Genomic DNA, 80,971 nt, shown 5'->3' with positions numbered 1-80,971 from the left:
CCGCGCTCATGAGTACTGAGCTCCCCACGCGCACGGCGGTCAACCTGACCGATGACCTCCCTGTCAGATTGCCACTACGTACATACACGCGATCAATGACAGGCTGCGCCGCGAAGGGCACTATGCGCGGCCTTACGGGACAGATTACAGCGCGGCGTATAGCAGGCGCTACGGGGTGGCAGTGTGCGCCGCCATACGGGCGGGCTACGGGCTGCCTGATGCGCGGCCTGACGGGGATGGCTACGGGGCCGCTGCGGGCTTGTGGGAGCCGGGAGCACTGCTGTGGCCACAGCGCAGCTGTGCGGGCCGCTGCGGGCTTGTGGGAGCCGGGAGCACTGCTGGGGCCACAGCGAGCTACAGCGCTGCCCACAGCCCGGCATCCACGCGGCCTACATCCACCGCTGCCCTGCATCCACGCGGCTGTCATGACCACCAGAAGCGGTTTTGCTTGGCTTCTACGCAGCTCATACATCGCTGCTCACCCTCTACGCGCCCCCCCAGGCCTCCGGGGCGGGTAAAAACACCCTCTGAACTGCGCCGGGGCGGTTTATGGGCGACCCCGGGGCGGTTTGTGGGCGGTAAAAACACCCTCCGACCTGCGCCGGGGCGGTTTGTGGGCGGGTTTTGGAGGCCCGCAAACGTAAACACGCAGCCTTTTGTGAGGCAAGCCATCTACCAGGAAGAATAAAGAGAGTTACCTGGTGAGAACAGTTTATACTATATAAGCGTAATTTTACTTTCATATATAAAACTACTATCCCTGTATACGCGTCTGTTCCTCCCAGCCGCGTTCTCTAGCAGTTCTCTGGCACTTCACGCCGAGCACAGCCACTCACACGCGGCGTTTCCCCTGTTCATTGAGCTGGAGACGAGACTTGAACTCGCAACCTACGGTTTACAAGACCGTTGCGCTACCAATTGCGCCACTCCAGCGGAAACCGACGGCGCCTGGCCCCGTCCTCGGCGTCTCCACCGGGTTTCAGCCGACGACTCTATCAGCAGCGCAGCCACCCGATCGAATCCGGATCCTCTACCGTAGAGTGTGCCCGGTAGGAGACGTCGACCACGGCAGACAGTGAGGAAGAGGGGTGCCGAGTGAACGGTGAGAACCCGACCGGGAACGACTCGGGCAGCAGCGCCGGCAGCAAGGGCCTCACCGCGGTGAGGAACAAGGTCTCGGCGATGCTGTTCAGCGGGAACCGGTCCACGATCGACACGATCCGCACCGCACCGCCGCCCTCCCCGCTGGCCCCGGTCAACCTCACCGACTCCGCCCAGGTCCACCTGGTGATGGACACCGCCGCACGCATCGGCGACCTGCTGCTGTCCGCAGGCACCGGCAACACCGATGCCAAGGCCCAGGTCAAGGCCGTCACCTCGGCCTACGGCCTGTACGGCTGCCACGTGGACATCACCCTGAACACCATCACGATCTACTCGCCGTCCACGGACAACACCACGCCGATGAGCTGCTTCCGGGTGGTGCACGCGCTCAACAGCGACTTCTCCCGACTCACCGAGGTCGACCGGCTGATCCGCTCGATCGTCAACGGCGCCACCGAGCTCGAACTGACCCGCAAGATCCTCACCGACATCGAGACCAGTCCCCCGCCCTACCGCATCCGCTGGGCCACCCTGGCCTGGGGCGGCTTCGCCGGCGCGGTGGCCCTGATGCTCGGCGGTGAGCCGCTCGTTGCCCTGATCGCCACGATCACCTCGATCATCATCATGGCCACGAACGTGTGGCTGGCGTCGAAGTCGCTTCCGTTGTTCTTCCAGAACCTCACCGGCGGCATCATCGCCACGATCCCGGCCGCGCTCACCTTCAGCTTCGCCCGGGCGTTGAACCACTACCTGTCGCCGTCGTTGGTGATCGCCTCGTGCATCGTCGCCATGCTCGCCGGGTTGACCCTGGTCCAGGCCCTGCAGGACGGGGTCACCGGAGCGCCGGTGACGTCCTCGGCACGGTTCTTCGAGACGGTGCTGATGACCGGCGGCATCATCTCCGGCATCGCCATGGGCCTGATGCTGACGAGCCGGCTGGGGGTCACCCTGCCGCCGATCGACACCTCCAGCACGCAGGGCACCTTCGGCGGTGCCGCGGTGCAGATCCTCGGCGGCGTCGGGGCCGCGCTGTTCTTCGCCATCGCGTCCTTCTGTGAACGACGTGCCCTGATCGTGGCCACGCTCACCGCGTTGGTGTCCTACTCGCTCTACCGGTTCCTGCAGGTGCAGCTCAGCACCGGCGACGTCACCGCCGCGGGCATCACCGCCACCTTCGTCGGCCTGGCCGGTGGTCTGCTGTCCCGCCGCTACCTCATCCCCCCGCAGATCACCGCCATCGTGGGCATCACCCCGCTGCTGCCCGGCCTGGCCCTGTACCGCGGCATGTACTCCATGCTCACCGACCAGTTCGTGGTCGGCATCTCGAACCTGGGTATCGCCCTGGCCACCGCCACCGCGTTGGCCGCCGGCGTGGTCCTCGGCGAGTGGGTGGCGCGTCGGCTGCGTCGTCCCCGCATCCTGTACCGCTACAACGACCTGCGGCGTCCCCCGGCACGCCGTTCCCGGGGACGACGCCCCGGCGGTTCGGCGACCCCGCCGGTGCACTGGGGCGTCCTGCGCCAGCGGCGCCGCGGCACCCCCTGGCTGCCGGACCCCACCCGCTCGCATCAGCGGAAGAAGGACCGGGAAAGTGCGCCGGACGGTCAGGGGAGTTAGACTGAAGGCTTACGGGTCTCAGGCCGAACATCGTCATGCAAGGGAGCAATAAGTGCCGCCGAAGGTCAGCGACAACCACACCACCAGCGCAGAGTCCCTGCACACCGTGGAGGAGGAGACCGCCAAGGCCGCGCAGCGCATCGTCGCCACCTACGCCGACGACTTCCTCGACGCCGCCACGCTGATGTGCATGCTCCGCGTGGAACCGGAGGGCCTCATCCACCGCAAGGTGGCCGCGGACGCCGCCGCCGAGGAGGAGGCCAAGAACCCCAAGGCCGCCAAGAAGACCACGGCGAAGAAGACGGCCAAGAAGGCTCCCGCGAAGAAGGCGACCAAGACCACCGCCAAGAAGACCACGGCGAAGAAGGCGGCCACCTCCACCACCGCGAAGAAGGATTCCGGCGAGTAGTCTGTAGGTCACAGACATCCGAGAAGACCGACCCGCGACCCAAGGGGAGACCACGCCGTGACTGCCGGAGATGACAGCACCACCGACACTGGGATCGACACGGGGAGCGACATGGTCGTGGTCGCCAACCGGCTGCCCGTCGACCGCTCCGTGGACCGCGACGGCAACGTCACCTGGTCCCCCAGCCCCGGCGGTCTGGTGACCGCCCTGCGTCCGGTGCTGGAGTCCAGTCAGGGCAGCTGGGTCGGTTGGCCCGGCGCCACCGCGGACTCCCCCGACGAGGAGATCGTCGCCGCCGACCTCCCGGAGATGGACGGCGGGATCACCCTGTCCCCGGTCAACATCTCCACCGAGGAGTTCCAGACCTACTACGAGGGGTTCTCCAACGACACCCTCTGGCCGCTGTACCACGACCTGATCGTGCACCCGGAGTTCCACCGCTCCTGGTGGCGCGCCTACCGCACGGTCAACGAGCGTTTCGCCCGGGCCGCCGCGGACGCCGCCGCCCCCGGTGCCACGGTGTGGGTGCAGGACTACCAGCTCCACCTCGTGCCCGGCATGCTGCGTGAGATGCGCCCGGACCTGAAGATCGGTTTCTTCCTGCACATCCCCTTCCCCTCCCCGGAGCTGTTCCGTCAGCTCCCGTGGCGTTGGGACGTGCTGATGGGCACCCTGGGCGCCGACCTCATCGGCCTGCACACCCCGGACTCGGCCTGGAACTTCCTGTACACGCTGCGCGCGCTCGGCGGCGACGTGACGTTCAGCAAGGTCGGCGAGGGCGACGCCTGCGGAGCCGACGGCGAGGGCACGTTCACCGACGACGGTGCCGCGGGCACCGACGAGTCCGGCGTCTCCTACATCCGCGGGGCCCGGCTGCCGCGCAGGGACGCCGTGGCCGGCACCGTGCGCACCGCCGACGGACGTGAGGTGAAGGTGGGGGTCTTCCCCATCTCGATCGACACCGAGGGGGTGCAGGCCAAGGCCACCGCCCCGGAGACGGTCTCGGCGGCCACGGCGCTGCGCCGCCGCGTCGGCTCACCGAAGATCCTGCTCGCCGGCGTGGACCGCCTGGACTACACCAAGGGCATCCACCAGCGACTCAAGGCACTGGAACAGCTGCTCAGCCAGGGCCTGCTGAACCCGGACGAGGTCTGCCTGATCCAGGTCGCCACCCCGTCGCGCGAACGCCTCGACTCCTACGCCCGCACCCGTGAGGACGTGGAACGCACGGTCTCCCGGATCAACGGCGCCTACGGCAGCCTGGGCCACACGGTGGTGCACTACTCCCACGCGAGCATGCCCTTCGCCCAGCTGGTGTCGTTGTACGCCGCGGCGGACGTGATGCTGGTGACCGCCCTGAAGGACGGCATGAACCTGGTCGCCAAGGAGTACGTCGCCAGCCACTCCGACGGCTCCGGCGCCCTGGTGCTCAGTGAGTTCACCGGTGCCGCCACCCAGCTGCCGAACGCCTACCTGTGCAACCCCTACGACGTGGAGTCGACTGCGGCGGCGATCATGAAGGCCATCGACTCCCCCGACGAGGACAAGCAGGCCCGGATGGCGGAGATGTGGGAGGAGGTGCGCACCCACGACGTGCACGGGTGGGCGCGCCGCTTCCTCGCGGTGCTGGATCCGGAGGTGCTCGACACCGACGCCGCCGACACCGCCGCCGACGCAGGGGCGGACGGCGAGTGACCCGGCAGCACCCCCGCAGCGTCCTGCACCCGACCGCACGCACCCGCCGACGCACCGCCTTCGGCGGGGTCGTTCTCGCCGGTGGGCTCCTGCTCACCGCGTGCGGCTCCGACATCCCCGGCGAACTCGCCGACGTGCGCTGGCAGGTCGGACGCATCGAGGACGCCGGCCTCGCCGACTCCGGTACGGCCGTGTCGTCCAGCCTGTCGCAGACCGACCAGGCGCGCACCTGGCTGGCCCTCGGCGGCAGCACCGTGACCGGCGGAGCGGGCTGCATGGCGATCAGCGGCGACGTGGAATGGCTCGACAACGACCGCGTCCGGTTCCCCGGGCTCAGCGCCCGCGACATCAGCGGCGAATCCGAGGGCACCCAGTGCCTGCCGAACGACCGTGAACTCGCCGAACGGCTCGTCGCCGTTCTCGGCGAAGGCGACGGGGCCACCGAGTCCACCGAGTCCACCGAGTCCACCGACGCTGAAACCACGGAGCCCTCCGAGTCTGCCGAGCCCTCCGAGACCGCCGACACCGACGACGAGGCAGGCGACACCGACGAGGTGCCCACGCTGCGCTGGGAGACCCCCGGCGAGGACGAGCTGCGGCTGACCCGCGCGGACGACTCCCCGTCGGCGTGGCAGACGGGACGCTTCGTGGAGTTCCTCGCCACACCGTGATTCCGGTGCCGCTACGCTGGGGGCCATGACCGACGCCACCACCCTCCCCGCCGTCTCCACCGACGACATCCAGTACCTCGCCGAAGTACCGCACCTGCTCGTCGCCCTGGACTTCGACGGCACCCTCTCCGGCTTCTCCACCGACCCGCTGGCGGTGCGCATGGTCCCCGGCGCCCGTGCCACCATCGACCGGCTCGCCGGGTGCGCCGGCACCACCGTGATGCTGCTGTCCGGACGCAACCTCGAGGTCCTCGAACCCGTCGCCGAGGCCACCGCCATCGCGCACCCCGGTCCCGGGGACATCCTTCTGGTGGGCAGTCACGGTGCCGAACCCGCCGACGCCACCAGCTCCGGTCTCGACGACGACCAGCGCGAGCTGCTCGACACACTGTCGGCGATGGCCCAGGAGTACGCCGACCGCGACGCCGGGATGTGGGTCGAGCACAAGCCCTTCGCCGTGGGTCTGCACATCCGTGGCGCCTCCGACGAACGCACGGGGCTGACCGCCTACGAGGAGTTCCGCCTGGCCGCCCAGAAACTCGAGGGGGTGACCGTGACCCCGGGCAAGAGCATCGTGGAGGTCTCGGTCTCCCCGGTGACGAAGGGCAGCTACCTCTCGGCGTTCATCGACCGCACCGAACCCGACGCCGTGGTGTTCGCCGGCGACGACGTCACCGACGAGACCGCCCTGAGCGTCCTCGACCAGCAGGGGCTGGCGACGGACGGGGACGGCGTGCCGGCGCGTCCTGACCTCGGTATCCGTGTCGGCGACGGGGACACCGCGGCACACCGGCGCCTGGCCGACCCCGTCGCGGTGGCCGACGTGCTCGCCCGGCTGGCCGAGGCGCGCCTGCTGCGCCAGGGAGACCGTGACGGCGGTGTGGTGGACGCCGCATCGGTGGCCGCGGTCAGCGAGCTGCGGGAGGACCGATAGTCCTGCCCGGAAGGAAGCGTGTCGGCAGGATGATGCGCTGCTCGGGCTCCGCCCAGGCCATCGTCGGCTGCCGGCGGGTCGGTTCGGAGTTGCGTCCGATCAGGGCGGCCAGGACGTTTCCGCTGGTGAAACCCTTCTCGCGGTTGGGCTGCTCCACGGTGGCCAGGCCGCGGTCACGGGCGCGGGCGATGCCGTCGAAACCCACCACGGAGAGATCGCCGGGCACGTCGATGCCGTTGTCCTCGGCGTAGTCGAGCACGCCGAGCGCCTGACTGTCGGTCGTGCAGATCACCGCGGTGAGGTCCGGGTGGTTCTCCAGGAGTTCCGCGGCGGCGCTGCGGGCGGTGTCGGGGTTGTTGAGGTGGCGTTCGATCACCGGCACGTCCGACCGGTCCACCCCGGCCTCCTCGAGCACGGCCAGTGCGCCGAGCACACGGCCCTTCTGCACGTGCATCTGCGCGTCCGCCAGGCGTCCGGCACTGACCGGGCCGTTGTTGGGCCGGCGGTCCAGACGGATGCACAACACGCCGATGCGACGGTGCCCGGCGTCCACCAGCGCCCGGGCGGCCGGACGGATCGACTCCCGGTCGTCGATGCCCACGAAGTTCACCCCGTGGTCGTCGGCCGGCTGGTCGCAGATCACCGTCGGCACGTTGCGGTTGGTCACCGAGGCGAGGAAGGGGTCGTCCGCGGCGACGGAGTAGACGATGAAGCCGTCCACCACGGCCTGGTTCACCAGGGCGGCGGGCCGGTCCTCCTCCGCGGTCTCCGCCCCGGCGGGGATCAGCAGCATGGAGGTGTCCATGCCCACACACGCCTCGGACACCCCGGACATGAACTCCAGGGAGGCCTGGTCCTCGAAGGCGTAGGTCATGTCGTCGGTGAGCAGCACGCCGATCGCCCCGGCCCGGCGCGTACGCAGCGAGCGCGCCGTGGGGTCCGGCCCGGAGTAGCCCATGCGCTCGGCGGTGCGCATGATGCGTTCGCGGAGGTCGACCGAGAGCTGTTCGGGACGGTTGTAGGCGTTGGACACCGTGGTCCGGGAGACACCCAGTTCCGCGGCGATGGAGGCGAGTGTCCCCCGTCGTCCCTGACGGGCCTGGTTGCTGGAGCGATTCACGTCGACCATGGTATCCGACCTGCCCCGCTGTGACCCTGGTTACCCTAATTGGCAATCGTTCCCAACAAGGATTAGAGTCGGCCCCATGCCCAGACGCCGCCCCACCCCCCGCACCGTCACCGCCCTGACACTGGCCGCAGCCACGTCGCTCACCCTGGGGCTCACCGCCTGCTCGGGTGCGGACAGCGCGTCCGCCGACAACGGCGGGATCCGCATCGTCGCGTCCACCTCGACGTGGGGCGACATCGCCCAGCAGGTCGTCGACGACGCTGCCGCCGACCCTGCCGACGGGGACACGTCCGACATCACCGTGGACACGATCCTCTCGGGCACCGACGACGACCCGCACGAGTACGAGGCCACCGCCCGCGACATCGCCACCATCCGCGACGCCGACATCGTGGTCGGCAACGGCGCCGGCTACGACAACTGGCTCACCGACAACGCCGGCGACGACTCCGAGGTCATCACCGCCGCCCCCCTCGGCGAGGACCACGACCACGACGAGCACACGCAGGACGCTACGGCGTCCGACGACGCGGACGCCGATGCGTCCGACGCGTCCGACGACGGTCACGACCATGGCAGCGGCATCCTCGAGGGCGAGGACAACCCGCACGTCTGGTTCGACATGGACCTCGTCGCCGACTTCGCCGACGACCTGGCCGCCCACCTGAATGACCTCGACGAGAGCTTCCCCGCCGAGGCCACCGGCGTGCGCGAGATGACCGACGAGTTCACCACCCGCATCGCCGAGCTGCCGCACGCCCACGTGGTGCTCACCGAACCGGTCGCCGGACTGCTGCTCAAGGGGTCCGAGATCCACGACGTCACCCCCGAGAGCTTCGCCCGGACCGTCCTGAACGAGGGCGAGCCCTCCGTCGCCGACCTGGCCGCGACACGTGACCTCGTCGCCGACGGCGAGGCGGACGCACTGATCACCAACACACAGTCGGAGAGCCAGGCGTCCCGCCAGCTCACCGACGCCGCCGAGGACAACGACGTCCCGGTCGTCAACGTCACCGAGACCCCCGGCACCAGCGGGGGCAGCCAGCAGGACTACGCCGACTACGTCGACGCCGTCATCACCGACCTCGAGGATGCGCTCAGCTAGATGTCCGCCCTGACCTTCACCGGTGCCAGCGTCGACCCGTTGTGGCACGACCTGGACCTGACCGTCGAGCCCGGGGAGTTCCTCACCGTGCTCGGCCCCAACGGGGTGGGCAAGTCCACCCTGCTCAACGCGGTGCTCGGCACCCGCGCCCTGACCTCCGGCAGCGTCAACGCCCCGGAGCGGGTCGGGTTCATCCCGCAGCAGCGCATGTTCGACGCCGACCTGCCGATCCGGGTCCGCGACCTCGTCGGGCTCTCGATCGAGCACGGGGTGATGTCGCGCCGACGCCCCCACCGCGCCACCATCGACGCCGCCCTCGCCGAGGTCGGTGCGTCCGGCCTGGCGGACCGTCGGGTGGGCACGCTGTCCGGCGGGCAGCAGCAGCTCGTCCGCCAGGCCCAGGCCATGGCCACCGACCCGCAACTGCTGCTGTGCGACGAACCGCTGCTCAGCCTCGACCTCTCGGCCCAACGCTCCGCCGTCGACCTGCTCGACCGGCGACGACGGGAACACGGCACCGCCGTCGTCTTCGTCACCCACAGCATCAACCCGGTGCTCGGCGTGACCGACCGCATCCTCTACCTCGGGCCCGACGGACACGTCACGGGTGCCGTGGACGAGGTCATGACCGGCCCGGTGCTCTCCCGCCTCTACGGCACGCACGTCGACGTCGCCGAGGTCAACGGACGGATGGTGGTCGTGTGAGTACCTGGGACCTGCTGCAGGTCGACTTCGTCCAGAACGCCCTGCTCGCCTCGCTGCTGCTCGGACTGGTGTCCGGTGCACTGGCACCGCTGATCGTGATGCGCCGCATGAGCTTCGCCGCCCACGCCACCGGCGAGCTCGCTCTGATGGGAGCCGCCGCGGCCCTGCTGTTCGGCGTGAGCGTGACCACCGGCGCGGTCCTCGGTGCCGTGCTGGCCGCCGTGGTCCTGGCGTTGCTGGGGCTGAAGGAGCAGGACGCCACCGTCGGTGTGGTCCTCGCCTTCGGCATGGGCCTGTCCGTGCTGTTCATCTACCTGTACCCCGGGCGCACCTCCGAGGCCTACGCCCTGCTCACCGGGCAGATCGTGGGGGTCTCCGGCGCCTCACTGGGTATCCTGGCGTTGATGTCGGTGCTGGTGGCCGCGGCCGTCGCGGTGCTGTGGCGTCCCCTGCTGTTCGCCACGGTGGACCCGGTGATGGCCGCGGCCTCCGGTGTGCCGGTGAAGCTGCTGGCCGCCGCCTTCGCCGTGCTCATCGGCATCGTCGCCTCCCAGGGCGTGCAGATCGTGGGCGCGCTGCTGCTGCTCGCTCTGCTGATCACCCCGGGTGCCGCGGCGGTGCGGGTGACCTCGAACCCCCTGCTGGCGGTCGTGCTGTCCGCGATCTTCGCCACCACGGCCTCGGCCGGCGGGCTGGTGCTGTCGCTGGCGCCGGGGCTGCCGGTGAGCCCCTTCGTGACCACGATCAGCTTCGTGATCTACCTGGCGTGCCGGACCATCGGGTGGGCCCGGGGCCGGCGGGCCGTCCGCGACGAGACCGCGCGCAAGGGATCCGCCGTGGGTGCCGTACCGGGCTCCACCGGGGAGGTCGCCGACCCCCACCATGCGGCACCCTGAGCCCTCAGGTCGCTTTCGGGGCTCCTGGACGACCTGAGGGGTCAAGGTGGGAACACCTTGACCCCTCACGCCCCGGAGCTAACCGGAATGAACCGAGCTACCCGACCCGGCGCTGGCGGGCGAACTCGCTGAGCACCACACCGGCGGCGACGGAGGCGTTGAGCGACTCCACCCGTCCGGCCATCGGGATCGAGAGGATGTCGTCGCAGGTCTCCCCCACCAGACGCGACAGTCCCTTGCCCTCGGAACCGACCACGACCACGACCGGGGTCGTCCCGTCGTAGGTGTCGAGCGTGTGCTTGCCGCCGGCGTCCAGGCCCACGACCTGGTAGCCGGACTGCTGGAGCTGCTTCAGCGAGCGCACCAGGTTCGTCGCCCGGGCCACGGGCAGACGTGCGGCGGTACCGGCGGACGTGCGCCACGCCACCGCGGTCACCGACGCCGACCGGCGCTCCGGGATGACCACACCGTGGCCACCGAAGGCGGCGACCGAGCGGATGACCGCACCCAGGTTGCGCGGGTCGGTGATGTTGTCGAGCACCACGATCATGCCGGGACGCCCGGAGGTCTGCGCGGCCTCGATGAGGTCCTCGACCTCGGCGTACTTGTACGGCGGCACCTGCAGCCCGATGCCCTGGTGCATGCCGTTTCCGGTCATGCGGTCCAGTTCGTCGCGGCTGACCTCGAGCACGGCGATGCCACGCTCGGCACAGGTGTGCACCGCCTCGGAGAGGCGGTCGTCGTTGCCGGTGCCCACGGCGACGTACAGGGCGGTCGCCGGTGCGTCCGCCCGCAGGCACTCGATCACCGGGTTACGTCCGACGACGAGCTCCGGCTGGTCGTCGGCGTCCCTGGGGCGCTGACGCCCGGAGTCGTGCCGTTCCTTGGTCTTCTTCGCCTTGTACTTCGCGTGGTAGACGCGGTCCTCGGCCTTGGGGGTGGGCCCCTTGCCGGCGAGTCCCCGTCGCCTGGTGCCGCCCGAGCCCTTGTCGGAGCCCTTGCGCGCCGTCTTCCGTACCGCGCCGCGGCGCTTGTCGTTTCCTGCCATGGCGACCAGACTACCCCGCGCGTTCCCCCTGTTCACAACGCCGTGTCCGCACGGTATCCTCTGCTGGTTATGACCCCTCCGGATCCCGTGGGCACGAGCCTGTCCCGTACCGAACGTCTCGACGCCCTGCCGGTGACCCGCAGGCACGTGAAACTGCTGGGCGGGTCCGGCATCGGGTGGGCGTTGGACGCGATGGACGTGGGCCTGATCGGCTTCATCATGGCCGCCCTGACCACGCACTGGGGGCTGAGCCACACGGAGACCTCGTGGCTGGCGTCCGCCGGCTTCATCGGCATGGCCTTAGGCGCGACCTTCGGTGGGCTGCTCGCCGACCGCTTCGGCCGACGCAACGTCTTCGCCGCCACCCTGCTGGTCTACGGGCTGGCGACCGGGGCGTCCGCCCTGGCCGGTGGCCTGGCGGTGCTCATCGCGTTACGCGTGGTGGTGGGCCTGGGGCTGGGCGCGGAGCTGCCGGTGGCGTCCACCCTGGTCTCCGAGTTCGCGCCGCGCAGGGTCCGGGGACGCATGGTCGTGGTGCTGGAGGCGTTCTGGGCCGTGGGCTGGCTGGCCGCCGCGGTGATCGGCGCGTTCATCATCGCGTTGAGCGACAACGGGTGGCGGTGGGCGCTGGCGCTCGGCATGGTGCCGGCGTTCTACGCCCTGTACGTGCGCATGTCGCTGCCGGAGTCCGTGCGCTTCCTGGAGTCGAAGGGCCGCCACGAGGAGGCCGAGCGGATCGTCGTCGGCTTCGAGGAGTCCGAGCCGGCCAAGTTCAGCCTGCGTACGCAGGGCGAACAGGCGCAGGACGCACCGGACGCCGCAGGCGGCGCGGCTGGCGCCGGGGCGTCCGACGCCTCCGACGCCTCCGACGCCGCAGCGTCCGGCATCTGGTCGCCGGCGCTGCGCTCACGCACCACCGCGCTGTGGACGATCTGGTTCTGCATCAACCTGAGCTACTACGGCGCGTTCACCTGGATCCCGTCGATCCTGGTGGACCAGGGCTACACGCTGGTGAAGTCCTTCACCTTCACCCTGGTCATCACGCTGGCGCAGCTGCCGGGGTACGCGGTGTCGGCCTTCCTCATCGAACGTTGGGGGCGCAGGACGACACTGGCCGCGTTCCTCGCCGGCTCGGCCGTGGCCGCGGGGCTCTACGGTTTCGCCGGGGTGGAGTGGCAGATCATCGCCGCGGGTTGTCTGCTGTCGTTCTTCAACCTGGGTGCGTGGGGTGCGCTGTACGCCATCGGGCCGGAGCTCTACCCCACCACCATGAGAGCGAGAGGCACTGGTGCGGCGACCGGCTTCGGACGGCTCGCCTCGATCCTCGCCCCGCTGATCGTGCCGCCGCTGCTGGTCTTCGGTGGGATGCCGGTACTGTTCGCCCTGTTCGGGGTGGCCTTCGCGGTGGCGGCCGTGGCCGCGCTCGCGCTGCCGGAACTCAAGGGCACACGGCTGATGGAGCGGTAGGCGCGCCTCTTCCCCGGAGCGAATGTACGAACCCAAGCCGATTCGGTCACCGCGAGTGTCCTGGGAGAACCGAATCGGATTGGGAACTGACGCGAGACAACGGAGCGGACGCCGCGCGGGCCCGTGCCCTGCTTACTACCCCAGCGACCAGGTCGCCCCGTCGGCGGTGTCGGTGACGGCCACGCCGGCGGCCTTCAGCCGGTCGCGCACCTCGTCGGCGGTCGCGTAGTCCTTCTCCGCCTTCGCCGAGGCACGCCGTTCCAGCTCCGCCTTCACCAGGACGTCCAACGCCACCGTCGCCGCGTCCGACGAACCGGCGCCGATCCCCTGGCCACGGCCCTGGGCGGTGGGCCCGGACCACGTCGCCGACAGCGGGTCCACACCCAGCACACCGACCATCGCGCGCACGGCGCCGGCAATCTCGGCGAGCTGTGCACGGTCGCCGGACTCCAGGGCCTTGTTGCCCGCCCGTACCGCGTCGTGGACGACGGCGAGCGCCTGCGGGACGGCCAGGTCGTCGTCCAACGCCTCCTCGAACGCCGGCAGCCAGGTGCCGGTCTCCACCGTGCCGAGGACCTCGACCGCGCGGGTCAGGAACTTCTCGATACGTCGGAAACCGGCGGCGGCCTCCTGCAACGCGGACTCGGAGTACTCCAGCATGGAGCGGTAGTGCGCCGAGCCGAGGTAGTAGCGCAGCTCGATCGGACGCACCAGGGTGAGGATGTTCGGCACCGAGAGCACGTTGCCCAGCGACTTCGACATCTTCTCGCCCGACATCGTCACCCACCCGTTGTGCATCCACAGGTTGGCGAACTCGTCGCCCGCGGCATGCGCCTGGGCGGCCTCGTTCTCGTGGTGCGGGAACTGCAGGTCCATGCCGCCGGCGTGGATGTCGAACCGCGCGCCGAGGTACTTGCGCGACATCGCCGAGCACTCGATGTGCCAGCCGGGGCGCCCGAAGCCCCACGGGGTGTCCCACCCGGGCTCGCCGGGTTTCGCGGCCTTCCACATGGCGAAATCGCGCGGGTCCTCCTTGCCCGGTGCGGCGTCCTCCCCCTGGTCGAGCTCGTCGAGCTTCTGGTGGGACAGGAAGCCGTACCCGGGCACCTGCGCGGTGCGGCAGTACACCGAGCCGTCCTCACTGGCGTAGGCCATCCCGGCGTCGATGATGCGCTGGATGTAGGCGATCATCTCCGGGACATGCCCGGTCGCGCGGGGTTCGACGGACGGGGCGGCCACGCCGAGCAGGTCGTAGGCGCGGGTGAACTCGCGCTCGTGGGTGGCGGCCCACTCCCACCAGGGCCGACCGTTCTCGGCGGACTTGCTGAGGATCTTGTCGTCGATGTCTGTAACATTGCGCACGAACGCAACGTCCAGCCCCTTGGCCTCGAGCCAGTTGCGCAGGACGTCGAATGCCACGCCGGAGCGCACATGACCGATGTGCGGGACGGACTGCACGGTCGCACCACACAGGTACACCGAGGCATGCCCCTCCTGCAGCGGAACGAAGTCGTGGAGTTCACGGGTCGCGGTGTCGAAGAATCGCAGAGTCACAACAGACAGTCTAGACGGGAGAGGCCCCATGAAACTTGCGACGGTCCGGATCGACGGTTCGCGATGCACCATCCAGGTCGACGGGGTCGACGACGCACCGAACGGGGGTGGGGTGACCGGACGCATCGTGGACCGCCGCGGGCTCGGCGCACTGCTCACCGGCAGCGCCACGGGCAGTTCCTCCGGCATCCGCGGCGCGGTGGAGGCCGGACTGCGCCGCGACGGCGACGAGGTCACCGTGCCCTTCGCCGACCTGCTGCCGGTGGTCCCCTCTCCGTCGAAGATCTTCTGCGTGGGCCTGAACTACCGCGAGCACATCGAGGAGATGGGCCACCCCATCCCCGACCACCCGACCCTGTTCGTGAAGTACCCCTCGGCGCTGACCGCACCGTATGCCGAGGTGACCGTGCCGGAAGGCATGACGGAAAAGGCCGACTACGAGGGTGAGCTCGCCGTGGTCATCGGCTCGCGGCTGCCCGGTGCCCAGGGCGGGGCGACCGCGGCGGAGGCCCGCGCCGCGATCGGCGGCTACGCGGTGATGAACGACTTCTCCCAGCGCGACTGGCAGTACCGCACCCAGCAGTGGCTGCAGGGCAAGAACCTGGACCGCTCCTCCGCCTTCGGCCCGTGGCTGACCGTCGCCGACGACTACGACCCGGTGGCCGAGGGCGCGGTGCTGCGCACCTGGGTCAACGGTGACCTGCGCCAGGAACACTCCACCGCCGACCTGGTGTTCCCCCCGGTGGACCTGGTGCGCTACATCTCCAACTTCGCCACGTTGGAGCCCGGCGACGTGATCGTCACGGGCACACCCGAGGGCGTGGGTGCAGGTTCCGGACGGTTCCTGGCCGACGGGGACGTGGTGCGCATCGAGGTCGACGGGCTCGGCGCGGTGGAGTCCACCATCCGGATGTGATCTGGCGCCCGGGGGTCCCCGGACGGGCCCCCTGCGTCCGGACGCTTTGATAGGGTCGGCTCAGTACACTTACGCCGCCCAACACGTTTCGGAGAGCCCCCATGTCCCTTCGCACCACCCGTTCGCTGCGGGGTGCGGCCGCCCTGGCCGCCGCAGCCTCCCTCGCCCTCGGCGTCACGGCCTGCTCCGACGACTCCGACAGCTCTGACAGCTCGAGCAGCTCCGACGCCAGCGCCACAGACAGCGCAGATGAGGCGGAGGATTCAGGCGCCTCGGACGGCCCGCTGACCGTGGACAAGGCCGACGATCTCTCCGACGGCGACACGGTCACCGTCACCCTGGAGGGTCTCGACACCGCCAACAGCTACTACGTGGCCGTCGGCACCACCGACGGTGCCAGCGCCGACCCGGGCACCTACGCGGGCTCCATGGAGGAGTGGGCACGGGTGGTCCCCGAGGGCGAGGAGGGCGGCACCGCCACCTACGACGCCGAAGGCAACGCCGAGTTCGACCTCACGGTCCAGGCCACCAACGAGGACGGCTCCGTGGACTGCACCACGGACTCCTGCTCGCTGAAGCTGATCACCGACCACTCCTCGCAGCCGCCCTTCGAGGACGTCGCCGCGGTCCCGGTGACCTTCGCGAGCTAATCCGCGAACTAAGCCGCGAACTACTCCCCGGGGACCAGCAGCCCACCCTCGTAGGCGAGGATCACCAGCTGGGCCCGGTCGTGGGCGTGGATCTTGGTCATGATCCGGTTCACGTGGGTCTTCGCCGTGTGCGGGGAGATGAAGAACTCCTCGGCGATCTGCTGGTTCGACAACCCCCTGCCCACCAGCTGCAGCACCTCACGCTCGCGCTCGGTCAGCAGCCCCAGGCGTCCGGCGGCCTCCTCGGAGACCGCGGGACGCGGTTCCGGGGACTGGACGTAGCGGGCGATCAGGCTGCGTGTCGCCGTGGGCGACAACAACGCGTCCCCGTCCGCCACCGAGTGCACCGCGCGGATGATCTCGTCGGGTTCGGCACCCTTGCCGATGAAGCCGCTGGCCCCCGCGCGCAGGGCGGCGACCACGTACTCGTCCTCCTCGAAGGTCGTGAGGATCAGCACGCGGCTGTCGGCGTTGCCCGGCTCCGAGCAGATCCGCCCGGTGGCCTCGATGCCGTCGAGGCGGGGCATGCGGATGTCCATCAGCACCACGTCCGGGTGCAGTTCGGCGGTCATGGACACCGCCTCCAGACCGTCGGACGCGGCACCGACCACCTCGGTGTCCGGTGCGCTGGACAGGATGTCGACGACGGCCTGACGGATCAGGACCTGGTCGTCGACGACGAGCACGGTGGTCACGGATGTTCCTCCCGGGGAAGTGGTAGTTCGGCGGTGAGCGTGAATGTCCCGTCCGATTCTACGGCGGTGACCGCCCCGCCCACGGCGGCCACACGCTCGCGCAGCCCGGTGAGGCCCAGGAACCCGTGCGGGGCGTCCGGCTGGTTGCGTCCGTCCTCGGAGACCGGGTTGCTGACCCGCACCGACACCACGCGACGGTCCTGGACGCTCGCGATGCTGGTCGCAAGCTCGGCGGTGTTGCCCGAACCGTGCTTGTGCGCGTTGGTCAGGCCCTCCTGCACCACGCGGTAGACCACCCGTCCGGTGGTGTCGTCGAGTCCGGCCAGGTCGCCGTCGGTGGAGCGGTGCACCGTGAGCCCCGCCCCGGCGATGGAGGCGACCAGGTCGTCCAGGTCCGCCACACCCGGCTGCGGGAGCTGGACGGACCCGCCGCCGGTGTCCCCTGCCCCGGCACCGGCACCGCCGGCGTCCCCGGCGCGCAGGTAGCGCAGGAGCACACCGATGTCGCCGAGCACCTCACGCGCGGCCTCACGGATCGTGCCGAGTGACTCGCGCGCCTTGTCGGGCCGGGTGTCCAGCGAGCTGGACGCCACCCCGGCGTTCAGGCTGATCACCGAGATCCGGTGCGCTACCGTGTCGTGCAGGTCCTGGGCGATGCGCAGCCGCTCCTCGGCCACCCTGCGCCGTGCCTCGGCCTCGCGGGTCTGCTCGGCCCGCTCGGCGCGCTCGGTGGCCGCCCGGGCGTACTCACGCCGGGAGCGCGCACTGTCCCCCAGCGCGGTGGCGATGGCGATGCCCGCGGCGATCTGGAAGACCTGCGGGTCCAGGGTCAGCCGGTCGTTGGTGAACAGGCTCAGCACGGCCACCAGGATCGCGCCCGTCGCCCCGCAGCCCAGAGCCACCGGACGCGGGACGCTGGTGGCCGCGGCGAAGGCGGCGACGATCGCGGCGATGCCGGGGCCCAGTGCGGGCACCCCGAGCAGGACGGTTCCCACGTACACCGCCAGGCAGACGGCGAGCACCGGCAGCGGCCACCGTCGACGCAGCGGCATCAATGCCGCCGCCAGCACCGCGGCCCCGGTGACGACGAGGTCGAGGCGGTGGTCGGGCATCCCCCCGCCCGGCCCGGCGGGTCCGGGGCCCGGGCCGGGTACGGCGACGGAGGCGAGGATCAGTGCGATGACCGCCAGATCCCCGACCCACACCGGGATCCATGCCGGACGCTCGGTGGGGGTCGGGGGGTGGGGTTCTGCCTGGGTCATGAGGCCATTGTGCAGTATCGGGGCGATCCGCGACGCTCAGGGTGCGGCCGGCGCAGGGGCCGCCGCTGCGGCCGGAGCGTCCTGCGCATCGTCCTGCACGTCCTGCGCATCGTCCTGCACGTCGGTGACGGGCGGGACCGGTTCGACGATCCGGCGGCGGATCGGGTGTCCGGAGGATCCGCCGACCACGACCCAGCGCTCCCGGTACTCCTGCACCGGCTCCTGTTGCTGCGCCGGTTCCGGTTCGGGTTCGCGGCCCGTCTCCGGGGAGGACGCTACTGCGTCCGGGGCGGCGTCCGGTGCTGTGGCAGGACCCGCGGTGCCGTCACCGTTCAGGGCGTCGCGCACGATCCTGCGCGGATCGTAGGCTCGGAACTGGGTGTTCCACGTCTTGGGGTCCATCGCGGCGACGGGGACGCCCAGCTCCTCCTCCGCGCGGCGTCTCGTCGAGTCGGTGAAGCTGCGGAAGTTCCTGATGAAGGTGGCGAGTTTCTCCGCGTAGAGCGGCAGCCGCTGCGGGCCGATGATGATCGCGGCCACGACGCCGATCACGATGATCTTCTCGATGGTGAGACCGAACATGTCAGGACACTCCTTCCAGGGTGCTTGTCCGGGTGCTTGCCTGCTGGTCGTCCTGCTCTGCGAGATCCGCCCAGTCGGGAGCGTCGGTACGGTGCCGTCGGTCGTGGATCCAGGCGATGGCCAGCGAGATCCCGAACAGCACCGCCATCGGGACGGCGATCAGGAACATCGACAGCAGGTCGGCCGCCGGGGTGACCAGGGCGCTGAAGACCACGATGCTGATGGTGATCCCCCGCCAGCTGCGGGCGATGGTGCGGGCCGACAGCACGCCCATGAAGTTGAGGACCACGATGAAGGCGGGGAACGTGAACGCCACACCGGCGGCCAGGACGAGTTTGAGAACGAAGTCGAAGTAGTAGGACGCCTGCAGCAGGGTGCTGTCGTCGGCGGAGGCGAAGCTGGCGAGCAGTTCGACGATGCGGGGGAACACCGCCACACCGGCGGCGCACCCGGCGACGAACAGGGGGATCACCGCGCCGAGGAAACCGAAGGCGTAGCGCTTCTCCCGGCGGGTCAGCGCGGGGGCCACGTAGGCCAGGATCTGGTAGAGCCAGACCGGACTCGACAGGGCGATACCGCCGAACAGGGCGATGCGGAGTTTCAGGTCGAAGGCGCCGGTGATGCTGTCGTAGTTGATGGCTGCGGCGCGGGTCTGCGCGATGTCGACCACCGGCGCGCGCAGCACCTCCAGCACCTGGTCGGAGAGCAGGTAGGCGATGACGGCCGCGACCACGAGGGCCGCCGCGACGCGGGTGAGCCTCCTGCGTCCTTCGAGCAGGTGGCCGGACAGCGGCATGCCGGCCGGTCCTGCGGTCGCGGACGTCATGACGTGAGCTTCCTCTCTGCACCGTTCAGGCCGTTCACGCCGTCCAGGTCGTCGACGGTGTTCACGGTGTGGATCGTGGGTGCCTGCGCGGTGGGCGCTGCGGCGACGTCCTCGGTGGCTGCTGCGGCAGGTACCGCGGGCGCGGTAGCGGTTGCCGCCGCGGGCGCAGGGTCAGACGCCTCGGTCTTCAGGATCCGGACGGACTGGCCGAGGCTCTTGGCCAGGGCGGGGAGCTTCGCTGCCCCGAAGAGCAGCAGGACGACGGCCAGGATGACCAGGGCGTGCATTCCGGTGAGGTTCTGTAGCATGACGTACTCCTTAGGTGGGTTCTAGCGGCGTGTTCTGGGGTGTGTTCTGGGGCGTCAGGACGCGGTCGCGTCGGACGCGGCGTCGGGGGCACCGTCCGGCATCTCGCCGTCCGGCATGCCGCCGCTGGGCGGCTCGCCGCCCTCGCCGCCGGGGCCACCCTCGCCGCCACCACCGCCGGGTGCGTCGCCGCCGGTCGGTTCGGTGGTGGTGTCCACGCGCACGGTGAGCGAGGAGATGTAGCCGGAGTCCACGTCGCCGGAGATCGTCGCCATCTGCAGGGCGGCGCTGTCCTCCCCGAAGACGTTGTCGGAGTCCAGGGTGATCTGCGAGAGGTTGCTCGACGAGCCGTCGTAGGTGTCCAGCTCGTAGACGTCGGTGAGGACGTCCTCCGGGAAGGCCATCTGGGAGGTGGCGATCGCGTTGGCGGAGTCGTCGATGGAGTCGACGTCCGGGTAGACCTCGAAGTGGATGTGGGTCCAGCGGCCGGTGTAGCAGCCGGGCATCACGGAGGTGAAGGTGACCGTGCCGTCGGCGTCGGCGACCTGCACGCCGCGCAGCCACGTCTCGTCCTCGACGCCCTCGGAGTACATCGAGTACTGCCCCTGGGCGTCGCAGTGCCAGGCGTAGACGGCGACGTCGGCGAACGGTGCGTCGTCGTTGTCCATGTCGGTGATGGTGAAGGTGAACTCCAACGGGACGCCGTCCACGGGGTCGTCGGCACCGATGCTGGAGCGGATGTCGCTGCGCACGATGCCGGACTCCTGCAGGACGTCCGGTCCGTTGGACCCGTCGGCCGGGTAGGGCCCGGCGGTCTCGTCGGGGATCTCTGCGTCCGGCAGGTCGGCGGTGTCGACACTGCCCGCGGTGGTGGTGACCCCGCTGGAGGACGAACCGGAGCCGTCCGAGCAGGCGGCCAGTGCGACGGCACCGGCGCCGGCGACGCCGGCCCCGATGAACACCCGACGGCTCATCAGGGTGCGCAGGTCGAATCCGACGCCCTGGTCGACGACCTCCTCGTCGGGGCGGTCGAGCAGGCGGCCCTCGTAGGCGGGGCCGTCGGGGGTGGAGGTGGGTTCGGGAACTCGGGTGGCCATGATGGTCTCCTTTCCCGGGGTGCTTCCCGGGGACTGGGAACAGTTGCGGTGTCGCGGTGTTCACGGCGGTCCTGCTCCCCGGGGTCATCCGGGGCGTCTGCCGTTCAACAACGTGCTCCCAAGTCTCGTCGACGCAGGCCGGTGCCGAATCCCTCCTACGCAGTCACTCGCGTACCCCATCGGCGGTATCCCCGCCTACCGTCAGCGGATGCGCGCCGGCCCCCGCGGTCGGCACTTCCCCCGGTCAGAAGACCGTTCAGACCCCCACGGCCGCCGCGTCCTGCCACACCACGGCGGTCGCCACGGCCGCGACGCCCTCGCCACGACCGGTGAACCCCAGGTGGTCGGTGGTGGTGGCGGACACGCTCACCGGCGCACCGAGGAGGTCGGAGAGCACCCGCTGCGCCTCGAGCCGGCGCGGACCCATCTTCGGGCGGTTGCCGATCATCTGCACCGCGGCGTTGCCGATCGTGAACCCGTGGGACGCCAGCAACTCCCGGCACTCGGTGAGAAGACGGGCACCGGTGACCCCGGCGTACTCCTGGCGTCCCACACCCACGAAGGAGCCGAGGTCGCCGAGGCCGGACGCCGACAGCAGGGCGTCGACGACGGCGTGGGCGACCACGTCGCCGTCGGAGTGCCCCTCGCACCCGTCGGCCCCCTCGAACAGCAGGCCCGCCATCCAGCACGGCTTGCCGGCCTCCACCTGGTGGGCGTCGGTGGCCACACCGACACGCGGGACGATCACGCCACTCCCCCGTTGCCCACAGCGCGGTGGGCGCGTTCCAGGTCCTCCGGCAGGGTGATCTTGAAGGCGCGCTCATCCCCGGCCACGGCGGCGACGGTCTCACCGGCCATCTCCATCAGCGAGGAGTCGTCGGTCACCGCCGCCGGCGCGAGGTCGGACGGCGGGTTGCCCGTCGGGTGCGCCGAGTCCAGCTCCTCCCGCGCCTGCTGCATGCGGTTGGCCGCGATCAGCCGGTCGAGGGCGAAGACCTGGGGGGTCTGTGCGGCGCGCAGCACGCGGCGCTCCGGGGTGGAGCGGATGACCTCCGCACCGTCCACGGCCCCACCGGAGACGGTCTCCACCACCTTGACCGTGTCGGTCACGGGCAGGACGGGGACCACGCCGGCCCAGGTGCCGTCCTCCACGCCCTCGGCGGCGACGGCGACGGTGGCGCGGATCATGTCCGGCGGGGTCAGGCACCGGGCGGCATCGTGAACGGCGACGAGGAACCCTGTAGGAACCTCACCGAGCTCGGCACAGGCGGAGCCGCCGTCGAGCCCTGCATCCTGACCCGCATCGCCTACCAGGGCGTGGACGGACTCGAGTCCGGCGCGCACGGAGTCGGCGCGGTCGGCTCCCCCGAGGACCACGGAGACATCCATCGGTCCCCACAGCCCGGACTGGGCGGCCACCAGGTCGCGGGTGTGTTCGAGCATGTCGCTGGACACCGTCACCACGGTGTGGCCCACGGCCTGTGAGGCGGCCAGCCCGTCCAGGCAACGCTCCAGGATCGTGCGCCCGTCGACCTCGACGAACGCCTTGGGCAGCACCTCCCCCAACCGGTTGCCGCTGCCGGCGGCAGCAACCACGGCGAAGACCCGCTCGACGCTGCCGACACCGTCGACACCGTCACCGCTGCGTCCCCCGGGGGCTCCCGCTGCTCCCGCCACCGGCGTCAGTCCTCGTCTTCGCCGAGCTCATCGTCGAGGTCGACGGACTGCGGTGCCTCGTCCTCCCCGACGCCTGCGGCACGGCGGGCCGCGGACTCCTCACGGTGGCGCACGATGGTCTCCTCCATCCGGCGCACCGTGTCGTCCGCCTTCTTGTCGTCGACGCCCTCGGCGAGGGCGAGCTCTCCGACGAGCACCAGGCGGGCCTTGGCCAGCATGCGCTTCTCGCCGGCGGACAGGCCACGGTCCTGGTCGCGACGCCACAGGTCGCGCACGACCTCGGCCACCCGGTTCACGTCGCCGGAGGCCAGACGCTCCTGGTTGGCCTTGTAGCGGCGGGACCAGTTGCCCGCCTCCTCGACGTCCGTCTCACGCAGGACGGAGAAGACCTTCAGCAGCCCCTCCTCGCCCACCACGTCGCGCACACCGACGGTCTCGGCGTTCGCCGCGGGCACCCGGACGAGCAGGTCCCCCTGGTTCACCCGGAGCACGAGGTAGTCGACCGGCTCCCCCTTGAAAACGCGCTGCTCAATTCCCTCGATCACTGCGGCACCGTGGTGGGGGTAAACGACGACGTCCCCGATGTTGAACTCCATGACGAGCCAGTTTAGCACCCTGCTGCTCAACCCCGCCCGTCACGGGCACCCCGCCCTGCACCCCACCCTGCACGCCACCCCTAGGTGAATCCTCCGACTATGTGTCCAGCCCCCACACAGGTTAATGTGGACTCGACGAGACCCGTCACCGTGACACGTGCCGGGACATATCATCTGCAGTTGACGGCCCCCCGAAACGGGCCTCAGATGGAGGAGAACAACAGTGAAGAACCGGAAGCCCGCCGCGCGTCGGCTGCTCGCCGTCACCGCCGGTTGCGCGGCCCTGGCCCTGACCGCCTGTGGCGCGGGCCAGATCTCCCAGACCGCGAACCAGGTGGCCGCCGTCAACGGCACGGACGGTGACCTCGGGGACGCCGCCGTGCGGGACGTCACCCTGATCACCCAGGAGGACAACTCCGTCGCACTGAAGTTCAACCTCGCCAACCAGGGCGTCGAGGGCAACGACATCACCCTGGAGCGCGTCTCCGTGCAGGACGCCACCCTGGACATCGGCGGCAACGTCACCGTCTCCCCCGACTGCTCCGTGGTGGCCGACTCCGAGGCCGCGATCTCGGACATGAACCCGGAGGACGCCGACGCCGGCTGCGTCGAGTACCTGGAGACCACGGTCGAGGGCGAGAACTTCTACACCGGCGCCGCCCGCGTCGTGACCTTCGAGTTCAGCAACGGCGACCTCGAGATCAACGCCCCCATCACCGCCTGGTACGCCGAGGCCGGCCACACCAACCGCCACCAGGACGGCGTGACCCGCGAGGGCACCGACACCATCGACGGCGACCACGAGGGCGCCGACATCGGCTAGTTTCCGGCTAGTTCGCCGCAAGCCGAACGCGTCTTCCCCTGCCACGGGGGAAGGCGCGTTTTTCATGTCCGTGCCCGGTACTAGTGTGTGGAGCATGGCCACGAAGACCGCACCGAAAAAGTCCCGCAGCACCTACGCCTGCACGTCCTGCGGCCACCAGGTGTCGAAGTGGGTGGGCCGGTGCCCCTCCTGCCAGGAGTGGGGGACGATGGACGCCGTGTTCCCCGCCGGCGGCGGTGCCGGTGGCACCGGCGGGGCACGCGCCACGGGGCTGACCCCGACCTCCCCTGCGAAGGCGGTCACCGACATCGACCCGACGATCGCCAACCACCGTCCCAGCGGCATCGGCGAACTCGACCGGGTGCTCGGTGGTGGCGTGGTCCCCGGCAGCGCGGTCCTGCTCGCCGGCGAACCCGGGGTGGGCAAGTCCACGCTGCTGCTGGAGGTCGCCAACCGCTGGGCGCGCCAGGACCGCAGCGTCCTCTACATCACCGCCGAGGAGTCCGTGGGGCAGGTACGCCACCGCGCCGAACGCACCGGCGCGCTCTCGGACTCGCTGTTCCTCGCCGCCGAGCACGACCTGGAGACCGCACTGGGCCAGATCGACGCCGTGCAGCCGGAACTGGTCATCGTCGACTCCCTGCAGACCCTCAACGCCTCGGGCGTGGAGGGTGTCGCCGGCGGCGTGGCCCAGACCCGCGCGGTCGCCGCCACGCTGACCACCCTGGCGAAGTCCACCGGTGTCCCCGTCCTGCTGGTCGGCCACGTCACCAAGGACGGCAACGTCGCCGGGCCCCGCACCGTGGAGCACCTTGTGGACGCGGTGCTGAATTTCGAGGGCGACCGCCACAGTTCCCTGCGCTTCCTGCGCGGCCAGAAGAACCGTTTCGGCGCCACCGACGAGGTCGGCTGCTTCGAGCAGACCGCCGAGGGCATCCGCGAGGTCGCCGACCCGTCCGGACTGTTCCTGCACCACCGGGACGACCCTGTCGCCGGGACGGCGGTGACCGTGCTGATGGACGGCCGCCGCCCCATGCTCGGCGAGATCCAGACCCTCGCCCTGGAGACCCAGATGCACACCCCGCGTAGGGTCGTCACCGGTATCGACGCCAGCCGCGTGGCCGTGGTGCTGGCCGTACTCGCCAAACGGGCCGGGGTGGACCTGATGGGTCACGAGGTCTACGCCGCCACCGTCGGCGGGATGAAGATCAACGAACCAGGTGCCGACCTCGCCCTCGCCCTGGCGATGGCCTCCACCGCTTCCGGAACGGCACTGCCCACCGGGCTCGTCGCCGTGGGTGAGGTCGGGCTCGGCGGCGAGGTGCGGCGCGTCCCCGACCTGCGTCAGCGCCTGGCCGAGGCCCGGCGGCTGGGGTTCACCACCGCCGTCGTCCCGGACTCCACCCGCGGGTCGGACCGTGCCACGCCACCGAAGGGGCTGAAGATCATCGCCGTCGGCACCGTCCAGGAGGCCGTGGCGAAGATCGGGGTCATGCGAGGTTGAAGGTCTCCGACTCCGAGGTCTTCTCCCCGATGTGGCCGTAGAGCATGTAGGCACCGTTGCCGACGGCCTCGCGGTTCTCGCAGGAGTCCGGTGAGGAGCTGGTGCGCGACCAGGCGGTCATCTCGTAGGTGCGGGACTGACCCGGGTCCAGGCGCAGCCGGCCGGTCGAGGTGGGCGCGTTGCAGTCGGTGTCGCCCCACACCCGCGTGTAACCGGAGTCCATGGTGAAGACCTCGAACCTCAGCTCGTTGTCCCCCAGGTCGATGTCGCAGTCGCCCTTGGTGGGGTTGTTGACCTCCAGGAAGAAGTTCGGCTGCTGACCGTCCCGGAACGTCGGTGCACCGGGGCGCACCGTGAGCTGCAGGTCGTCGAGTTCACAGGTGTCCTTGTTGGCCACCTCGTCGGGGACGCCCGCGGCCGAACTCTCCGTCGGCTCGGCGGACGCCGACGGGTCAGCGGACGCCGAGGAGGACGGTTCCGCCGACTCGGAGGAGCTCGCGGGCTCAGACTCCGAGGGCTCCGACGTGGCCTCCGACGCCGCGGAGCTCTGCGAGGACTGCGAGGTCTGGGCGACCTGGTCCTGCCCCTCGTCACCGCCGGTCAGCGAACTGACCACCCACCACAGCAACGCCACGACCAGCACAAGCACCACGACCGCGCCGACGCGACGGCGCTGGTAGATTTCCGGGGGCAGAGGTCGGGGGTCGTTGTGCTGGGTCACAGGCCCAGTGTAACCAGCGGCGACGATGCCACGGTGTCATGACACCCCGCTAGCCTCGGTGAAGTACATCCCGTGAAGTACGTCCCCTGGAATACATCCCCTGCCGGAACGACTCAGGGAACCTCGGTGGGGTCCACACCCTCGACCTCGAGGCCGTAGGTGGCGACGGGCTCCGCCAGGCCGTCCGACAGGCGGTAGCGCATGCCGACCACGCCGCAGTTTCCCTCGCGCAGACGCTGCAGGATCCCCGGGGAGCGGTCCACGATGTGGTTCGCGATCTCGACCACGTGGTGCTTCTCGAAGTCCTCGCCGGTGTCCGCACCCTGCGAACGTGCCGCCAGCAGCGAGGGGGTGACCTTCTCCACCAGGACCCGCTGGAAACCGGGGGGCATGCTGCCGGTCGCCAGTGCGGTCTGGGCGGCGGCGACCGCACCACAGCTCTCGTGGCCGAGCACCACGACCAACGGCACACCGAGCGAGACGACCGCGAACTCCAGCGACGCCAGCACCGACAGGTCGGTGATCTCGCCGGCGGTACGGATCACGAAGATGTCGCCGAGCCCCTGGTCGAACACGATCTCCACCGGCACGCGCGAGTCCGAGCAGGCCAGCACCACCGCGTTGGGACGCTGACCGCCGGTGAGCAGTTCACGCCGGCCGCGGTCCTGGTTCGGGTGCGCGGAGGATTCGTCCATGAAGCGACGGTTTCCGGCCATCAGCATCTCGACGGCCTCCTGCGGGGTCAGGGGGCCGGAGGGGTCGCTGGTGTGGTGGGCCGGAGCCGAGTCATCATTTGTCATGCGAACCATTGTGCCACCGCCTTTTGCCGGATGCCCCGCCGGTGCGGCACAGTTGGATCCCGTGGGCACGGCACAGACGCACGACACGACGAAGAAGGCAGGAACGGCGCAGGCCGCAGAGGCCGAGCAGTCCAGCCTCGGATCCGTGCTGAACGGATGGTTCCACGAGAACGCCCGCGACCTGCCGTGGCGACACCCCGGGACCACACCGTGGGCCGTCCTGCTCAGCGAGATCATGTCGCAGCAAACCCCGGTCGCCCGCGTGGCCCCGCTGTGGGAGGCGTGGCTGGAGCGCTGGCCCACCCCGGCGGACCTGGCCGAGGCCCCGACCGACGAGATCCTGCGCGCCTGGGCGAACCTGGGCTACCCGCGACGGGCACTGCGCCTGCGCGAATGCGCCCGGGCCATCGTCGACGACCACGACGGGGAGGTGCCGGGCACCGTCGCCGAACTGCTGGCCCTGCCGGGCATCGGCGAGTACACCGCCCGCGCCGTCGCCGCCTTCGCCTTCGGACGCGCCGTCCCCGTCGTCGACACGAACGTGCGGCGGGTGCACCGGCGCCTGGCGCGCGGGGAGTTCCTGCAGGGCCCGGCGAAGGCCGGTGACCTCGCCGACGTCGCCGACCTGATGCCCTGGGTCGACGAGGATCCGGGGCTGCGCCGACGCGGCTACGGCAACCCCCACCACTCCCCGGAGCTGCACCAGGAGGCGCTGGGCATGTGCTCCTCGCTCATGGAACTCGGGGCGACGGTGTGCACCGCCCGCTCCCCGCAGTGCGACCGCTGCCCCGTCGCGGCCCGCTGCCGCTGGATCGCGTTGGGACGCCCCGCCCCCAGCAGCGCCGACACCGCCGCGGCGAAGAAACGCGTCCAGAAGTTCGAGGGCACCGACCGGCAGGTCCGCGGACGCATCATGGCGATCCTGCGCGCCGAGGGCGCCGAGGAGGTGCCCGCCGGCGACTTCGACGCCACGAGCGAGGACGCCGGTCAGCGTGCCCGCGCCCTGGCGTCCCTCGTCGTCGACGGTCTCGTGACACAGACCGGCGCCGGGGCCGACGCCCGCTACCGGTTACCCCGGTAGACGGACGCCGCACCCCGGCGCCGGTTCTGTCTGCTGTTACTCGCGGTGTTCGCCGGCGGAGACGTCCTGCGTCTCGGGCAGCGAGTCCTCGTCGGACGCGGCGTCGATGACGTCGTCCTGCGCCTCCTCGGCCGGTTCCGCGGCGATCTCGGGCAGCGGCTTCGGACGGGAACCGAAGACGAACTTCGCGCCCTCGCCCTTGCCGGTGCCGTCCCAGTTCTCCACGTCCACGGTCACGATCTCGCCGGCACCGATCTCGCCGAAGAGGATCTTCTCCGACAGGTGGTCCTCGATCTCGCGCTGGATCGTCCTGCGCAGCGGACGGGCACCGAGCACCGGGTCGAAACCACGCACGGCCAGCAGGCTCTTGGCCTCCTCGGAGATCTCCAGACCCATGTCCTTCTCCGACAGGGCGTTGCGCACCCGGCCGGTGAGCAGGTCGACCATCTGCACGATCTGCTCGCGGGTGAGCTGGTGGAAGACCACGATGTCGTCGATACGGTTGAGGAACTCCGGGCGGAAGTGCTTCTTCAGCTCGTCGTTGACCTTCGACTTCATCCGGTCGTACTGGGCGTCCTCGTCGGTCTCACCGGAGCCGGTGAAGCCCATGCCCACGGCCTTGGAGATGTCCCTGGTGCCCAGGTTCGAGGTGAAGATCAGCACGGTGTTCTTGAAGTCGACCATGCGACCCTGGCCGTCGGTGAGACGACCGTCCTCGAGGACCTGCAGCAGGGTGTTGTAGATCTCCGAGTGCGCCTTCTCGATCTCGTCGAACAGGACCACGGAGAACGGCTTGCGGCGGACCTTCTCGGTCAGCTGGCCGCCCTCGTCGTAGCCGACGTATCCGGGAGGTGCACCGAACAGGCGCGAGGCGGTGAACTTGTCGTGGAACTCGCCCATGTCGATCTGGATCAGCGAGTCGTCGTCGCCGAAGAGGAACTCCGCCAGCGCCTTCGACAGCTCGGTCTTACCCACGCCGGACGGGCCAGCGAAGATGAACGAACCGCTGGGACGCTTCGGGTCCTTCAGACCCGCACGGGTACGGCGGATCGCCCGGGAGACGGCCTTGACCGCGTCGTCCTGCCCGATGATGCGCTTGTGCAGCTCGTCCTCCATGTGGAGCAGCCGGGTGGACTCCTCCTCGGTGAGCCGCACCACGGGGATGCCCGTCCAGGTGCCCAGCACCTCGGCGATCTGCTCCTCGCCGACCTCCGCGACGTCGTCGAGTTCACCGGCGCGCCACTGCTTCTCCTTCTCGGCGCGCTCGTCGGTGAGCTTGCGCTCGTCGTCGCGCAGGGACGCGGCCTTCTCGAAGTCCTGGTCGTCGATCGCGGCTTCCTTGGCGCGACGGACCTCGGCGATCTTGTCGTCGACGTCCTGGATCGCCTTCGGCGCGGTCATGCGCTTGATGCGCATGCGGGCGCCGGCCTCGTCGATGAGGTCGACGGCCTTGTCCGGCAGGAAACGGTCGTTGATGTAGCGGTCCGACAGCCGGGCCGCGGCAGCCAGGGCACCGTCGGTGATGGACACACGGTGGTGCGCCTCGTAGCGGTCGCGCAGACCCTTGAGGATCTCGATGGTCATCTCGGCGCTCGGCTCGGGCACCTGCACCGGCTGGAAACGACGCTCCAGGGCGGCGTCCTTCTCGATGTGCTTGCGGTACTCGTCCAGTGTGGTGGCACCGATGGTCTGCAGCTCACCACGGGCCAGCTTCGGCTTGAGGATGCTGGCCGCGTCGATCGCGCCCTCGGCGGCACCCGCACCCACCAGGGTGTGGATCTCGTCGATGAACAGGATGATGTCGCCGCGCTGGTTGATCTCCTTGAGCACCTTCTTCAGGCGCTCCTCGAAGTCACCGCGGTAGCGGGAGCCGGCGACCAGGGAACCCAGGTCCAGCGAGTAGAGCTGCTTGTCCTTCAGGGTCTCCGGCACCTTGCCGTTGACGATGTCCAGGGCAAGGCCCTCGACCACGGCGGTCTTACCCACACCGGGCTCGCCGATGAGGACCGGGTTGTTCTTGGTGCGGCGCGAGAGCACCTGCATGATGCGCTCGACCTCCTTCTCCCGTCCCACGACCGGATCCAGCTTGCCGTCCTTGGCAGCCTGGGTCAGGTTGCGGCCGAACTGGTCGAGGACCAGGGAGTTGGACTTCTGGCCGGGCTTGCCGCCGGCGCCGGAGTCCGACGGCTGGCCGACGCCCGCCGTGGCGGGCTCGTCCGGAGCCGCCTCCGGCTCGGTGCCCTCGTAGCCTGAAAGCAGCTGGATGACCTGCTGACGGACGCGGGACAGGTCGGCGCCGAGCTTGACCAGCACCTGTGCGGCCACGCCCTCACCCTCGCGGATGAGGCCGAGCAGGATGTGCTCGGTGCCGATGTACTTGTGCCCCAGCTGCAGAGCCTCGCGCAGGGCGAGCTCCAGGACCTTCTTGGCCCGCGGGGTGAAGGGGATGTAGCCGCTCGGCGGGTGGCCGCCGGTGCCGATGATGTCCTCGACCTCGGTACGCACGGCCTCCAGGGAGATACCCATGGACTCCAGTGCCTTGGCGGCGACTCCCTCCCCCTCGTGGATCAGCCCGAGCAGGATGTGCTCGGTGCCGATGTAGTTGTGGTTGAGCGCGCGGGCTTCTTCCTGCGCCAGGACGACGACTCGTCGCGCACGGTCGGTGAACCTCTCGAACATTTGCTCTCCCTCACTTCAAGGTCCGGATGTGGGCACCACCTTAGTGATTCGGCGTTCCCACGTTCAGTCACTCTGTACAACGACCGGCCGTCTCAGCTTGTTCCATGGCCCGACCCTCCCCTCTGACCCCACTAATCTGCATGTCAGAGGGTGTTTTGACGGCCATTTCCCGATGTGTACGCCGACAGCGAACAGGGCCCGCGCAGGACGCTCCGGGCGCCCGTCGGCCCCACCGCCGTCCCTGCGTGACGGCCGCACCGGCGCCGGGAAAAGCCCCGTCACATCCGGCCGACCCCGATTCCCCACCCCTGACCTGCGGCGCAGTGGTTAATCACGCTATGCAAAGGCGGCTGCGACGAACTTCCCGAAACGCCGGACGCACCGCCCATTGTTATGTACTCTTAACCATAATAATGAGACGGAAAACCCATCGTCGCTGTTCGCACGAGCACCCCGAAGGAGCACCATGAGCGGATCCCAGCCCGCAGTTACCCTCGACCAGTTGCCCATCCTCGCCAAGGGGACGGTGCCGTTGTTCAAGGCAGGAGTCCTCGGTGCCATGTCCCCGGTGGCCATGGGCAAGGCACTGAAGTACATCTACCAGTGGGAGTTCCTGCCCGCCGGCATCCTCGCCCTCGGTGCCGCCCGCGACCCGTACCACACCGCCATCATCGACGACGCCGGCTCGATCACCTACTCCGAGCTCCACGAGCAGACGAACCTGCTGGCCAAGGCCCTCTACCGCACCGGTGTGCGTGAGCGTGACCGCGTGGGCGTGCTGTCGCGCAACCACCGCGGCTTCATCATGGCGCTGTGCGCCCACGGCCGCCTGGGCACCGACATCGTGCTGCTCAACACCGGCGCGTCCGCCAAGCAGACCCGCGCCGTCGTCAAGGAGCAGAAGCTCGACCTCCTGTTCATCGACGAAGAGTTCATCCCGCTGCTGCCCAAGGGCTTCGACCAGTGCCCCGTGATCGTGAACTGGGAGGAGAACCACACCACCGCCGCCCTCGCGCCGGAGGACGACGAGGACGACGCCGTCGAGTACGCCAGCAACGTCGCCGAGGCGACCGCGTCCGAGGACCACGCCACCCGCAACCCGGACTGGCCCACGCTGACCGAGGTCCTGCGCAGCACGCCGCACGAGCAGAAGATCCCCACCCGGCCCCGTCGTGGACGCACCATCATCCTCACGTCGGGCACGACCGGTACCCCGAAGGGTGCCCGTCGTCCCGAGCCGCGCACCTATCTGCCTGCATCGTCGATCATGTCGCGCATCCCGCTGAAGCACCACCGCGGCTACTACGTGGCCGCACCGATGTTCCACACCTGGGGTTTCGCCCAGATCCAGCTGGGCCTGGCGCTGCGCAGCACGCTGATCCTGCAGCGTAAGTTCTCGCCGCGTGGTGCCGTGAAGCTGATCGAGGCGAACCGTCCGTACGCCATCGCCATCGTGCCGACCATGCTGCGCCGCCTGCTCACCGCCGTGCCGGAGAAGTTCAACCCCGGAACGCAGGTCATCACCGCCTGCGGCGAGGCCCTGCCGCCGGCCGTGATCGAGGAGACGACCGAGAAGTTCGGCAAGGTCCTCTACAACCTCTACGGTTCCACCGAGGTCAGCTGGGCGTCCATCGCCCGGCCCGAGGAGCTCGCCGAGCACCCGACGACCGCCGGTAAGCCGCCGCTGGCCACCGTCCTCAAGATCTTCGGCGACGACGGCAAGGAGCTCCCCGAGGGCGAGATCGGCCGCATCTTCGTGGGCAACGACATGCTCTTCGAGGGCTACACCCGGCCCGGCGTGGACAAGGAGACCATCCAGGGTCTCGTCGCCACCGGCGATCTCGGCTACTACCAGGACGGGCTGCTCTACATCGCCGGGCGCAGCGACGACATGATCGTCTCCGGTGGCGAGAACGTGTACCCGCAGGAGACCGAGGACGTGCTCTACGGCCTCCCCGAGGTCGAGGAGGTGCACGTCCACGGCATCGCCGACGACGAGTTCGGCCAGTCGCTCTGCGCCTACGTGGTGCTGAAGGCCGGTCACGACGAGGACGGCTTCAAGGACAAGGCCAAGGCCGAGGTCAAGGAGCACCTGGCCCGCCACAACGTCCCGCGCAACTACGTGTTCCTAGACCGCCTCCCCCGCAACGCCGTGGGCAAGGTTGTCCCCCGGGAACTGCCGGAGGTCGACGCCGCCACCGGCGAGATCGGCGAGCCGAAGGGCTCCGACGCCTGACCCGGTCCCGACGACGGCCCTGACGACTGCCCCGGAGGAGAGCTTCTCTCCCCCGGGGCCGTCTCTTTTGTGTGCGGCGCCGTTGCCGTACCTGCACCCGCTCCCGCACCACCCCGCGACCGGTCCAGCAACCCCAGGGGTTGGTCCGACCAGCCTCCCGGGTTGCTGTGACTCACCGTGGATCCGAAGAGAACGCCCTGTGCGGGATGCCTGCGGGGTGCACGAGGGTCCCGGACATGCCGAAAGCGGCCCCCGGTCGATGTGACCGGGAGCCGCTTCTAGGGCTGTGAACTGCTACTTCAGCTGTGCGGAGGACAGCTCCAGCTCACGACGGGCGACGACCAGCTGCTGGATCTGCTGGGTGCCCTCGAAGATGTCGAGGATCTTCGAGTCGCGGGACCACTTCTCGAGCAGGGAACGCTCGGAGTAGCCGTAGGTGCCGGCGAGCTCCACGGCGCGCAGGGTCAGGTCGGTGGCCATGCGGCCGGCCTTCGCCTTGCACTCGGAGGCTTCCTTGTTGTTCGGCTGCTTGTTGTCGGCCATCCAGGCGGCGCGCAGCGTCATCAGGTAGGCGGCCTCCCAGTCGGACTCCAGGCGGATGTACTCGGCGACGGCGGCGGGCTGGTTCCAGCTCGGCGCGTCGTAGTCGATCTCCAGGCCGGCCTTCGTCAGGATCTTGCGCAGCTTCTCCAGGGAGGCGCGGGCGACACCGACGGCCATGCCGGCCACCAGCGGGCGGGTGTTGTCGAAGGTCGCCATGACCCCGCCGAAGCCCTTCTTCGTGTCGACCTCGGGGGTACCCAGCAGGTTCTCCTTCGGGACGCGCACGTTGTCCAGGATGAAGTGGGCCGTGTCCGAGGCACGGATACCCAGCTTGTGCTCCAGGCGGGCGAGCTCGAAGCCCGGGGTGTCGCGCGGGACGACGAAGGACTTGATGGCGGCGCGGCCGGCGGACTTGTCCACCGAGGCCCACACGACGACGTGGGTGCAACGGTCACCGGCGGTGACGAAGATCTTCTCGCCGTTGAGGACGTACTCGTCGCCGTCCAGCTTCGCGGTGGTGGCGACGGCGGCGGAGTCCGAACCGAACTGCGGCTCGGTGATGGCCATCGAGGCCCAGACCTTGCCGAAGCGCTCGAGCTGCTCGTCGGTGGCGACGGCGGCGATCGCGGAGTTACCGAGGCCCTGGTAGGGGATCGACAGGGTCAGTCCGACATCGCCCCAGCAGGTCTCGATGACGTTGACCAGGGAGGACATGTTGCCGCCGTTGCGGACGGAACCGTCGTCCTTCTTCTTGTCGCCACGGCCGCCGGACGCACCGGCGAGGTTGCCGCCACCGTCGGTCATGCCCTCGACGAGGGATGCCATGGTGTCGAGCTCGATGGGACGCTCGTGCTCGGCGAGGTCGTACTTGCGGGCGATGGGGCGGAAGATCTCCGCTGCGGCCTGGTGGGCCTGGTTGATGGTCCCGCGCAGCTTCTTCGGGAGTTCCAGGTTGATCATTTCAGTGCTCCTTCGATGTTGTTACTGACGGGGACTTACAGGACCACGACGCCCTCGGCGACGCCGACGGCTCGCAGGTCGCGGTACCACTTCTCCACCGGGTGCTCCTTGGTGTAGCCGTGGCCGCCGAGCAGCTGGACGCCGTCGAGACCGATCTGCATACCGCGGTCCGCGGCGAAGCGACGGGCGAGGCCGGCCTCACGGTTGTAGGACAGACCCTGGTCGATGCGGGAGACGCCGCGCAGCAGGATCATGCGCAGGCCGTCGCGCTCGATGCGGATGTTGGCGACCATGAAGGCGACGGACTGACGGTGCGCGATGGGCTCACCGAAGGCCTGGCGCTCCTTGACGTAGGGCTTGACGTACTCGAGCACGGCCTCGGAGGTGCCGGCGGCGAGGGCGGCCCAGCCCAGGCGGGCACGGCGGATGATCTCGGCGTAGTTGTCGGTGCGGGTCTCGGAGTCGAGCTCGGCACCACCGAGGAGGTTGGAGGCGGGGACCTTGACGTCCTTGAGCAGGACGCGGCCCAGGCCGGCGGCACGGATACCCATGGACGGGTCGGCCTCGACGACGACGCCCTCGGTGGAGGACTCGACGATGGCGAAGGTGTTGACCCCGTCCAGGTCCACGGCGACGACGAAGAGCTCGGCGGAACCGGCGCTGGGCACCATGGTCTTCACACCGTTGATGACGATGTCGTCGCCCTCACGCTTCGCGGTGGTCTGCAGCACGAAGGGGTCGAACAGGGCGCGGGACTCGTTGACGATCACGGCGGCCTGCGGGACGGACTCGCCGGCGAACTCCGGCAGGTAGGTCTTCTGCTGGGCGTCGTCACCGTAGTTGGTGATCGTGGTCGCCACACCGGCGGGCGCCAGGATGGCGACGGCCTGGCCCATGTCACCGAAGGCGAGGGCCTCGGCGACGAGGGCGGAGGTGGTGGAGGCGGACTCGGAGGCCAGGCCCTCGAACTCCTCCGGCAGGCTGACCAGGGAGATCCCCAGCTCAGCGGCGGTGTCGAGGACTTCCTTGGAGGTCTCGGCGGCCTCGTCGGCGTCGTGGGCACCGGGGCGCAGCTGCTCCTCGGCGAACTCGCGCACGGCGGAGGTCAGCATCTCCTGGTCCTCGGAGGGGGTCAGGTCGAAGAGGACCTTCGCCGGCTTCTTGGGCTCGGTGGTGCCGTCACCCTCGCTGCCCTGGCTCTCCAGGCGCACCGGCTTGCCGGAGCCCTTGGACTTCTTGAACTGGCGGTTGATGGCACCGAGGGTGCGCATGCCGCCCTTGGTGGACTCGTAGGCCACACGGTCGACCTTCTCGCTCAGGCCGTACTTGGTGGCCAGGTCGGAGCCGGTGAAACGGGTCAGCACACGCATGGCGGTACCGATGGCGTCCCGCTTGATGGTGTTGAGGCCCGGTGTGGAGTCGTTCCGCTTGCTTCGGTCACTCATGGTGAGGCAGCTACCTTTCGCTGTACTCGGGTATCACCCGGTGTCGACGGGAGAACACACAGTCATGGATTGGGTCGGACAGATAATGATTACATCATAACGACGAATCATGATCCCCGTCACAAAAAGGCTCGAATACCGCCTGCCCCACAGATACTTTCCTTGACTGACCCATCACAGCAGGTGAGGCACCCCACCCCGCACCCCCGGGACCACCCCCGTAGCGTCCCCTACAGGCCAGACAAGGCCCTCCGGGACGCCACCGGCCGGCGTTTCCGCCGGCACTGCGCCTAGCTGTCGCGCTCCGGCTTCACCATCGGGAACAGCACCGTCTCACGGATCCCCAGCCCGGTGAGCGCCATCAGCAGACGGTCGATGCCCATGCCGTTTCCCGAGGTCGGGGGCATGCCCTGCTCCATCGCGGCGAGGAAGTCCTCGTCGAGCACCATGGCCTCGTCGTCACCACCGGCGGCCAGGCGAGCCTGGTCCTCGAAGCGCTCACGCTGCACGACCGGGTCCACCAGCTCGGAGTAGCCGGTGGCCAGCTCGAAGCCGCGCACGTAGAGGTCCCACTTCTCGGTGACGCCCCGCTTCGTGCGGTGCTGACGGGTCAACGGGGAGGTCTCGACCGGGAAGTCGCGGACGAAGACCGGCCCGTAGAGCTGGTCCTCGCACAGGTGCTCCCAGATCTCCTCGACGAGCTTGCCGTGGCCCCAACCACCCTTCGCCGGGACGGGCAGCCCGACTACGGCGGCCAAGGCCTTGAGATCCTCCACGGAACTGTCCACGGTGACCTCGTCGACCACGTCCTGGTCGGGGAACTTCTCGGCGAGCGCCTCGTTGAGCGAGGGGTACATCTCCATGGTGCGCCACTGCCCGCCGAGGTCGTACTCGGTGCCGTCGACCAGGGTCACGGTGGTGGTGCCGAAGACCTCCTCGGCGATCTCCTGGATGACCTCACGGATCAGCGTGGCACCGGTGTCGTAGGTGCCGTAGGCCTGGTAGGTCTCCAGCATGGCGAACTCCGGGGAGTGCGAGGAGTCCACACCCTCGTTGCGGAAGTTGCGGTTGACCTCGAAGACCTTGTCGATGCCGCCGACCACGCAGCGCTTGAGGTAGAGCTCCGGGGCGATGCGCAGGTAGAGGTCGATGTCGAGGGCGTTGGAGTGGGTCTCGAAGGGACGCGCCGCGGCACCGCCGTGCAGGGTCTGCAGCATCGGGGTCTCGACCTCGAGGAAGTCGCGGCGCTCGAGTGCGTGACGCAGCGCGCGCATCACCTTGATGCGCGTCACCGCGTTCGTCCGGGCCTGCTCACGCATGATCAGGTCGGTGTAGCGGTGGCGGATGCGGGTGTCCTCGCTGAGCTCCTTGTGCGCGACCGGCAGCGGGCGCAGCGACTTCGACGCCATCGACCAGCCGTCCGCCATCACGGAGAGCTCGCCGCGCTTCGAGGCCACGACACGACCGTGGATGAAGACGATGTCGCCGAGGTCCACGGTGGCCTTCCAGGACGCCAGGGCGTCCTCCCCCACCTCGGCCAGCGACAACATGGCCTGCAGCTGCGTACCGTCGCCGTCCTGGATGCGCGCGAAGGCGAGCTTGCCGGTGTTGCGCACGAAGATCACGCGTCCGGCGATGCCGACCTCCACGTCGGTCTCCTCGCCGGCGGCGAGGTAGGTGACGCCCTCGGCGCGCGCCGCGTCCGGTGCGTCCTCCCCGTCCTTCGGCAGAACCGCGTAGGACGCCACGACGTCCTTCAGCGCGTGCGTGCGTGCGACCTCCACCGGGTAGGGGTCGACGCCCTCGGCGATGAGGCGGTCGCGCTTGTCGCGACGAACCTTGACCTGCTCGGGAAGGTCGTTGTCCCCGCCGTCGACGGCGGGGGCGGCGTTCTGGGGTGCGTTCTGGGAGGAGTTCTTCGCGTCAGTCACGGTGACCAAGCCTACTGCATGGCCGGAGGCGCACCGAGCGTCCTCCCGGTGACATCAAAGTGATATCACTTTAGCGTAGACTGGCGACCGTCCCGGAGACACCGGGAGAAGAGAGGACAGCATGCCGCCCGAGAACCCCGCCCCAGCACACTCCCCAGCACCCGACGCCGTCGCCGGAACCCCCGTCGGCCACGAGGGCACCAACGTCAGCATCAGCGAACACCGCGCATGGTCCGGCTCCACGGGCCTGGCCGTCGCCGCACTGCTCGGCGGCATCGTCCTGTTCCTCGCACCGATCGCCCTGATCGTCTGGGCCGCCGTCGGCCTGGAGTCCGGGAGCCTGGGAGGCGGCCTCGGCGGCACGCTCATCGGCCTCGCCGTCGTCCTCATCCTGCTCTCCGTGGTCGTGCTGACCATGCTGCGTGTCATCAACCCCGGTCACACGCAGGTCGTGCAGTTCTTCGGACGCTACCTCGGCACCAACCGCACCACCGGCCTCACCCTCGTGCCGCCGCTGGCGACCACGCGCAAGGTCAGCGTGCGCGTCCGCAACTTCGAGACCAACGAGATCAAGGTCAACGACCTCAACGGCAACCCGGTGAAGATCGGAGCCATCGTCGTCTGGCAGGTCTCCGACACCGCCAAGGCCACCTTCTCCGTGGAGGACGTCGAGGAGTTCATCCACTCCCAGTCCGAGTCCGCGCTGCGCCACGTCGCCACCACCCACCCCTACGACTCCGTGCCCGGACGCACCAACGCCGACGGCACCCCCGGCGACGCCGCCACCAGCCTCGCCGGCTCCACCGACGTGGTCTCCCAGGAGCTCGCCGACGAGGTCGCCGCCCGCGTGGCGGTCGCCGGACTGGAGATCGTTGAGGCCAGGATCTCCGCGCTGTCCTACGCCCCGGAGATCGCCGGTGCCATGCTGCAGCGCCAGCAGGCCCAGGCCGTGGTGGACGCCCGCGAGCAGATCGTGGACGGTGCGGTGTCGATGGTCCAGACCGCCCTGGACCAGCTGGAGGACCGCGACATCGTGGACCTCGACCCTGAGCGCCGCGCCTCGATGGTCTCCAACCTGCTCGTGGTGCTGTGCTCCGACTCCTCCACCCAGCCGGTGATCAACACCGGCGGCCTCCATGGCGCGTAGTCATGGCGCGTAAGAACGTGCCCCTGCGCATCGACCCGGCGGTGTACGACGCCATCGCCCGCTGGGCGCACGACGACCTGCGCAGCGTGAACGCCCAGATCGAGGTGATGTTGCGCGACCAGCTGCGACGGGCGGGACGCCTGCCGTCGTCCACCGGTGAACTCCCCCGTCGCGGCCGGCCGCGCAAGGAGCAGGAACCACCGCAGGAGAGTCAGACGTCCCCGGGAAGGTCCTCGGAGGACAGGTAGCGCAGCCGCGCCGACAGCACCTGGATCTCCGGACGCGACGCCACGAGGCGTTCCACGGACTCCAGCACCTCCACGACGTGCTCCCGGTCCGCGCTGACCGCCGACGCCCCGATCCCCGTACGACGGTGCAGGTCACGGTGGTCGACCTCGGCGACGGAGATCCCGAACTTCCGGTGGACCTCGGCGATCACCGGTCTCACCACGGAGCGTTTCTGCTTGAGGGAGTGCACGTCACCGAGGAGAACGTCGAGTTCAAGAGTTCCGATCCACATATGGCCCGCAACATTAGCGCAGCTTTTCCGGTACAGTCCGGCAGCCTACCCCCGCCCCACCCCGTGTGAGGCACGAGGACGACTTCAGGAGGCTCCGGAACCGTGAAGGAACAACTCAAGATATCCATGGCATTCCTCGGCCTGCTGGTCGGCGCCGGATTCGCCACCGGACTCGAGGTCATCCAGTACTTCGCCTCCTTCGGCCTCAGCGGCCTGTGGGGTGCGGTCCTGGCCGGCCTGGTGATGACCGTGGCCGGCGCGGTGATCCTGCAGCTCGGCAGCTACTTCCTCGCCGACGAGCACAAGGCGGTGTTCCGCAGCATCACCCACCCGGCGGCCTCCTGGGCACTGGACATCGTGGTCACCCTGACCCTGTTCTGCATCGGCTTCGTGATGCTCGCCGGTGCCGGGTCCAACCTGGAGCAGCAGTTCGGTCTCCCCTCCTGGATCGGCTCACTGGTCATGACGGTGCTGGTGATGGTCACCGGGCTCCTCAACGTGGACAAGGTCAGCGACATCATCGGCGCGCTGACCCCGCTGCTGATCATCGCCGTACTCGTCGGGTTCGTCTACACCCTGTTCAACCTGCCGGACGACTTCAGCGCCGTCAGCGACATCGCCGTCCAGGAGGAGTCGCCGGTGAGCCCGTGGTGGCTGTCGGCACTGAACTACAACGGCCTGGCCCTGTTGCTGGGCGTGTCGATGTCCCTGGTGATCGGCGGCAACCACGCGAACATGCGTGCCGCGGGACGCGGCGGTCTGCTCGGCGGCGTCATCTACACCGTCCTGCTGATCCTGGCGGTGTTCACCCTGCTGGCGAACATCGAGACCGTCTCCGGCGACGACGTCCCGATGCTCACGCTGTTCGACTCGATGCACCCGGCGATGGCGTACGTGATGGTGTTCATCATCTTCGCGATGATCTTCAACACCGCCATCGGCATGTTCTACGCCCTGGGCAAGCGCGTCACCTCCTCGCGTCCGGGCTGGTACACACCGGTGTTCCTGTCCCTGTGCGCGGTCGGCTACGCGGTGAGCTTCGTCGGCTTCGACACCCTGATGACCTACGTCTACCCGGTGCTCGGCTACCTCGGCATGGCGATGGTCGTCATGCTCGTCGGCTGGTGGCTCTACGCACGGACCCGCCTGTCCGAGGAGAGCGGGCACCGCGAGAAGATCCAGGACCTCACCGAACGCCGCGAGGACGACGGTCAGGACTTCGGGTCCGAGGAGGAGTCCCAGCTCTCCGAGGAACTCGAGGAGTCCGACATGGACTCCGGGGAGCTCGCCGAGGCGGTGACCGAGGAGGTCATCGAAGAGGCCGAGGAGACTGAAGACACTGAGGACGCCGAAGACGGCGAAGACGGCGAAGACGGTACCGGGGCCTCCGGGGAAACCGACAACAGCGGGGACACCCGGACACCGGTGCCGCACTAGTCCCCACCACCGTCATCTCAGTCATGCCCCAGGTCAAGAAATCGACGATTCTTGACCTGGGGCATGACTCAGCTGACATCAGGGTCGACGGCGCCCCGTTCAGAACGCCGACCCGTCGAGACCGGGTGGCCGCTGCCGTACGACGCGGGCCAGCGACCACGTGGTGATCGTCCTGATCGTGTCCGCCACCCCAACATGTGCAGATCAAGCGGCCGATTTCCGTATGTGCTTGACCCTCTCACCCTGTGAGGGTGTCTGCTGGCCACATGACCACCAACACCCGCCTGAGCACCGCCTTCACCGCGCAGGACGCAAGCTCCCGCATGCGCGCCGCACTCGCCGCCGGCAGCGACCCCCGCCCCGGGGACGTCGCCGACCTCGTCGCGCAGTGCGCCGTGGAACCGGACTTCTTCGTGCGCGACATGCTCACCTGGGCCTTGACCAGGCATCCCCACGCCGACGTCGTGCCCGTCCTGCTCACTCAACTGCACTCGCCCACCGCGCAGGCGCGCTCGCAGGCACTGCACACGCTGTCGAAGATCGGTGAGGTGGCGGCGGTGGCGTCCTACCCCCACATCACCGACGACCTGCTGCAGGACGCCGACGACGAGGTCGCGCGCACCGCGTGGCGTGCGGCGGTCGGGCTCGTCCCTCAGCCCGAGGCACCACGCCTGGCCGTCCGGCTGAGCGGACAGCTCGGACGCGGGGACCGGGAGCTGCGCCGCAGCCTCACCCGCGCCTACCTGGAGCTCGGGGAGGACGCCCGGGGCGTCCTGCGCACGCACGGGTCCCGCCACGCCGCGGCCACCCTGCTGCTGCTCGACGACCCGGACCTCGGATTCGACGCCGCCGAGTACGAGGCACAGCGGGCCCGGCCCGGGATAGACTCGAATGATGCTGATCGGTGAGGTGTCCCGGCTGTCGGGTGTGAGCGTGCGGATGCTGCGCCACTACGACGAGCACGGCCTGGTCAGCCCGTCGAACCGCACGTCCGGCGGCTACCGCGACTACGACCGCGGCGACGTGCACCGGCTGATGAAGGCCGAGGCGCTGCGTGCCCTGGGCATGGGCGTCGCGGAGGTCCGCACCGCGCTGGACGACCCCGGTCTCGACGTCGGTGCGGTCCTCGACCGGCTGCGCGCCGAGACCCGGGACCGCATCCGCGCCGAGCAGGCGCTCCTGGACCACCTCGACACCGTGCGCGGACGCCCCGGCACGACCCCGGGCACGTGGGACGACGTCCTCGGACTCACCTCCCTTCTCACCGCACTGCGCTCCGACGACCCGGCGCGTCGCCAGTCCGCCGCGCTCACCGCGTCCGACCGTCCCACGGCGGGGGCGCTGGTGGAGCTCTACCTGGAGGAGGACGACCCGAACGTGGCCGGCGCGCTGCGCTGGTCGCTCGTGCGCACGGCAGGGGACGCGGCAGGGGACGTAGCAGGGGACGTCACCGCGGAGCTGTCGGGGCATCTCCCCCATGCCGACCCGGCGGTGCGGCTGCGTGTCGTGGAGGTGCTGCGCGAGATCAACGACGCCCGGGCCACGACCATCCTCACCGACCTGCTGGACGATCCTCCCCCGGTCCGCGGTGCCTGTGCGCTCGCCCTCGCCCGCCGCACCGACTCACCCGCCCTGGTGGGAACGCTCGTCGAGATGGTGCTCACCGGCGACCACGACGTGGAGGCCGCCGAGGCACTCGCGGTGATGCGCACGCGCAGATCGACGTCCTACGACGACATCCCCGCGACCCTGGTGGCGGCGGTGTCCGGCGCGTCACCGGATGCGCGCCTGCGCGTGGTCCAGGCGCTCGCCGAGATCACACCGGACTCCCCGGACGTCCTCGCCGCCTTCACCGACGACGCCGACCCACGGGTCGCCCGGACCGCCCGGGCCCTCAGTCGTCGGTAGCCAACCGGGCGAAGGTGTCGAGGTCGTTGAAGGCCCCGCGCAGCATCTCGGCGTCGCGCGCCGTGCCCTCGTGCCGGAACCCCGCCTTGAGCGCCACCGCGCAGGACGCCACGTTCTGCGGGTTCGCCTTGATCTGCACACGGTGCACCCGGTAGTCGAAGAGGAAGTCGACGACCGCGCCCACCACCGCGCTCATCAGGCCACGGCCGCGCAGGTGCGGGGCGGTGGTGTAGCCGAGTTCCACGCACCGGTCCTGCCGGTCGACGAGGCGGACCTCCAACGTGCCGCCGAAGTCGCCCGGCGAGGTCGGGTCGTCGACGATCCACAGCATCGCCGCCGGTGAGCGTGCCATGGTGAGCAGGAACATCTCGGCGTCGCGGGAGGAGTAGTTCTCCGAGAGGGAGGAGTAGTTCTCCGAGAGGGAGGTGAATCTCCGCGAGTCCTCGTGCCTGCTGGAGGTGACCAGACCGGCGATGTCGGTGTTCACCGGGGCGCGCAGCCGCAGCGTGGAGCCGTCGGCGAGCTCTCCCACGATGTCCGCGGACGGCAGGGGCCAGCTCAACGGGGCATGAGGGTCATTCATGACCGTCGAGACTACCCGCCCAGCAGCCAGTCGTTCGGGCTGAACAGTTCCACGTTGACGCCCGCGGGTGCCAGGCTCCCGGCCATGTCATCCGCCATGTCCTCGAGCTGCGCACGGACGTCCTGCAGGAAGCTGTTGCCGCCGCACAGGTACCAGTGCGCCCCGCCAGGCAGGACGCCCTCCCCGGCCAGGGTGGGCAGGTCGATCCGGGCACCGTCGGCACGGTAGGCGGTCCGCACGTGCACCGTCGCCCCCGCCGCCCGCAGGGCCTCGACGTAGCCCTCGGTGGCCTCGCGCTGCGCATGCGAGGCGGCGTCCCCGTCGGCGTGCAGGACGGTCACCGTGGGACGTGTGTCGGCAGCTGCCAGCACCGACAGCATACCGGTCATCGGTGTCGAACCGATCCCCGAGCTGACCAGGACGACCGGTGCCGCACCGGCGAGGACGTCGCGGTGGAGCACCAGGTCACCGGCCGGCAGGGTGGCGTCCACCCGGTCGCCGACGGCGAGGTCGTCCACCAGGGCGGTGGACACCTCCCCGTCGCGTTGGACGGCGATGCTGAACCCGTCGTCGTCCCACGCCACCAGGGAGTACTGGCGCAGCTGGCGGGCGCCGTCGGCCATGACCACGCCGACGGAGACGTACTGCCCCGGGCGGGCCTCGGCGAAGTCGGTGGCGGCATCGGCGGCGGCGAAAGTGAGCTCCGTGACCGTCGCCGACAGGGCGCGGCGTCCGGTGAGCTCCGCGTCGCGGAAGACGTCGCCGGGTGCGACCCCGGCCGAACGGTACATCCCGGTCTCGGCGTCGATGAGCACCTGCGCCATCAGCCAGTAGACCTCGTCCCACGCCTCGGCGACCGGCGGGGTGACCGCGTCGCCGAGGACCTCGACGATCGCGGCGAACAGGTGGTCGTGCACGATCTGGTACTGGTCGGCGGTGATCCCCAGGGAGACGTGCTTGTGCGCGATGCGCGACAGCATCGCCACCGGGTCCGGGGCGGAGGGGTCGACGAGCATCGAGGCGAAGGTGGCGACCGAGGCCGCCAGGGCCTTCTGCTGGTCGCCGGCACGCTGGTTGCCACGGTTGAAGGTGTCCCGGAGGAGTTCGGGGTGTTCCTCGAACATGCGGGCGTAGAAGTTCGGGGTGATCTCGTTGATGTGCGCCCCGACGAGCGGCAGGGTGTCCCTCACCGTGGACTCGTGGTCCGGGGTGAGGCGCCCGGCGCGGAAAGGCTCAGCTGCCGGCGAGGCAGTGGACGGGGCGGACGGGGTGGTTGCGGTGGTTGACATCGGGGAGCTTCCTTAGAGGTTTGTACAGCTGAGTACGGGTGTCCGGGGTGGACGCCACTACGGGCGCGTCCGTGGTGCGGGGATCTGGGGCATGCCCACACCGACCGCCCCGCGGGGCCCTCCCGCGGCGTTGCGGTCGATGAGTGTGCCCAGGGTGATGCCGTCGAAGGTGGAGTAGAAGCTCTCCTGGGCCTCGGCGAGCAGGTGGCGCAGTGAGCAGCCCCGGCCGGCGAGCGGGCACGGGGTGTCCCCGTCGCAGTCCACGACTTCGTGGCGACCCTCGAGCTCACGCAGCAGCGCACCGACGTCGACGGCCCGCGCACCTTCGGCCAGGTACACCCCACCGGCGCGGCCACGGACCGAGCCGAGGATCCCGGCTCCGGTCAGCCGGGCCACGACCTTCTTCACGTGCGAGGCCGGTGCCGCCGTCTGGACCGCGAGCTCGCCGATGGTGCGTCGTTGCGCCGGATCGACCGCCCCGGCCGCCCCGGTGTCACCGAGGATCATCAGCGAGCGGAGCCCCAGGTCGGTGAACTTCGTGAGGTGCATGACCCCAACGCTAGGCCCCCTCGACCTAAAAGGTACATCTGAAATACCCCGTAAAAGATCGCCCCACCAGCAGGTCAGGGTACGTTTACCGCTCCCCCACCGGCGGGTTCACCCCGGACGCCCGTGCAGTGATTGATCTCCGTCACATTTTCCCCGTCCCTCTGCTCCCCGGCCCCCGACCGGCCCCCGACGACCCCCGCGGGGTCGGCTAGACCCCTACGCAGGGTGGCGCGGGTTCAGCAGTCCGGAACCGACGGGCACGTCCGCCGGGTCCGCGCTCAGGGTGACCTGCTCGTTGGCGTCGTCGACGAAGACGACCCGCGGGTTGTAGTCCTTGAGCTCCTCGGCGTTGTACTGGCCGTAGGCGATGATGATGACCAGGTCACCGGGGTGGACCAGGTGGGCGGCGGCACCGTTGATCGAGATCATGCCGGAACCACGCTCGCCGGTGATGGCGTAGGTGGTCAGCCGGGCGCCGTTGTCGACGTCGACGATGTCGATCTGCTCGCCCTCGAGCAGGTCGGCGGCCTCCATCAGGTCGGCGTCGATGGTGCACGAGCCCACGTAGTGCAGGTCGGCCTGGGTGACGGTCGCCCGATGGATCTTGGACTTCATCATGGTGCGGATCACGTGCAGTACCCTACTCGCTCGACGTGCCGGACGTAACCGCTTCGGCTTCTTCGCCCTGCTCATCGCACGGCTCGTCACCGATGTTGCGGAACCCGATGCCCAGCGGCACGCCCACGTTGTCGATCAGGCGGGTGGCGCCGACCCGGGCGGCGACGAGCAGCCGGGCGTCACCCTTCTCGGGGGCCTCGCCGAGGTCGAGACCACGCAGCTCGAGGTAGTCGACCTCGATCCCCGGCGAGGTGGCGAGCACCTGGCGGGCGGTGTCGAGCACGGCGTCCGCCCCGTCCTCGGCGACGTGTGCTCCGGCGAGCAGGGCGGCGGACAGTGACATCGCCGCGTTGCGCTCCTCCCCGGAGAGGTAGACGTTGCGCGAGGACTTCGCCAGTCCGTCTGCCTCACGCACCACGGGTACGCCGTGGACCTTCACCCCGAGGTTGAGGTCGGTGACCATCTGCTGGATCAGCACGAGCTGCTGGTAGTCCTTCTCCCCGAAGAAGGCGTCGCTGCAGTGGGTGATGCGGAAGAGCTTCGAGACCACGGTCAGCACCCCGGCGAAGTGCGTGGGACGCTGCGCACCCTCCAGGGTCGCGCCGGTGTCGCCCGGCAGGACGGTGGTGCGAGGGCCGTTGGGGTACATCTCCCGCGGGCTGGGTGCGAAGACGGCGTCGACGCCGGCGGCGGTGAGCTTCTCCACGTCGGAGTCGAGGGTGCGCGGGTAGGCGTCGAGGTCCTCGCCTTCACCGAACTGCAGCGGGTTGACGAACACGGACACCACCACCAGTGCGCGCGGCAGCGCCTGGGCGGCGCGCACGAGCGCGAGGTGGCCTTCGTGCAGCGCACCCATCGTGGGCACCAGGACGACGGGGCGTCCGGCCTTGCGCATGGCACGGGTGAGCTCACCGATGCTGTCGATGTCGGTGTAGACGGTGGCCTGACCCGGGGTGAAACTCACCGGTGACTCTCCTTGCGGGGTGACGGTACGAAAATTCGCGGAACGCTAGAACACCCTAGTCGCCCCGGCACCGCCCACCCCAGTCAGGGCTGGTCGAGCGCGCGTTCCACGTTCAACGACCCGACCGCCCGCGCGGTGCGGAGCGCGTCCTGCCGGTAGGACGCCGCGAGCCCACCGTGTCCCCCGCCGACTTCCTCGAGCGCGGCGACGTGGCGCAGGACGGTGGCCGCGTCGTCCCGGGCCGTCGGCCCGGTCAGCGCGGCCGTCCGGCTCTCCAACGCCCCGGTGAGCGCGGCGGGCAGGATCCGGCGCAGCAGCAACGCCGCCCGCGGGTCCTCCGCCGCCACAGTCGCGTCGTTGCTCAGCGCGTGGTCGAGCATGCGCATCGCCTCGACGACCTGGGTGACCAGATGGTTCGCGCCGTGCGCCATCGCCGCGTGGTACACGGTGCGCTGCTCCTCGGCCACCGGCACGGCGATCCCGCACATCGAGGCCACGAGCAGCTCGGCGACGGCCGTGCCGGTCTCGGAGTCGGTGGTCACACCCCAGGCGCAGCCGGCGAGGTTGTCGGTGTCCTCGGGGCGTCCACGGAAGGTCATCGCCGGGTGCAACGCCAGAGGCAGTGCACCGGTGTCGGTGACCGGTTGGAGTACCTCGCAGCCCAGGGCACCGGCGGTGTGCACCACGATCTGGCCGGCCCGCACGGTGCGGGCCACCTGGTCGATCACCCCGGGCAGCTGCGGGTCCGGTACGGCCAGCACCACCAGTGCGGCCTGGGCGACCTCGGCGATGTCGGAGGCGGAGTCGCCGTGGACGGCCACCCCGGGCAGTCGTGCACGGGCGTTCTCACGCGACGCTGCGGAGCGGGCGACCACACCGTGCACGTGGTGGCCTGCGCGCAGCAGGGCCTCGGCGACGGCGGTGCCCACGGCCCCGGCGGAAATGACTCCGACCGACAGGCGTGGTTCCTGTCGGTCGGTGGGTGCGGTGTCGTTCACGGGGGACGAGTCTACCGGGCGTTCTTCTTCATCTGTGCCATCAGCTCGGCGACGGTGACGCCCTGGTCGGACTCGTCGGCACGACGACGGCCGTGGACCTCGGCCTCCTCGGCACGACGGCGGCGGCCCTGTGACTGGCCCTGGGACGGGGCAGCGGCCGGCTCTTCCGCCACCGGCGTCGCCTCGGCGCGCTGCTCCGGCTGTGCGGGCTGTGCCGGCTCGGCGGCGGGCTCAGCGGCGGACTCGGCGGACGGGGCCGGCGTGTCCTGCTGCTCCGACCAGCGGGGGCGGGACTCGGCTGCCGGGGTCGCCTCAGAAGACTTCTGCCCCTGCTCCGCCTCGGTCTCCGACGTGCCACCGGTGGGCTCCATCGAGCGGGTGTCGACGACCATCGGGATCTGGGTGGTGTCCTCGCTGTCCGCACCCGACCAGCGCACGGCGGCGAAGGTGCCCGTGGAGAAACCGCCGCGGCGTCCACCGGAGCGGTTCTGCCCGCCCTGCGGGGCATTCTTCTGGGCACCCTTCTCGGCATTCTTCTGGGCGGGAGCCCCAGCCTGGGCCGACTGGGCCGGTGCAGCCGACTCGGCGCGCTCGTGCGCCCCGGGGTGACCGCCCGTCTCCCCGGCACGCGAGACGTTGCGCTCCAGTTCGATGATGCGCTCGGCACGGGCCTTCAGCGACACCTGCTCGCCGTCCCACGCCCCACCGGACAGGTCGGAGAGCTGTTCGCGCATCGCCTCGAGCTCCTTGCGGATGGCGTCGAGGGTCTTGTCGTGCTCGCTGCCGAGACGGTTGCGGTAGTCGTTCTCCAACTGCACCTCGCGGCGCTGTGACTCCGAGCGTTCGCGGTCCAGCTCCGCCTTGTGGCGGCGCTCCTGCTCCTGACGCCGGCTGCGCTCCTCACCGATGATGCCGGAGTAGCGCGACACGAGGATCGCGCCGAAGAACGCCGCCCACAGGGAGGTGATCACGGCGATGTTCAGCCATCTCTCCGAGTCGACGAAGAACATGATGATCGTCGCCGCGAGGGCGAGGACGAACACCAGGTACATCAGCAGCTTCAGACCATTTCCCGGCGTGGAGGAACCGCTCCGGCTCGACGGATCGGGTAGCCGGTGCGAATCGTCGGGCGAATACGCGGAACTCATGGCGTCAAGAATACATCGCCGCGCCCGTCCTCACCGTCGGCATCGCCGGGAGGGACCAGACAACTTCGTTCCAGCAGCACACCGGCCACCGTCATCGCCACCGCCGCCAGCAACGACACCACCACCCCCGGGGCGTCCTGCTGCGCGGCGAGCAGCTGGCCGTGACGCAGCAGCACGTACACCGCCACCCCACCGTAGAAACCGACCGCCAGGGCACCGATCCAGCCTGCGGCAGTGCCGAACAGCGCGCAGCGGGAGATGAACACCGGCGACATCTGCGACCGGTCCTGCCCGACCTCACCGTCGGCGATGCGGCGGCGCACCATCACGGCCAGCACACCGGCGACGGCGGCGAAGACCCACAACGCCAGCGAACCGCTGACCCGGATCGGCGGGTAGCTGCCGTAGAACACCCACACCGCGGCGAAGGACACGACCCCGGCGGCGACCGCCGAGGTGGCGAGCAGCCCCACACTGGTCTGGTTCATGGGGCCCATCGTACGTCGGGCAACGCCCGGATTCCGGCGAGCGCGTCAGCGTCCCCACCGTCGAGGTCGGCGAGCAGCTGACGCATGGGCCGTCCGTCGAGCACGGCCTGCGGGTCGGCGTCCAGCCACGGCGCCAGGACGAAGGCGCGCTGGTGCGCCCACGGGTGCGGCAGCACGAGCTCCTCGCCCCATTGCCCCTCACTGCGCACACCGGCGTAGTCGATGATGTCGATGTCGAGGGTGCGCGGCCCCCAGTGCCGCGAGCGCACGCGGCGCGCGGCCTGCTCAAGATCCTGGCAGTGGTGCAGCAGTGTCAGCGGGGACAGGGTGGTCTCCACGACGAGCACGCAGTTGCGGAACTCCTCCTGGTCGGTCACCCCCCACGGCGCGGTGGCGTACATCGCGCTGGCGGCCAGCGGCCTGACCCCGTCGACACCGTCTGTCCCCGCCAGGGCGTGCGCGGCACGGCGGATCTGGTCCTCCGGGGCGGACAGCGTGCCGGGCAGGTTCGAGCCGAAGGCGAGGACGGCCGGCACCGCAGGCTCCACAGGCACGGCTCCATCGGCGCTCATGTGCGCGTCCCGGGGCTCTTGCGCGACCGGCGCGCCACGACCCGCACGTCGGAGAACGGGTGGTGGATCGGCGCGTCCGGCTTGTGGACGGTCACCTCCACGGCGACCACGCCGGCCACCTCGTTGATGCGGTCGGCGATGGTCGCCGAGACGGTCTCGATGAGGTCCATGCTCGGCCCCGAGACGATGTCCACGGCGATGTCGGCGAGGTCGACGTAGGAGATGGTACGGGTGATGTCGTCGTCGGCGACGGCGTCGGTGAAGTCCGTCCAGACCACCAGGTCGACGATGAACTTCTGGCCCTGCTCCTTCTCGAAGTCGTAGACCCCGTGGTAGCCGTAGACCTCCAGGCCGGCCAGTTCGATGCGGTCAGCCACGACGGGCCCTCCATCCTCCAGGTAGTGCGGGTCCGTGGCCGGTGGCCACGGCGTGTGCGACGTCGACGGCCGCGCGGTTGGGTGCCACGTCGTGGACGCGCACGGCCCAGGCGCCGGACGCCGCGGCCAGGGCGCTGACCGCGGCGGTGGCGTCGTCGGCGGACTCCGGGGTCCCCGGCGCACCGTCGTCGCCGGGACGCAGGGCGGTGAGGAACCTCTTGCGGCTCGCGCCGATGAGCACCCGGTGGCCCAACTCCAGGTAGGAACGCATGCCCGAGAGCAGCGCCCAGTTGTCGTCGGCGTCCTTGGCGAACCCCAGGCCGGGGTCGACGATGATGCGGTCGTGGTCGATTCCCCCGTCCTGTGCCTTCTCGGAGAGTTCCGCCAGCACCCGGCAGACGTCGGCGACGACGTCCCCGCCGTGGTCGGCGCGTCCTTCCGCGGACTCGAAACGCTGCGCGCGCCAGTGCATCAGGCAGTAGTCGGCCCCGAAGTCACCGACGGTGGCGTACATCTCGGCGTCGGCGAGCCCGCCGGAGACATCGTTGACGATCTCCGCCCCGGCCTCCATCGCGGCGGCCGCCGTACTGGAGCGCATGGTGTCCACACTGGTCATGATGCCTTCGGCGTGGAGTTCACGGATCACCGGCACCACCCGGGACGCCTCGACGTCCGCCGGCACACGGGTGGCACCGGGGCGGGTGGACTCCCCGCCGACGTCGATGATGTGCGCGCCCGCGGCGACCATCTCCCGGGCGTGCGCCAGGGCGCGGTCGGTCGTCGACCACATGCCGCCGTCGGAGAAGGAGTCGTCGGTGACGTTGAGGATCCCCATCACCGCGGTCGGGAATGCTGGCGTTCCGCTCATGGTGCCTGCCGTGCTCAGTGCCCGCGGATGAGGCTGAGGGCCTCGGCACGGGAGCGGGCGTCCTCACGGAAACCACCGCGCACCGCGGAGGTCACCGTGGTCGCACCGGGCTTGCGGATACCGCGCATCGCCATGCACAGGTGCTCGGCCTCGATGACCACGATCACCGCGTGCGCCTCCAGCTTCTCCGACACGGCGTCGGCGATCTGGCTGGTCAGACGCTCCTGCACCTGGGGTCGTTTGGCGAAGCCGTCGGCCAGGCGCGCCAGCTTGGACAGCCCGGTGACGGTGCCGGAGTCGCCGGGGATGTAGCCGATGTGGGCGTGCCCGTAGAACGGCACGAGGTGGTGCTCGCAGGTGGAGTACACCGGGATGTCCTTGACCAGGACGAGCTCGCGGTGGTCCTCGTTGAAGGTCTTGGCGAGCACCTCCCGCGGATCGTCGTACAGCCCACCGAAAGACTCGCGGTAGGCACGCGCCACCCTCGCCGGGGTCTCCTGAAGCCCCTCGCGGTCGGGGTCCTCACCCACGGCGAGCAGTAGTTCACGCACGGCCGCCTCGGCACGGGCCTGGTCGAAGGGACGTCCGGTACTCAGCGAGACCGGTGCGTTCGCTGCGCCGTTCGCTGCGCCGTTCTCCGGGTCGTGTTCAGTGTCAGTCACGGTGTCGGTTCAGTCTTTCTCGTCAGTGTCGTCGCGGCGGTGATGGCGACCGCCGTCATCCTGGGTCCCGCCATTCTGGGCCCTCAGGTTACGCGTCGGCGCATCGTCACTCGTCCACGGGTTGTCCGGTCGCTCGCTCTCCGGCAACTGGAAACCACGGAGCTCCTGCTCCGCCGGGCCGGAGGCGGGGCCGGACGGTCCCGCACCGTAGCTGCTCTCACCGGGGTGACGTCCGCCCGCGTCCGGGGCCGCCTCGGGGTCGACGCGGTCCTGACCACCCCACAGGTGGTCCGGGTGCGAGGCACCGCTCCAGCGGCCCGGAGCCGACTGCGACGACTGTGACGGTGCGGCGGGGCCGTCCTGCTCGCTCCCGTCGCGTTGCTCCTCGAGTTCGCCGGCCTGCTGACGACGCCGACGCTCGATGCGCGCCTTACGCGCCTCGGAGAAGAAGTCGTTGCGGGCGGGCAGCTCCTCGCCACGCTCGCGGGCCAGCTCGGTGGGGGTCTTCACCGGCTCGCGGAAATCCTTCGGGTGGCCGGCGTCCTGGTTCGGGAAGACGTCGCTGACCTCCACCGGCTCCATGTCGTCGAAGATGGCCTCCAGGTCGGGACGACGCAAGGTCTCCTTCTCCAGCAGCTTCTCCGCCAGGCGGTCGAGGTAGTCGCGGTTGTCGCGCAGGATGCCGTAGGCCACCCCGTGCGCCTTCTCGATGAGCATGCGCACCTGGTCGTCGATGGTGGCGGCCACCGCCGGGGAGTACTCCAGCGAACCCTGACCGCCACGGCCCACGAACGGGTCGCCCTGCTCCTCGCCGTACTTCACGGCCCCGAGCTCCGGGCTCATGCCGTACTCGGTGACCATCGAACGGGCGATCTTCGTGGCCTGCTCGATGTCGGACGAGGCGCCGGTCGTCGGCGAGCCGAAGACCAGCTCCTCCGCCGAGCGCCCGCCCATGGCGAACACCAGCCGGGCGAAGAGCTCCGAACGGTTGTACATGCCCTTGTCGTCCTCCGGCACGGCCATGGCGTGACCGCCGGTACGCCCGCGCGCGAGGATCGTGACCTTGTACACCCGCTCGATGTCCTTGATGCCCCACGCCGCCAGCGTGTGGCCGCCCTCGTGGTAGGCGGTGACCTTCTTCTCGTGCTCCGAGATGATCTTCGTGCTGCGGCGCGGACCGCCGATCACCCGGTCGGTCGCCTCCTCCAGCGCGTCGCCGGTGATCACGTTGCCGTCCACCCGGGCGGTCAGCAGCGCCGCCTCGTTGAGCACGTTGGCCAGGTCCGCGCCGGACATGCCGACCGTGCGCTTGGCCAGCGACCTCAGGTCCACGTCCGGTGCCAGGGGCTTGCCCTCGGAGTGCACGCGCAGGATCTGCTCGCGCCCGGCGATGTCCGGGTTGCTCACCGGGATCTGACGGTCGAAGCGGCCCGGACGCAGCAGCGCCGGGTCCAGGATGTCCGGACGGTTCGTCGCGGCCATCAGGATCACGTTCTCCCGGTCGCTGAAGCCGTCCATCTCCACCAGCAGCTGGTTGAGGGTCTGCTCACGCTCGTCGTGGCCACCACCCATGCCGGCACCACGCTGGCGGCCGACCGCGTCGATCTCGTCGACGAAGATGATGCAGGGGCTGTTCTCCTTGGCGGTCTTGAACAGGTCGCGCACACGCGAGGCACCCACGCCGACGAACATCTCCACGAAGTCCGAGCCGGAGATCGTGTAGAACGGCACACCGGCCTCACCGGCGACCGCCCGGGCCAGCAACGTCTTACCCGTGCCGGGAGGACCGTAGAGCAGCACACCACGCGGGATCTTCGCGCCCAGGTGCTCGTAGCGCTCCGGGTTCTGCAGGAAGTCACGGATCTCGTCGAGCTCCTCGACCGCCTCGTCCGCACCGGCGACGTTGTCGAAGGTGGTGTCCGGGTTGTCGACGTTGAGTTCCTTGGCCTTCGACTTGCCGATGTTGAAGGCACCGCCGGGACCACCCTGCATCCGGGTGAGGAAGAACAGCAGCAGACCACCGATCAGAAGGATCGGCAGCAGCATCACCAGCATCGAGCCCAGCAGACTGTCCTGGGTGACGTTGGTGGAGTAGCTGTCGGCGTCCGACGCCTCGACGCGGTCGAAGACCGTGTCCGCCGCACGCGCAGGGTACTGCGCGGTGACCTGGTCGATGCCGTCCTTGCCGTCCACGCTGATCTCGTTGCGCAGCGTCATCTGCAACTGCTGCTCACGGTCGTTGATCTGCACCTCGGCGACGTTGTTGTCGTCGAACTGCTTCATTGCCACGGACGTGTCGACGTCGTCGTAACCACGCGTGGAGTCGGTGAGCACACCGAAGGCGTAGATGACGACGAGAACCGCGGCGACGATGGCGGCGATCCTCAGAACCCTCTTCTTGTTCATAGTCCCACTAGCGTATCGCAGGACGCGGCGTGCCGTTCCTAGCCGTACACCTAGCTGTACACGCTGGGCCGCAACGTGCCGACCCACGGCAGGTCACGGTAACGCTCGGCGTAGTCCAGCCCGTAGCCGACCACGAAGTCGCTGGGGATGTCGAAGCCGATGTCGGTGGTCTCCACGTGGCGCTGCACCGCCTCCGGCTTACGCAGCAGCGTCACCACCTCCAGGCTCTTCGGCCCGCGACCCCTGAGGTGGTCGACGAGCCAGTGCAGGGTGATTCCGGACTCGATGATGTCCTCGAGGATGATCACGTTGCGCCCCTCGATGTCACGGGTGAGGTCCATGCGGATCTCCACCGTGCCCGAGGACTCCGCCGACTGTCCGTAGGTCGACAGCGCCATGAACTCCATCTGCGTGGGGATGTCCATCGCCCGGGCGAAGTCAGCGATAAAGTAGGTCGCCCCCTTGAGCACGCACAGCAGGATCGTGTCCTCGTCCTCACCGCGGTAGCGGTCGCTGGCGGCCTTGGCCATCTCGGCGATCCGGGCGTGCAGCGTGGTCTCGTCGACGAGCACCCCCTCGACGTCGTCGTGGTAGCAGTTGTCCGGCACGTCGGCGTTCTTGGCGATCATCACGGGGTCCTGTCCTCTTGCTCTAGTACTAGCTTGCTGCCGGTGTCCGTCCGGCGGCGACGCACCACCAGACGACGGGTGTCCCCCATTGTAGAGGTCGGGTACGGTACCGCCACGCCCCCCTGCCCGTGCCAGTCGGCGACCAGCGCGTCCAGCGCGTCCAGGTGCCGCGACGTCAGCGGACCTGCAGCCCCGCCGAGCCACCGCCGCAGGACGCGCCGGCGTAGCGGCGCGGCGCGCCCCGCCACCGCGTCCACCGGCAGCGCCGAGTCCCCGGCGTCCCCCGGTACGTCCTGCAGCACCTCGGCGGCCAGGGCGTCGAGCAGGTCGGCGTCCTGCCGCAGCATCCGCGCCGAGCGGGCCAGCGCCTCGCCCACCCGGTCACCGAGGATCTCGCGCGCCAACGGCAGCAGCTCGTTGCGCACCCGCGAACGCAGGATCTCCGGACTCTCGTTGTGCGGGTCGTGCCACACCGGCAGGCCCAGCTCGGCACAGCTGCCGAGGGTGTCGGCACGCGAGACCCCGAGCACCGGACGTCCCAGCCACGCCGCACCGGCGTCCACCACCGGGTGCTCCTCGGCGAGCTCGCGCAGCCCGGCGAGACTACCGGTGCCCGACCCGCGGGCCAGCGACAGCAGCAGACCCTCGGCGTCGTCGTCGGCGGTGTGCGCGACGAACACGGGACGCCCGTCCGCGTACTCGCCCAGCGCCCGGTAACGGGCCACCCGCGCGCCGGCCTCGCCGGTACCGGTGACCTGCACCCGCACCGTGGCCGCCCTCGCCCCCACCCCGGCGCAGGCCCGGGCGGCGTCCTCGGCGACCTGCGCCGAGGCGTCCTGCAGGCCGTGGTCCACGGTGACGGTGGTGACCTGCAGGCCGGCGTGGACGCAGGCGGCGGCGAGCGCCACCGAGTCGCCGCCGCCGGAGACGCCGCAGACGACCTCGGCGCCGGTGCGTCCGCCGAGACGTCCGGCGTACTCGTCGAGGAACCGGCGCAGACTGCGCCGCACGGCGAGGGTGTGGGGTGTGTCGATCACGGCTGCAGCCCGGGGGGGACCGTCACGCCGCCGCGCGCAGCGACGCCGCCAACCGGTCCAGGGCGGCGCGTCCTGCGTCCATGTCCGAACCGTTGGACAGGAAGGCGAAGCTCAGCGCCCGGCCGGACTCGGTGGTCACGGTGCCGGCCAGCGTGTTCACCCCGTCCAACGTGCCCGTCTTCGCACGTAGCCAGCCGGCCGCCTGCGAGGCACCGGAGTCCGTACCGTAGCGGTCGACCAGCGTGCCGTCGCCCGCGGCGACCGGCAGGGCGTCCAGCAGGACGCGCAGGTCGTCGTCCGTGCCGGCGGCGGTGATCAGACCGTCGAGGATGCGGGCGTTGAGACGGTTCGCCTCACTCATCCCGGAGTTGTCGCGCAGCACCGCGTCGTCCACGTCGAGGCCCTCCTCGGTCAGCGCGGCGAGCGTGGCCTTGGCCGCGCCCTCGAACGTGGGTTCCTCGCCACCGGCGACGGCGACCTCGCGGGCGACGGCCTCGGCCAGCAGGTTGTCGCTGTGCAGCAGCATGTCGCGCACCCGCGTGGTCAGCGGGGCGGAGTTGACCGTGCCCAGTGGCGCGTCTGCTGCATCTGCCGTGTCTGCTGCGTTCTCCCCGACGGCGACCTCGCTGTCGGAGGTGGTGACCGTGGCACCGTCGGCCCCGAGCGCGGAGGCCAGTGCGTCGCCCACGTCCGCCCCCGGGGTGGTGGAGCGCGGCGAGTAGGAGTCGGTCGGGTCCAGGCGCCCGGCGTCGATCATCACCGCCGACAGCGGGGCGACGTTGCCCATGCCGATGTCGTCGCGCGACCAGGTCTGGTTGAACAGCGACCCGGCGCGCACGGAATTGTCCACGACCACCTCGGTGACCTGGTCCTCCCCGAGCGCCTCGCTGACCTGTGCGGCGAGGTCGTCGATGTTGGCCGGGTCGGTGAAGAAGCCGGACCCCTCGGAGCGCTCCAGGGTGATGTCGCCGTCACCCTTGAGCACGATCTGCCCGGGCTTCGTGCCGCGGTAGACGCGGGTCGCGACGCGGTCGTCGTCGCCCAGGGTCAGCAACGCGGCCGTGGCGGTGGCCAGCTTCGTGGCGGACGCCGGGACGAGCATGTTGTCCGGGTTCTGCGACCAGAGCTCCTCGCCGGTGGCGATGTCCGTGACGTGGCCGGACAGGGTCCCCAACGCCGGGTCGGATGCCGGGGCGGCGAGTTCGTCGCTGACGTCCGGTGCCGCGCCCTCGGTCTCTGCCGCGGCGAGGACCGGCGTGGGCTCCGGGAGCTCCGGGGCGTCCGCCACGGTGTAGGCGTTGCGCTGGTGGATGACCAGGGCGGCAGCCACCACGACGGCCACGACGATGACGAAGGCGAGGATGCCGTAGAGCCAACGGCGCGAGGCGGACTTGCTCATCGGGGCATCGGTGCCTTCCTGCGTGGGCGGGTCGGGTCTGGGCGGATCGGAGCGGTACTGAATCCCCACCAGAGTATCGGACGGCTCCGGGGTCTCCCAGGCTGGCACGCGCCCGGCGGCGCCAGAGTCGCAACAGAGTCGCGGCAGAGTGGCGGTTTCCTCGCCGAAACACTGCGGCGGAGGTGTGCCGGACCGTAGTGTCTGCCCCATGACCACCGAACTGATCACCGCCTCCCGCACCGTCCAGGCCTCCCCCGACGCCGTCTGGGCCGCGGTCACCGACCTCGACGCCATCGGTGAGCGCAGCCCCCAGTGCCGCAAGATGTTCATCCTCGGCGGCACGCCCGGGGTCGGCACCACCACGCTGAATCTGAACCGCCGGGGCGTGCTGTTCTGGCCGACGTGGTCGAAGATCACCCGGTGGAGTCCCACCGAGACCCTGGAGTGGCGGATCCCGATCAACGGTTCGCACTGGCGTTTCGAACTCACCGACAACGGTGACGGCACCACCGAACTGACCGAGTCGCGCATCGTCGACGGTGACACGTCCCTGCTCTCGCGGGTTCTCGTCGCCACGGCGCTCGGCGGCAACGACACCTTCGAGGGGGAGCTGCGGGAGGGGATCGAACAGACCCTGGCGGCAATCGCGTCGAGCGCGGAGCGGGCAGGGTAAACTGACCTCCCATGAGCATCGAAGTCACCATCGAAATCCCCAAGGGTTCCCGCAACAAGTACGAGGTCGACCACAAGACCGGCAAGGTCTACCTGGACCGCTACCTCTTCACCCCGATGGCCTACCCGGCCGACTACGGCTTCATCGACGAGACCCTCGGTGAGGACGGCGACCCGTTGGACGCCCTGGTGATCCTGCCGGAGTCCGTCTTCCCGGGCGTCATCGTCGAGGCCCGCCCGGTCGGCGTGTTCAAGATGACCGACGAGGCCGGCGGTGACGACAAGCTGCTCTGCGTCGTCGACGACGTGCGCTTCGAGAAGTTCCAGGACATCGACGACGTCGCGCAGGACGTCAAGGACGAGATCGAGCACTTCTTCGTCCACTACAAGGACCTGGAGCCCGGCAAGGAGGTCAACGGGTCCGGCTGGGGCGACAAGGCCGAGGCCGAGCGCATCCTCGCCGAGGCCGTGGAGCGCCACAAGTAGGACGCCCCGGACGCACCGGGTACCCCGGGCGTGCTGTACGCCCCGGGCGTCCCCTCCTCCCCCACCGCCGTGACCTCACGGCGGCGGGGGTTTCGTTATTCCGTGGACTCCTGCTCGCGCCACAGCGTGCGGGTCGTCCAGTCGTTGTCAGCGGCGCGGGTGGCGCGCTGGAGATCGCCGTCGGCCAGCCACACGGTGTCCCGGCCGTCCGCCTGCACCTGGGCGCGCGGACCACAGGGTTCACTGAACACGACGTCCAGGGTCCCGGGGTCGACCAGAGAGATCCTCAGCCCCGATGACCCCGACCCCCTGCCAGCCCCTCCGATGACGACCGACCTCACGGTCACCCAGGGACCCGCGGTGTCGACCTCCATGTACTCGGACGAGACGTCGTCGGGCAGTCGCGACTCGCCGACGGCCTGCAGACCAGAGTCGAGGTATTGCAGCTCGTTGTTCTTCCAGATCATGACCACCTCGTCCGTGGCAAGTATCCGGGCACACGTGGTCGGTCCGTTGGCGTCGTCCTTGTTCAGCCAGCTCAGATACCCTTCATCGCTGACGTGTCCGAGATGCAGGGCGCCCCGTTGCTCTGGGCCGTGCCACGTCCGGTCTTCCGTACGCGACGCCTGCAGATCAGCCTCCTCATATCTGCCGACAATCCAACCGCCCCATGCCTCCGGCGCATCGACAACCTGGTCCATGTCATCCATCAGGACCGGCGGAACCGGCACCTCGCTCACAGAAATACCGCTACCGTCGTCGCCGCCCTCGAGCAGAAGTCTGCGGTGACCTTTGAGCGCCACCACACACCCGTTTCCCTGTGGACCCAGAATCACCCGCGTATACTGCTTGAATTCGCTGATCTTCACCGGGAGAGTCACTGTCTCCGACTCTCCACTGTGCAGGTCAGTCTTCCAGACCAGGGGAAGCGACTCATCAACACGCCAGAGGGTCGCTGACATCCCCGACTTCCCCGACTTCCCCGACTTCTCGGACTGATTCGCGGAGCCGCCTAGGCTGACAGCGAATCCTTCGAACCAAGTAGGTGTCGCCTTCCACGGCTCCGGCGATGTTGCCTCGTCGAGATCCAGTGTGAACCGTACTGACCGAACGCCGACATAGCGGCCCTTGGCCCTCCCGGACGGGAATGGCAGTCGCACAGCTCCGACATCGACCTCTAGGTCGTCACCTGCCAGCTGGATACGGCATACCCGGCCCCTCGTCGGAGATATGTTGGGAAGACCGATCCGGTAAGGATCGTGGTGCAGACTGCCGGTCACCCTCACATAGCCGACCACGGGCCGCGGTGCCGCCCACTGCGCCGTCCACCCGTCGCCACGCAGAATCGTCCACCACCGCCACGTGCCACCCTGCTCGACGCGCCAGGTCGGCGAGCGGACCTCCTCCGCCCAGGCATCCAGCGTCACAACATCGACACCACCGTGGTCCCCGTCGGTGACCTCCGCGAACACCAGGAGAAACGATTCGGTGTCACCGAGCGACGGCAGCGGATACCCGTCATCCTCGATCATCCAGGTCGCGATCTCCACCGGCAGTGTCCGGTGACCGGCGGGCGCGGGCTCCGGCGGTGGTACTGCGATACGTTGCATCTCCACGCGGAGCTCCGCGGCCGCTGTTGCCTCGTCGTCTGCCATGGCATCGACACTACCGGGATGCCAGCCACCCGCCTCTGCGTACACTGGGGCACCATGAGTGATTTCGAGACAGTGACACCGACCGACGTCCCGGCAGGGGCACAGCTCATCGACATCCGTGAGCCGGACGAGTTCAACCAGTGGCACGCCGAGGGCGCGACGAACCTGCCGCTCTCCGAGCTCCAGGCCCGCTACGGTGAGTTCGACCTGGACCGCGACATCTACCTGATCTGCCTGTCCGGCGGGCGTTCGGCGAAGGCCGCTCAGTGGCTGGAGATGAACGGCATCGACACCATCAACGTCGGCTCCGGCACCATCGGCTGGCGCGACGCGGGACTGCCAATCATCGGCACCGAGGGTTAGCAGAGGGTTAGGCCGGGGCCGGCACCACACCGGTCAACCCGGCGGGAACATCCCCGCCGCGATAGCGGGGGACCCCCATAGTTCGTACATCCCATTCGACACCCGTTAGGGTGGGGACATGCCGGATACCGCGAACCTCCCCAGCGAGCTCCTGAAGTCGCCGTCCTTCCAGCTCGAACGGCTGCGCCGGCGTACCCGCACGTTCGTGGAGACCGCACTGATGTCCGAGGGGTTCAACCTCCGGGAGTACTGGGTGCTGACCTACCTGGTCGACGGGGACGCCGCCAGCCAGGCGGAGCTGGGCGAGATCATCGGGGTGGACCGTTCCGACATGGTGCGGCTGGTGGACTCGCTGGAGAAGCGCAAGCTGGCCAAGCGGGACAAGGACCCCAACGACCGTCGCCGGCAGATCATCTCGGTGACGAAGAAGGGCCGCAAGGCCCAGCTCGTCCTCTCCCCCATCGTGCAGACCGCCGAGGACGACGCCCTGGACGAGTCGACCTCCAAGCAGCTCAAGCACCTGAAGAAGCTCGCGAAGTCGATCATCGCCGCCGAGGAGGACGGCGAGGAACTCGACGGCGTGGACATCGACGAGGACGGCGAGGTCGGAGGGCTGAACGCGGACGCGAAAATCCCGGCAGCCGAGGGGGCTACCGGGAGTTCGAAGAGCGCCAAGGACGCCAAGGGCGTGAAGGACGCAGCGTCCGCCTGACGCCACCGGCGGGCGTCGCCGCCGCGGCAGGCGCCGCCGCGGCGACGGTGCGTCAGTCGCCGATCTGGTCGCGTCCGCGCTTCACGATCCGGGGGTCCGGCTCACCGACCACGTCGTAGTCCTTGCCGGTGTAGTTGAACTTGCTCAGCACGTAGCGCATGGCGTTGAGCCGTGCACGCTTCTTGTCGTTGGACTTGATCGTGATCCAGGGCGACTCGTTGGTGTCGGTGTAGCGGAACTGCTCCTCCTTCGCCCGGGTGTAGTCGTCCCACTTGTCCAGGGACGCCAGGTCCATCGGTGAGAGCTTCCACTGCCGCACCGGGTCCACCTGGCGGATGGCGAAACGGGTGCGCTGCTCCTTCTGCGTCACCGAGAACCACAGTTTCGTGATGCTGATCCCGGAGCCCATGAGCATGTTCTCCAGCATCGGCACCTCCCGCAGGAACTCGGCGTGCTGGTCGTCGGTGCAGAACCCCATCACGCGCTCCACACCGGAACGATTGTACCAGGAGCGGTCGAAGAAGACCGTCTCGCCGGCGCAGGGGAAGTTCTGGATGTAGCGCTGGAAGTACCAGGACGTGGACTCACGCGGGCTGGGCTTCTCCAGCGCGACGGTGCGCGCACCACGGGGGTTGAGGTGCTCGTTGAAGCGCTTGATCGTGCCGCCCTTGCCGGCGGCGTCGCGTCCCTCGAAGAGGATGATGTGCTTCTGACCGGTGTCCTTGGTCCAGTTCTGCCACTTCAACAGCTCGATCTGGAGGGAGCGCTTGGTCGTCTCGTACTCCTCGCGGCCGATGCGCTCACTGTAGGGGTAGTTCTCCCGCCACGTGTCCACGCGGTGGCCGTCCGGCGTGATCAGGACCGGATCGTCCTCGTCCGAGTCGTCCACGATGTAGCCCTCGGTGGACGCCAGGTCGACGATGTGGAAGTCCTGCTCGGCCGCTGCACCCTGATCGCCACTGTCGTTGGTCATGTCCCCCATCGTAGTGCGTCACAGACGTCCCCACACGACGCCGCCACCAGATCACCCCCGGTCAGAGGAGGTCGGGGGTGATGATGTGGCGCATTGCCCCGGACACACGGAAACCCCGCCCCCGGGGCCGCAGAAGAGTCGCGGTCCGGGGGCGGGGTTCGCCCATGTCAGCTCACACGGGGAGCGGCGGGTGGATCAGAATCCGCCCATGCCACCCATGCCGGCCATCTCGTCGGCACCGGCGCCGGCAGCCTCAGGCTCCGGCTTGTCGGCGACGACAGCCTCGGTGGTGAGGAAGAGGCTGGCGATGGAGGCGGCGTTCTGCAGTGCGGAACGGGTCACCTTCACCGGGTCGGAGATGCCCGCGGTGAGCAGGTCGACGTACTCGCCGGTCGCGGCGTTCAGGCCGTGGCCCGCCTCGAGACCGGAGACCTTGTCGACGACCACGCCGGGCTCGAGGCCGGCGTTGAAGGCGATCTGCTTCAGCGGTGCGGACAGGGCGGCCTGGACGATCTGCACACCCGTGGCCTCGTCACCCTCGAGTCCGAGGTTGCCGTCCAGCACGTGGGCGGCCTGCAGCAGCGAGGCGCCGCCGCCGGCGACGATGCCCTCGTCGGCGGCAGCCTTGGCGTTGCGCACGGCGTCCTCGATGCGGTGCTTGCGCTCCTTGAGCTCGACCTCGGTGGCGGCACCGACCTGGAGGACCGCGACGCCGCCGGCCAGCTTGGCCAGACGCTCCTGCAGCTTCTCCTTGTCGTAGTCGGAGTCGGCGCTGTCGATCTCCTGACGGATCTGACGGACGCGGCCGGCGAGCTGCTCGGAGGAGCCTGCGCCGTCGACGATGGTGGTGTCGTCCTTGGTGACGACGACCTTGCGGGCGGTACCCAGCAGCGGCAGGTCGGCGGTCTCGAGGGAGAGGCCGACCTCCTCGGCGATGACCTGGCCACCGGTGAGGATGGCGATGTCCTGCAGCTGCGCCTTACGGCGGTCGCCGAAGCCCGGGGCCTTGACGGCGACGGACTTGAAGGTGCCGCGGATCTTGTTGAGCACCAGGGTGGACAGGGCCTCGCCCTCGAGGTCCTCGGCGATGATCAGCAGCGGCTTGCCGGACTGCATGATCTTCTCCAGCAGCGGCAGCAGGTCCTTGACGTTGGAGATCTTCGAGGAGACCAGGAGGATGTAGGGGTCCTCCAGGACGGCCTCGCCGCGCTCGACGTCGGTGGCGAAGTAGGCCGAGAGGTAGCCCTTGTCGAAGCGCATGCCCTCGGTGGTCTCGAGGGTGACGCCGAAGGCGTTGGACTCCTCGACGGTGATGACGCCGTCCTTGTTCAGCTGGCCGTCGCCCACGGCGTACATCGCCTCGGCGATGAGCTCGCCGATCTTCTCGTCCGCGGCGGAGATGCCGGCGGTCGCGGCGATCTGCTCACGGGTCTCGATCTCCTTGGCGCCGGCGAGCAGTGCCTCGGTGACCTTCTCGACACCGGCCTGGATGCCGCGCTTGATGCCCATGGGGTTGGAGCCGGCCGCGACGTTACGCAGGCCCTCCTTGACCAGGGACTGCGCCAGCACGGTGGCGGTGGTGGTGCCGTCGCCAGCGACGTCGTCGGTCTTCTTGGCGACCTCCTTGACGAGCTCGGCACCGATCTTCTCGTAGGGATCCTCGAGGTCGATCTCCCGGGCGATGGTGACACCGTCGTTGGTGATCATCGGGGCACCCCACTTGCGCTCGAGCACAACGTTGCGGCCCTTCGGGCCGAGGGTGACCTTCACCGCGTCGGCGAGGGTGTTCAGACCCTTCTCCAGACCGCGGCGAGCTTCCTCGTCGAATGCAATCATCTTTGCCATGTGGCTCTTGATCCTCCGTTGTAGAGATAGGAGCGACACGTTCGGATCAGGTCCAGCGCCCGCGACGGCACGGGAGGACGCATGCCGCGACGTCCACCCTCACTACACCTGAGTGAGACTTGAAATCTGTTGTTCTTCGTTCTGGCACTCCACTAGAGCAAGTGCTAACTCCCGTTTCTAGCAGTCTCCCCCGCCGAGTGCAAGGTAGCCGACGGGATCCGCACCGTGAACGACGTGCCCTCACCCAGCGTGCTCGCCACCGTGATGCCGCCGCCGTGCCCGCGGACGATCGCGTTGGCGATCGTCAGCCCGAGCCCGAGACCCGGGATCGCGGATTCCTTGACCTCCGAGTTCCGGAAGAACTGGTCGAAGACCCGCAGCCGGTCCTCCTCCCCCATCCCCGACCGGTGTCGCTGACGCAGACCTCCAGGCCGTCCCCGACCGTCCGGCAGGTGGCGGTGACCGTGTCGCCCGACGACGAGTACTTGACGGCGTTCGTGATCAGGTTGTCGAAGACCTGGTGCATGCGTGCCGGGTCGAACTCGCCGTGGAGCCCCGTGGTCGTGGCGTCGACGAGGGAGACCCCGGCGGACTCGGCGAAGGGCTTCGCCGACTCCAGACTGGAACGGACGACCTCGGCGAGGTCCGCCGTGCGCGGCCGCACGGACGGCCGCGCCGCCGACTCCAGCAGGTCCGAGACCCGCAGCAGGAGCCGTTCGGCGTTGCGCTCCACCACCTCGAGGTTGGTCCCGAGCTGCTCCAGGTCGGGCTCCTCCCCCGACACCTCCTCCAACGCCAGGTCGACGTAGCCGAGGATCGACGTCAGTGGCGTACGCAGCTCGTGACTGACCCGGCGCAGGAAGTCGTCCTTGGCCTTGAGCGCCTCCATGAGTTCGGTGACGTCGTTGAAGACGATGACCGAACCGGCGGACGCCCCGTCCTGGTCCTGGATCGGCTTCGCCGACACCGACATCGCCCGCAGGTAGCTGTCCCCGATCCAGATGAGCTGGTTGGCCACCTCCTCACCCTCGATGGCCCGGCGGACCGGGCGGTCCCCGGCGGCGAGCAACGTCGTCTTGTCCGCGTCGAAGATGAGCAGCTCGTCCTCGCGGGGAACGCCCACCTCCCTGGGCCGTGCCAGCTGGTGCAGCTGCCTCTGGTGACTGTTCATCAGCATCTCCCTGCCGTCGCCGTCGACCACCACCACCCCGGTGGGGACCGCCTCGATGACGGTGTCCAGCAGGTGCGCGCGATGCTGGCTCTCGGCGGCGACGGCCCGCAGCTCCCTGTCCTTGACCCTCAGCTCCCGTTGCTGGGTGTGGATGCTCTCGCTGACGCTCGAGGTGAAGACGCCGACCACGCACAGGATCGCCGGGACGAGGACGAGCCCGAGGATCGACGTCGCCGTGAGTTTCACCTCCGCCAGGAGGATCGGGTTCCAGACGATCAGCAACGTCGCCGCCAGATTCAGGACGTGGATCCACCGGTGTCCGTGGAAGATCCAGGAGATCCAGAAGACCGGGAAGACGGCGATGAGACTCAGGCCCGTCAGGCTGTCACTGCCGCCGGCGCGGAGGAGCGCGATGGCGAGGAACTGCAGCAGCGGGGTGAGCCAGTTCAGCAGTTCGGAACGGTGCCGCAGCGACGGCAGCGAACTGGGGACCCTGGTCAGCACGGCGACCACGATCCCCGCGAGGAACAACGGGTCCTTGTAGAGCTGCGGCAGAACGGCCGCCGCCAGCACCAGGACGAAACCCACGGTGACGAGGAAAGGTCGTTGGTTGATGATCGCGCGCTCAGCGGCGTCGAATTCCCGCATACGGGAATTCGAGGTGCCGAGTGTGGGAATCAACCAGGGCATGATGGTCATCATAGAGCTTCTCTCACGTCCTGGCCATGAGGAACGCCCCGGCGCACTGCACGGGAAATACCGCCGCAGTCGACCGGACGTTCACCAGGGCACGGGATCGTTTCGTAGGATAGAATGCGACGTGCGAAACCTAAATGACTAGCCAACAAATCTGAACATCGGGAGTGGTCCGAATGGCTCATCGCCGTGACAGCCAGGAGGCCGCGGGAACAGCGGTGGTTATCGAGGACGACCCCGATATCCGGGACCTGATCTCCTCGGTTCTCCAGCAATCCGGGTTCCAGGTCCACGTCGCCTCGGACGGGGCGACCGGAGTCGACGCCGTGGAGCGGTACCGTCCCGACATCACCACCGTCGACCTGGGACTCCCGGGAATCGACGGCTTCGAGGTCGTGCGGCAGATACGCCTGCTCAGCGACTGCTACGTCATCATCATCTCGGCGCGGACCGACGAGGTCGACACCCTGATGGCGTTGAACACCGGGGCGGACGACTTCATCACGAAACCCTTCCGCCCCCGTGAACTCCGGGCGCGGGTGACGGCGATGCTCCGCCGCCCACGCACCGCCACGGAGGACGGCGAAACCGCCGAATTCCACGGGGCCGCTGAAACCGCCGAACCCGGGGCACACGCCGCGCCCGCCGTACCCGCCGAAATCACCGAGACAATTGCCGTGGTGCCGGAGCGTCCAACCCCGTCGGACGGTTCGCAGGTCCTTTCCCACAACGACGTCCGCCTCGACCCCGACACCCGGACGGTGAATGTCGGCCCGGAGGAAATCGTCCTCACCCGGACCGAATTCGAGCTCCTGCACACGTTGTTGTTGAGCGGTCGCCGGGTCCGCACCAAGACCGACCTCGTCCGGCACCTCCGGGCGGAGGACCCGACGGGTTCCGCCGCCTACGTCAGCGAGGCCGACGAGCGTGCGGTGGAGGTGCACATCGGCAACCTCCGCCGGAAGCTCGGCCGCGGGGAGGCGGCGGGTTCCGCGGCGTCCCCGGGCGCCGTCATCGAGACGGTCCGCGGCGTCGGCTACAAACTCGCCGCAGCGTCCTCCTGACCTGAACGCACCGCGCCGGACGCCCCCAGCGCCCCGGCCGCGGTGTGCGGCGGCCGGGGCGTCCTGCCCTGCTCTCGTCGTATCCACGGCTAGACGGTGAAGCCGTGGTGGCGGCGGACCGCCTTGCGGAGCATGAAGAAGGTCATGACCATCGTCGTGATGTACAGCAGCGGCCACCCCAGCGACAGGATCGCCGACTGCACACCGGCCGGCTGCTGGAACCACGCGTACATCGCGCCGCCGACGATCAACGCCGCCACCACCAGCGGGGCGAGGAAGGCGGAACCACGGCCGCCCTCCGCCTTCGCCTGCGCCGCCCAGTTGTCGGTCTGCGCCTTGCTGAAGAACTTCGCCCAGGCCCGGATGAAGTGGCCCATGCGGATCCACAGGTAGATCTCCGAGGGGAAGAAGAGCAGGGCGAACAGGATGTCGCGGGCCGTGTGGCCCTTGATCGACATCGCGATCCTGAGGTTCAGCACCACCGAGACCGCCGGGGGGATCAGCCAGATCGGGCTGAACACGAAGGCGTCGATGCTCAGCGACGCGGCGAGCAGGAGCAGGAACCCCAGGCGGATGAGGATGTTGCCCAGCATCGAGATGTTCTCGAACCACCGCAGCCGCAGGTTCGGGTGGAACGGCTGGCCCGCGGTGGTCGACCGCTGGCCCGGCCACATCAGGTCGATGGCGCCGAAGTTCCACTTGACCTGCTGTCCGTCCAGCGCGCGGACGGTGTACATGCCGCCGACGAAGGCGCGTGCGGTGGCGCTGATCTTCGTCGCCGCCCCGATGCTGCGCAGCTGCAGTGAGAGCAGGGAGTCCTCGACCTCGCTGTCGCGCACCCACGGGGTGGCCTGGCGGTTGGCCTCCATCACGTCCTTGAGCGCCTGCATGGAGAACAGGGAGCACTGCCCGCCCAGCACCGCCATGTTGCGCCCACGCAGCAGGTTGTCCATGGTGAACGCCGCGAACTGCGCGCGCTGCCCGGTGGTGAGGAAGGAGGACACCACGCCGCGGCTCGACGCGTGGTCCACGGTGTAGATCGCGGAGATGCCGCCGATGCGGGACTCCGAGCGGGCCTCCTGCTCGAGACGTTCCACGGTGTCGAACTCCAGGATCGTGTCGCCGTCCACTCCCAGCAGGTAGTCGAAGCTGTCGCAGACCTTCGCGAAACCGTAGTTCAGGGCGCCGACCTTCTTGTCGGCGTTCTCACCGATGTCGTGGACGAAGACGTAGGTCGAGTAGGTCTCCACCGTGTGCCCGGGCCCCTCGTCCGCCTGCAGGTGCTCACCGGCGTAGCTCCGGGCGATCGGGAAGGTGCGGTCGGTGGTGTTGTTGATGACCACGTGGACGACCTCCGGCGGGCGCGACTGTGCGAGCAGGGAGTCCAGGACGCCGGCGATGGAGTCCTCCTCGTTGTACGCCGGGATCACGCAGGCGATGGAGGTGTGCGGGCGGGTCTGCGACACCGAGCCCTGCGACGTGACGGTCACGAAACCGTTGTCGGTGGTCTCCACGATCTTCTCCTGCACGATCTTCTCCTGCGCGGGCATCGCGACGGGCGGGTCCAGGTGGGTCTGGGTGGTGGTCATCGGATTTCCTCTCTCCGGGTGGCTGTGAACTCATTCTGAACGACCGACCTCAAGGAACGGCCCCGCCTTCCCGCAGGTTTTCCGCAAGAAATCACCGTGGTCCCCCGGACGCGTCGCGTAAGCCACCCGGACGGCGCCGGAAGCGAGCGGACTAGGCTGGTGGACATGCCTGAGAACACTTCGACCGCCTTCTCCGCCGAGATCGCCCGCGCCGCCGTCACCGAGCAGATGCCGTGGCTGCAGCAGGCGCTGACCGACCTCGTCGCCTTCCGCTCCGTGCACTCCACCCCCGGCCTGGAGGCCGACAACGCCGACGCCGCGCGCTGGGTCGCCGACGCCTTCCGCGCCGAGGGCGTGCCCGTCGAACCGCACACCACCTCCGACGGCTCCGTGTCCGTCATCGGCGTGCGCGAGGCCGCCGAGGGCTGGCCCACGGTGCTGCTCTACTCGCACTACGACGTGCAGCCCGCCAGCGACGTCGAGAACTGGACGTCCTCGCCCTGGGAGCTCACCGAGCGCGACGGGCGTTGGTACGGACGCGGCGCGGCGGACTGCAAGGGCCACGTCGTGATGCACCTCGCGGTGCTGCGCGCTGTCAACGCGCTGCTCGACTCCGGTGACCTGGACGACGCCACCGCCACCGCGCTGCGCAGCATCGGTGTGCGCGTCGTCGTCGAGGGCTCCGAGGAGCGCGGCGGCTACGGCCTGGAGGACCTCCTGGCCTCCGAGCCGGAGCTCTTCGCCGCCGACACCTTCCTCATCGCCGACTCCGGCAACGACGCCCTCGGCGTCCCCGCGGTCTGCACCGCCCTGCGCGGTACCGCGCCGGTCACCGTCCGGCTGCGCACCCTGGAGCAGCCCATGCACTCCGGCCAGTTCGGCGGTGCCGCACCGGACGCCCTGCTCGCCCTCGTCCGGCTGCTCGCCACCCTGCACGACGACGACGGCCTCGTCGCCGTCGACGGGCTCACGTCCGACGCCCGCTGGGAGGGACGCGGCCCCGACGAGGCCACCTTCCGCACCGACGCCGGCGTCCTCGACGGTGTCGACGTCCTCGGTGCGGCGCAGGGCCTCAACCCCAACGACCTCACCATCTCCCGCCCCTCGATCACCGTCACCGGCCTGGACTCCCTCTCCGTCGCCGACTCCGTCAACGCCGTCGTCGCCGAGGCCGGCGCCGTGGTCAGCCTGCGCATCCCGCCGGGAATGGACCCCAAGGTCGGGCAGGACGCACTGGTCAAGCACCTGGAGGAGCACGTCCCCCACCACGCGCGGATCAGCATCGAACGCCAGTCGCTGGCGTCCCCGTTCTCCGCGGACACCTCCGGGCCCGCCCTGAAGCTGCTCGCCCAGGCCCTGGCGGACGCCTACGACGCCGAGGAGACCGCCGAGATCGGCTCCGGCGGCTCGATCCCGCTGAGCAACGCCCTGCTGGAGCGCTACCCGGACGCCGAGCTCGCCCTGTTCGGCATCGAGGAGCCGTCCTGCCGCATCCACTCCGCCGACGAGTCCGTGGACCCCACCGAGATCGCCGCGATCGGCACCGCCGAGCTGCTGTTCCTCGCCCGTTCGGGGGCACTGTCCACCTAGGGTTCAGGGCCCGTCCACCCCGGGGTTGCCCTCGGACAGTGATGCAGATAACATCATCGCCATGATCAACACCCTCAAGCGAGTAGCCCACCCGGGTGGAGGCGCGGACTGACCCCTCCACCACGGGGAAGTCACGCTACTCGCAGGCTGCTGCGTCGGTCCACATCCCACCGACGGTAACCAGCACAAAGGGAAGACCCACTGATGTTCGAGTCACAGGACAACCGGATGCCCACCACCACGATGATCCGCTTCGCACGGACGGACGACGCCCGCGACGAACGCCTCACCCCCGTCTACACCAGCCGCCCCGGTGTGCGACGCTCCACCGCCGTCACCTACCGGGAGGGCAACCCCACCCGCCTGGAGAAGCGTCGCAGCCGCGTCTTCGCCGAGGACCCTTTCCGGGCCCGCTTCGGCCACCGCCTGCCCGCCGGGATGCGCCAGGAGGCCCGCGGCATGGAGTGGCGCAAGTTCGTCGCCACCTACGCCCCCGCCACCTACCGGGTCGAGTCGATGACCACCACGCGGCGTCCCGCGGGTCGGCGCTGCTTCGACATCACGCTGACCGGCCTGCGGGAGGACGCCGGCACGCAGGTCTCCATCACCTCGATGGGCGCGGCGTCCGCCATGACCCAGATCCTCGCCGACCACGGTCGACGCGTGGAGATCCTGGAGTTCCACCAGTACGACATCTTCGAGGCCACCGTGACCTTCGTCTTCGCGCAGCACGAGACGAAGAAGGTGTGGGCCGTGGGCTTCGGTGCCGACCGTGACCTCTCCATCGCCAGCGCGCTGACCTCCGCCGCCGGCCGGCTGCACGGGTAGAGCGCGCCGAGCACTCCCGCTCTCCATTCCCCGCTCCGCCATTCCCCGCGGATGCGGAATAGTCGCCCTCCCAGGTAGGCAATCACCCCGATTCGCTACCTGGGAGGGTGATCGCGCTACATCACCGCCGCGCGAGGGTGCGGTCGGCCCCAGGACCGGCACATGTCCGGACCCCGGGCGCCTCCGCCCCGCCCTCCTCCCCCACAACGCAGAGCGAACACCCTCCCAGGCAGCATTTCAGCCCGAAACCCTGCCTGGGCGGGCGACTATTCCACCGAGCGCTTCAGCGTGTCCACCGTGAGGTCCACCGCGGCGATCCATGCCTCGGGCTGGGTGAACCCTTCCTCCGCGCCCACGTCACCACGCGTGCGCACACCAGGCTCCAGCGCGGCACCGGCCTCGCGGGCCGCGGCACGCTGCAGGGCGTAGTCGCCACCGCGTTCCATGATGCCCCGGACGTCCCGCAGGGTGTCGGCGCAGCCGAACTCCTCCGCGATGGGTGCGAGCACGTCGAGCCAGTCGGCGATGTCCTCGGTGATCCAGCGTTCCGTGGTCTCGCGGTCGGTGATGATCAGGGCCTCGAGGCCGTAACGGGCCGCGCGCCACTTGTTCTCGGCGACGTGCCAGTGCTGCAGACTCGGCAGGTCGCGTCCTGCCTCCCACTCGCGTTCGTAGTGCACGACCAGGCAGTGGATGAAGGCGCTGATGGCGCCGACCTCGCGGATGTCCATGGTGGCGTCGGCGAAGCGGACCTCCACCGTCCCGTACTTGGAGGGGCGCACGTCGAAGTGCATGGAGCCGGTGTGGTTGATCACCCCGGAGCGGTCCTGGTCCTCGTTGAAGGCCTCCCACTCGTCCCAGTCGGCGAACTGGTAGGGCATGCCGGCGGTGGGGAGCTGCTGGTAGAGCAGGGTGCGGTTGGAGGCGTAGCCGGTGTCGAGCCCCTCCCACGCCGGGGAGGACGCCGAGAGTGCCAGCACGTGCGGGTACTGCGTCATCACGGCGTTGATGATGGGCCACACCCGGTCGCGTCCGCCCACGCCGACGTGCACGTGGATGCCCCAGATCAGCATCTGGCGTCCCCAGTACTGGGTGCGCTGGATGATCTCCTGGTAGCTGTCCTTCTCGCTGAGGATCTGGTCGCCCCAGTGCGCGAAGGGGTGCGTGCCGGCGGAGAACACGCCCACGCCGAGGTCGTCGGCCACGCTGAGGATCTGCGTGAGCTGTTCGCGCAGGTCCTCGACGGCGTCGGGGATGGTCTTGTGCACGCCGGTGACCATCTCGACGGTGTTGGCGAGGAACTCGCGGGTGACCCGGTGGCCCGGGAAGCGTTCGTCGAGCGCGTCGACGAGTTCGGGGGCGCGGGGCACGAGGTCCCTGGTCCCGGGGTCGACGAGGGCGACCTCCCACTCGATGCCGACCGTCGGGGCGGAGGACGGAAATTCCATGGGGAGGATGTTACTGCATCACGGTCACAGCGGGCCGGTCAGCACGACGACCACGCCGTCGGCCTTCGGTCCGTTGCGCACGTCGGCCTCGCCGAAGCGGTTGTAGTAGTCCGGGTTGCCGGCGGCGGCGGAGATCCCGAGATCGCCGGCGACCTGCTCGGCGGCGGCCTGCGACTGTGCGTTGCCCTCGGGGTAGTAGACGCGCGACTCCTCGCTGATGCCGTCGATGCGCCCGCGCAGGTTGCCGTAGCCGATGTTGGTCCACTGCTCGCCACGCAGGCGGTCGGCGGTGGACTGGGCGACGGGCTCGCCGCTGTTGTTCAGCACGGTGACGGATGTCGCCGCGCGGTCGACCTCGCCGGCGGACGGCTCGTCGCCGGCACCCTCAGCGCCGTCGTCGCCGGACGCCGCACCGTCAGTGCCGTCCGCACCGTCAGTGCCGTCTGCACCGTTCTCACCCTCCGCGCCGGACGCTGCGGCGTCGTCGGACGCACCGGCGTCCGCGCCGTCCTGCGGGGAGGACGCCGCGTCGGAGTCAGCGTCGGACGCGTCGTCCTGCCCGGCGGACTGACTCTGCGTCGCGCCGGCGGTGTCGGTCTCGTCGTCGTCCCCACCGACGACGGCGTAGATGCCCCAGGCGATCAGGATCACGGCGACGGCGGTGAGCACCATGGCCAGCCCGCGCAGCGGCGGGCCACCGGTACCGCCGGCGGCACCGGCCCCGCCGGCGGCACCAGCACCGGCCGCACCGGCACCTGCCGCACCGGCCTCGGGGTCGATGGCGTAGTCGTCGTCGTAGGCCGTGTCCGGGTTCGGGTCGTAGACGGAGTCGTCTCCGTGTCGGGGTCCGCTCTGATCAGTCACGCCCCAATACTAACGACAGTCACACCCGTCACGTCCACACGACACCCCGGATTCAGTCGCCCCTGCGCCGCAGCAACGTCCTGACCACCACCGGGGCCACGTCCAACGCCTCCGGACGCGAGATCAACGCGTTGAGTTGCTGGTAGTAACGCACCGGAGTCACGCCGAAGCGACGTCGGATCTCCTCCCCCTTCGCCCCCTCGTCGCGCCACCACAGCGACTCGAAGTCGAGCATCTCGCGTTCACGCTGCGAGACACCCACCCCCGTATCTGCACTCTGTTCCTCCACGGTGAATCAGTTTAGACGAGCGGGGATGGTAGTTTCACCTCATCATGGCGTCACTGTTGCGTACAGTACTGCTGCCAGGACGAACGACCCGCCGGTGAATCGTCCCCATCCCGGAGAGACCCAGAGAGACATACATGAGCACCTCCCCGTCCACGACCGAACGGTCCGAAGCCCCACAGAAGCAGACACCGGAGCAGAAGCGCGTGCTCGCCGGCACGCTCGTCGGCACCACGATCGAGTGGTACGACTTCTTCATCTACGCGCAGGCCGCGGCCTTCGTCTTCGCCCCGCTGTTCTTCGCCCCGATGGGCGACTCCCCGCTGGCGCAGGTGGTCTCCTGGGCGACCATCGGCATCAGCTTCCTGTTCCGCCCCCTCGGGGCGGTCATCGCCGGCCACCTCGGTGACCGCTACGGACGCAAGATGGTCCTGGTCGTCACGCTGTTCGGCATGGGCGTGGCCACCGCACTGATCGGCCTGCTGCCCACCTACGGGACGATCGGGGTGGCCGCACCGCTGCTGCTGATCCTGCTGCGCATCCTGCAGGGACTCTCCGCCGGCGGCGAGTGGGGCGGGGCGGCCCTGATGGCCGTCGAGCACGCCCCGCGCGACAAGCGCGGCGTGTTCGGCTCCTACCCGCAGATCGGCGTCCCGCTGGGCCTGATCCTGGCGTCGTCCTTCATGTTCCTGCTGACCAGCAACATGTCCGACGAGGCGTTCCAGAGCTGGGGCTGGCGCATCCCGTTCATCTCCTCGGTGGTGCTCATCGCCGTGGGCTACCTGATCCGCCGCGCCGTCGACGAGTCGCCGGTGTTCCTGGAGATGCAGGCGCGCCGCAAGGAGGCCTCCGCACCGCTGGGAAGCCTGTTCAAGAACCACTGGCGCCGCGTGCTGCTCGCCGCCCTGATCTTCGCCGGAAACAACGCCGCCGGCTACATGATCATCGCCTTCTTCTCGTCCTACAGCTCCAACGCGCTGGGCATGCCGAAGTCGCACACCCTGATCGCCACGCTCATCGGTGGTGTGTCCTGGCTGGTGCTCACCATTTGGTCCGGGCGGGTCTCGGACAAGATCGGACGCCGCGAGACCTTCATGATCGGCTACGCGCTGATCGCGGTGTGGGCGGTGCCGATGTGGTTCTTCGTCGACAAGGGCGAGCTGCTCTGGCTGGTGCTGGTGATCGTGGTGCTCACGTTCGGGCTGGCACCGTCCTACGCCCCGCAGTCGGCGCTGTACGCCGAGATGTTCCCCGCGGAGGTGCGCTACTCCGGCACGTCGATCAGCTACGCCCTGGGCTCGATCCTCGGTGGCGCCTTCGCCCCGATGATCGCCCAGCTGCTGCTGGACTCCACGGGACGGTCCTGGACGATCGGCGTCTACCTCGCCGCCATGGCGATCGTGTCGGGTATCGCCGTGTGGCTGGTGCCGAAGTCCGTGGAAAAGTGTGACCTGAGCGTGTGACGTCGCGCGGGGCGGTTATTCTGGAGCACATGTCAGTTCTCCCCGTCGTCATCTGCGGCGACCCCGTCCTCCACAACCCCACCGAACCCGTCGACGAGGCGGAGATCGGCGGCGAGCGCTTCCAGAAGCTGGTCGCCGACATGTACGAGACCCTGGAACGCGCCCACGGGGTGGGCCTGGCCGCGAACCAGGTCGGCGTGGCCCAGCGGTTCTTCATCTACGACTGCCCCGACATCGACGGGCCGGACGGCTCACGCAAGCCCGCCGAGGAGGTCGACGCCCAGGGCGGCCCGATGCGCCGCGGCTGCGTGATCAACCCGGTGCTGGAGACCTCCACGATCCCGGAGACCATGCCGGACGAGGAGGACGACGTGGAGGGCTGCCTCTCCGTCCCCGGCCACGACTTCCCCACCGGACGTGCCGACTGGGCACGCGTCACCGGGCTCGACGAGCACGGCGAGCCGGTCAGCGTGGAGGGCCACGGCTTCTTCGCCCGCTGCCTGCAGCACGAGGTCGGCCACCTCGACGGCTTCCTCTACATCGACACCCTCATCGGCCGGAACAAGCGTGCGGCGAAGAAGACCGTGAAGCGCGAGGGATGGACCGTGCCCGGCAACTCCTGGACCCCCGGGGTGGACCCGGACCCCTTCGGCCACGATGACTGAGCAACCTGACACCTCCTGGTCCGGCGCCCACGCCGGGGCCGTCGCCCCGTCCGTCACGGGCCTGCCGTTCCCGGTCTCGCGACACACCGACCCCGCCGGGGTGCGGGCGGGGGTGCGCGCCACCGTCCGGCGCCTCGTGCGTTCGGGCACAAACGGCGCAGGACGCCCCGAGATGAATCCGGCGACGGGCCGTCCGCTCGTCACCGACGTCATCGGAGTCGTCGACTCCGTCGACCCGCTGCGCATGCGCACGGCGGCCGGGGAGGTGCACGAGATCGCGGCGTCCGACGTGGTGGTTCTCAAGACGCTGGCGGACCGTCCGGTGCGCACCTCCGACATCCGCGCCGTCGAGGCGGCCACGGCCGCGGCGTTCCCGGGCATCACCAACGACACCGTCGGCGGCTGGCTGATGCGCGCCGGCGACGGCATCACCGAACGCTCCAACTCGGCGGTGCCGCTGGGCCCGGAGACCGGCACCACCCCGGTGCCGTTGGAGCGGATCCGGGAGTTCTACCGCGACCACGACCTGCCGACGCGCATCCTGCTGCCCGACCGCGTGGCGCGTCCGGCCGAGCAGTTGGCGGGGCTGCCCGGGGCCACGTCCGGCCCGGAGATCATCGTGATGACCCGGAGCCTGGAAGGTGAGCTGCCTGAGCTGCCCGACGTGCCCGGTGTGCAGGTGGAGTTCTCGGTGGACGACGAACCCGACGACGAGTGGCTGAGCCTCTACCACTTCCGCGGCGAACCCCTCCCCGAGCACGCGCTGCGCCTGCTCGCATCGCGCATCGACGGCACGCTCGGCTTCGCCCGCCTCACCGTCGACGGGCGGCTCGTGGCCGTCACCCGCGGCACCGTCACCGCCGGCGGACGCGAACAGCACCTCGGCTACTCCGCCGTCGAGGTCGACCCGCGGTGGCGCCGTCGCGGCCTGGGACGCCTCATGGGCACCGCCATGCTGCACTGGGGCCGCGAGCACGGCGCCACCCGCAGCTACCTGCAGGTCATCGCGTCCAACGACGCCGGACTCGGGCTCTACCGCTCCCTCGGATTCGCCGAGCACCACCGGCACCGCTGCCTCACGCTGGACGGTCCCGACACCCCTGCAGCCATAAACGACACGGGCCGAAGGTAAGGCGACCTTCAACCCGGGGTGGACCCGGAGTGAATCCCGCCCGAAAAAGATATGGTGTAGGGCATGAGGATCGCCAGCTGGAACATCAATTCCGCGCGCACCCGGGAACAGCGCGTCCGGGACTTCCTGGAACGCTCGGACGTGGACGTCCTGTGTCTCCAGGAGACCAAGTGCACCGACGCGCAGTTCCCCGACTTCTCCGACCTCGGCTACGAACACGCCCACGCCGGGGAGAACGCCTGGAACGGCGTGGCGGTCCTGTCACGGGTCGGTCTGGACGACGTGCGCACCGACTTCGGGCAGCCCGGCTTCAGCAAGGATCCCGCCGAGGAGCCCGTCACCGAGCCGCGCGCCGTCGGTGCGGTGTGCGGCGGCGTGGAGGTGTGGAGCCTCTACGTGCCCAACGGGCGGGAGATCTCCGACCGGCACTTCACCTACAAACTGGACTTCCTGGACGCCCTGGCGTCCTACCTGGAGACGGGGAAGGACGGCGCGGCCGTGCCGGTGGTCGTGGTCGGCGACTTCAACATCATCCCCACCGACGAGGACCTGTGGGACCGCTCCTGGTTCGAGGGCAAGACGCACGTGACCCCGCGTGAGCGCGCCGCGCTCGAGGCGGTCCGGGAGCGCGGCGGCATGACCGAGGCCACCGCCGACCTCAAGGGCACCTACTCCTACTGGGACTACCAGGCGATGCGCTTCCAGAAGAACCAGGGCATCCGCATCGACCTGCAGTACTGCCGCGGCGTGGAACCGTCCTCGCCCTCGGTGGACCGGGACGAACGCAGCGGCAAGGGTGCGTCCGACCACGCCCCCGTGATCGTGGAGTACGCGCTGTGAGCGCCCTGGCGGTACTGGCCGCCCCGGACCTCGTGCTCGCCTCCGACTTCTGGGACTTCTTCACCCCCGACAGCATCGGCTTCCCCCTGTTCGGCAACGTCGTCGGCGGCGGGCTGGAGTGGTGGCAGTGGGCGCTGGTGCTGCTGGACTACACCCTGAAGTTCATCGCCCTGGGCTACGTGCCCTCGCAGCGCAAACCCACCAGTGCGATGGCCTGGCTGCTGGCGATCTTCCTGATCCCCTTCGCCGGCATCATCCTGTTCCTGTTCATCGGCTCGCCGTACATCAACCGGCGGCGCCACAAGATCCAGAACCAGGCGAACGAGCTGATCCGCACGGTGAGCCACGACGAGCCGGACGTGCCCGCCGGTTTCGAGGTCACCGACGAGATCCGCAGCATGATGCACCTCAACCGTCACCTCACGTCCATGCCGGCGGCGACCGGCCGGATGGTGGCGCTGCACTCCGACTACGAGACGTCGATCAAGGCCATGGCCGAGGCGGTCGACAACGCGAAGAACTACGTGCACGTGCAGATCTACATCACCTCCTGGGACGACACCACCGGCGTGTTCTTCGACGCGCTGGAACGCGCCGTGCAGCGCGGTGTGAAGGTGCGCCTCATGTTCGACCACGTGGGCAGCTGGAAGTACCCGGGCTACCGCAAGCTCGGAAAGCGACTGAGCTCGATCGGGGTCGAGTGGATGCTGATGCTGCCGCTGAAGCCGCTGAAGTGGCGCTTCCGCCGCCCGGACCTGCGCAACCACCGCAAGATCGTGGTCGTCGACGGGCACACCGCCTTCATGGGCAGCCAGAACATGATCGACTCCAGCTACATGATGTCGAAGAACCAGAAGGAGGGCCGCCACTGGATCGACGTGATGACCGAGGTCACCGGCCCGATCGTGATGAGCCTGGACACCGTCTTCGCCGTCGACTGGTTCACCGAATCCAAGGAGGAGCTCGACCTGCTCTCCCCGTCGCAGGCGACCCGCTGGCTCAACGCCAACAACGCCCCCGAGGTCCCCGACTCCGGAGACGAGATCCTGCAGGTCATCCCGTCCGGCCCCGGGTTCACCACCGAACCGAACCTGAGGCTGTTCACCTCCTTGGCACACCACGCCAAGGAACACCTTGTCCTGGTCAGCCCCTACTTCGTTCCGGACGAGTCACTGCTGGACGCGGTGACCACCGCCGCCTACCGCGGCGTGGAGGTCGAACTCTTCGTCTCGGAGAAGGCCGACCAGGCGATGGTGGACTACGCGCAGTCGTCGTACTACGCGGAGATGCTCGAGGCCGGCATCAAGATCTACCGCTACCCCTACCCCGCGGTGCTGCACTCGAAGTACGTCATCGCCGACGAGGAACTCGCGATCATCGGCTCGTCGAACATGGACATGCGTTCCTTCGGACTGAACTACGAGGTGACGATGCTCGCCGGGCACGGTGACCTGCTGGCGGCGATGATGGACGTCACCGAGGTCTACCGCGCCGACTGCAAGGAACTCACCGGTGAGGAGTGGGGGAACCGGCCGCTGATGAGGCGCTACGTCGAGAATGTCGCCCGCCTTACGTCCGCGCTCCAGTAAATGGCTTACAATGTCATAAACAATAGGTCTTGGAAACTACCACGGTGCCGGACGGGGTCCGATAGCGTGGGAGCGGACAGGACCGAGATTCACGACAGAAGCTAGCCTGTAGCGGACAAGGAGCCCATCATGGCCAAAGACATCCGGGACACCGCAGACTCCACCGAGTCCGCCGATGACTTCGCCGACTTCGTCAACGACCTCGGCTCGGACCCGGTCCAGGACCAGATCCGCGGTCACCGCGCCCCGGAGATCCTGCCGGAGATCGACGTCGCCGAGATCGCCACGGCGGTCTACGACTTCCTCTCGGCACTGCGCCGCCTGATGGACCGTCCGAACCACAAGCTCGCGATCTCGCAGTCGGAGATCGAGGTCCTGCACTTCATCGCCCAGCACCCGGGCTGCGGAGTCTCCGACATCGCCCGTCTGCGGTTCCTGCGGGCGTCGAACGTCTCCGCCACGGTGCGGCGTCTGATCAACTCCGGACTGGTGCTGCGCCAGGCCAACGACCAGGACCGCCGGGCCCAGGACCTCTACCTGTCCGACGAGGGCATCGAGATGCTGAACTCGATCACCGACGAGTGGGCGATGCTCATCGCCCGCGCGGCACGGCGGATGGACGGCCGCGACCTGGCGAAGCTGCGCCGCGGCGTACCCGCGCTGCGTAACCTGTCGATCGCCGCGGAGAGCCTGATCGAGGACATCCAGCGCAGCCGGAACTGACACTGGCCCTGGCCCGCACGTCTGGCCCCTGTACCTGGGAGGGTGCGGGGGTCGTCGTGTGTGTGCGGTCGGTGAGGGTCCTAGTCGGGTGGGACTTCGGGTCCGTCGGGCTCTTCTGGGTCGTCTGGGTCGTCGAAGGTGAGGGGTCTGTCCGGGGCGTAGGCCTCGGCCAGCGGGCCGGTGGCACGGGTGGTGTAGCGCGCCCCGCCGGGGCCCTGCCACTCAATGGTGAACCCACCGTCGGTGGTGGAGCACGTCCACACCCCGGCGGTTTTCAACCGGTGGTGCGGATGCTGTTGCAAAGTTGGGGATGGCACGTGAGGATCAGGGATCATGAGCATCTTCTCCGGGCGCCACTTCCCCCCCCCAAGAGGTCATCCTGCAGGCGGTGAGGTGGTACTGCCGCTACGAGGTGCTCTAGCGCGACCTGGAGGAGATGCTGAGCGAGCGTGGAGTTCCGGTGGATCACACCACCATCTACCTCTGGGTGCAGAAGTACAGCCCGGAACTGGATAAACGTGCCCGCCGGTACCGCCAAACCTCGCTGTTGGTCTCTGTTTCCTGAAGCGTGGATGAAACCTACATCCGGGTCGGCGGAAAGTGGTGCTACCTCTACCGAGTGGTGACCAAGGACGGTCGGACCCTGGACTTCTCCATGTCCACCCGGCGTAACACGGACGCAGCGACTAGATTCTTGGGAAAAGCGCTGCGCAGTGCTGGTCACCGCGGTCCTGACAGTGGCCCCCGGGTAATCTGCACGGACAAGGCACCCACGTACGCCGCTGCTGTAGCGACGCTGGTCAAAGACAAGAAGATGTCGACAACAGCGGAATACCGGCAGGCGAAATACCTCAACAACGTGATCGAGGGTGATCACGGCCGGCTCAAGCGAATCCTGGGCCCCAAAGGTGGTGGCTTCAAGACCCCGGTGTCGGCCTACCGGACGCTACAGGGCATGGAGGTGATGCACGCGCTGCGCAAAGGCCAAGGAGCGGTGTTCGCCTTCGGTCAGCCGAACGCGGATGCGGTGATCGTCGCCAAGGCCTTCGCCGGC

General features: G+C 69.3%; 75 protein-coding genes, 1 tRNA gene and 5 pseudogenes. 36 read left to right on the top strand and 45 right to left on the bottom strand.

What is annotated here, in order from left to right:
- Nucleotides 1-860: 860 nt before the first annotated feature.
- Nucleotides 861-933, bottom strand: a tRNA-Thr gene (locus tag ACT3TD_RS08350).
- Nucleotides 934-1,182: 249 nt separating this feature from the next.
- On the opposite strand from ACT3TD_RS08350, the gene thrE reads away from it, so the two are divergent.
- The 5 genes from thrE to otsB all read left to right on the top strand — a co-directional run bounded on the left by thrE (nucleotide 1,183) and on the right by otsB (nucleotide 6,430).
- Nucleotides 1,183-2,721, top strand: a complete 1,539-nt coding sequence (thrE, locus tag ACT3TD_RS08345) for a threonine/serine exporter ThrE (RefSeq protein ID WP_301444217.1) — start codon at nucleotides 1,183-1,185, stop codon at nucleotides 2,719-2,721.
- Between the two features lie 52 nt (nucleotides 2,722-2,773).
- Nucleotides 2,774-3,130: a hypothetical protein gene (locus ACT3TD_RS08340; protein ID WP_441579909.1), complete on the top strand. Its 357-nt coding sequence runs from the start codon at nucleotides 2,774-2,776 to the stop codon at nucleotides 3,128-3,130.
- Nucleotides 3,131-3,241: 111 nt separating this feature from the next.
- Nucleotides 3,242-4,825: an alpha,alpha-trehalose-phosphate synthase (UDP-forming) gene (locus ACT3TD_RS08335; RefSeq protein WP_441588450.1), complete on the top strand. Its 1,584-nt coding sequence runs from the start codon at nucleotides 3,242-3,244 to the stop codon at nucleotides 4,823-4,825.
- Nucleotides 4,822-5,496 carry a hypothetical protein gene (locus tag ACT3TD_RS08330; RefSeq protein ID WP_301443900.1) on the top strand — a complete coding sequence of 225 codons (675 nt, stop codon included), beginning with the start codon at nucleotides 4,822-4,824 and terminating at the stop codon, nucleotides 5,494-5,496. The genes ACT3TD_RS08335 and ACT3TD_RS08330 overlap by 4 nt, the downstream gene beginning before the upstream one ends.
- A 25-nt stretch (nucleotides 5,497-5,521) precedes the next feature.
- Nucleotides 5,522-6,430, top strand: coding sequence for a trehalose-phosphatase (gene otsB, locus ACT3TD_RS08325; RefSeq protein ID WP_301443899.1), 909 nt, complete (start codon nucleotides 5,522-5,524; stop codon nucleotides 6,428-6,430).
- Here the strand turns inward: otsB and ACT3TD_RS08320 are convergent.
- A complete protein-coding gene (locus ACT3TD_RS08320) occupies nucleotides 6,405-7,559 on the bottom strand; it encodes a LacI family DNA-binding transcriptional regulator (protein WP_441588448.1) in 1,155 nt (384 codons plus the stop codon). The genes otsB and ACT3TD_RS08320 overlap by 26 nt on opposite strands.
- Before the next feature lie 76 nt (nucleotides 7,560-7,635).
- Between ACT3TD_RS08320 and ACT3TD_RS08315 the strand changes: the two genes are divergently transcribed.
- Genes ACT3TD_RS08315 through ACT3TD_RS08305 form a run of 3 tightly spaced genes read left to right on the top strand, consistent with a single transcriptional unit; the run spans nucleotide 7,636 to nucleotide 10,265 of the window.
- Nucleotides 7,636-8,664 (top strand): metal ABC transporter solute-binding protein, Zn/Mn family, encoded by a 1,029-nt coding sequence (locus tag ACT3TD_RS08315; protein WP_444614982.1) that lies wholly within the window; start codon nucleotides 7,636-7,638, stop codon nucleotides 8,662-8,664.
- On the top strand, nucleotides 8,665-9,369 hold the full coding sequence (locus ACT3TD_RS08310; RefSeq protein ID WP_301442906.1) for a metal ABC transporter ATP-binding protein: 705 nt from the start codon (nucleotides 8,665-8,667) through the stop codon (nucleotides 9,367-9,369).
- A complete protein-coding gene (locus ACT3TD_RS08305) occupies nucleotides 9,366-10,265 on the top strand; it encodes a metal ABC transporter permease (RefSeq protein WP_301442907.1) in 900 nt (299 codons plus the stop codon). The genes ACT3TD_RS08310 and ACT3TD_RS08305 overlap by 4 nt, the downstream gene beginning before the upstream one ends.
- Nucleotides 10,266-10,362: 97 nt before the next feature.
- Here ACT3TD_RS08305 and rlmB read toward each other — a convergent pair whose 3' ends face one another.
- Complete coding sequence (gene rlmB / locus ACT3TD_RS08300) at nucleotides 10,363-11,313, bottom strand: 23S rRNA (guanosine(2251)-2'-O)-methyltransferase RlmB (protein WP_301442908.1); 951 nt, start codon at nucleotides 11,311-11,313, stop codon at nucleotides 10,363-10,365.
- 69 nt (nucleotides 11,314-11,382) lie between these two features.
- Here rlmB and ACT3TD_RS08295 point away from each other — a divergent pair, with 69 nt between their 5' ends.
- On the top strand, nucleotides 11,383-12,780 hold the full coding sequence (locus tag ACT3TD_RS08295; RefSeq protein ID WP_441579315.1) for an MFS transporter: 1,398 nt from the start codon (nucleotides 11,383-11,385) through the stop codon (nucleotides 12,778-12,780).
- Nucleotides 12,781-12,915: 135 nt separating this feature from the next.
- Here ACT3TD_RS08295 and cysS read toward each other — a convergent pair whose 3' ends face one another.
- Nucleotides 12,916-14,334 carry a cysteine--tRNA ligase gene (gene cysS, locus ACT3TD_RS08290; RefSeq protein ID WP_301442910.1) on the bottom strand — a complete coding sequence of 473 codons (1,419 nt, stop codon included), beginning with the start codon at nucleotides 14,332-14,334 and terminating at the stop codon, nucleotides 12,916-12,918.
- A gap of 28 nt (nucleotides 14,335-14,362) precedes the next feature.
- Here cysS and ACT3TD_RS08285 point away from each other — a divergent pair, with 28 nt between their 5' ends.
- Both ACT3TD_RS08285 and ACT3TD_RS08280 read left to right on the top strand, forming a co-directional pair.
- Nucleotides 14,363-15,250: a fumarylacetoacetate hydrolase family protein gene (locus tag ACT3TD_RS08285; protein WP_301442911.1), complete on the top strand. Its 888-nt coding sequence runs from the start codon at nucleotides 14,363-14,365 to the stop codon at nucleotides 15,248-15,250.
- Nucleotides 15,251-15,351: 101 nt separating this feature from the next.
- Nucleotides 15,352-15,900 carry a neocarzinostatin apoprotein domain-containing protein gene (locus ACT3TD_RS08280; RefSeq protein WP_301442912.1) on the top strand — a complete coding sequence of 183 codons (549 nt, stop codon included), beginning with the start codon at nucleotides 15,352-15,354 and terminating at the stop codon, nucleotides 15,898-15,900.
- Nucleotides 15,901-15,920: 20 nt separating this feature from the next.
- Here ACT3TD_RS08280 and ACT3TD_RS08275 read toward each other — a convergent pair whose 3' ends face one another.
- The 9 genes from ACT3TD_RS08275 to ACT3TD_RS08235 form a co-directional block, all read right to left on the bottom strand.
- A complete protein-coding gene (locus ACT3TD_RS08275) occupies nucleotides 15,921-16,595 on the bottom strand; it encodes a response regulator (protein WP_301442913.1) in 675 nt (224 codons plus the stop codon).
- Nucleotides 16,592-17,857: a sensor histidine kinase gene (locus tag ACT3TD_RS08270; RefSeq protein WP_301442914.1), complete on the bottom strand. Its 1,266-nt coding sequence runs from the start codon at nucleotides 17,855-17,857 to the stop codon at nucleotides 16,592-16,594. The genes ACT3TD_RS08275 and ACT3TD_RS08270 overlap by 4 nt, the downstream gene beginning before the upstream one ends.
- A gap of 36 nt (nucleotides 17,858-17,893) precedes the next feature.
- Nucleotides 17,894-18,439 (bottom strand): Sec-independent protein translocase subunit TatA/TatB, encoded by a 546-nt coding sequence (locus ACT3TD_RS08265; RefSeq protein ID WP_301442915.1) that lies wholly within the window; start codon nucleotides 18,437-18,439, stop codon nucleotides 17,894-17,896.
- Nucleotide 18,440: 1 nt separating this feature from the next.
- Entirely contained in the window at nucleotides 18,441-19,265 is an 825-nt protein-coding gene (tatC, locus tag ACT3TD_RS08260) for a twin-arginine translocase subunit TatC (RefSeq protein WP_441579314.1), read from the bottom strand.
- A complete protein-coding gene (locus tag ACT3TD_RS08255) occupies nucleotides 19,262-19,573 on the bottom strand; it encodes a twin-arginine translocase TatA/TatE family subunit (RefSeq protein ID WP_301444299.1) in 312 nt (103 codons plus the stop codon). Before ACT3TD_RS08255 ends, tatC begins: the two co-directional genes overlap by 4 nt.
- Before the next feature lie 54 nt (nucleotides 19,574-19,627).
- Entirely contained in the window at nucleotides 19,628-20,668 is a 1,041-nt protein-coding gene (locus ACT3TD_RS08250) for an intradiol ring-cleavage dioxygenase (protein WP_441579313.1), read from the bottom strand.
- Between the two features lie 256 nt (nucleotides 20,669-20,924).
- On the bottom strand, nucleotides 20,925-21,416 hold the full coding sequence (ispF, locus tag ACT3TD_RS08245) for a 2-C-methyl-D-erythritol 2,4-cyclodiphosphate synthase (RefSeq protein WP_301444230.1): 492 nt from the start codon (nucleotides 21,414-21,416) through the stop codon (nucleotides 20,925-20,927).
- Nucleotides 21,413-22,345: an IspD/TarI family cytidylyltransferase gene (locus ACT3TD_RS08240; RefSeq protein ID WP_301444229.1), complete on the bottom strand. Its 933-nt coding sequence runs from the start codon at nucleotides 22,343-22,345 to the stop codon at nucleotides 21,413-21,415. The genes ispF and ACT3TD_RS08240 overlap by 4 nt, the downstream gene beginning before the upstream one ends.
- 5 nt (nucleotides 22,346-22,350) lie before the next feature.
- A complete protein-coding gene (locus ACT3TD_RS08235; RefSeq protein WP_301444228.1) occupies nucleotides 22,351-22,941 on the bottom strand; it encodes a CarD family transcriptional regulator in 591 nt (196 codons plus the stop codon).
- Between the two features lie 223 nt (nucleotides 22,942-23,164).
- Here ACT3TD_RS08235 and ACT3TD_RS08230 point away from each other — a divergent pair, with 223 nt between their 5' ends.
- Together ACT3TD_RS08230 and radA are read left to right on the top strand one after the other, a co-directional pair.
- Entirely contained in the window at nucleotides 23,165-23,764 is a 600-nt protein-coding gene (locus ACT3TD_RS08230; RefSeq protein WP_441579312.1) for a hypothetical protein, read from the top strand.
- 94 nt (nucleotides 23,765-23,858) lie between these two features.
- Nucleotides 23,859-25,268 (top strand): DNA repair protein RadA, encoded by a 1,410-nt coding sequence (radA, locus tag ACT3TD_RS08225; RefSeq protein ID WP_301442746.1) that lies wholly within the window; start codon nucleotides 23,859-23,861, stop codon nucleotides 25,266-25,268.
- Here the strand turns inward: radA and ACT3TD_RS08220 are convergent.
- Nucleotides 25,255-25,989 carry a hypothetical protein gene (locus tag ACT3TD_RS08220; RefSeq protein ID WP_301442745.1) on the bottom strand — a complete coding sequence of 245 codons (735 nt, stop codon included), beginning with the start codon at nucleotides 25,987-25,989 and terminating at the stop codon, nucleotides 25,255-25,257. The two genes, radA and ACT3TD_RS08220, sit on opposite strands and share 14 nt — an antisense overlap.
- A gap of 113 nt (nucleotides 25,990-26,102) precedes the next feature.
- Nucleotides 26,103-26,789, bottom strand: coding sequence for a carbonic anhydrase (locus ACT3TD_RS08215; protein WP_301442744.1), 687 nt, complete (start codon nucleotides 26,787-26,789; stop codon nucleotides 26,103-26,105).
- 145 nt (nucleotides 26,790-26,934) lie between these two features.
- Between ACT3TD_RS08215 and ACT3TD_RS08210 the strand changes: the two genes are divergently transcribed.
- Nucleotides 26,935-27,870, top strand: coding sequence for an A/G-specific adenine glycosylase (locus ACT3TD_RS08210; protein WP_301442748.1), 936 nt, complete (start codon nucleotides 26,935-26,937; stop codon nucleotides 27,868-27,870).
- A gap of 36 nt (nucleotides 27,871-27,906) precedes the next feature.
- On the opposite strand, the gene ACT3TD_RS08205 is transcribed toward ACT3TD_RS08210, so the two are convergent.
- Nucleotides 27,907-30,549, bottom strand: coding sequence for an ATP-dependent Clp protease ATP-binding subunit (locus tag ACT3TD_RS08205; protein ID WP_301442743.1), 2,643 nt, complete (start codon nucleotides 30,547-30,549; stop codon nucleotides 27,907-27,909).
- Nucleotides 30,550-31,015: 466 nt separating this feature from the next.
- On the opposite strand from ACT3TD_RS08205, the gene ACT3TD_RS08200 reads away from it, so the two are divergent.
- Nucleotides 31,016-32,785 carry an AMP-binding protein gene (locus ACT3TD_RS08200; RefSeq protein ID WP_301442742.1) on the top strand — a complete coding sequence of 590 codons (1,770 nt, stop codon included), beginning with the start codon at nucleotides 31,016-31,018 and terminating at the stop codon, nucleotides 32,783-32,785.
- 294 nt (nucleotides 32,786-33,079) lie between these two features.
- Here ACT3TD_RS08200 and ACT3TD_RS08195 read toward each other — a convergent pair whose 3' ends face one another.
- From ACT3TD_RS08195 to lysS, 3 genes are all read right to left on the bottom strand, one after another.
- Nucleotides 33,080-34,288: an acyl-CoA dehydrogenase family protein gene (locus tag ACT3TD_RS08195; protein WP_441579147.1), complete on the bottom strand. Its 1,209-nt coding sequence runs from the start codon at nucleotides 34,286-34,288 to the stop codon at nucleotides 33,080-33,082.
- A gap of 35 nt (nucleotides 34,289-34,323) precedes the next feature.
- Nucleotides 34,324-35,733 (bottom strand): acyl-CoA dehydrogenase family protein, encoded by a 1,410-nt coding sequence (locus tag ACT3TD_RS08190; protein WP_441588219.1) that lies wholly within the window; start codon nucleotides 35,731-35,733, stop codon nucleotides 34,324-34,326.
- Between the two features lie 290 nt (nucleotides 35,734-36,023).
- On the bottom strand, nucleotides 36,024-37,664 hold the full coding sequence (gene lysS / locus ACT3TD_RS08185; RefSeq protein ID WP_301443913.1) for a lysine--tRNA ligase: 1,641 nt from the start codon (nucleotides 37,662-37,664) through the stop codon (nucleotides 36,024-36,026).
- 121 nt (nucleotides 37,665-37,785) lie between these two features.
- Here lysS and ACT3TD_RS08180 point away from each other — a divergent pair, with 121 nt between their 5' ends.
- Nucleotides 37,786-38,811, top strand: a complete 1,026-nt coding sequence (locus tag ACT3TD_RS08180; RefSeq protein ID WP_301443914.1) for an SPFH domain-containing protein — start codon at nucleotides 37,786-37,788, stop codon at nucleotides 38,809-38,811.
- 2 nt (nucleotides 38,812-38,813) lie between these two features.
- A complete protein-coding gene (locus tag ACT3TD_RS08175; protein WP_301443915.1) occupies nucleotides 38,814-39,059 on the top strand; it encodes a hypothetical protein in 246 nt (81 codons plus the stop codon).
- Here the strand turns inward: ACT3TD_RS08175 and ACT3TD_RS08170 are convergent.
- Nucleotides 39,023-39,331, bottom strand: a complete 309-nt coding sequence (locus ACT3TD_RS08170; RefSeq protein ID WP_301443916.1) for a DUF503 domain-containing protein — start codon at nucleotides 39,329-39,331, stop codon at nucleotides 39,023-39,025. The genes ACT3TD_RS08175 and ACT3TD_RS08170 overlap by 37 nt on opposite strands.
- Nucleotides 39,332-39,433: 102 nt before the next feature.
- Between ACT3TD_RS08170 and ACT3TD_RS08165 the strand changes: the two genes are divergently transcribed.
- The 3 genes from ACT3TD_RS08165 to ACT3TD_RS08155 all read left to right on the top strand — a co-directional run bounded on the left by ACT3TD_RS08165 (nucleotide 39,434) and on the right by ACT3TD_RS08155 (nucleotide 42,676).
- Entirely contained in the window at nucleotides 39,434-40,768 is a 1,335-nt protein-coding gene (locus tag ACT3TD_RS08165; protein WP_441579144.1) for a YkvI family membrane protein, read from the top strand.
- A gap of 266 nt (nucleotides 40,769-41,034) precedes the next feature.
- On the top strand, nucleotides 41,035-41,676 hold the full coding sequence (locus ACT3TD_RS08160) for a HEAT repeat domain-containing protein (RefSeq protein WP_441579143.1): 642 nt from the start codon (nucleotides 41,035-41,037) through the stop codon (nucleotides 41,674-41,676).
- Nucleotides 41,663-42,676, top strand: a complete 1,014-nt coding sequence (locus tag ACT3TD_RS08155; protein WP_441579142.1) for a MerR family transcriptional regulator — start codon at nucleotides 41,663-41,665, stop codon at nucleotides 42,674-42,676. Before ACT3TD_RS08160 ends, ACT3TD_RS08155 begins: the two co-directional genes overlap by 14 nt.
- On the opposite strand, the gene ACT3TD_RS08150 is transcribed toward ACT3TD_RS08155, so the two are convergent.
- From ACT3TD_RS08150 to dacB, 16 genes are all read right to left on the bottom strand, one after another.
- Nucleotides 42,663-43,259: a GNAT family N-acetyltransferase gene (locus ACT3TD_RS08150; RefSeq protein WP_441579141.1), complete on the bottom strand. Its 597-nt coding sequence runs from the start codon at nucleotides 43,257-43,259 to the stop codon at nucleotides 42,663-42,665. The two genes, ACT3TD_RS08155 and ACT3TD_RS08150, sit on opposite strands and share 14 nt — an antisense overlap.
- 11 nt (nucleotides 43,260-43,270) lie before the next feature.
- The gene (locus ACT3TD_RS08145) at nucleotides 43,271-44,548 is read right to left on the bottom strand and encodes a globin domain-containing protein (protein WP_441579140.1); all 1,278 of its coding nucleotides are present in this window, start codon (nucleotides 44,546-44,548) and stop codon (nucleotides 43,271-43,273) included.
- Between the two features lie 57 nt (nucleotides 44,549-44,605).
- On the bottom strand, nucleotides 44,606-45,097 hold the full coding sequence (locus ACT3TD_RS08140) for an RrF2 family transcriptional regulator (protein ID WP_441579139.1): 492 nt from the start codon (nucleotides 45,095-45,097) through the stop codon (nucleotides 44,606-44,608).
- Between the two features lie 216 nt (nucleotides 45,098-45,313).
- A complete protein-coding gene (gene panD / locus ACT3TD_RS08135) occupies nucleotides 45,314-45,727 on the bottom strand; it encodes an aspartate 1-decarboxylase (RefSeq protein WP_301443564.1) in 414 nt (137 codons plus the stop codon).
- 10 nt (nucleotides 45,728-45,737) lie between these two features.
- On the bottom strand, nucleotides 45,738-46,679 hold the full coding sequence (gene panC / locus ACT3TD_RS08130; protein WP_441579138.1) for a pantoate--beta-alanine ligase: 942 nt from the start codon (nucleotides 46,677-46,679) through the stop codon (nucleotides 45,738-45,740).
- A gap of 83 nt (nucleotides 46,680-46,762) precedes the next feature.
- On the bottom strand, nucleotides 46,763-47,677 hold the full coding sequence (locus ACT3TD_RS08125) for a Rossmann-like and DUF2520 domain-containing protein (RefSeq protein WP_441579137.1): 915 nt from the start codon (nucleotides 47,675-47,677) through the stop codon (nucleotides 46,763-46,765).
- A gap of 11 nt (nucleotides 47,678-47,688) precedes the next feature.
- Nucleotides 47,689-48,825: a DUF6779 domain-containing protein gene (locus ACT3TD_RS08120; RefSeq protein WP_441588393.1), complete on the bottom strand. Its 1,137-nt coding sequence runs from the start codon at nucleotides 48,823-48,825 to the stop codon at nucleotides 47,689-47,691.
- A complete protein-coding gene (locus tag ACT3TD_RS08115) occupies nucleotides 48,822-49,313 on the bottom strand; it encodes a DUF3180 domain-containing protein (protein WP_441579135.1) in 492 nt (163 codons plus the stop codon). Before ACT3TD_RS08115 ends, ACT3TD_RS08120 begins: the two co-directional genes overlap by 4 nt.
- A complete protein-coding gene (gene folK, locus ACT3TD_RS08110) occupies nucleotides 49,310-49,885 on the bottom strand; it encodes a 2-amino-4-hydroxy-6-hydroxymethyldihydropteridine diphosphokinase (protein ID WP_441579134.1) in 576 nt (191 codons plus the stop codon). The genes ACT3TD_RS08115 and folK overlap by 4 nt, the downstream gene beginning before the upstream one ends.
- The gene (gene folB / locus ACT3TD_RS08105; protein ID WP_301443570.1) at nucleotides 49,882-50,262 is read right to left on the bottom strand and encodes a dihydroneopterin aldolase; all 381 of its coding nucleotides are present in this window, start codon (nucleotides 50,260-50,262) and stop codon (nucleotides 49,882-49,884) included. The genes folK and folB overlap by 4 nt, the downstream gene beginning before the upstream one ends.
- Nucleotides 50,255-51,130, bottom strand: coding sequence for a dihydropteroate synthase (folP, locus tag ACT3TD_RS08100; RefSeq protein WP_441579133.1), 876 nt, complete (start codon nucleotides 51,128-51,130; stop codon nucleotides 50,255-50,257). The genes folB and folP overlap by 8 nt, the downstream gene beginning before the upstream one ends.
- 14 nt (nucleotides 51,131-51,144) lie before the next feature.
- Entirely contained in the window at nucleotides 51,145-51,726 is a 582-nt protein-coding gene (folE, locus tag ACT3TD_RS08095) for a GTP cyclohydrolase I FolE (protein WP_301443572.1), read from the bottom strand.
- 75 nt (nucleotides 51,727-51,801) lie between these two features.
- The gene (gene ftsH, locus ACT3TD_RS08090) at nucleotides 51,802-54,198 is read right to left on the bottom strand and encodes an ATP-dependent zinc metalloprotease FtsH (RefSeq protein ID WP_444614981.1); all 2,397 of its coding nucleotides are present in this window, start codon (nucleotides 54,196-54,198) and stop codon (nucleotides 51,802-51,804) included.
- Nucleotides 54,199-54,248: 50 nt separating this feature from the next.
- Complete coding sequence (hpt, locus tag ACT3TD_RS08085; protein WP_441579130.1) at nucleotides 54,249-54,827, bottom strand: hypoxanthine phosphoribosyltransferase; 579 nt, start codon at nucleotides 54,825-54,827, stop codon at nucleotides 54,249-54,251.
- The gene (tilS, locus tag ACT3TD_RS08080) at nucleotides 54,827-55,864 is read right to left on the bottom strand and encodes a tRNA lysidine(34) synthetase TilS (protein ID WP_441579129.1); all 1,038 of its coding nucleotides are present in this window, start codon (nucleotides 55,862-55,864) and stop codon (nucleotides 54,827-54,829) included. The genes hpt and tilS overlap by 1 nt, the downstream gene beginning before the upstream one ends.
- Before the next feature lie 22 nt (nucleotides 55,865-55,886).
- Nucleotides 55,887-57,263 (bottom strand): D-alanyl-D-alanine carboxypeptidase/D-alanyl-D-alanine endopeptidase, encoded by a 1,377-nt coding sequence (gene dacB, locus ACT3TD_RS08075; protein WP_441579128.1) that lies wholly within the window; start codon nucleotides 57,261-57,263, stop codon nucleotides 55,887-55,889.
- A 208-nt stretch (nucleotides 57,264-57,471) separates the two neighbouring features.
- Here dacB and ACT3TD_RS08070 point away from each other — a divergent pair, with 208 nt between their 5' ends.
- Together ACT3TD_RS08070 and ACT3TD_RS08065 are read left to right on the top strand one after the other, a co-directional pair.
- Nucleotides 57,472-57,936 (top strand): SRPBCC family protein, encoded by a 465-nt coding sequence (locus ACT3TD_RS08070; protein WP_301444162.1) that lies wholly within the window; start codon nucleotides 57,472-57,474, stop codon nucleotides 57,934-57,936.
- A gap of 11 nt (nucleotides 57,937-57,947) precedes the next feature.
- Entirely contained in the window at nucleotides 57,948-58,421 is a 474-nt protein-coding gene (locus ACT3TD_RS08065; RefSeq protein WP_301444161.1) for an inorganic diphosphatase, read from the top strand.
- A gap of 95 nt (nucleotides 58,422-58,516) precedes the next feature.
- On the opposite strand, the gene ACT3TD_RS08060 is transcribed toward ACT3TD_RS08065, so the two are convergent.
- Nucleotides 58,517-60,076: a hypothetical protein gene (locus ACT3TD_RS08060; protein WP_441579126.1), complete on the bottom strand. Its 1,560-nt coding sequence runs from the start codon at nucleotides 60,074-60,076 to the stop codon at nucleotides 58,517-58,519.
- A gap of 54 nt (nucleotides 60,077-60,130) precedes the next feature.
- Between ACT3TD_RS08060 and ACT3TD_RS08055 the strand changes: the two genes are divergently transcribed.
- Together ACT3TD_RS08055 and ACT3TD_RS08050 are read left to right on the top strand one after the other, a co-directional pair.
- Complete coding sequence (locus tag ACT3TD_RS08055; protein ID WP_441579125.1) at nucleotides 60,131-60,439, top strand: rhodanese-like domain-containing protein; 309 nt, start codon at nucleotides 60,131-60,133, stop codon at nucleotides 60,437-60,439.
- A gap of 118 nt (nucleotides 60,440-60,557) precedes the next feature.
- Nucleotides 60,558-61,001, top strand: a pseudogene (locus tag ACT3TD_RS08050) (MarR family winged helix-turn-helix transcriptional regulator); the annotation flags it as partial.
- Between the two features lie 202 nt (nucleotides 61,002-61,203).
- Here the strand turns inward: ACT3TD_RS08050 and ppk2 are convergent.
- From ppk2 to ACT3TD_RS08035, 3 genes and pseudogenes are all read right to left on the bottom strand, one after another.
- Entirely contained in the window at nucleotides 61,204-62,124 is a 921-nt protein-coding gene (gene ppk2, locus ACT3TD_RS08045) for a polyphosphate kinase 2 (RefSeq protein WP_301444006.1), read from the bottom strand.
- Nucleotides 62,125-62,319: 195 nt separating this feature from the next.
- Complete coding sequence (gene groL, locus ACT3TD_RS08040) at nucleotides 62,320-63,969, bottom strand: chaperonin GroEL (protein ID WP_301444005.1); 1,650 nt, start codon at nucleotides 63,967-63,969, stop codon at nucleotides 62,320-62,322.
- 164 nt (nucleotides 63,970-64,133) lie between these two features.
- Nucleotides 64,134-65,788: pseudogene (locus tag ACT3TD_RS08035) on the bottom strand (sensor histidine kinase).
- A 224-nt stretch (nucleotides 65,789-66,012) separates the two neighbouring features.
- Between ACT3TD_RS08035 and ACT3TD_RS08030 the strand changes: the two are divergent.
- The 3 genes and pseudogenes from ACT3TD_RS08030 to ACT3TD_RS08020 form a co-directional block, all read left to right on the top strand.
- A pseudogene (locus ACT3TD_RS08030) lies at nucleotides 66,013-66,318 on the top strand (response regulator); the annotation flags it as partial.
- Nucleotides 66,313-66,400, top strand: a pseudogene (locus ACT3TD_RS08025) (DNA-binding response regulator); the annotation flags it as partial. The pseudogenes ACT3TD_RS08030 and ACT3TD_RS08025, both read left to right, overlap by 6 nt.
- Nucleotides 66,385-66,900, top strand: a complete 516-nt coding sequence (locus tag ACT3TD_RS08020; RefSeq protein WP_441588344.1) for a winged helix-turn-helix domain-containing protein — start codon at nucleotides 66,385-66,387, stop codon at nucleotides 66,898-66,900. The pseudogene ACT3TD_RS08025 and the gene ACT3TD_RS08020, both read left to right, overlap by 16 nt.
- 89 nt (nucleotides 66,901-66,989) lie before the next feature.
- On the opposite strand, the gene ACT3TD_RS08015 is transcribed toward ACT3TD_RS08020, so the two are convergent.
- On the bottom strand, nucleotides 66,990-68,489 hold the full coding sequence (locus ACT3TD_RS08015) for a glycosyltransferase family 2 protein (RefSeq protein ID WP_441579498.1): 1,500 nt from the start codon (nucleotides 68,487-68,489) through the stop codon (nucleotides 66,990-66,992).
- Between the two features lie 165 nt (nucleotides 68,490-68,654).
- Between ACT3TD_RS08015 and ACT3TD_RS08010 the strand changes: the two genes are divergently transcribed.
- Both ACT3TD_RS08010 and ACT3TD_RS08005 read left to right on the top strand, forming a co-directional pair.
- Entirely contained in the window at nucleotides 68,655-70,079 is a 1,425-nt protein-coding gene (locus tag ACT3TD_RS08010; RefSeq protein WP_441588342.1) for a M20/M25/M40 family metallo-hydrolase, read from the top strand.
- A 204-nt stretch (nucleotides 70,080-70,283) separates the two neighbouring features.
- Complete coding sequence (locus ACT3TD_RS08005; RefSeq protein WP_301443579.1) at nucleotides 70,284-70,907, top strand: hypothetical protein; 624 nt, start codon at nucleotides 70,284-70,286, stop codon at nucleotides 70,905-70,907.
- Between the two features lie 266 nt (nucleotides 70,908-71,173).
- Here the strand turns inward: ACT3TD_RS08005 and ACT3TD_RS08000 are convergent, their stop codons facing one another.
- The 3 genes from ACT3TD_RS08000 to ACT3TD_RS07990 are packed head-to-tail and all read right to left on the bottom strand — an operon-like array spanning nucleotide 71,174 to nucleotide 73,508.
- Nucleotides 71,174-72,355, bottom strand: a complete 1,182-nt coding sequence (locus ACT3TD_RS08000) for a glutamate--cysteine ligase (protein ID WP_301443512.1) — start codon at nucleotides 72,353-72,355, stop codon at nucleotides 71,174-71,176.
- 24 nt (nucleotides 72,356-72,379) lie between these two features.
- Nucleotides 72,380-73,219: a LytR C-terminal domain-containing protein gene (locus ACT3TD_RS07995; protein ID WP_444614980.1), complete on the bottom strand. Its 840-nt coding sequence runs from the start codon at nucleotides 73,217-73,219 to the stop codon at nucleotides 72,380-72,382.
- 52 nt (nucleotides 73,220-73,271) lie between these two features.
- The gene (locus ACT3TD_RS07990; protein ID WP_301443514.1) at nucleotides 73,272-73,508 is read right to left on the bottom strand and encodes a DUF3263 domain-containing protein; all 237 of its coding nucleotides are present in this window, start codon (nucleotides 73,506-73,508) and stop codon (nucleotides 73,272-73,274) included.
- A 134-nt stretch (nucleotides 73,509-73,642) separates the two neighbouring features.
- On the opposite strand from ACT3TD_RS07990, the gene ACT3TD_RS07985 reads away from it, so the two are divergent.
- The 6 genes from ACT3TD_RS07985 (at nucleotide 73,643) to ACT3TD_RS07960 (ending at nucleotide 79,917) form a co-directional block, all read left to right on the top strand.
- Nucleotides 73,643-74,968, top strand: coding sequence for an MFS transporter (locus ACT3TD_RS07985; protein ID WP_441579501.1), 1,326 nt, complete (start codon nucleotides 73,643-73,645; stop codon nucleotides 74,966-74,968).
- 29 nt (nucleotides 74,969-74,997) lie between these two features.
- Nucleotides 74,998-75,633 carry a peptide deformylase gene (locus ACT3TD_RS07980; protein WP_301443516.1) on the top strand — a complete coding sequence of 212 codons (636 nt, stop codon included), beginning with the start codon at nucleotides 74,998-75,000 and terminating at the stop codon, nucleotides 75,631-75,633.
- On the top strand, nucleotides 75,626-76,765 hold the full coding sequence (locus ACT3TD_RS07975) for an N-acetylglutamate synthase, CG3035 family (protein WP_441579502.1): 1,140 nt from the start codon (nucleotides 75,626-75,628) through the stop codon (nucleotides 76,763-76,765). The genes ACT3TD_RS07980 and ACT3TD_RS07975 overlap by 8 nt, the downstream gene beginning before the upstream one ends.
- A 63-nt stretch (nucleotides 76,766-76,828) precedes the next feature.
- Nucleotides 76,829-77,605 carry an exodeoxyribonuclease III gene (locus ACT3TD_RS07970; RefSeq protein WP_441579503.1) on the top strand — a complete coding sequence of 259 codons (777 nt, stop codon included), beginning with the start codon at nucleotides 76,829-76,831 and terminating at the stop codon, nucleotides 77,603-77,605.
- Between the two features lie 74 nt (nucleotides 77,606-77,679).
- Nucleotides 77,680-79,194, top strand: coding sequence for a cardiolipin synthase (gene cls / locus ACT3TD_RS07965; protein ID WP_441579505.1), 1,515 nt, complete (start codon nucleotides 77,680-77,682; stop codon nucleotides 79,192-79,194).
- 129 nt (nucleotides 79,195-79,323) lie between these two features.
- Nucleotides 79,324-79,917 (top strand): MarR family winged helix-turn-helix transcriptional regulator, encoded by a 594-nt coding sequence (locus ACT3TD_RS07960; protein ID WP_301444249.1) that lies wholly within the window; start codon nucleotides 79,324-79,326, stop codon nucleotides 79,915-79,917.
- 80 nt (nucleotides 79,918-79,997) lie between these two features.
- Here ACT3TD_RS07960 and ACT3TD_RS07955 read toward each other — a convergent pair whose 3' ends face one another.
- On the bottom strand, nucleotides 79,998-80,219 hold the full coding sequence (locus ACT3TD_RS07955; protein ID WP_441579504.1) for a hypothetical protein: 222 nt from the start codon (nucleotides 80,217-80,219) through the stop codon (nucleotides 79,998-80,000).
- Between the two features lie 31 nt (nucleotides 80,220-80,250).
- Between ACT3TD_RS07955 and ACT3TD_RS07950 the strand changes: the two are divergent.
- Nucleotides 80,251-80,971, top strand: a pseudogene (locus ACT3TD_RS07950) (IS6 family transposase); the annotation flags it as partial.

It is taken from the genome of Corynebacterium sp. AOP36-E1-14 (assembly GCF_052377495.1).
Taxonomy (GTDB): Bacteria; Actinomycetota; Actinomycetes; order Mycobacteriales; family Mycobacteriaceae; genus Corynebacterium.
The sequence above is the reverse complement of the archived record's forward strand: the minus strand, read 5'-3'. Positions and strand labels throughout refer to the sequence as shown.

Bases quoted from the DNA above. Each gene is read 5' to 3' on its own strand.
- thrE (WP_301444217.1), top strand. From the start codon at position 1,183: ATGCTGTTCAGCGGGAACCGGTCCACGATCGACACGATCCGCACCGCA.
- ACT3TD_RS08335 (WP_441588450.1), top strand. From the start codon at position 3,242: ATGGTCGTGGTCGCCAACCGGCTGCCCGTCGACCGCTCCGTGGACCGC.
- otsB (WP_301443899.1), top strand. From the start codon at position 5,522: ATGACCGACGCCACCACCCTCCCCGCCGTCTCCACCGACGACATCCAG.
- ACT3TD_RS08320 (WP_441588448.1), bottom strand. From the start codon at position 7,559: ATGGTCGACGTGAATCGCTCCAGCAACCAGGCCCGTCAGGGACGACGG.
- ACT3TD_RS08315 (WP_444614982.1), top strand. From the start codon at position 7,636: ATGCCCAGACGCCGCCCCACCCCCCGCACCGTCACCGCCCTGACACTG.
- ACT3TD_RS08310 (WP_301442906.1), top strand. From the start codon at position 8,665: ATGTCCGCCCTGACCTTCACCGGTGCCAGCGTCGACCCGTTGTGGCAC.
- rlmB (WP_301442908.1), bottom strand. From the start codon at position 11,313: ATGGCAGGAAACGACAAGCGCCGCGGCGCGGTACGGAAGACGGCGCGC.
- ACT3TD_RS08295 (WP_441579315.1), top strand. From the start codon at position 11,383: ATGACCCCTCCGGATCCCGTGGGCACGAGCCTGTCCCGTACCGAACGT.
- ACT3TD_RS08285 (WP_301442911.1), top strand. From the start codon at position 14,363: ATGAAACTTGCGACGGTCCGGATCGACGGTTCGCGATGCACCATCCAG.
- ACT3TD_RS08280 (WP_301442912.1), top strand. From the start codon at position 15,352: ATGTCCCTTCGCACCACCCGTTCGCTGCGGGGTGCGGCCGCCCTGGCC.
- ACT3TD_RS08270 (WP_301442914.1), bottom strand. From the start codon at position 17,857: ATGACCCAGGCAGAACCCCACCCCCCGACCCCCACCGAGCGTCCGGCA.
- ACT3TD_RS08265 (WP_301442915.1), bottom strand. From the start codon at position 18,439: ATGTTCGGTCTCACCATCGAGAAGATCATCGTGATCGGCGTCGTGGCC.
- tatC (WP_441579314.1), bottom strand. From the start codon at position 19,265: ATGACGTCCGCGACCGCAGGACCGGCCGGCATGCCGCTGTCCGGCCAC.
- ACT3TD_RS08255 (WP_301444299.1), bottom strand. From the start codon at position 19,573: ATGCTACAGAACCTCACCGGAATGCACGCCCTGGTCATCCTGGCCGTC.
- ACT3TD_RS08250 (WP_441579313.1), bottom strand. From the start codon at position 20,668: ATGGCCACCCGAGTTCCCGAACCCACCTCCACCCCCGACGGCCCCGCC.
- ACT3TD_RS08235 (WP_301444228.1), bottom strand. From the start codon at position 22,941: ATGGAGTTCAACATCGGGGACGTCGTCGTTTACCCCCACCACGGTGCC.
- radA (WP_301442746.1), top strand. From the start codon at position 23,859: ATGGCCACGAAGACCGCACCGAAAAAGTCCCGCAGCACCTACGCCTGC.
- ACT3TD_RS08215 (WP_301442744.1), bottom strand. From the start codon at position 26,789: ATGACAAATGATGACTCGGCTCCGGCCCACCACACCAGCGACCCCTCC.
- ACT3TD_RS08205 (WP_301442743.1), bottom strand. From the start codon at position 30,549: ATGTTCGAGAGGTTCACCGACCGTGCGCGACGAGTCGTCGTCCTGGCG.
- ACT3TD_RS08200 (WP_301442742.1), top strand. From the start codon at position 31,016: ATGAGCGGATCCCAGCCCGCAGTTACCCTCGACCAGTTGCCCATCCTC.
- ACT3TD_RS08195 (WP_441579147.1), bottom strand. From the start codon at position 34,288: ATGATCAACCTGGAACTCCCGAAGAAGCTGCGCGGGACCATCAACCAG.
- ACT3TD_RS08190 (WP_441588219.1), bottom strand. From the start codon at position 35,733: ATGAGTGACCGAAGCAAGCGGAACGACTCCACACCGGGCCTCAACACC.
- ACT3TD_RS08180 (WP_301443914.1), top strand. From the start codon at position 37,786: ATGCCGCCCGAGAACCCCGCCCCAGCACACTCCCCAGCACCCGACGCC.
- ACT3TD_RS08175 (WP_301443915.1), top strand. From the start codon at position 38,814: ATGGCGCGTAAGAACGTGCCCCTGCGCATCGACCCGGCGGTGTACGAC.
- ACT3TD_RS08170 (WP_301443916.1), bottom strand. From the start codon at position 39,331: ATGTGGATCGGAACTCTTGAACTCGACGTTCTCCTCGGTGACGTGCAC.
- ACT3TD_RS08160 (WP_441579143.1), top strand. From the start codon at position 41,035: ATGACCACCAACACCCGCCTGAGCACCGCCTTCACCGCGCAGGACGCA.
- ACT3TD_RS08155 (WP_441579142.1), top strand. From the start codon at position 41,663: ATGCTGATCGGTGAGGTGTCCCGGCTGTCGGGTGTGAGCGTGCGGATG.
- ACT3TD_RS08150 (WP_441579141.1), bottom strand. From the start codon at position 43,259: ATGAATGACCCTCATGCCCCGTTGAGCTGGCCCCTGCCGTCCGCGGAC.
- ACT3TD_RS08145 (WP_441579140.1), bottom strand. From the start codon at position 44,548: ATGTCAACCACCGCAACCACCCCGTCCGCCCCGTCCACTGCCTCGCCG.
- ACT3TD_RS08140 (WP_441579139.1), bottom strand. From the start codon at position 45,097: ATGCACCTCACGAAGTTCACCGACCTGGGGCTCCGCTCGCTGATGATC.
- ACT3TD_RS08120 (WP_441588393.1), bottom strand. From the start codon at position 48,825: ATGAGTTCCGCGTATTCGCCCGACGATTCGCACCGGCTACCCGATCCG.
- ACT3TD_RS08115 (WP_441579135.1), bottom strand. From the start codon at position 49,313: ATGAACCAGACCAGTGTGGGGCTGCTCGCCACCTCGGCGGTCGCCGCC.
- folK (WP_441579134.1), bottom strand. From the start codon at position 49,885: ATGAGCGCCGATGGAGCCGTGCCTGTGGAGCCTGCGGTGCCGGCCGTC.
- folP (WP_441579133.1), bottom strand. From the start codon at position 51,130: ATGAGCGGAACGCCAGCATTCCCGACCGCGGTGATGGGGATCCTCAAC.
- ftsH (WP_444614981.1), bottom strand. From the start codon at position 54,198: ATGAACAAGAAGAGGGTTCTGAGGATCGCCGCCATCGTCGCCGCGGTT.
- hpt (WP_441579130.1), bottom strand. From the start codon at position 54,827: ATGATCGCCAAGAACGCCGACGTGCCGGACAACTGCTACCACGACGAC.
- dacB (WP_441579128.1), bottom strand. From the start codon at position 57,263: ATGAGCAAGTCCGCCTCGCGCCGTTGGCTCTACGGCATCCTCGCCTTC.
- ACT3TD_RS08070 (WP_301444162.1), top strand. From the start codon at position 57,472: ATGACCACCGAACTGATCACCGCCTCCCGCACCGTCCAGGCCTCCCCC.
- ACT3TD_RS08065 (WP_301444161.1), top strand. From the start codon at position 57,948: ATGAGCATCGAAGTCACCATCGAAATCCCCAAGGGTTCCCGCAACAAG.
- ACT3TD_RS08060 (WP_441579126.1), bottom strand. From the start codon at position 60,076: ATGGCAGACGACGAGGCAACAGCGGCCGCGGAGCTCCGCGTGGAGATG.
- ACT3TD_RS08055 (WP_441579125.1), top strand. From the start codon at position 60,131: ATGAGTGATTTCGAGACAGTGACACCGACCGACGTCCCGGCAGGGGCA.
- ppk2 (WP_301444006.1), bottom strand. From the start codon at position 62,124: ATGACCAACGACAGTGGCGATCAGGGTGCAGCGGCCGAGCAGGACTTC.
- groL (WP_301444005.1), bottom strand. From the start codon at position 63,969: ATGGCAAAGATGATTGCATTCGACGAGGAAGCTCGCCGCGGTCTGGAG.
- ACT3TD_RS08020 (WP_441588344.1), top strand. From the start codon at position 66,385: ATGCTCCGCCGCCCACGCACCGCCACGGAGGACGGCGAAACCGCCGAA.
- ACT3TD_RS08015 (WP_441579498.1), bottom strand. From the start codon at position 68,489: ATGACCACCACCCAGACCCACCTGGACCCGCCCGTCGCGATGCCCGCG.
- ACT3TD_RS08010 (WP_441588342.1), top strand. From the start codon at position 68,655: ATGCCTGAGAACACTTCGACCGCCTTCTCCGCCGAGATCGCCCGCGCC.
- ACT3TD_RS08005 (WP_301443579.1), top strand. From the start codon at position 70,284: ATGTTCGAGTCACAGGACAACCGGATGCCCACCACCACGATGATCCGC.
- ACT3TD_RS08000 (WP_301443512.1), bottom strand. From the start codon at position 72,355: ATGGAATTTCCGTCCTCCGCCCCGACGGTCGGCATCGAGTGGGAGGTC.
- ACT3TD_RS07985 (WP_441579501.1), top strand. From the start codon at position 73,643: ATGAGCACCTCCCCGTCCACGACCGAACGGTCCGAAGCCCCACAGAAG.
- ACT3TD_RS07980 (WP_301443516.1), top strand. From the start codon at position 74,998: ATGTCAGTTCTCCCCGTCGTCATCTGCGGCGACCCCGTCCTCCACAAC.
- ACT3TD_RS07975 (WP_441579502.1), top strand. From the start codon at position 75,626: ATGACTGAGCAACCTGACACCTCCTGGTCCGGCGCCCACGCCGGGGCC.
- ACT3TD_RS07970 (WP_441579503.1), top strand. From the start codon at position 76,829: ATGAGGATCGCCAGCTGGAACATCAATTCCGCGCGCACCCGGGAACAG.
- ACT3TD_RS07960 (WP_301444249.1), top strand. From the start codon at position 79,324: ATGGCCAAAGACATCCGGGACACCGCAGACTCCACCGAGTCCGCCGAT.